The organism is Streptomyces sp. NPDC002386 (genome assembly GCF_053593175.1).
Genome location: NZ_JBSFBX010000018.1, coordinates 56,423 through 171,765 on the forward strand (window position 1 = coordinate 56,423; position 115,343 = coordinate 171,765).

At 73.5% G+C, this 115,343-nt stretch carries 81 protein-coding genes, 1 tRNA gene and 1 riboswitch (2 of these 83 running past the window's edge); of the genes, 24 read left to right on the plus strand and 58 right to left on the minus strand.

Annotation, left to right across the window (positions count from 1 at the left end):
• Positions 1–405 carry the beginning of a thiolase family protein gene (locus tag ACWCPN_RS30000; RefSeq protein ID WP_451212395.1) on the minus strand. It extends 783 nt beyond the left edge of the window, so 405 of the gene's 1,188 nt are visible here — the first part of the coding sequence; the start codon lies at positions 403–405; its stop codon lies beyond the left edge, outside the window.
• Positions 406–560: 155 nt separating this feature from the next.
• On the opposite strand from ACWCPN_RS30000, the gene ACWCPN_RS30005 reads away from it, so the two are divergent.
• From ACWCPN_RS30005 to ACWCPN_RS30025, 5 genes are all read left to right on the plus strand, one after another.
• The gene (locus tag ACWCPN_RS30005) at positions 561–1,355 is read left to right on the plus strand and encodes an alpha/beta hydrolase (protein ID WP_451212398.1); all 795 of its coding nucleotides are present in this window, start codon (positions 561–563) and stop codon (positions 1,353–1,355) included.
• A gap of 142 nt (positions 1,356–1,497) precedes the next feature.
• Positions 1,498–1,983: a Dps family protein gene (locus tag ACWCPN_RS30010; RefSeq protein ID WP_451212401.1), complete on the plus strand. Its 486-nt coding sequence runs from the start codon at positions 1,498–1,500 to the stop codon at positions 1,981–1,983.
• Between the two features lie 73 nt (positions 1,984–2,056).
• On the plus strand, positions 2,057–2,401 hold the full coding sequence (locus tag ACWCPN_RS30015; RefSeq protein WP_451212404.1) for a DUF3140 domain-containing protein: 345 nt from the start codon (positions 2,057–2,059) through the stop codon (positions 2,399–2,401).
• An 8-nt stretch (positions 2,402–2,409) separates the two neighbouring features.
• Positions 2,410–3,057 carry an endonuclease gene (locus tag ACWCPN_RS30020; protein WP_451212407.1) on the plus strand — a complete coding sequence of 216 codons (648 nt, stop codon included), beginning with the start codon at positions 2,410–2,412 and terminating at the stop codon, positions 3,055–3,057.
• A 64-nt stretch (positions 3,058–3,121) separates the two neighbouring features.
• Positions 3,122–3,922: an SAM-dependent methyltransferase gene (locus ACWCPN_RS30025; protein ID WP_451212410.1), complete on the plus strand. Its 801-nt coding sequence runs from the start codon at positions 3,122–3,124 to the stop codon at positions 3,920–3,922.
• A 1-nt stretch (position 3,923) separates the two neighbouring features.
• Here the strand turns inward: ACWCPN_RS30025 and ACWCPN_RS30030 are convergent, their stop codons facing one another.
• Complete coding sequence (locus ACWCPN_RS30030; RefSeq protein ID WP_451212412.1) at positions 3,924–4,793, minus strand: Cof-type HAD-IIB family hydrolase; 870 nt, start codon at positions 4,791–4,793, stop codon at positions 3,924–3,926.
• Between the two features lie 161 nt (positions 4,794–4,954).
• Between ACWCPN_RS30030 and ACWCPN_RS30035 the strand changes: the two genes are divergently transcribed.
• The 6 genes from ACWCPN_RS30035 to ACWCPN_RS30060 all read left to right on the plus strand — a co-directional run bounded on the left by ACWCPN_RS30035 (position 4,955) and on the right by ACWCPN_RS30060 (position 11,777).
• Positions 4,955–5,764 (plus strand): SAM-dependent methyltransferase, encoded by an 810-nt coding sequence (locus ACWCPN_RS30035; RefSeq protein ID WP_392292617.1) that lies wholly within the window; start codon positions 4,955–4,957, stop codon positions 5,762–5,764.
• Between the two features lie 74 nt (positions 5,765–5,838).
• Positions 5,839–7,242, plus strand: a complete 1,404-nt coding sequence (locus ACWCPN_RS30040) for a glutamine synthetase family protein (protein WP_451212415.1) — start codon at positions 5,839–5,841, stop codon at positions 7,240–7,242.
• Positions 7,243–7,244: 2 nt separating this feature from the next.
• The gene (locus ACWCPN_RS30045) at positions 7,245–8,420 is read left to right on the plus strand and encodes an amidohydrolase family protein (RefSeq protein WP_451212418.1); all 1,176 of its coding nucleotides are present in this window, start codon (positions 7,245–7,247) and stop codon (positions 8,418–8,420) included.
• A gap of 7 nt (positions 8,421–8,427) precedes the next feature.
• Positions 8,428–8,964: an NUDIX hydrolase family protein gene (locus ACWCPN_RS30050; protein ID WP_250405467.1), complete on the plus strand. Its 537-nt coding sequence runs from the start codon at positions 8,428–8,430 to the stop codon at positions 8,962–8,964.
• Between the two features lie 214 nt (positions 8,965–9,178).
• Positions 9,179–10,513: a PP2C family protein-serine/threonine phosphatase gene (locus ACWCPN_RS30055; protein WP_451212422.1), complete on the plus strand. Its 1,335-nt coding sequence runs from the start codon at positions 9,179–9,181 to the stop codon at positions 10,511–10,513.
• 91 nt (positions 10,514–10,604) lie between these two features.
• A complete protein-coding gene (locus ACWCPN_RS30060; RefSeq protein WP_451212424.1) occupies positions 10,605–11,777 on the plus strand; it encodes an MASE1 domain-containing protein in 1,173 nt (390 codons plus the stop codon).
• 85 nt (positions 11,778–11,862) lie between these two features.
• Here the strand turns inward: ACWCPN_RS30060 and ACWCPN_RS30065 are convergent, their stop codons facing one another.
• From ACWCPN_RS30065 to asnB, 11 genes are all read right to left on the minus strand, one after another.
• Positions 11,863–13,134: a valine--pyruvate transaminase gene (locus ACWCPN_RS30065; RefSeq protein WP_451212427.1), complete on the minus strand. Its 1,272-nt coding sequence runs from the start codon at positions 13,132–13,134 to the stop codon at positions 11,863–11,865.
• Between the two features lie 201 nt (positions 13,135–13,335).
• The gene (locus ACWCPN_RS30070) at positions 13,336–15,177 is read right to left on the minus strand and encodes a non-ribosomal peptide synthetase (protein ID WP_451212430.1); all 1,842 of its coding nucleotides are present in this window, start codon (positions 15,175–15,177) and stop codon (positions 13,336–13,338) included.
• Between the two features lie 20 nt (positions 15,178–15,197).
• Positions 15,198–18,350 (minus strand): non-ribosomal peptide synthetase, encoded by a 3,153-nt coding sequence (locus ACWCPN_RS30075; protein ID WP_451212432.1) that lies wholly within the window; start codon positions 18,348–18,350, stop codon positions 15,198–15,200.
• Positions 18,347–23,944 carry a type I polyketide synthase gene (locus tag ACWCPN_RS30080; protein ID WP_451212435.1) on the minus strand — a complete coding sequence of 1,866 codons (5,598 nt, stop codon included), beginning with the start codon at positions 23,942–23,944 and terminating at the stop codon, positions 18,347–18,349. The genes ACWCPN_RS30075 and ACWCPN_RS30080 overlap by 4 nt, the downstream gene beginning before the upstream one ends.
• Before the next feature lie 93 nt (positions 23,945–24,037).
• Complete coding sequence (locus ACWCPN_RS30085; RefSeq protein WP_451212438.1) at positions 24,038–32,722, minus strand: amino acid adenylation domain-containing protein; 8,685 nt, start codon at positions 32,720–32,722, stop codon at positions 24,038–24,040.
• Complete coding sequence (locus ACWCPN_RS30090) at positions 32,719–37,272, minus strand: type I polyketide synthase (RefSeq protein WP_451212441.1); 4,554 nt, start codon at positions 37,270–37,272, stop codon at positions 32,719–32,721. The genes ACWCPN_RS30085 and ACWCPN_RS30090 overlap by 4 nt, the downstream gene beginning before the upstream one ends.
• A 78-nt stretch (positions 37,273–37,350) precedes the next feature.
• Positions 37,351–38,088 (minus strand): aspartyl/asparaginyl beta-hydroxylase domain-containing protein, encoded by a 738-nt coding sequence (locus ACWCPN_RS30095; RefSeq protein ID WP_451212444.1) that lies wholly within the window; start codon positions 38,086–38,088, stop codon positions 37,351–37,353.
• A 1-nt stretch (position 38,089) separates the two neighbouring features.
• Positions 38,090–44,650: an amino acid adenylation domain-containing protein gene (locus ACWCPN_RS30100; protein ID WP_451212447.1), complete on the minus strand. Its 6,561-nt coding sequence runs from the start codon at positions 44,648–44,650 to the stop codon at positions 38,090–38,092.
• Complete coding sequence (locus ACWCPN_RS30105; RefSeq protein ID WP_451212450.1) at positions 44,647–46,383, minus strand: non-ribosomal peptide synthetase; 1,737 nt, start codon at positions 46,381–46,383, stop codon at positions 44,647–44,649. The genes ACWCPN_RS30100 and ACWCPN_RS30105 overlap by 4 nt, the downstream gene beginning before the upstream one ends.
• Positions 46,380–47,141: an aspartate/glutamate racemase family protein gene (locus tag ACWCPN_RS30110; protein ID WP_451212615.1), complete on the minus strand. Its 762-nt coding sequence runs from the start codon at positions 47,139–47,141 to the stop codon at positions 46,380–46,382. The genes ACWCPN_RS30105 and ACWCPN_RS30110 overlap by 4 nt, the downstream gene beginning before the upstream one ends.
• Positions 47,138–49,042, minus strand: coding sequence for an asparagine synthase (glutamine-hydrolyzing) (gene asnB / locus ACWCPN_RS30115; RefSeq protein WP_451212453.1), 1,905 nt, complete (start codon positions 49,040–49,042; stop codon positions 47,138–47,140). The genes ACWCPN_RS30110 and asnB overlap by 4 nt, the downstream gene beginning before the upstream one ends.
• A gap of 195 nt (positions 49,043–49,237) precedes the next feature.
• Here asnB and ACWCPN_RS30120 point away from each other — a divergent pair, with 195 nt between their 5' ends.
• A complete protein-coding gene (locus ACWCPN_RS30120) occupies positions 49,238–50,023 on the plus strand; it encodes a thioesterase II family protein (protein WP_392401073.1) in 786 nt (261 codons plus the stop codon).
• 95 nt (positions 50,024–50,118) lie between these two features.
• Here the strand turns inward: ACWCPN_RS30120 and ACWCPN_RS30125 are convergent, their stop codons facing one another.
• The 3 genes from ACWCPN_RS30125 to ACWCPN_RS30135 form a co-directional block, all read right to left on the minus strand.
• Entirely contained in the window at positions 50,119–57,366 is a 7,248-nt protein-coding gene (locus tag ACWCPN_RS30125) for an amino acid adenylation domain-containing protein (RefSeq protein WP_451212457.1), read from the minus strand.
• Positions 57,367–57,524: 158 nt separating this feature from the next.
• Positions 57,525–58,022, minus strand: coding sequence for an N-acetyltransferase family protein (locus tag ACWCPN_RS30130; protein ID WP_451212459.1), 498 nt, complete (start codon positions 58,020–58,022; stop codon positions 57,525–57,527).
• A gap of 38 nt (positions 58,023–58,060) precedes the next feature.
• Positions 58,061–60,181, minus strand: coding sequence for a M28 family peptidase (locus ACWCPN_RS30135; protein ID WP_451212462.1), 2,121 nt, complete (start codon positions 60,179–60,181; stop codon positions 58,061–58,063).
• A gap of 432 nt (positions 60,182–60,613) precedes the next feature.
• On the opposite strand from ACWCPN_RS30135, the gene ACWCPN_RS30140 reads away from it, so the two are divergent.
• The 3 genes from ACWCPN_RS30140 to ACWCPN_RS30150 are packed head-to-tail and all read left to right on the plus strand — an operon-like array spanning position 60,614 to position 62,573.
• A complete protein-coding gene (locus ACWCPN_RS30140) occupies positions 60,614–61,492 on the plus strand; it encodes an ABC transporter ATP-binding protein (protein WP_451212465.1) in 879 nt (292 codons plus the stop codon).
• A 46-nt stretch (positions 61,493–61,538) separates the two neighbouring features.
• Positions 61,539–62,375: an ABC transporter permease gene (locus ACWCPN_RS30145; RefSeq protein ID WP_392292597.1), complete on the plus strand. Its 837-nt coding sequence runs from the start codon at positions 61,539–61,541 to the stop codon at positions 62,373–62,375.
• A 24-nt stretch (positions 62,376–62,399) separates the two neighbouring features.
• Positions 62,400–62,573 carry an MbtH family protein gene (locus tag ACWCPN_RS30150; protein WP_451212469.1) on the plus strand — a complete coding sequence of 58 codons (174 nt, stop codon included), beginning with the start codon at positions 62,400–62,402 and terminating at the stop codon, positions 62,571–62,573.
• A gap of 195 nt (positions 62,574–62,768) precedes the next feature.
• Here the strand turns inward: ACWCPN_RS30150 and ACWCPN_RS30155 are convergent.
• The 14 genes from ACWCPN_RS30155 to ACWCPN_RS30220 form a co-directional block, all read right to left on the minus strand.
• Positions 62,769–62,842: transfer RNA gene (locus ACWCPN_RS30155), tRNA-Pro, on the minus strand.
• Between the two features lie 119 nt (positions 62,843–62,961).
• Entirely contained in the window at positions 62,962–63,321 is a 360-nt protein-coding gene (locus ACWCPN_RS30160) for an MmcQ/YjbR family DNA-binding protein (protein ID WP_199212828.1), read from the minus strand.
• Between the two features lie 30 nt (positions 63,322–63,351).
• Positions 63,352–63,882: an N-acetyltransferase family protein gene (locus ACWCPN_RS30165; RefSeq protein WP_451212472.1), complete on the minus strand. Its 531-nt coding sequence runs from the start codon at positions 63,880–63,882 to the stop codon at positions 63,352–63,354.
• Positions 63,879–64,451, minus strand: a complete 573-nt coding sequence (locus tag ACWCPN_RS30170; RefSeq protein WP_451212475.1) for a helix-turn-helix domain-containing protein — start codon at positions 64,449–64,451, stop codon at positions 63,879–63,881. Before ACWCPN_RS30170 ends, ACWCPN_RS30165 begins: the two co-directional genes overlap by 4 nt.
• Before the next feature lie 35 nt (positions 64,452–64,486).
• Complete coding sequence (locus ACWCPN_RS30175; RefSeq protein ID WP_451212478.1) at positions 64,487–65,398, minus strand: LysR family transcriptional regulator; 912 nt, start codon at positions 65,396–65,398, stop codon at positions 64,487–64,489.
• 31 nt (positions 65,399–65,429) lie between these two features.
• A complete protein-coding gene (locus tag ACWCPN_RS30180; protein WP_451212481.1) occupies positions 65,430–66,629 on the minus strand; it encodes a glycine C-acetyltransferase in 1,200 nt (399 codons plus the stop codon).
• Between the two features lie 41 nt (positions 66,630–66,670).
• A complete protein-coding gene (gene tdh / locus ACWCPN_RS30185; protein WP_451212484.1) occupies positions 66,671–67,699 on the minus strand; it encodes an L-threonine 3-dehydrogenase in 1,029 nt (342 codons plus the stop codon).
• 200 nt (positions 67,700–67,899) lie between these two features.
• Positions 67,900–68,475, minus strand: coding sequence for a GAF domain-containing protein (locus ACWCPN_RS30190; protein WP_451212487.1), 576 nt, complete (start codon positions 68,473–68,475; stop codon positions 67,900–67,902).
• 61 nt (positions 68,476–68,536) lie between these two features.
• Positions 68,537–69,136, minus strand: a complete 600-nt coding sequence (locus ACWCPN_RS30195; protein WP_199212823.1) for a GTP-binding protein — start codon at positions 69,134–69,136, stop codon at positions 68,537–68,539.
• Positions 69,114–69,485, minus strand: coding sequence for a DUF742 domain-containing protein (locus ACWCPN_RS30200; RefSeq protein ID WP_451212490.1), 372 nt, complete (start codon positions 69,483–69,485; stop codon positions 69,114–69,116). Before ACWCPN_RS30200 ends, ACWCPN_RS30195 begins: the two co-directional genes overlap by 23 nt.
• Before the next feature lie 2 nt (positions 69,486–69,487).
• A complete protein-coding gene (locus ACWCPN_RS30205; RefSeq protein WP_199212822.1) occupies positions 69,488–69,922 on the minus strand; it encodes a roadblock/LC7 domain-containing protein in 435 nt (144 codons plus the stop codon).
• Between the two features lie 95 nt (positions 69,923–70,017).
• Positions 70,018–72,003, minus strand: a complete 1,986-nt coding sequence (locus ACWCPN_RS30210; protein ID WP_451212493.1) for an ATP-binding protein — start codon at positions 72,001–72,003, stop codon at positions 70,018–70,020.
• 381 nt (positions 72,004–72,384) lie between these two features.
• Positions 72,385–73,821: a polysaccharide pyruvyl transferase family protein gene (locus ACWCPN_RS30215; protein ID WP_451212496.1), complete on the minus strand. Its 1,437-nt coding sequence runs from the start codon at positions 73,819–73,821 to the stop codon at positions 72,385–72,387.
• A gap of 80 nt (positions 73,822–73,901) precedes the next feature.
• Positions 73,902–75,095 carry an MBL fold metallo-hydrolase gene (locus ACWCPN_RS30220; protein ID WP_451212498.1) on the minus strand — a complete coding sequence of 398 codons (1,194 nt, stop codon included), beginning with the start codon at positions 75,093–75,095 and terminating at the stop codon, positions 73,902–73,904.
• A 170-nt stretch (positions 75,096–75,265) separates the two neighbouring features.
• On the opposite strand from ACWCPN_RS30220, the gene ACWCPN_RS30225 reads away from it, so the two are divergent.
• Entirely contained in the window at positions 75,266–76,480 is a 1,215-nt protein-coding gene (locus tag ACWCPN_RS30225; RefSeq protein ID WP_451212501.1) for a Glu/Leu/Phe/Val dehydrogenase dimerization domain-containing protein, read from the plus strand.
• A 65-nt stretch (positions 76,481–76,545) separates the two neighbouring features.
• Positions 76,546–77,145: a TetR/AcrR family transcriptional regulator gene (locus ACWCPN_RS30230; protein WP_451212504.1), complete on the plus strand. Its 600-nt coding sequence runs from the start codon at positions 76,546–76,548 to the stop codon at positions 77,143–77,145.
• Between the two features lie 120 nt (positions 77,146–77,265).
• On the opposite strand, the gene ACWCPN_RS30235 is transcribed toward ACWCPN_RS30230, so the two are convergent.
• The 3 genes from ACWCPN_RS30235 to ACWCPN_RS30245 all read right to left on the minus strand — a co-directional run bounded on the left by ACWCPN_RS30235 (position 77,266) and on the right by ACWCPN_RS30245 (position 81,835).
• Entirely contained in the window at positions 77,266–78,051 is a 786-nt protein-coding gene (locus ACWCPN_RS30235) for an SGNH/GDSL hydrolase family protein (RefSeq protein ID WP_451212618.1), read from the minus strand.
• Positions 78,052–78,305: 254 nt separating this feature from the next.
• Entirely contained in the window at positions 78,306–79,265 is a 960-nt protein-coding gene (locus tag ACWCPN_RS30240; protein ID WP_451212507.1) for a M23 family metallopeptidase, read from the minus strand.
• 4 nt (positions 79,266–79,269) lie between these two features.
• Positions 79,270–79,428, minus strand: a riboswitch (cyclic di-AMP (ydaO/yuaA leader).
• Between the two features lie 307 nt (positions 79,429–79,735).
• Entirely contained in the window at positions 79,736–81,835 is a 2,100-nt protein-coding gene (locus ACWCPN_RS30245) for an alpha-galactosidase (protein ID WP_451212510.1), read from the minus strand.
• 172 nt (positions 81,836–82,007) lie between these two features.
• Here ACWCPN_RS30245 and ACWCPN_RS30250 point away from each other — a divergent pair, with 172 nt between their 5' ends.
• Positions 82,008–82,805: a tyrosine-protein phosphatase gene (locus ACWCPN_RS30250; protein ID WP_451212513.1), complete on the plus strand. Its 798-nt coding sequence runs from the start codon at positions 82,008–82,010 to the stop codon at positions 82,803–82,805.
• 6 nt (positions 82,806–82,811) lie between these two features.
• On the opposite strand, the gene ACWCPN_RS30255 is transcribed toward ACWCPN_RS30250, so the two are convergent.
• The 20 genes from ACWCPN_RS30255 to ACWCPN_RS30350 form a co-directional block, all read right to left on the minus strand.
• On the minus strand, positions 82,812–82,934 hold the full coding sequence (locus ACWCPN_RS30255) for a DUF6126 family protein (protein ID WP_365124230.1): 123 nt from the start codon (positions 82,932–82,934) through the stop codon (positions 82,812–82,814).
• Positions 82,931–83,554 (minus strand): helix-turn-helix domain-containing protein, encoded by a 624-nt coding sequence (locus tag ACWCPN_RS30260; protein ID WP_451212517.1) that lies wholly within the window; start codon positions 83,552–83,554, stop codon positions 82,931–82,933. Before ACWCPN_RS30260 ends, ACWCPN_RS30255 begins: the two co-directional genes overlap by 4 nt.
• Before the next feature lie 74 nt (positions 83,555–83,628).
• Positions 83,629–85,014 carry an aminotransferase class III-fold pyridoxal phosphate-dependent enzyme gene (locus ACWCPN_RS30265; protein WP_199212813.1) on the minus strand — a complete coding sequence of 462 codons (1,386 nt, stop codon included), beginning with the start codon at positions 85,012–85,014 and terminating at the stop codon, positions 83,629–83,631.
• Positions 85,011–86,918, minus strand: a complete 1,908-nt coding sequence (gene dxs / locus ACWCPN_RS30270; protein ID WP_451212520.1) for a 1-deoxy-D-xylulose-5-phosphate synthase — start codon at positions 86,916–86,918, stop codon at positions 85,011–85,013. The genes ACWCPN_RS30265 and dxs overlap by 4 nt, the downstream gene beginning before the upstream one ends.
• A gap of 35 nt (positions 86,919–86,953) precedes the next feature.
• Complete coding sequence (gene ispG / locus ACWCPN_RS30275; RefSeq protein ID WP_451212523.1) at positions 86,954–88,087, minus strand: flavodoxin-dependent (E)-4-hydroxy-3-methylbut-2-enyl-diphosphate synthase; 1,134 nt, start codon at positions 88,085–88,087, stop codon at positions 86,954–86,956.
• Positions 88,088–88,091: 4 nt separating this feature from the next.
• Positions 88,092–89,114 (minus strand): adenosyl-hopene transferase HpnH, encoded by a 1,023-nt coding sequence (gene hpnH / locus ACWCPN_RS30280; protein ID WP_451212526.1) that lies wholly within the window; start codon positions 89,112–89,114, stop codon positions 88,092–88,094.
• A gap of 5 nt (positions 89,115–89,119) precedes the next feature.
• Entirely contained in the window at positions 89,120–89,761 is a 642-nt protein-coding gene (locus tag ACWCPN_RS30285; protein ID WP_365124219.1) for a phosphorylase family protein, read from the minus strand.
• 1 nt (position 89,762) lies between these two features.
• Positions 89,763–91,814, minus strand: a complete 2,052-nt coding sequence (gene shc / locus ACWCPN_RS30290; protein ID WP_451212529.1) for a squalene--hopene cyclase — start codon at positions 91,812–91,814, stop codon at positions 89,763–89,765.
• A gap of 114 nt (positions 91,815–91,928) precedes the next feature.
• Positions 91,929–93,062 carry a polyprenyl synthetase family protein gene (locus tag ACWCPN_RS30295; protein WP_451212532.1) on the minus strand — a complete coding sequence of 378 codons (1,134 nt, stop codon included), beginning with the start codon at positions 93,060–93,062 and terminating at the stop codon, positions 91,929–91,931.
• Positions 93,062–94,498 carry a hydroxysqualene dehydroxylase HpnE gene (gene hpnE, locus ACWCPN_RS30300; RefSeq protein ID WP_451212535.1) on the minus strand — a complete coding sequence of 479 codons (1,437 nt, stop codon included), beginning with the start codon at positions 94,496–94,498 and terminating at the stop codon, positions 93,062–93,064. The genes ACWCPN_RS30295 and hpnE overlap by 1 nt, the downstream gene beginning before the upstream one ends.
• Positions 94,495–94,635: a DUF6380 family protein gene (locus tag ACWCPN_RS30305; RefSeq protein WP_365124211.1), complete on the minus strand. Its 141-nt coding sequence runs from the start codon at positions 94,633–94,635 to the stop codon at positions 94,495–94,497. The genes hpnE and ACWCPN_RS30305 overlap by 4 nt, the downstream gene beginning before the upstream one ends.
• On the minus strand, positions 94,635–95,585 hold the full coding sequence (gene hpnD / locus ACWCPN_RS30310; protein ID WP_392292579.1) for a presqualene diphosphate synthase HpnD: 951 nt from the start codon (positions 95,583–95,585) through the stop codon (positions 94,635–94,637). Before hpnD ends, ACWCPN_RS30305 begins: the two co-directional genes overlap by 1 nt.
• Positions 95,582–96,478 (minus strand): squalene synthase HpnC, encoded by an 897-nt coding sequence (gene hpnC, locus ACWCPN_RS30315; RefSeq protein WP_451212540.1) that lies wholly within the window; start codon positions 96,476–96,478, stop codon positions 95,582–95,584. Before hpnC ends, hpnD begins: the two co-directional genes overlap by 4 nt.
• Before the next feature lie 358 nt (positions 96,479–96,836).
• Positions 96,837–97,634: an ABC transporter ATP-binding protein gene (locus ACWCPN_RS30320; protein ID WP_199212808.1), complete on the minus strand. Its 798-nt coding sequence runs from the start codon at positions 97,632–97,634 to the stop codon at positions 96,837–96,839.
• A complete protein-coding gene (locus ACWCPN_RS30325) occupies positions 97,627–98,556 on the minus strand; it encodes an ABC transporter permease (protein WP_451212543.1) in 930 nt (309 codons plus the stop codon). Before ACWCPN_RS30325 ends, ACWCPN_RS30320 begins: the two co-directional genes overlap by 8 nt.
• 96 nt (positions 98,557–98,652) lie before the next feature.
• Complete coding sequence (locus tag ACWCPN_RS30330; RefSeq protein ID WP_199212806.1) at positions 98,653–99,525, minus strand: glycosyltransferase family 2 protein; 873 nt, start codon at positions 99,523–99,525, stop codon at positions 98,653–98,655.
• Between the two features lie 5 nt (positions 99,526–99,530).
• Positions 99,531–100,310 carry a CDP-alcohol phosphatidyltransferase family protein gene (locus ACWCPN_RS30335; RefSeq protein WP_199212805.1) on the minus strand — a complete coding sequence of 260 codons (780 nt, stop codon included), beginning with the start codon at positions 100,308–100,310 and terminating at the stop codon, positions 99,531–99,533.
• Positions 100,288–101,349, minus strand: coding sequence for an iron-containing alcohol dehydrogenase family protein (locus tag ACWCPN_RS30340; protein ID WP_199212804.1), 1,062 nt, complete (start codon positions 101,347–101,349; stop codon positions 100,288–100,290). The genes ACWCPN_RS30335 and ACWCPN_RS30340 overlap by 23 nt, the downstream gene beginning before the upstream one ends.
• Positions 101,337–102,089 carry a phosphocholine cytidylyltransferase family protein gene (locus tag ACWCPN_RS30345; protein ID WP_199212803.1) on the minus strand — a complete coding sequence of 251 codons (753 nt, stop codon included), beginning with the start codon at positions 102,087–102,089 and terminating at the stop codon, positions 101,337–101,339. The genes ACWCPN_RS30340 and ACWCPN_RS30345 overlap by 13 nt, the downstream gene beginning before the upstream one ends.
• Positions 102,086–103,906, minus strand: a complete 1,821-nt coding sequence (locus tag ACWCPN_RS30350) for a DUF5941 domain-containing protein (protein WP_451212548.1) — start codon at positions 103,904–103,906, stop codon at positions 102,086–102,088. Before ACWCPN_RS30350 ends, ACWCPN_RS30345 begins: the two co-directional genes overlap by 4 nt.
• A gap of 277 nt (positions 103,907–104,183) precedes the next feature.
• Between ACWCPN_RS30350 and galE the strand changes: the two genes are divergently transcribed.
• The 3 genes from galE (at position 104,184) to idi (ending at position 107,068) form a co-directional block, all read left to right on the plus strand.
• The gene (galE, locus tag ACWCPN_RS30355) at positions 104,184–105,155 is read left to right on the plus strand and encodes a UDP-glucose 4-epimerase GalE (RefSeq protein WP_199212802.1); all 972 of its coding nucleotides are present in this window, start codon (positions 104,184–104,186) and stop codon (positions 105,153–105,155) included.
• 179 nt (positions 105,156–105,334) lie between these two features.
• The gene (locus ACWCPN_RS30360) at positions 105,335–106,276 is read left to right on the plus strand and encodes a cation diffusion facilitator family transporter (protein WP_451212551.1); all 942 of its coding nucleotides are present in this window, start codon (positions 105,335–105,337) and stop codon (positions 106,274–106,276) included.
• Between the two features lie 198 nt (positions 106,277–106,474).
• A complete protein-coding gene (idi, locus tag ACWCPN_RS30365) occupies positions 106,475–107,068 on the plus strand; it encodes an isopentenyl-diphosphate Delta-isomerase (RefSeq protein WP_451212554.1) in 594 nt (197 codons plus the stop codon).
• A 3-nt stretch (positions 107,069–107,071) separates the two neighbouring features.
• Here idi and ACWCPN_RS30370 read toward each other — a convergent pair whose 3' ends face one another.
• On the minus strand, positions 107,072–107,569 hold the full coding sequence (locus ACWCPN_RS30370; protein WP_199213723.1) for an ATP-binding protein: 498 nt from the start codon (positions 107,567–107,569) through the stop codon (positions 107,072–107,074).
• A 288-nt stretch (positions 107,570–107,857) separates the two neighbouring features.
• Between ACWCPN_RS30370 and ACWCPN_RS30375 the strand changes: the two genes are divergently transcribed.
• On the plus strand, positions 107,858–108,607 hold the full coding sequence (locus ACWCPN_RS30375; RefSeq protein WP_451212557.1) for an enoyl-CoA hydratase/isomerase family protein: 750 nt from the start codon (positions 107,858–107,860) through the stop codon (positions 108,605–108,607).
• On the opposite strand, the gene ACWCPN_RS30380 is transcribed toward ACWCPN_RS30375, so the two are convergent.
• On the minus strand, positions 108,594–109,229 hold the full coding sequence (locus ACWCPN_RS30380) for a DJ-1/PfpI family protein (protein ID WP_451212560.1): 636 nt from the start codon (positions 109,227–109,229) through the stop codon (positions 108,594–108,596). The two genes, ACWCPN_RS30375 and ACWCPN_RS30380, sit on opposite strands and share 14 nt — an antisense overlap.
• Before the next feature lie 30 nt (positions 109,230–109,259).
• A complete protein-coding gene (locus tag ACWCPN_RS30385) occupies positions 109,260–110,219 on the minus strand; it encodes a GlxA family transcriptional regulator (protein WP_451212563.1) in 960 nt (319 codons plus the stop codon).
• A gap of 150 nt (positions 110,220–110,369) precedes the next feature.
• On the opposite strand from ACWCPN_RS30385, the gene ACWCPN_RS30390 reads away from it, so the two are divergent.
• Together ACWCPN_RS30390 and ACWCPN_RS30395 are read left to right on the plus strand one after the other, a co-directional pair.
• Positions 110,370–110,501 (plus strand): LPFR motif small protein, encoded by a 132-nt coding sequence (locus tag ACWCPN_RS30390; protein ID WP_014676189.1) that lies wholly within the window; start codon positions 110,370–110,372, stop codon positions 110,499–110,501.
• Positions 110,502–110,604: 103 nt separating this feature from the next.
• Positions 110,605–113,007 (plus strand): Tex family protein, encoded by a 2,403-nt coding sequence (locus ACWCPN_RS30395; RefSeq protein WP_451212567.1) that lies wholly within the window; start codon positions 110,605–110,607, stop codon positions 113,005–113,007.
• A 49-nt stretch (positions 113,008–113,056) separates the two neighbouring features.
• On the opposite strand, the gene ACWCPN_RS30400 is transcribed toward ACWCPN_RS30395, so the two are convergent.
• On the minus strand, positions 113,057–114,700 hold the full coding sequence (locus ACWCPN_RS30400; protein ID WP_451212570.1) for an ABC-F family ATP-binding cassette domain-containing protein: 1,644 nt from the start codon (positions 114,698–114,700) through the stop codon (positions 113,057–113,059).
• A 76-nt stretch (positions 114,701–114,776) separates the two neighbouring features.
• On the minus strand, positions 114,777–115,343 hold the 3' portion of the coding sequence (locus tag ACWCPN_RS30405; RefSeq protein WP_451212572.1) for an oxidoreductase. 459 nt of this gene lie beyond the right edge of the window; 567 of the gene's 1,026 nt are visible here — the last part of the coding sequence; its start codon lies beyond the right edge, outside the window; its stop codon occupies positions 114,777–114,779.

The window sequence follows — 115,343 nt, forward strand, 5'->3', positions numbered from 1 at the left end:
CGGCAGGGCCTCGTCGGGGCGGGGCAGCACGAAGGGGGCGCGGCTCATGGACTCGGAGCCGCCCGCGAGCACGATGTCGGCCTCGCCCGCGGCGATGGTGCGGGCGGCGGCGGTGACCGCCTCCAGGCCGGAGGCGCACAGCCGGTTGACGGTGGCCCCGGGTACGGACTCGGGCAGGCCCGCGAGCAGTGCGGCCATCCGGGCGACGTTGCGGTTGTCCTCGCCCGCCTGGTTGGCGGCGCCCCAGTAGACGTCGTCGATGCGGGCCGGGTCCAGGGCGGGCAGGTCGGCCACCAGACGGCGGATCACGGTGGCCGCCAGGTCGTCGGGCCGCACCGTGGAGAGGGCTCCGCGCAGCTTGCCGATGGGGGTGCGGCGGGCGGCCGCGAAGTGGACGGGACGCACGGCTGGGACTCCTGACCGACGACGTTGTGGATCAGCACGGACCGGGGTCCGTCCTGCAGCGCCCTTAATTAGCACTGCTAGTTTTGGACTATAGCCCGACCGCCCGCCCCCTGGGAAGATCCTCCCGTGACCCGCGCCGAACGGCTGGAGGAGACATGACCGACGTCCGCGAGCACGACCTCGGCGGCATCGCCGTCACCGAGTGGCCACATCCGGAGCCGCGGTACCTGGCCGTCGTGGTGCACGGGTACGGGGAACACGCCCGCCGGTACGACGGACCGGCCGGCGCGCTGACCGGCCACGGGGCGGCCGTGTACGGCCCCGATCACGTCGGGCACGGCCGGTCCGCGGGCGACCGTGTGGTGATCGAGGACTTCGAGGACGTGGTCACGGACGTGCACCGGGTGGCCGACCTGGCCCGTGCCGCGCATCCCGGGCTGCCGCTCGTCGTGATCGGCCACTCCATGGGCGGTCTGATCGCGGCGCGGTACGCCCAGCGGTACGGCTCCGAGCTGAGCGCGCTGGTCCTGTCCGGGCCGGTGATCGGCGCCTGGGAGCTGCCCGGGCGGCTGCTCGCCCTGGACGAGATCCCGGACACCCCCATCAGCCCCGCCGCGCTCTCCCGCGATCCCGCGGTGGGCGCCGCGTACGCCGCCGATCCGCTGGTGTGGCACGGGCCGATGAAGCGGCCGACGCTGGAGGCGTTCACCCGCACCCTGAGGGCCGTGGACGAGGGCGGGGACGTCGGGCCATTGCCGCTGCTGTGGCTGCACGGGGACGACGACCGACTGGTGCCGCTGCCGGGCAGCCGCGTCGGCGTGGAGCGGCTCGGCGGCCGGCTGACCGAACGGATCTTCGCCGGGGCACGGCACGAGGTGTTCAACGAGACCAACCGGGCGGAGGTGTTCGCCGAGCTGATCAAGTTCCTGGACCGGGCGCTCCCCCGCTGATCAGGCGCGTTTGTCCCGGCAGACGCCGGGCACCCGCATCCTCGGACGTGACGCCACGAAGCCGGACGTCACGGCATCAAGCCGGACGGAACGCGACGAACCGGCACGCACGAACGAGGACGAGAGAAGGGAAGACCGCGCCATGACCGTGGTGAAGAGCACGCTGTCCGACGAGGCGCTCAAGATCACCGGTGCCGCCCTGCAGGACACGCTCGTGGACCTGCTGGGTCTGTCGCTGATCGGCAAGCAGGCCCACTGGAACATCGTCGGGCCGCGGTTCCGCTCGATCCACCTCCAGCTCGACGAGGTGGTCGACACGGCCCGCGCCCACTCCGACACCGTCGCGGAGCGCGCCGCCGCCCTCGGCCTGCCGCCGGACGGGCGGCCCGAGACCGTCGCCGCGGCCCTCGCCCTGCCCGGCACCAAGGAGGGCTGGCTGCGCGACACCGAGGTGGTGGCGCTGATGGTGTCGGCCCTGGAGTCGACGATCGGCCGGCTGCGGGAGCGCATCGCCGCGACCGACGAGCCGGACCCCGTCACCCAGGACCTGCTGATCGCCGTCACGGCCGACCTGGAGAAGCAGCGCTGGATGTTCGAGGCCGAGAACTGGCCCCGCGACGGGGAGTGATCCGGCACCGGCCCGACGCACGACGGCCGGCCCGCCGCCGGCGAGCCGGCCCCGTACCCGGAAGGGGACATCCATGGCGGACGCACTCGAGATCGACGCGCTGTGGGAGGACTTCCACCGCGTGGTGAACATGACCTCCGCGGAGCTCGCCTCCTGGCTCAGGGTCCGGGACGCCGACGAGGAGGTGGAACCGCTGCCCGACCAGGCGGGCCCGCCCACCGGGCGGCACGTCCTCGCCATCCTCCAGAAGCGGCGCACCGACCTGACCGACGACGACGTCCGGGTGATGCACGGGGTCGTCGACACCATCGGGGACCTGGTGGACATGGAGAACGAGCCCGAGCCGGAGCGGACGTCCGAGGACACCCGCCGCAGGCACCGGCTGATGACGCTCGGGCACGACCCCCTCAAGCCGTAGGACACACCGTGGACCGCGACGAGCGGGTGGTACGCGAACTGGTGTCCGTGTGCGGGCGGACGTACGCCGAGGAGGCGGACATCAGGCTGAAAGACACGCCGCAGCCGCTGTACCGGCTGCTCGTCCTCTCCCTTCTGCTGAGCGCGCGGATCCGGGCCTCCGTCGCGGTGGCCGCGTCCCGCGCACTGCACGAGGACCGGCTCGACAGCCCCCGGCGCATGGCCGGGGCGGACTGGCAGCGGCGCGTGGACGCGCTGGGCCGCGGCGGCTACCGGCGCTACGACGAGCGCACGGCGACCCAGCTCGGCGACGGCGCGGAGCTGCTGGCCGACCGCTGGGGCGGGGACCTGCGCCGCCTGCACGAGGAGGCAGGCGGCGACACCGGCGAACTCAAACGGCTCCTCCAGGAGGAACCGGGCATCGGGCCGGCCGGCGCCGACATCTTCCTCCGGGAGGCGCAGCGGGTGTGGCCGGACGTCTCGCCGTACTTCGACGGCAAGGCGCTGTCCGGCGCCGGCCGGCTCGGGCTGCCGGAGGACGCCGGCCGGCTGGCCGGGCTCGCGGGGGACACCGAACCGGCCGTACTGGCCGCGGCGTTGGTGCGGGCGGCCCTGGACGAACAGGTGGCCGAAGAGTGTCTGCGCCGCGCCTCATGATCGTGTCACACTGCTCCCGGTCCCCCCGCTGACCGAGGGGGCCGGTCGAGCGGAGGAGCAGCACGTGACGGGGACCGAGCCGGCGGCGCAGGGCATCGACACCACCCGGCCGCATCCGGCCCGGGTCTACGACTGGTACCTCGGCGGCAAGGACAACTACCCCGTCGACGAACGGCTCGGCCGGCAGATCGCGGCGATCGACGGCGGCGCCCCGCGCGCGGCACTCGCCAACCGGGCCTTCATGCGCCGTGCCACCCGGGCGCTGGCCGGGGAGTCGGGCATCCGCCAGTTCCTGGACATCGGCACCGGCATACCCACCGAACCCAACCTGCACCAGATCGCCCAGTCCGTCGCGCCGGACGCCCGCGTGGTCTACGTGGACAACGACCCCATCGTGCTGGCCCACGCGCAAGCGCTGCTGCGCGGCACCCCGCAGGGGGTGACCGAGTACCTCCAGGCCGACGCCCGCGACCCGGACGCCATCCTCGAACGGGCCTCCCACGTCCTGGACTTCGGCGAGCCCGTCGCCCTCTCCCTGATCGCGCTGCTGCACTTCGTCGCCGACGAGGACGGCGCCCACGACGTGGTCCGCACTCTCGTCGACGCGCTGGCCCCGGGCAGCTGCCTGGTGCTGTCGACGATGACGGCCGACTTCGAACCGGAGAACGTCCGGCGCGGCATCGCGGCGTACGCGGCGGGCGGGGTCACCCTGGTGGCCCGGTCGCGGGCCGAGGTCGGCGTGTTCTTCGAGGGACTCGAACTGCTGCCGCCCGGGATCGAGTCGGTGGCCAGGTGGCGCTCGCAGGAGGCGCCCGACGACACCGCGCCGGTCTCGCTGTACGGCGCGGTCGGGCTGAAGCGCTGACTCAGGCTCGCCGCAGCGGTATCCCGATCACCTCGGCGATGGTCCGCAGCACCCCGTTGTCGTTGTTGGCCGGGGCGAGCCGGCGCGCCCTGCGGACGACCTCCGGGTGGGCGTTGGCCATGGCGAAGGACCACTCGGCGGCGTCCAGCATCTCCAGGTCGTTGAGGTAGTCGCCGAACACCATCGTCTGCGCCGGGGTGATGCCCAGTTCGCGCTGGAGGCCGCGCAGGGCGGCGCCCTTGTTGGCGGTGCGGTTCATGACGTCGACCCAGTGCTCGCCGGACACCACGACCTGGTGGCTGGCGGCGAACGCGTCCAGGGCCGGGGCGGTGCTCCGCTCGGCCGGACCGAAGTCGAAGAGCGCGACCTTGATCACCTCGTCGTCGACGGCGGTGACGTCGTCGACGACGCGGTGCTCGACGTAGTACTTGCGCACCTCCGCGAGGAACGCCTCGTCGGACCGCTCGACGTACGCCGACCGCTTGCCGCAGACGACGGCGCCCACGTCGACACCGTCCGCGGCGAGCCGTCGTACCGTCCGGGCGACGTCCGCGGCGACGGCCGGCTCCAGCGGGTCGGAGCTGAGCTCCACGCCGTCGCGGACGACGTAGGTGCCGTTCTCCGCGATGAACACCATCCCCTCGGCGACGTCCGCGAACTCCCGGGCCAGCGTGGCGTACTGACGTCCGCTGGCCGGGCTGAACAGCACGCCGCGGCGGCGCAGTTCGGCGAGCATCGGCCACAGGCCGGCGGGGACGCGCTTGGCGTCGTCCAGCAGCGTGCCGTCCATGTCGGTGACGACGAGCCGGATGTCGGCGGATCCGGTGACGGGCGCGGGGACGTCGGCGAGGGGCGCGGGCGTGGCGTGCATGTCCTGCTTCCGGATCGGGGAGGGGTACCGGATCCAGTGTTCCTCATGCGCCGCGGGACACCGGAGGGTGCCCGGCCCGTCACGGTCCGGGGTTCCCGGGACAGGGCGATCAAGGAGCGGCACAATGACGGCGGGCAACCGCACGGGAGAGGGGCGGATACGTGAGCGAGGGGCATTCCCCGACGGCCGGACCGGCGAGGCTGAACACCTCCGTGGCGCACAACGCGCGGGTCTGGAACTACTGGATCGGCGGCAAGGACAACTACGAGGTCGACCAGCGGGTCGGCGAGCACATCGCCGGGATGTTCCCGGTGATCCGGGCGGTGGCCCGGGCGGACCGGGACTTCCTCGGCCGGGTGGTGCGCCACCTGGCCGCCGAACGCGGGGTGCGCCAGTTCCTCGACGTCGGCACCGGCCTGCCCACGGTGGACAACACCCACGAGATCGCGCAGCGCGTCGCGCCCGACTCCCGGATCGTGTACGTCGACAACGACCCGATCGTCCTGGTGCACGCCCGCTCGCTGCTCACCAGCTCCCCCGAGGGCGTCACCGACTACATCGACGCCGACGTGCACGACCCCGAGGCCATCGTGCGCGGCGCGGCCGAGACCCTGGACCTCGGCCGGCCGGTCGCGGTGATGATGCTGGGCATCCTCAATTTCGTCCTGGACGTGGACAGGGCCCGGGAGATCGTGCGGCGGATCATGGCGGCGGTGCCCTCCGGCAGTTTCCTGGTGCTCACCCACCCCACCTTCGACGCCGAGGTCGGCGGCGAGGGCAACATCGCCGCGATGGAGTTCTGGAACGCCAACGCCACCCCGCCGATCACCGCCCGCGGCCGCGCGGAGATAGCCGCGTTCTTCGACGGCATGGAGCTGATCGAGCCGGGCCTGGTGCCGTGCTCGCAGTGGCGCGCCGAACCCGACGCCGCCGCGGTACCGCAGTTCGGCGCGGTGGCCGTGAAACCCTGAGCGGAGCCGCGGACCGGGCCCGGCCCGGCCCCGCCGCCCCGGCAGGCCGGGGCCGAGCCCGTCGAGGAGGACGTATGACCACCCTTGCCGACCCGGTGCCCGGCGGCCGGCCGGGCGATCCGGAGCGGGTCGCCGCGCTCACCGCGGAGCTGACCGCGCGGGGCGTGCACGGCGTCGTCCTCGCGTACGTGGACACCGCGGGGGTCTGCCGGGTGAAGACCGTCCCGACGGCCCGGCTGGAGGCGGCCGCGGCCTGGGGGGTCGGCATGTCGCCGGTCTTCGACACGTTCCTCGCCGACGACTCGATCGTCACCACCGACGTCCTCGGCTCCCCCGACGGCGACCTGCGCCTGTACCCCGATCTCGGCCGGCTGGTGGTGCTGGCCGGGCAGCCCGGCTGGGCCTGGGCTCCCGTGGACCGGATCACGCAGGAGGGCGAGCCCCACCCCGGCTGCTCGCGCACCTTCCTGCGCCGGACCGTCGCGCGGGCCGCCGAGGAGCACGGCCTCGCCTTCCGGGCGGCCATCGAGGTCGAGTGGACCTTCGGGCTCGACGGCACGCCCGACGGGGAGTTCGTCCCGGCGGTGAGCGGCCCGGCGTACGGCGCCGTCCGGCAGGTCGGGCTGAGCGACTGCACCGCCGACCTGTACGCGGCGTTCGCGGCCCAGGGGGTGGACGTCGACCAGATCCACCCCGAGTACGCGGCCGGGCAGTTCGAGGTCTCGGTGGGCGCGCTGGACCCGGTGGCCGCCGCCGACCGCAGCGTCCTGGTCCGCCAGACGATCCGGGCGGTGGCGCGGCGGCACGGCCTGCGGGTGTCCTTCTCCCCCGCCGTCCTCGCCGAGGGCGTCGGCAACGGCGGCCATCTGCACCTGTCGTGCTGGCGCGACGGGGTGAACCTGCACGCCGGCGGCGACGGCCGGTACGGCATGACGGCCGAGGCGGAGTCGTTCGCGGCCGGGGTGCTCGCGCACCTGCCCGCGCTGACGGCCGTGACAGCGCCCAGTCCGGCCAGCTATCTGCGGCTGAGGCCCTCCCAGTGGGCGGGGGTCTTCGCCGCGTGGGGGCGGGAGACCCGCGAGGCCGCGCTGCGGATGGTCACCGGCACGACGGGCCGCCGGGACCGGGAGTCGAACATGGAGGTCAAGCCGGTCGACCTGGCCGCCAACCCGTACCTCGCGTTCGGCTGCGTGATCGCCGCCGGGCTGGACGGCCTGGGGGCGTCCCGGACGCTGCCGGAGGAGATCACCGGGGACCCCTCCCGGTACGGCCCGGACGAGGCGGCGGCTCTCGGCGTGCGGCGCCTGCCGGTGTCGCTGCCGGAGGCCGTCGAGGAGTTCCGGGCCGACGACGTGCTGCGGTCCGCGCTGGGCCCGGTCCTGGCCGACGCGGTGACGGCCGTACGGCTCGGGGAGGCGGCGGCGGTGGACGGCCTGGACGACGCGCGGGTCGCGGCGGCCTACCGCTGGACGTACTGATCATGGCCGCGACCGGGCCGGTCCAGGAGGCCCTCGCCGCTCTGCCGCTGGTGGACCACCACTGCCACGGCGCCGTCACCGCCGATCTCGCGCCCGCCGAGTTCGAGTCGCTGATCACCGAGGGCGATGTCTGGCCCGGCGTGTCGGCCTTTGACAGCCCGGTCGGCGTGGCGGTGCGGCGCCACTGCGCGCCGCTGCTGGACCTGCCCCGGCACGCGGCCCCCGCCGAGTACCTGGCCCGGCGCCGCGAGCTGGGCTGGCGTGAGGTCAACCGCCGTTTCCTGACCGCCGCCGGAGCCGGGACGTTCTGCGTCGACACCGGTTACGCCCCGCATCCCCTGACCTCCCCCGCCGAGCTGGCCGAGGCCTCGGGAGCGGACGCCCACGAGGTGGTGCGGCTGGAACGGGTGGCCGAGGAGGTCGCGGCCCGGGGTGTCACGGCCGGCGGATACGCCGACGCCTTCCGGTCGGCCGCCGAGGAGGCCGTACGACGGCCCGGGGTGATCGCCGTGAAGTCGGTGGCCGCCTACCGGACCGGCTTCGCCCTCGCCCCGGAACGGCCCGCCGGCGGCGAGGTGACCAGGGCGGCCGGGCGGTGGCTCGCGCGCGGCGGGCGCCTGGCGGACCCGGTCCTCGTACGGCATCTGCTGTGGACCGCGGTCGGCCTGGGTCTGCCGCTGCAACTGCACACCGGCTTCGGCGACGCCGACCTGCGGCTGCACCACGCCGACCCGGCCCTGCTCACGGACTGGCTGCGGCTGACCGCCGGCACGGTCCCGGTCCTGCTGCTGCACTGCTGGCCCTACCACCGCCAGGCGGCCTATCTGTCGGCGGTGTTCGAGCAGGTGTACCTGGACGTCGGCCTGGCCCTACACCACACCGGCCCGGCCCGCTGCCGGGCGGTGCTGGAGGAGGCACTGGAGATCACCCCGTTCCGCAAGATGCTGTACAGCTCCGACGCCTACGGTGTGGCCGAGTTCCACCACCTGGGCGCGCTCTCCTTCCGGCGCGCGCTGGGCACACTGCTCCAGGACCGGGTGGACGCCGACGAGCTGAGCCTGCCCGACGCCCTGCGCGTCGCGGCCTGGACGGGCCGCGACAACGCCCGCCGACTCTACGCACTGCCCACGAACCGACCGGCCCGCGACCGCAGCGTGCGCCCCACCCGGAAAGTATGATCAAGCAATGTCTGACATCACCGAAACCACGCCCGGCTGGCTGACCTCGGACGAGCTGGAGATGGCCAGGGCCCGGATGCCGATCCTCTACGTCGAGGCCGTGCCCGTGCGCGTGGACGACAGCGGCGAGGTCACGAGCATCGGACTGCTGCTGCGCATCGGCCCGGACGGAACGGTGAGCCGGACCCTGGTCTCCGGCCGCGTCCTGCACCACGAGCGGGTCCGGGACGCCCTGCTGCGCCACCTGGAGAAGGACCTCGGCCCGGTCGCCCTGCCCCGGGTCCCGGCCTCCCTGCAGCCCTTCACGGTCGCGGAGTACTTCCCGACGGCCGGCATCACGCCCTACCACGACCCGCGCCAGCACGCCGTGTCGCTGGCGTACGTCGTACCGGTGACCGGCGACTGCCGCCCCCGGCAGGACGCGCTCGACCTGGTCTGGTTCAGCCCGCAGGAGGCCGCCTCGGCGGCTCTGCAGGGCGAGATGCCGGGCGGGCACGGAGTCCTGCTGAAGCAGGCCCTCGCCCATGTGGGGCTGGTGTCCTGACGCCGGGCGGGTGCCGCTCCCGGCCGCGGCACCCAGGCCCGCTCCCGCTGAGGCCCAAGGCCGCCGATGCCACAATCGAAGGACGACACAGCCGCCACGGGGGATCGTGTCAGGAGGCCGGCATGCACCGCTGGATCCAGGGGCCGTCCCAACCGGTCCGCCGTGACCGGCGGGCGGGCACCGGGTGCGGACACCGGACCACCGGGCGCGCGTGATGTCCGGGAGCCGGGAGGGCCGGCATCCGAGACACCCGACCCTGCCCGACCTGCACTCACGACTGCGTACCGAGCTGGGCCGGATCGACGAGCAGCTGCGCGGCCTGCTGTCCACGATGGACCGGCTGCAGGGCCTGCTGGACGCGGTGGTGGCCATCAGCCGCGAGGTGGAACTGCCCGCGGTGCTGCACCGCATCGTGACCACCGCCATGGAACTGGTCGGCGCCCGTTACGGGGCCCTGGGCGTCCTCAACAGGTCCGGGGAGGGCCTGGAGCAGTTCATCGCGGAGGGCCTGTCCGAGCAGGAGCGCCGTGCCGTCGAGGTGTCCGGCCTGCCGCGCGGCCTGGGCGTCCTGGGCCACCTGATCCGCTACCCGGAGCCGTTGCGGGTCGACGAGATCACCGCTCACCCGTCCTCCGCCGGCTTTCCGGCCGGCCACCCGCCCATGCGCACGCTGCTGGGTGTCGCGATCAGCGTCCGGGGCGAGATCTACGGCGACCTCTACCTCTCCGAGCGGCTCGACGGACAGCCCTTCGACAGGCACGACGAGAACGTCGTCGTCGCCCTGGCCAGCGCCGCGGGCATCGCGATCGAGAACGTCCGGCTGTTCGAACGGATCCGGATCGACGCCGAGCAGTTCCAGCGGCTGCTGCTGCCCACCCTGCCCGACCTGCGGCCCTTCACCGCCGCCGCGATCTACCGGCCCGCGGCGGAGCCCAGTCAGCTCGGCGGGGACTGGTACGACGCCGTACAGCTGCCCGACGGCGTCGTGGCCGTCGTCATCGGTGACGTGGTCGGCCACGACCTGCAGGCGGCGGCCGCCATGGCCTCCACCCGCAACATGCTGCGCGCCCTGCTGTTCGACCACCGCAACCCGCCCGGCGCGGTCCTCACCCAGCTCGACCGGACCCTGGAGGCGATCACCAGCAACCCGGTCACGACGACCACCCTGGCCCGCATCGAACCGGAGGGAACGGGCTGGCGGCTGCGCTGGAGCACCGCCGGTCACGTCCCGCCGCTGCTGATCGCGCCGGGGCACCGGGCGGAACTGCTGTACTCCGAGCCCGGGCTGCCGCTCGGCGTGGACACCGGGCAGCCCCGCCCCGAGCACTCCCGTCTGCTGCCCCCGGCCGCCACCGTGGTCTTCTTCACCGACGGCCTGATCGAGCATCCCGGCCACGCCATCGACGAGAGTCTGCGCGAACTCGCCGAGCTCGCCGCCGCGTACGCCGCCCTGCCGCTGCCGGAGTTCGTCCGGGCGCTGGCGGATCACCATCCCAGCGACGGACACGACGACATGGCCATCCTGGCCCTGCGCACCCCGCCCGCCTGAACAGCGGATCCGCGGGCCGGCACGCTGCCGGGCGGAACCCGCGGATCGGACGGATGATGGCTTCGAGGCGATGGCGAGCGGAGGTCGCCCGATGACTGAGGCGCGGCGGGAACGGCTCCGGCGCGGTGGCTTGGCCGCCCTGGAGGTCTGCGTCCTCGCCGCGCTCTACTACGGCTCCGCCCGGCTCGGCCTGCTCCAGCAGCTGGTGCGCGGCCAGGTCACCCCCGTGTGGCCGCCGAGCGGGATCGCGGTGGCGGCGCTGCTCATGCGCGGCCCGCGTGTCTGGCCCGGCATCACGCTCGGCGCCTTCCTGGTCAACATCACGCTGGGACCGTCGGTCCCGGCCGTGCTCGCCATCACGGCCGGCAACACCCTGGCGCCCCTGTGCTCCTACGCGCTGCTGCGCCGCACCGGGTTCCGCGACGAGCTGGACCGGCTGCGGGACGCGCTGGCGCTGATCTTCCTGGGCGCGTTCACCGGGATGCTGATCAGCGCGACGGCGGGCAGCGCGGCCCTGGTGCTCTCCGGTGCGCTGGGCCCCGACCGGTTCTGGTCGACCTGGATGGTGTGGTGGACCGGTGACGCCATGGGCGTGCTGGTGGTCACCCCGGTCCTGCTGGTCCTGCGCAGGGCCCGCCTGCCGAGGGGTGTGCCCGCGGTCCGGTGGGTGGAGGCGCTGCTGCTCGCGGGGGTGGCGATCGGCGTCGGGCTCCTGGAGGCCAGTCCCACGCCACTGCTGTTCCTCGCCTTCCCGCTGCTGTTCTGGGCGGCGTTCCGCTTCCGTCTGAGCGGGGCAGCTCCCTGCGCGCTGGCCGTGTCGACCTTCGCGATCCTGGCCGCCGCGCGGAGGTCGGGTCCGTTCGCCGGGCACGACCTCGTCAGCAACATGATCACTCTGCAGGCCTTCAACGGTTCCGCCGCCCTGACGGCGCTGCTGCTCGCGGCGATCCTCGGTGAGCGGGCCCAGTCGCAGCGTGAGATCGAACTGGCCTGCCGGCAACTGGCCGACATGGTCTCCAAGATCACCAACGACGATCACCATCCCCTGCTCGCCCGTGGGCCCGGAACCACCGGCGCGGACGCCGGGAAGGCCGATGGCGGGGCCGCGACGACCGGTGTCACCGCCGGGACGGGCGACGGCGAGGCCGCGACGAAGGGCGGCGGGGCCGGTGGCGGGGCCCTGGGGGCCGGTGAGGGGGACGACGCCGGCGCCACGCGGACGGGCGGGCACCGGACGCGGCAGAGGTCGTCTCCTCATCCCTGAGAGGACGGCCTCCGACCATCGCGGGATACGGCCGGCTCGAGGAGCGGGCCGGCCCTCGGATTCCGGCGGGGCGCCGCAGGTACGGTCAGGGCGCCGTCCCGTCCCGCATCTCGCACAGCACGTCCGCGAGCCGGTGGACGCCTTCGGTGATCACTTTCTCGTTCGCACTCAGGCTCAGGCGGAAGCACCGGGTCGCATGGTCCGCGAGGCCGGGGGTGAGCCGCGGTTCCACGAAGAAGTGCCGCCCCGGCACGACGAACACGCTCCTCTCCTTGAGACGTTCGTACAGCGTGGTGTCGTCGAACCAGGGGTGATCCACCCACAGCCAGCAGAACATGCCTCCGTCCCCGGAATGCATGCGCCAGTCCACGTCCGCCGGCAGCAGTTCGTCCAGCAGTTCCGCGACGAAGCGCTTCTTCTCGCGGTAGTACGGCGTGATCGCGTCGCGGGTCGTCTCGTCGAGGCGCCCGTCGGCCAGTACCCGGGCGAGGGCGTGCTGAGCGAGCTGGGGTGCGTGGAGAACGGAGTTGGACATGAACGCCGCGAGCGGGGCCATGTACTTCGGATGGCCGATCGCGAAGCCGACGCGTTCGCCGGGCAGGCCGGCCTTCGACGCGGAGAAGCAGTTGACGACGCTGTCGTGCAGGACCGGCTCGGTGCGCACCTCCGCTATCCGGGGAAAGGGCGCGCCGTAGGCGTGGTCGACGAACAGGGGGACCTCGCGCTCGGCCGCGAGCGCCGTGAGCGCGTCCAGGTCGGGGCGGCTCAGGGCGCGCCCGGTGGGATTGCCCGGGCTCGAGATCAGCATCGTTCCGATGTCCGCGCGACGCCGCAGTGCTTCGATGTCGAGGGCGTAGCGGAAACGGTGGTCCTCCTCGCGATGGATCAGCGGGGCGACTCCGGCGATGCCGTCGTCGTTCATGCACAGTCCCTGGTAGCCGGTGTAGTCGGGCACCATCGGGAGCACGATCCGCCGCTCGCCGTGGACTCCCGGACCGGCGAAGAGGGCGGCCGCCGCGAAGCAGACCATCTGGCTGCCGGGGCCGACGACTATGTTCTCGGGGCCGAGCCGCCAGCCGTACGTCCGGTGGAAGTAGTCGGCGACGCTCTCGACCAGGGCATGGCTGCCACGGGACGGGCCGTAGCGGCAGCCGGCCTCGTCGAAGTCCTCGGCGATCGACTCCGTCAGGGCGGCCCGCCACATGTCACGCACCACGGGGATGGGAGCGGGGTTGCCGACGCTCAGGTTGAGCCACCCGTCGGCCGAGGCCCCGGCCGTGCTCGCGGCGACGTCCTCCATGATGCTGCGCAGGCCGGACAGTCCGGCCATCTTGGTGCCGCTGAGCGACAACCGCATAGTTTCTCCTCGAACAGCGAGTTGTGGCGACGGTGGATGGTCCCGTGTCACGGGGAGACCGGGGAGGTGCTCCTCACCGGGAGAGCGGCCCGTCGACGACGACCGGGGCAGCCGGCCGCCGGGCGGCGGCACGACGCGCCGGGGCGGCGCGCACCCGGGCTTCCCGTGCCGCCCCGACCAGGAAGTTCCCCGGTCGGGCGATCACTTCCCGAACTCGGTGACGGCCTCGGCGAACTCCGCGGCCCCGGACGCCTCGAAGACGAGGTACATGGGGACCTGGAGACCGGTCCTCTCCTCCAGCTCGCGCATCACGCGGACGGCCCGGAACGAGTCCCCGCCCAGCTCGAAGAAGTCGTCGAGGGGGCCGACGGCCGGAACCCCGAGCACCTTCCCCCAGACCTCCGCGACGAGGGCTTCCATGCCGGCCGGCTCGGGTCCGCGGGTACCGTCCCCGTGCCCCGCCGGGTCCGCGACCGGATCACCGCCGGAGTCGGTGCCGGCGGTCACGGGTACGGCGCCGGCCGCCCATGCGGTGAGTTCGCCGTGGTCCAGCTTGCCGTTGGGCGTGAGCGGGAAGCGCTCCAGCGGCACGATCACCGCCGGCACCAGGTGGGCGGGCAGCCAGACGGCGAGCTCGCTCCGAACCCGCTCGGCCTCGCGGGCCGATTTCTCGCCGGTGTCCAGGACGACGAAGCCGACCAGCCTCGTCGCGGCCCCCGCGCCGTCGGCCACCACCGCCGCCTGGCGCACTCCGGGGACGCGCAGCGCGGTCCCCTCGATCTCGCCCGGTTCGATGCGGAACCCGCGGATCTTGACCTGGCGGTCCACCCGGCCGAGGTACTCCAGCTCGCCCGAAGGATGGGCGCGCACGAGATCCCCGGAGCGGTACAGCCGGCCGTCGGTGCCGCCCAGGGTGTCCGCGACGAAGCGCTCGGCCGTCAGCTCGGGCCGGTCGTGATAGCCGAGCGAGACACCGACGCCGCCGATGTACAGCTCTCCGGGCTGTCCTTCCGGAACGGGCCGGCCCTGCTCGTCGAGGATCCACAAAGTGGTGTCCTCGATGGCCGAGCCGATCATGACGGTCCGCAGACCGGGGTCGCGCGGACACACCCAGGCGGTGCAGTACATGGTGCACTCGCTCGGCCCGTACAGGTTGCTGAGGGTGGCGCTGGACCGCTCGTGGAAGCGCCGGACGAGTTCCGGGCCGAGCGCCTCACCGCCGGTCAGCACCTGGCGCAGTCCGTCGACCCGATCCCCCGGGCCCAGTGCCAGGAGGAACAGCTCGAGCAGCGAGACCACCCACCAGACGGTCGTGACCTCGTGCTCCCGGATCAGCCGGGCCAGATGGCCGGGGTCACGCTGGCGGCCCGGCGCCGCGACGACGATCGGCGCACCGTGCAGCAACGGCCAGTACACCTCGACGAGGAACATGTCGAAGGTGCAGGCCGTGTGGTGCAGCACCCGGTCGTTCGCGTCGATCGGGTGGCTGTTCTGCAGGGACCGCAGCCGGGCGGTCACACCCCGATGGCTGAGGAGCGACCCCTTCGGCCGGCCGGTCGACCCGGAGGTGTAGATCACCACCGCGGGGCGGTCGGCGAGCGCGTCGGCGGGCCGGAACTCCTGCGGACCGTCCGCGTCGGCGCACTCCTCCACCGTCAGCACCCGGGTGGCGAGGTCCTCGGACAGGCCGGCGCGCAGGGCCGTGGAGGTCAGCAGCAGGCGGGGCGCGCAGTCCCGCAGCAGGAAGTCGACGCGTTCCGCCGGATTGGCGGTGTCGATCGCCACATGGGCTCCGCCGGCGAGGACCACCGCCGCGACCGCGATCACGAAGTCGGCCGACCGTTCCAGCAGGACGGCCACCCGGTCGCCGGGGCGCACACCGCGGTCGCGCAGCCGGGCCGCGATCCGCACGGCGCGGTCCCTGACCTCCCCGGCGAGAACGACGTCGTCACCGTCCAGGATGGCGATCCGCTCGGGATGAGCCTCCCAGCGGGCCAGCAGGGCGGTGTCGAGCCGGTGTTCGGCGTCGTGGGGCGTTTCCATGGTTCGGGGACCTTTCTCGTTCAGTTGCCCGCGGCGGTGATCCGGGCGATGCCTGCGGCCAGTTCGCGCACCGTCGAGTAGTCGAAGAGCAGCTCGACGTCGAAGTCCGCGTCCAGCTCCGACCGGATGCGGGCCGCGATGCGCATGGCGCGCAGCGAGTCCCCGCCGAGGTCGAAGAAGTCGTCGTCGAGGCCCACTTCGGGAAGGGCGAGCACGTCCCGGAAGATACGGGCGACCGTCTCCTCCAGCCCGCCGGGCGAAGCCTCACCGGCCGTGTCGTCCGGGCGGGCCGCGGCCGCGGCGCCGGACGGCCCGTCGGACGCCTCGTCGGAAGGCACGGTCAGGGCGAGGAGGTCGGTCTTCCCGGCGGCGGTGAGCGGGAGTTCGTCCAGCGTGACCAGGACGTCGGGAATCATGTACGAGGGCAGACGGCGCCGGAGCCGCTCGCGCAGCCGGTCGGGTGCCGCCGGAGCGGCGTGGTCGGCCGGCACGGTCCAGGCCACGAGCCGGTCGTCACGTGCGGCGACGGCGGCCGCGGCGACCTGCGGGTCCTCCAGCAGCACCTGTTCGATCTCGCCGGGCTCGATGCGGTAGCCGCGCAGTTTGAGCTGGCGGTCCATCCGGCCGAGGACCTCGACCCGGCCGTCCGGGAGGGTGCGCGCGTGGTCGCCGGTACGGAACATGCGCGAGCGTCCGCCGGTGTACGTGTCCGGTACGAAGCGCTCGGCGTTCAGTTCGGGACGGTTCCAGTAGCCTTCGGCGACGCCGTCGCCACCGATGCAGAGTTCGCCGACGCAGCCGATCGGCGGGAGGCCGCCGCGCCGGTCGAGGACGCGCAGGGTGGTGTTCGAGATCGGGCGTCCGACCGTGACCCGGGTGGTCGCGGCGTGGATCTCCTCGACGCTGGAGTACACCGTGGTCTCGGTCGGCCCGTACATGTTCCACACGGACTCGCCCCGCTCGGCCAGCGGTTCCGCGAGGTCCGGCGGGAACGGCTCGCCGCAGCTGTACAGCCGGGGCGAGCCGTCGCCCTGCCAGCCCGACTCCAGCAGCGCCCGGTAGCGCGAGGGCGTGGCCTGCAGTGCGGTGATGCCGTGACGGGTGATGTAGCCGTCCACCTCCCTGCCGCTCAGTCCGAGCGTCCGTCCCCCGACGTGGACCGTGGCCCCCACCGCGAGCGGCACCAGGAGCTCGGCCAGCGACGTGTCGAACGTGAGCGTGGTCAGCGCGAGGAAGCGGTCGTCCGGTCCGAGGCCGGGGTGCCGCAGCGCCAGGCTGTCCACCAGGTTGGCGAGGGCCCGGTGGCCGATGGCCACGCCCTTGGGCCGCCCGGTCGAACCGGACGTGTAGATGACGTAGGCCAGGCCGTCCGGCGCGGCCCCCGGCAGTGCGGCGGCCGCCTCGGGGAGGGCTGCCCACTCCTCGCTCGACAGGTCCAGCACCGTGCCGTCCCAGCCTTCGGACCGCAGGGCCGTCGCGGCGTCGGTGAGCACGAGGGCGGGGTCGGCGTCCCGCAGTATGTAGGCGGTCCGGTCGGCGGGATGCGCCGGGTCCAGCGGTACGAAAGCGGCTCCGGCGCGCGCGATGGCGAGCAGGGCGGTGACCAGGTCGGCGCCGCGGCCCAGGCAGACGCCGACGCGGTCGCCGGGGCCCGTGCCGAGGGCGGCCAGGTGCCGGGCGAGCGCCGTGGCACGGGTGTCGAGCTCCCGGTAGGTGTACGTGGTGTCGCCGGAGACGACCGCCGGGTGGTCCGGTCGGTCGGCCACCGCCCGGTCGATCAGGCCGTCGAGCAGCGCGCGCGGCGGCGTGCGGTCGACATCCGTCCCGTTCCAGCGGTCCAGGATCAGGGCGCGGGTCTCCTCCGGCACCGCGAGGAGGTCGCCGACGGGCATGTCCGGTCGGTCGGCGAGCCGTTCGAGGACGGTGGTGACGTGCTCGAGGAGCCGCTGCGCCTCGTCGTCACCGAACGCTTCCGCGTCCACGACGAGTTGGAAACCCAGATCGCCGGCGGCCCGTATGACGAGCGTGGCGGTGTAGTTGGTGCGGGTCTCGTAGCGGACGTCCGTGACGCGGAGCTCTCCCCCGGACAGAACGGACTGGGAGGCGTCCGGGTAGTTCTCGAACACGACGGCGGTGTCGAAGAGATGTACCCCGCGTTCGGTCCCGGCCCAGCGATGGACGTCGGTGAGCGGCGTGTGCTGGTGCTCCAGGACGGGGTGGCGGGAGGCCGCGTACCCGGACAGCCACTCCTCGGCGGCCAGCTCGTGGTCGATACGCGCGCGTACGGGAACGGTGTTGATGAACATGCCGATCATGGATTCGGCGCCCGCCAGCGGCGGCCGTCCGCCGACGGTGACGCCCATGACGACGTCGTCACGGCCCGAGTAGCGGGCGACGGTGCCCGCCCACGCGGCCTCCACGACGCTGCCGAGGGTGGTCGACCGGGCCGCCGCCAGATCGCGCAGCCGGGCGGTGACGTCGGTGGGCAGGGTGCCCCGCAGGGTGCGGAACTCTCCCGACGGCTTGGCCCCGGGGCGGGTTCCCGGCAGGGTGAAGACCGCGGGCTCGCGGTACCCGGCCAGGTAGTCGCTCCAGAAGGCGCGGTCGCGCTCGGGGTCCTGCCGGCGCAGCCAGGTGATGTGGTCGCGGAACGGGGGCGGCGGGGTCGGCGCGGTGCCGCCGGGGTGCGCGAGTTCGGCGGTCACCTCGGCCATCAGCAGGGCGGTTGACCAGCCGTCGAGGATCATGTGGTGGTAGGTCCACACCATCAGGTGCTCCTCGGCGCCCAGCCGCAGGGCCAGCAGCCTCATCAGCGGCGGGCGGGTCAGGTCGAACGGCTCGCCGCGGCGCCGCGCCACCTCCTTGTCGACCGCCTCGGCGCGCGCCGCCTCGTCCAGGTCCGTCAGGTCGCGGAAGTCGACGCGGACTTCCGCGCCGGGCACCACGACCTGGCGGGGGGCGCTGATGCGTTCGTGGACGAAGGCCGTGCGCAGCGCGGGATGGCGGGCGACCACGGTCCGCCAGGCGGCCGTCAGGGCCTCGAGGTCGAGGGCACCGAGGACTTTGAAAGTGGTCGTTTCGACATAGAGGCCGTGCTCCGGCGAGGTCGTGGAGTGGTAGAGCATCCCTTCCTGGGCGGGAGAGAGCGGGTAGATGTCCTCGATGTCGTTCACTGCTTGTCCTGTCCGGACCGGAACAGGTTCAGCACCTGGGCCAGGTCCTCGTTGCTGAGGTCGGCGTCCGGGAAGTCCCCCGGCGCCTCGGCGGGCCGCTCGGCGGCCGGCGGGGCCGCGTCGGGTGGGCCGTCCCTCCCAAAGTCGCCGGTGTCGGCGGCGGCGACGAGCCGGTCCGCGAGTGCGGCGGCCGTGGGGTGGGCGAAGAGGTCACCGGGTGACACGGCCAGGCCCGCGTTCCGCATCTCGGCGGCGATCTGCACGATGGCCAGGGAGTCGGCACCGAGTTCGAAGAGGTTGTCGTCGGGCCCCGCGGCGGGCAGGCCGAGCATCCGCGCCCAGACCTGCGCGATCCGCTCCGGCAGGTCGTCCGGGAGGGCGTCCTGCGGTCCCTGCCCCACGCCGGGTTCCGCGGGGGCGGCGGCCGCACGCGGAGCGCCCGCCGCGACCGCCCGGGCGCCGCGGGGGGTGACCAGGACGTGCGGCAGATGGGGGTTGGCGAGGATCACCTCGAGGGCGCGCAGACCGTCCCGGGTGGTGATGCCGTCGTTGTCCCCCGGCCTCTCCCCGGCCGGCGCGTTCTCCCCCGCGGTTGCGGGCACCGGGCGCAGCACGAAGCCCTCGACGGTCACGGCCGGACGGCCGTGAGGGTCGGTCAGCGTGACGTCGGCCACCAGGGTGTCGCCGGTCCGCGGGTCACCTGAGACCGGCACGACGCGGGCGTACCCCTCAGCGCCCAGATCCTGGTGGAGGATCAGTCTGCGGTACGCCACGGGCAGGTGTCGGCCCGTGCTCTCGGCGACGGCACCTGTGGCGGCGTCGAGCAGCGCCGGGTGCAGCGGGTGGGCCGTGACGTCGTCGTGGTGACGCTCGGGGAGCCGCAGCGACAGCAGGGCGTGGCCGTCGCCCCGGCGGGTGCGCGTGACGCACTCCCACCGCGGCCCGGTGGTCAGCGCCCCGCCCGATCCCCGGCCCGGCGGCACCGTGACGGGGGTGGTCCCCGCGCGCAGCGCGGCGAGGTCGACGCCCTCCGGCGCGGGGCCGTCGTACGGGCGGACGCGACCCTGGCCGTGCGGGCGGCCGCCGGCCGTGGAGGACCGCACCTCCCAGTCGTGGCCGCCCTCCGCGTGGGGCCTCAGCCGTACGACGACCACCGGCGGTGCGTGCTCGGTGAGCCGGACGGGGCTGGTGAAGACCGCGTCCAGCTCTACCGGCGCGGGTCCTGCGGCCCCGCCGTCGGAGCCGTTGCCCGCTTCCGTCAGCCGCCGGTGCGCGGCGACCGCCAGGTCGAGCAGCGCCGTGCCGGGGAGCACCGGCTCACCGGCCAGGCGGTGCTCGCCGGACAGCCACGCGGTGTGCGGGCCGCGGCGCAGCCGGAACTCGGTCCACCCGTCGGACGCGTCGCGCCGGGCGTCGAACAGCGCGTGGTCGAGCGGCTCGCCTCCTTCGTCCGTCCAGTCGGCGGTGCCGCTCCGCACGGCCATCCCCGTCTCGGACCAGCGGTCCCAGCCGATGGAGACGGCCGTGTCGGTGGTGTGCGCGAAGCTGTCCAGGAAGGCGTTGGCGCCGGTGTAGTCGGCCTGTCCGGCCACGCCGGTGACGGCCAGCACGGACGAGCACAGCGCCATGACCGGCCGGTCCCGCTCGGTCAGCCGGTGCAGCAGCACGGTGCCCAGCACCTTCGGTTCCAGGACCCGCGCGATGGCTTCGGGGCTCCGCAGGGCCAGCACACCGCCGCCCGGCAGGCCGGCCGCGTGCACGACGCCGGCGATCCGGCCGTAGCGTTCGCGAACCCGGTCGAGCGCCTCGCCCAGGCTCCGCTCGTCGGTGACGTCGCACTGGACGAGGCAGACCTCGGAGCCGTTCGCGGAGAGCGCCGCCAGGGTGCGGGCCAGCTCCGGGGAGCAGGTGGCGGCGGGCTTCTCGCCCTTCGGCCTGATCGCCTGCCAGGCAGGCCCGTCGGGTACCGGCCGGCGGGAGACCAGGACGAGGTGGCGGTCCGCCCGGTCGGCGAGACGGGTGGCGACGGCGGTGCCGATGCCGCCCAGGCCCCCGGTGATCAGCCAGGCCCCGAAGGGCGGTTCGGCGGGCGGCCGGGTGGCTTCGCCGAGGGCCGGGCGCGCGGCCTCGGGCACCAGCCGGACCCGGCCGCGGACGGCGACCACCGGGTCGGCCGCCCCGGCTCCGTGGACGAGCGCCACGAGTTCGGCTAGGGCCGCGTCGGCGGCCCGGGCGTGGTCGGAGGGCGTACGGGACGCGCAGTCCAGGTCGAGGACGCGCACCGCGCTGCCCGGGAGTTCCAGGGGCAGCACCCGCGCCGGTCCGACGGCGGCGGCGGCGTGCGGCGTACGGGGGCGCTGGCCACCGACGGCGAGGGCCGCGTCGCTGATCAGCAGCATGCGCGGGGGGCGGCCGGGGAACCGCTCGCTCAGCGCGTGGGCCAGCGCGGCGGGCACCGTGACGGCACGCAGCGCGCAGCGGGCCACCGCGTCGGCGGCGGCGACGTCGACGGCGGGGTCGTCGACGGCCCAGCAGGAGACGACCGCGTCCGGGTCCGTCCCGCCGGACACCAGCTCGGCCGCCAGGGCACGGAAGGCGTCCGGGTGCTCGGGGTCCAGCCGGTGGCCGTCGGCCTCGGCGCTGATCCCGCCCGGCAGCCCGGGCCCGGCGGGGCGCACCATGTGCACCCGGGCGCCGTCACGGACCAGCCTCGCGGCGATCTCGTCGGCCAGGCCCGAGGCGTCGGCGAGCAGCAGGACCGTACCGGGCCCCGTCCGGGGAACGGGGGCGGGCGGCACGGAGGGGGACCACGCCAGCACGTGCAGCCAGTCCTCGGGCCGGTCGGACGCGTCGGTCGTGGCCGAGGTGGGCGGGCTCACGGAAGCCGGCCGGCCGGTGGACGGGGCGGCGGCCGGAGCGGAGGGCTCGAACCAGTGCCGGGTCCGTTCGAACGGGTAGGCCGGCAGCGGGACGCGGCGGCGTCCGGTCCGTTCGCCCAGCGCCGTCCAGTCGATGTCGGTGCCGCGCTCCCACAGCCGGGCGACCGCGGTGAGCCGGGCGGGGGGCTCGTCCTCGCCGTCGCGGAGCCGCCCGAGTGCCGGGAGGACCAGCCGGTCCGCACCGAGGGTGCGGCGGGCGAAACCGGACAGCGCTCGGCCCGGTCCCGCCTCGACCAGCGCCGCCGTCTCCGGCAGTGCCCGCAGGGCGTCCGCGAAGCGGACCGTCTCGCGCAACTGCCGGGCCCAGTGCTCGGGCGAGGCCGCCTCCTCGGGGGTGAGCGGCCGGCCGGTCAGGGTGGAGACGACGGGGATCCCGGGGGCCTGTGCCGGTGTGGCCGCGACGAGGGCGGCGAACTCGTCGAGCAGCCCGTCGGCGTGACGGCTGTGGAAGGCGTGCCGGACGGTCAGCGGGCGGGCCGCCACACCCCGTTCGGCGAGCAGTTCCCGCAGCCGTTCGACGGTGGCCGGATCACCGGTGGCCACACAGCGGTCGGCCGCGTTGACGGCGGCGAGTTCCGGCCGGACCTCCCAGGCGGCGCCCACGTCGCCGTACGAGGTGTCGATGATGTGGCGCAGTTCGGCCTCGGGCAGCGGAACGGCGAGCATCGCTCCGGCCGGCATCCGGCTCATGAGCGCGCCTCGCCGGGCGACGAGCCGGGCGGCGTCCGGGAGGGTGAACACCCCGGCGGCGCAGGCGGCGGTGAGCTCGCCGACGCTGTGTCCGGCCAGCGCCACCGGGCGGACGCCGAGGGCCGTCCACCACTCGGTGAGGGCGTACTCGACGGCGAACAGCGCGGGTTGGGCCACCTCCGTGCGGCCGAAGGCGTCTTCGTGTCCGGGATCGAGGAGCAGTTCGCGCAGTGGGGCGTCCGTCCACGGGCGCAGGGCTTCCAGACACCGGTCGAGGGCGGCGCGGAACACCGGTTCGGCGGCGTAGGGTTCCGCGGCCATGCCCGGGGTGCCGGCCCCCTGGCCGGGATAGAGGAGCGCGACGCCGCCGAGCGCGTCACCGGCACGCACCGTGGCGGGCCCGGGCGTGGCGAGAGCCGCCGTGCGGCCGGATGCCGCCGTGACGGCACGGCGCCAGGGGTGGGCCGTGCGGCCGGTCTGCAGGGTGTGCGCCGCGTCGGCCAGTTCGGGAGCGGCCGGGCCGGCTACGGCCCTGTCCAGCCGAGCGGCCAGCCGGTCCAGCGCCTCGGGTGTGCGGGCGGACAGCGGCAGCACCTGCCATCCGCCGGCCGTGTCGGGGTCCGGTGCGCGACGGGCCGCCGGCGGGGCGTCCCGCAGGATGACGTGGGCGTTGGTGCCGCCGATGCCGAAGGAACTCACTCCGGCCGTGCGGGTGCCGTCCTCGCCGGTCCAGGGTTCGGCGGCGGTCAGCACCCGGAAACGGCTCCGGTCGAGGCCGGGCGAGGGGCTGTCGAAGTGTGCGGTGGGCAGCAGGGTGCGGTGCTGGAGCGCGAGGACCGTCTTGATCAGTCCGGCCATGCCCGCGCAGGTGTCCAGGTGGCCGACGTTCGACTTGACCGCGCCGAGAACCCGGCGGGGATCGGGGGCGTCGGCGAAGATCCGGTCGAGGGCGGCCAGTTCGATGCGGTCGCCGAGGGCCGTACCGGTGCCGTGGGCCTCCAGGCAGGAGATGTCCTCGGGGCCGACACCGGCGACGGACTGCGCGGCGCCGATGACGCGGACCTGCCCCTCCAGGCCCGGCGCGGTGAACCCGACCTTGCGGTCGCCGTCGTTGTTGACCGCCGAGCCGAGCAGGATCGCGCGTACGGTGTCGCCGTCCGCGACGGCGTCGGCGAGCCGTTTGAGGACCACGACGCCGACGCCGCTGCCGAAGACGGTGCCGCCGGCGGCGGCGTCGAACGGTCGGCAGTGGCCGTCCGGCGACAGGATGCCGCCTTCGACGTGGAGGTAGCCCAGGCCCTGGGCGACACCCGCCGACACGGCCCCGGCCACGGCCACGTCGCACTCTCCGCTGAGCAGCGCCTCGCCCGCCAGGTGAACGGCGACCAGCGCCGACGAGCAGGCGGTCTGCACACTCAGGCTGGGGCCGGTGAGGCCGAGCCGGTAGGACGTCTGGGTGGCCAGGTAGTCCTTGTCGCCCGCCGCCAGCCACTGCACGTCGGCGCGGTCGGCGAGGTCGGCGGCGTGCGGCAGCAGATGGTGGGTCAGGTACGAGTTGAAGCCGGCCGACGCGTAGACGCCGATGCCGCCGTCCACGCCCCGGGTGGGCTGGCCGGCGTCCTCGAGCGCGGAGACGACGCACTGCAGGAACTGCCGGTGCTGCGGGTCCATCAGCGCGGCGTCGCGCGGGGTGATGCCGAAGTACTCGGCGTCGAACTCGTCGATGCCGTCGAGCACTCCCCCGGCGGGCACGTACCGCGGGTCGGCCAGCCGGTCGGCCGGCACACCGAGCGCGGCCAGTTCCTCGGGGGTGCGGAAGGTGATGCTGTCCCGGCCCGCCACGAGGTTCGCCCAGAAGGCTTCGGCGTCGGGTGCGCCGGGGAACCGGCACGCGAGTCCGGTCACGGCGATGGCGTCCGGCAGGTCCGGTGCGCCTGGGGTGCTCCCCGTGCCCTGGCTGGTCATTCGGTCTGTCTCCTTAGGGGCGGTGCGTTCCGCGTTCGCGGGGTCCGGGGAGCGGGACGGGGCCGTGGCCCCGCCCCTCTCCCCGGGGTTCTCTCAGCCGGCCGACGGGCTGCCGGGTTCGCCGGGGCGGCGTGCCGCACGCCGTCGTTCGTGGTGACGGCGCCGGCCGGCGGCGGAGGCCGGGTCTCGCGGCTCCGCCGGGGCCGCGTCCGTCGTGACGGCGGTGGCCGGGGCGGGCACGGGGGCGGGGGCGGCCGGGGCGGGCACGGGGACGGGGGCGGCCGGGGCGGGCGCGGGGACGGCCGGCTCGGCGCCCTCGATCATCTCGGCGAGGCGCCGGACGGTCGGGCTGTCGAACATGGCGACGACCGACAGTTCCGTGCCGAACTCCTCGGTGATGCGTCGCTGAACGCGCACCAGGTGGATGGAGGTCGCACCGGCGTCGAAGAAGTTGGTGTCGACGTCGATCTCCTGACCGTCCATCACCTCTCGCCACAGCGCCGCGAGCCGTTGCAGGGTGGTGCCGGGAAGGCCGCCGGACGGCGCCGTCGGTGCCGTCGGTGCCGACCGCGCCGGGACCGGTGCGGCGACGGGCGCCACCGCCGGCGCGGGCAGCGCGGGGCCACCGCCCAGCCGGGTGAGCGCGTTGCGGTCCACCTTGCCGTTGGCCGACAGGGGCAGCGCGTCGATCACCCGTATGTGGCGCGGCACCATGTACGCCGGCAGGCGCCGGGTGAGTTCGTCCCGCACGCCGGCCGCCCACCGGTCCTTGTCGTCGGTGGCCGTGACCGTGCCGGCCGGGAGTCCGCCGAGCAGGGTGTGGAGCACCGTCTGGTCGCTCTCCAGGCTCAGGACCTCGTGCAGCGGTTCGGCGTACACGTCACCGATCGGACACAGGCCCACCCGGCAGTCCGCGGCCCGCTGGCGCAGCAGCTGGGCCATGGCCCCGGCCTCCAGCAGTGCGAACCGGTCGGCGAATTCGCCGTACACGGGCCTCACCGCGGCGTCGCGGGCGATCAGATGGACGGCGAACCCCGCCTGCGCGGCCAAGGGCCTGTTGGACTCCCCGTACAGCACGGGGTCCAGAGCCCGCCGGGCACCGTCCGGACCGTCCAGCGCCACCAGGGCGGGGCCGGCCGGGTCCACGTAGTAGGTGCCGGCCTCGATTCCCTCGACACCGCCGGGCGCGACGGCCAGGTACGTCTGGACGGGATAGAGACCCCCGGCCGATCCGTAGGCGTACCGGGGCACACCGTCGTCGTCCTGGCGCGCCAGGACGGTGAGCAGCGCGTACACGTCGGCGGCCGGGACGGGGCCGGTGCCGAATCCGGTGGCCGCGCCGCGTGCGTTCGACGCGGCGCGCAGTGCCGTCGTGTCCGACGGCAGTGCGAACGGCGTGATCTCGCGTCCCGACAGGTCGCCGCGCCGCCCCGGCTGGCGCAGCCGCGTCTCCAGCCTGCGTACCCGCTCGGCATCGAGGCCGGCGGTGGCGGCCGGCGCGGGACCCTCCGAACCGGCGGTGGCGGCCGGCGCGGCCGGCACGACGTACGCCGCCAGCCGGGCCGACGTGCCGGTGCCCTCGACGAGCGCGGCGGCCTCGCGGACGCCTTCGGTGCGCACGAGCGCCGCCTCGATCTCGCCCAGTTCGATGCGCATGCCGCGCACCTTCACCTGGGAGTCCTCGCGGCCCAGGAACTCCAGGTCGCCGTCCGGCATCAGCCGCGCCAGGTCGCCGGTCCGGTAGAGCCGCTCCCCGGTGACGGGGTGCGTGGGGAAGGCCCGGGCCGTGAGGTCGGGCGCGTTGCGGTAGCCCGCGGCGAGGCCGACGCCACCGATGTACAGGGCGCCGGGCACGCCGGTGGGCCGGAGCCGGAAGGCGTCGTCGAGGACGTACATCGTCTGGTTGCGCATGGGACGGCCGTAGGGGATGCTCGGCCGCTCCGGGTCGACCGTGCCGACCGGGTGCAGCACGGACCAGATGGACGCCTCGGTGGCGCCGCCCATGCTGATGACCTCGGCCTTCGGGGCGACCGACCGGATGTGGTCGGGCATGCCGACGGGAATCCAGTCTCCGCTGAGCATGACCAGCCGCAGGCTCTCCACGTCCACGGCCGGGTTGCCCACGGCCTGCGCGAGCAGCATCTCCATCAGTGCGGGCACCGAGTTCCACACCGTGACGCCGTGCTCGGCGACGAGCCGCGCCCAGCGGACCGGGTCACGTTCCTCGCCGGGGCCCGGCAGGACCAGGGCGGCGCCCGCGGCGAGCGTGCCGAAGATGTCGTACACGGAGAGGTCGAAGCCGAGGGACGACAGGGCGAACACCCGGTCCTGGGCGCCCACTTCGAACCGGTCGTTGACGTCGATGACGGTGTTCAGGGCGCCCCGGTGATCGGTCATCACGCCCTTGGGGTCGCCGGTGGACCCGGACGTGTAGATCACGTAGGCCAGGTCGTCCGGCGTGGTGGAGGGCCGCGGGTCGTGCTCGGGACCGGCGGCGCCGCCGTCCGCGACCGCCTCGTCGAAGCGGAGGACGGTGACGCCGGCCGGCGCTCCGTCCCCGGCCGGGCGGGAGGCGGGCACCAGCAGCACCACGGCTCCCGCGTGTTCGAGGGAGCGGGCGACGCGTGCCGCGGGCAGTCCGCCGTCCAGGGGCAGGTAGGCGGCTCCGGCACGCAGGACGCCGATGGCGGACGCGACCTGTTCCCAGCCGCGGTCGGCCAGGACGCCGACGAGATCGCCGGACCGCACGCCCGCCCTGTGCAGGCTGCGGGCGACCGCGAGCGATGCCCGGTCGAGTTCCCCGTAGGTGACCGTGCCGGTGCCGGACACGACCGCGACACGGTCGGGCTGCCGGCGGGCACGGTCGAGGAACGGCTCGTGCAGCAGACCGTCCGGGAGCGGCCCCGCGGTGTCGTTGAGCGCCGTGTAGCGCGCGGTCTGCCCGGGGGGCAGGACTTCGCGGTGCTCGTCGGTCCAGGCGGCGGGTTCCTGCGCGAGGGAGGTCAGCAGCGCCGTGTACGCGGCGAACATGTCGTCGAGCACCCCGGCCGGGAACAGCGCCTCGACGGCGTCCCAGGTGAGCCGCAGCCGGCCGCCGTCCTCGGCGATCTGGTGGTCGAGCCAGACCTGGGGGGTCTGGGTGATGGTGTACGCGACCCGTGCGCCCAGCCCGGCCGGCGGGGTGCCACCGGCGTCCGCGGCGCCCAGTTCGCTGGTGAAGACGACGGGCATGACGGCGTCGGCGACGCCGCGGCGGCGGGCCAGTTCGCCGGCGACCCACACACCGCTGACGAGCTGGTGGTCGAGGTCCTCCCAGAGCCGGTTCTGGATCCGGCGGGCCCGCTCCTCGAACGCGCCGGAGGCGGCGCCGTCCACCTCCAGCATGGTGAGGGCGGTGAAGTCCCCGACGAGGTCGGGCAGGTCGGGGTGGTCGCCGGCCCGGTTGAACAGGGTGAGGTTGAGCGTGAAGCGGTCCGTACCCGCCCAGGTGCCGAGCACGGTGGCGTACGCGGAGAGGGCGAGCGCCGACGGGGTGATCCGTGCGGCGGCGGCCCGCTCCTTCAGCCGGCTCCACACGTCCGCCGGCAGGTGCGCCTCACGGCGCCTGAACCGGGTTTCCGTCAGCTCTTCGGGACGCCGGACCAGCGGCAGCGGGGGCGCGGGCGGCAGGGTGTCGAGCCGGTCGCGCCAGTAGGCCAGGTCGCGTTCGCGCTCCGGGCCGCCGCGGCGCTGCCGCTCGGCCATGACGTAGTCCCGGAAGGACAGTTGGAGCGGGCTCGGCCGGAGCTCGCCGCGGTAGACGGCGAGCAGTTCGCGGAGCAGGATCTGGACGCTGCCGCCGTCGGCGATCAGGGTGTCGATGCCGAAGTGGAGCCGGGCTTCGGTGTCCCCGGTGCGGCTGGCCCGGACGTCGAACAGCGGCCACGTCTCGGAGGGCAGCACCTGGTGGGACATCGCCCGGCGGGTCGCTTCCAGACGGCTGCCGCGCCCGGCTTCGTCCAGACCGCGCAGGTCCTCCACCTCGATGCGGTAGTCGGGGACGTCCGCCAGGATGCGCTGCGCGCCGTCCTCGTCCACCACGATGCGCAGGGCGTCGTGCCGCCGCACCAGCGCATGCCACGACCGCTCGAGCCGGGGCAGGTCGACGTCGTCGACATCGAGTTCGACGTACAGGTGGCAGGAGACGTCGCCGCCCACGCTGCCGCTGCGGCCGATCCAGTAGGCGCGCTGCACGTCGGTCAGCGGGAACGGATCGTGCCGGTGCTCCTGGTCGGGGGTGAGCAGGGCCGGCGTGGAGGGCTCCGCCGGTTCCGCCTCCGCCCCGCCGGGTCCTTCCACGGCGCGGGCGAGCGCGGCGACCGTGGGCGCCTCGAACAAGGTGCGCAGCGGAAGCCGGACACCCAGCGCGCGCCGGATTCCTGCGACGACCTGGGTGGCCAGCAGGGAGTGGCCGCCGAGTTCGAAGAAGTCGTCGTGGACGCCGACGCGGTCGACCCGCAGGGCGTCGCGCCACACGGCCGCGATGAGCTCCTCGGCCGGGGTGGTCGGTGCGGTGAACTCCCCGGTGGCGCTCCTCCCCGGGCCGGGGGCGGGCAGCGCCCCGCGGTCCACCTTGCCGTTGCTGGTCAGCGGCAGCGCGTCGAGCAGGACGAAGTGGGACGGGACGAGGAACGGCGGCAGCCGGCGCGCGAGTTCGGCGCGCAGCTCGGCCGGGGTCGGCGGTTCTTCGGGGGAGGCGGGCACGAGGTAGGCGGCGAGTGCGGCGGCGGCCGTGCCGAGGCCGTGGCCCGTGACGACGCACTGGCGGACCGCCGGCAGGGCGGCGAGAGCGGCCTCGACCTCGCCCGCCTCGACCCGGAAGCCGCGGATCTTCAGCTGGTGGTCGTTGCGGGACAGGTAGTCGATCCGTCCGTCGCGGCGTACGCGGACGATGTCGCCCGTGCGGTAGAGCCGTTCCCCGGGGGCGGCCTGGTCGGGAGCGCCGGGCGGAGCGACGAACCGTCCGGCGGTGAGCTCGGGGCGGTCCAGGTATCCGGCGGTCACGCCGGCGCCGCCGATGTACAGCTCTCCCGGAACACCGACGGGGACGCGCCGTCCGTGCGGGTCGAGCACGCGGACCGTGGTGCCGGCGACGGGCCGTCCGATGGTGACCGTTCCCGCCGTCGGGTCGACGAGGTCCGTGGTGGACCACACGGTGGTCTCGGTCGGGCCGTACATGTTCCGGATCGTGCCGCGCACGTGCTTCGCGAGTCCGTGGACGAGTTCTGCGTCGAGGGGCTCGCCGCCGAGGAGCAGTTGCCGCAGTCCGCCGAGGGCGGCGGTGTCCGCCTCCTCGAGGAGCGCGCGGGCGTGCGAGGGGGTGCACTGGAGGTGGCTGACGCCGTGCGTGCGGATCAGCTCGGTGAGCGCGGTGGCCTCGCGAGGCGCGCCGACGGCGGCCGTCGCGGCCCGGCTCCTGAGGTCGGCCAGTGCGGGCAGGGCCCCGAGCGCGGCCTGCACGTCGACGCCGAAGTCGAGGAGGCAGGCGATCTCGTCCACGCCGGCCTCGGTGAGCCGGCGCACCAGGGGCAGCCGGTCCTCGACCGTGCCGATGAGCGAGCTGTCCGCCAGGTAGCGGGCGCAGGCGTGGTCGAGGAGGGCTTCCTGGTCGTCCTCGGTGAAGTCGTCGGCCGTGATGTCGACGCCCATGGCGCGGGCCAGGTTCTCGATCAGACCGACGGAGGAGCGCAGGTAGTCGCGGAACGGCTGCCAGGCGTGCGTGCGGACGTCCTGGGCGTCGCCTCCGATGAAGGTGTGCAGCATCAGGGTGACGTGGGGCTCGCCCGGGTGCCCGGCGCGCTGCCACGCCTCCCGGTACACCGCGATGCGCTCGGCGAGTTCCTCGACGCTCTGGCCGAGCAGGTGGGTCAGCAGCCGCGCACCGGCCTCGCCCGCACTGCGGCACGTCTCGGGGTTGCCCGAGGAGGTGAGCCACACCGGCAGTTCGGCCTGGACGGGGCGGGGCAGTACGCCGACCTCGACGGTCCGGTCGCGGGGGCCTTCGAAGGCCACCTGCTCGCCTCGCCACAGTCTGCGGACCTCGTCGAGCCCCTCCAGGGTGCGGGCCTGCCGGTCCTCGTAGGCGTCCTTGGCGAGGACGAAGTCGTCCATGTGCCAGCCCGAGGCGAAGGACAGCCCGACACGGCCGGCGGAGAGGTTGTCGACGACCGACCACTCCTCAGCCACCCGGACCGGGTGGTGGAGGGGCATGACGACGCTGCCGGCACGGATGCCGATGCGCCGGGTGACGGTGGCCACGGCGGCGGCGAGCACGGACGGCGCGGGGAACGAGCCGCCGAAGGCGTGGAAGTGCCGCTCCGGGAGCCATACGGCGCTGAAGCCGTGCTCGTCGCCGAAGCGGGCGCCGTCCATCAGCAGCCGGTACTGCTCCGGTCCGGTCAGGCCGGAGCCGCTGGCGAAGTAGAAGAGGCTGAAATCGGGTGTGGCCGCTGCGCCTTCGGGCCGGTCCGGCGCGGACGCGGACACGTGAGCGGTGGTGCCGCCGCCGTCCGGGGTGAGGACCACGCGGTGGCCTCGGCTGACCGTCCACAGCAGTTCGAGCACCGAGATGTCGAAGGAGACGCTGGTGACGGCGAGCCAGGTGACGTCTGCGCCGCCGGTGTCGACGACCCGGTCCATGGCGGCCAGGAACGCCGTGAGGTTGCGGTGGAGGACCACCACTCCCTTCGGCTTGCCGGTGGAGCCGGAGGTGTGGATGACGTACGCCGGTGCGCCGGGGTCGGCGGCCGGTGCGGCGTCATCGGCCGCGCCGGCGTGGTCGGCGGGCGCGTCGATGTCGACCAGGGACACGCCTTCCGGGACGATGCCGGCGGCGGCGAACGTCTCCCGGGTGGCGGTGTGGACGAGGACGGCGGTGGGCGTCGCGTCCTCGCACACGTACCGCAGTCGCTGCTGCGGGTAGTCGGGGTCGAGCGGCAGGTAGGCCGCCCCCGTCATGAGCACACTGAGCAGCGCGGCGGGGAGGTCCGCACACCGGCGGATGCCGACGCCGACCCGGTCGCCCGGCCGGACGCCCGCGGCCCGCAGTCGTGCGGCGATGTCCGCGGCACGAGCGTGGAGTTCGCGGAAGGTGAGCGAGGTGCCGGCGCAGACGACGGCCTCGGCGTCCGGGTGGTCGCCGCTGGCCGCGGCGAAGGCGGTGAGCACGTCCACGGTGCCCTCGGGCAGTGGTCCGCCGTCGCCGGACGCTTCGAGCAGGGCCTGTTCGGCGGGGGTGAGGGCCAGGAGTTCCGACAGCCGCAGGCCCGGGTCGGCCGTGGCACGGCGCAGCACCCGTTCCAGCGCGTCGGTGAGGGCGCGCGCGGTGTCCTCGTCGAACAGGTCGCGGCTGTACTCGCAGATGCCCTCGGTCACATCGCCCCGCCGGGCCAGCTCGAGGCTGAGGTCGGTGCGGCACAGTCCGTTGTCGAGGTCGGCGATCCGCACCTCGACGCCGGGCAGGGCGAGTTCACGCTCGGGGACGTTCCGGTAGCCGAACTGGACCTGGTAGAGCGGCGCGTGGCCGATGGCGCGGTCCGGGCTCAGTTCGCGCACGAGCCGTTCGAAGGGGACCTGGGCGTGCGCCAGTGCGCCCAGGGAGGCTTCCCTGACCCGGGAGAGCAGCTCCCCGAACGCGGGGTCGCCGGACAGGTCGGCCCGCAGGACCAGGCTGTTGACGAACATGCCGGTCAGGGAGGCCAGTTCCGGCCGGTCACGGCCGGCCGTCGGCACGCCGACGACGACGTCCTCCTGTCCGGAGTGCCGCATCAGGACGGCCTGCCAGGCGGCGAGGGTCACCATGAAGGGGGTGGCCCTGGCCTCCCGGGCGGCGTTCTCCACGGCCTCGCTGAGGCGGGGGTCGAGCGTGAAGCGGACGCGGCCGCCGCGGTGGGTGGGGGCCGCGGGACGCGGGCGATCGGTGGCGAGGTCGAGCAGCGGCGGGGCGTCGGCCAGGCGTTCACGCCAGTAGGTCAGTTGACCTGCCAGGTGCTCGTCGGTGAGTTCGCGGCGCTGCCAGGCGGCCCAGTCGGCGTACTGGACGGGCAGCGGCCGGTCGGTGGCCGGCGTGCCGTCGAGGCGCGCGCGGTAGCCGGCGCACAGGTCGTCCACGAGCACGGCCCTGGACCAGGCGTCGCCGACCATGTGGTGGTTGACCACGACCAGCAGGGCCCGGTCGGACGCGGACCTGATCAGCAGGGCGCGGAACAGCGGACCGTTCTCCGGGTCGAAGGGGCGCGCGGCCTCCTCCTCGGCCAGGGCCCGTTCGGAGGGCAGCAGGCCGTCCTGTCCCGGCTCCGCGGCCGGGTCGGCCTCGGGTCCGGCGTCCACGACCCGCAGGACGGTGTCCGGCGTGGGCAGCACACGCTGCACCGGGGTGCCGTCCGCGGGGTCGACGACGGTGCGCAGGGCCTGGTGGCGGTCGACGAGTCCGGTGAGCGCCGCGTCGAGCGCGTCGAGGTCGAGCCGGCCGGTGAGGAGCAGCGCCACGTACTCGTTGTGGACGCCGAGACCCGGCGTGAGCTGGTCCAGGAACCACAGCCGCTCCTGCCCGAAGGAGAGCGGGGCAGGGCCCTCCACGGGACGGATCGGTTCCGCAGCGGTGGCGCCGGCGGCCGTGCCGGGGGTGGCGGGTGCCGGGGCCGCGTCGGCGGCACGGCCTCGGAGGCGGGCCTCGAAAGCGGCCCGCCGTTCAGGGGTGAGCCGGGCGAGACGCTCTTCCCGGTCGGTGGGCTTGGTCACTGGTTCTCCAGTTCGGCGAGGATCTGTTCCTCGATCAGCTCGGCGAGGTCGGCGACGGTGCCGCCGTCGAAGAACGCCCGGGCGGGTACGTCGATTTCGAACTCGGCCCGCAGCCGGGCCACGATCTGCGCGGCGAGGAGGGAGTGTCCGCCCAGCCCGAGGAAGTCGTCGTGGACGCCGACCCGGTCGATGCCGAGCATCTCGCCGTAGATCTCGGCGAGCCTCTCCTCCGTCGGGGTGCGCGGTGCCACGTAGGCGGTGGCCAGGTCGGGGCGGGGCAGGGCCACGGCCGCGGGCCGTACCGCGGCGGGTTCGTCCGCGAGCCGGAGGGTTCCGTCCGTGACGGAGGCCGAGGAGCGGGCCACCACCACCCGGCCGGCGGGCGCGTCCAGCAGGGCCGCGAAGGCGCGCGCGCCCTGCTCGGGCGTGAGGGCCCCGGCGAGCATGCGCTCCTGGAACGCCTGGAGGTCGGCGGGCACTTCGGCCTCGCTGGCCATCCCGACCTCGGCCCACATGTCCCAGTCGACGGCGACGGCGTGCCGGACCCCGTGGGCCGCCTCGGCCTCCGCCGCCGCGGCGAGGTAGGCGTTGGCCGCCGCGTAGTCCGCCTGACCGTAGGTGGGTACGACGGTGGCGAGCGAGGAGCAGACGAGGAGGACCCGCGCCTCGTCGGGGCGCAGGGCGGCGAGAAGGTTCCGCGTGCCCGTCACCTTGGGGCCGAACACGGCGCGCGCGTCCTGGTCGTCGCGCAGGGCGACGGAGCCGCCACCGGGCACACCGGCCGCGTGCACGACGCCGTCGATGGTGCCGAAGGCGGCGCGGACCTCGTCCAGGGCGGTGCTCAGGGAACCGGCGTCGGTGACGTCGGCCCGCAGCGCGAGGACCTCGGTCCCGGACGCGCGCAGTTCGCGCAGCAGTGCGGCGGCCGGTCCGCCGTCGTCGCCGTCGGGGGTGTGCCGGCTCAGCAGGGCCAGCCGGGTGCCGGGGAAGCGTGCCAGGCGGGTGGCGAGGGTCCGGCCGATACCGCCGAGGCCTCCGGTGATGACCCAGGTGCCGGCCGCCGGGAGGCGGGTGGCGGTGTCGGGGCCGGGACGCTCGACGGCCTCGACGGCACGGGTGAGCAGGTCACCGCCGCGCAGGGCGAGGAGCCGGGCGGGCGCGGCCAGCACGGCGTTCAGCACGGCTTCGGCGCAGGACGCGTCCAGCGCGTCCCCGGCCGCCAGGTCGACCTGGGAGCAGCGCAGGTTGGCGTACTCCTCCGGGAGGACCTGGACGGGGCCGCTGAGCATCGCGGCCGCGGGATCGGGGCGTTCCCCCGCGGTGGTGCGGAACGCGCCGCGGGTAAGGACGCCGAGGCGCACCTCGTTGACGACGCTCTCGTCGGCCATGGCGCGGGCGAGTCGCACGAGCCCGAAGTAGCAGGCGGTCTCGTCGGGGCCGGCGGCCGCGGTGCCCTGACCGGTGCTCAGGCCCCAGGCGTAGAGCACCGCGGTGGGGGTGCGCACCAGTGCCCGCAGGTCGGCGAAGAGCTTGCTGTACTGGGCCGGGTCGGCCGGATCGAGTTCGTAGACGCCGCGCCGGACGCGTCGGTACCCGGTGCCGGGCTGCACGACCGTGACGATCTGTCCGCGTGCGGTGAGCAGGTCCACGACGGGCTGGGCCGCGCCGTCCGGGTCCATCAGGACGAGCCAGGTCCGGCGCCGGCCGGTGAGCCGCTCGGCGGTCTCGCCGGCGGCGTCCGCGCGACGCCAGACATGGGTGGCGTGCACGGCCTCGGCCGCCTCCCGCGGTGCGAGGCCCGCGGCCTCGGAAGCGGGTGCGGCGGGCAGGGCCTCGGTGAGGGGTTCGATCCAGTGGTGCCGGCGCTCGAAGGGGTAGCCGGGCAGACCGGTCACCCGTGCGCCGGGAGCCGCGGGCTCCCACTCGACGCGGGCGCCGTGGGCCCACAGCCCGGCCAGGGACAGGGCCGCGCCGGCGGGCTCGTCCTCGGGGCCGCGGCGGCTCCGGGAGGGCAGCGGCGGCGGGGCGAGCCGCGTCTCGCCGGCGCCGGAACGGACCGAGCGCACCAGGTCGGTGAGGACGCTGCCGGGGCCGTTCTCCACCAGGACGAGACCGTCGTCCAGCGCGGCCAGGGTGTCGAGACCCCGGTCGAAGCGGACCGGCTCGCGCATCTGGCGGGCCCAGTAGGCGGGGTCGGTGGCCAGTTCCGCGGTGATCCACTCACCGGTCACGCCGGAGACGAACGGCACTGCGGGCTCATGGCGTGCGGTGCCCGCGACCTCCTCGGCGAAGCGCGCGGCGGACTCCTCGCACAGGGCGCTGTGGAACGCCCGGTCGACCGGCAGCCGCAGCGGGCGCACACCGCGCCCTTCGAGGTCGGTGTGGGCCCGGTCGACCGCGTCGAGCGGGCCCGACAGCACGGTCGCCGCCGAGCCGTTGACCGCGGCGAGGTCGAGCCCGTACCGGGCGGCCGCCTCGGTGGCGCCGGCCTCTGCGAGCGGCACCGCGAGCATGGCCCCGGCCGCCGTGTCCTCCATGAGCCGACCGCGCACCGCGGCCAGCCGCAGGGCATCGGGCAGCTCGAAGACGCCGGACAGGGCGGCGGCGGTGAACTCGCCGAGGCTGTGTCCGAGCAGGGCCGTCGGGCGTACACCCCAGTGTCGCCACAGGCGGGCGAGCGCGTGCCCGATGGCGACGACGGCGGGCTGCAGCAGGGACGTACGCCGCAGTTCCTCCTGGTCCCCGGAGCGCAGCAGGGCGGTCAGGTCCTGTCCGAGGTGCGGCCGGAGGATGTCGGCGCACTCGTCCAGCGCGGCCCGGAAGACCGGGTGCGCGTCGTACAGGCCCGTCGCCATACCCGGCAGCTGGGTGCCCTGGCCGGGCAGCAGGAACGCCACGGGCGCGTCGACGCGGTCGGTGCGGGTGCGCACGGAGTCGCGGCGCCCGCCGGTGCGCAGCGCGGTGACGGCTTCGGCGGTGTCGCGGGCGAGGACGACCCTGCGGTGGTCCAGGCGGCGCCGTCCCGCGCGCAGGGTGCGGGCGACGTCCGCGAGCGGCACGTCCGGATGCGCCTCGAGATGTGCGGCGAGCCGCTCGGCGGCGGCGTCCAGGGCGGTCGAGGTACGGGCCGACAACGGCAGCGCGACCGGGAGGGCGGCGCTCTCCGGCGTGCCGTGCCCGTCGCCGGGCCGGCCGGCGGGGTGCGGCGCGGCCTCCAGCACGACGTGGGCGTTGGTGCCGCCGATGCCGAACGCGCTGACGGCCGCGCGGCGGGGGCCGTCGCCGGCCGGCCACGCGGTGGGGCGGTCGGGCACGAAGAACGGTGTGGAGGTGAGGGCGGGGGCCGGGGCGTCGCCGTCGGCGTGCAGGGTGGCGGGGATCCGGCCGTGGCGCAGGGCCTGGACGGCGCTGATGAAGCCGGTGATGCCGGCCGCGGTGTCCAGATGGCCGACGCGGGACTTCACCGAGCCGAGCGCGCACCAGGGAGTCGCGTCCGTGCCGGGGTCGGCGGCCCGGTAGGCGGTGGTGAGCGCCTCGACCTCGATCGGGTCGCCGAGCGCCGTGCCCGTGCCGTGGCCCTCCACGTAACCGATGGAGCGCGGTGACACGTTGGCGACGGACAGCGCCTCGCGGATCACGGCCACCTGGCCGGCGACGCCGGGAGCGGTGTAACCCGCCTTCGCGGCACCGTCGTTGTTGACGGCCGAGCCGAGGATCACCGCGTGGACGCGGTCGCCGTCGGCGAGGGCGTCGGACAGCCGCTTGAGCACGACGACACCCGCGCCGTTACCGAACACCGTGCCGTTGGCGCCGGCGCCGTAGGGGCGGCAGTGGCCGTCGGCCGACTCGATGCCCCCGTCGACGGGCAGGTAGCCGGAGCGGTGCGGCACGGTGACGGTGACACCGCCCGCGAGGGCGAGATCGCACTCCTGCGTGAGCAGGCTCTGCGCGGCCATGTGCACCGCGACGAGGGAGGTCGAGCAGGCGGTCTGGACGCTGACGGCCGGTCCACGCAGGTTCAGCTTGTACGCGGCGCGACTGGCCAGTTGGTCGGGCTGGTTTCCCTGGAAGAGCAGGGGGACGCCCAGCTTGGCGCGCAGATCGGTGCGGGGCAGCAGATTGTGGATCAGATACGTGCTCAGCAGGGACCCGGCGTAGACCGCGACGGGCCCCGGGGCCCGGTCCGGGTCGCAGCCGGCATCCTCCAGCGCCGCCCACGCGCATTCGAGGAAGATCCGCTGCTGGGGATCGATGACCGAGGCCTCCAGGGCGTTGTAGCCGAAGAGGTGGGAGTCGAAACCGGCGATGTCCGGCAGGACGCCCTTGGCGGCCACGTAGCCGGGGGCCGCCGCGTCGGCCTCGGAGACACCGGATGCGCGCAGTTCCTCCGCGGTGAACCGGGAGATCGCCTCGGTCCCGGTCTCCAGCAGGTCCCACAGTTCGTCGGGCGACTCCGCTCCGGGAAACCGCCCCGCCATGCCGACGACGGCGATCCGGCCGTCGGTGTCGACCCGGTCGTCCCAATCCGGCTGACCCGGCTGTGCGTTCAAGATGTTCTCCGTTGGTGGCTCGGTGCGGCCCTGCGTGTCGGCGGGCGAGTGGGGGTGGCGGCGTGGTCCGGCCGGGGGTCAGACCGCCATCAGGTAGCGCTGGAAGCGGGGCATCAGGTGTTCGAGGGCCCGGACTTCGGTGGCGGTGAGCTCCGGGTGCCAGACGTCCCACAGCAGGACGGCGCGCTGCTGGGTGCCCCGGTTCCACGCCTCGTGGATGAAGCTGTCGTCGAAGAGGATGACCTTGCCCTCCTCCCAGCCCCGCTCGTCGTCGCCGACCTTGATGGCGCAGCCCGGCGGGACGATCAGCGGCAGGTGGGCGGTGAGCAGCAGGTTCACGCCGCCCGTGTGCGGCGTGATGTGGACACCGGGGTTCAGGACGGTGAACATGCCGTCGCGCGGGCCGTGCGGGGTCGCCCCGAGCGCCTCGCAGGTCTTCGGGCAGCGCTCCCGGGCCTCGTCGCGCCAGGCGCCGTCGCGGTAGATCTGGTAGGTGTCCCAGCCCTGCCAGCCGAGTTCCTTGGTGTAGAGGTCCTCGTAGGGGGCGAACCGGGCCTCCGCCTCGCGCAGGGCGAGGAACTCCGCCTTGATGTCCTCGTAGGCGGCCTCCATGCCGGCCGTCCAGGGCTGTGCCGCGGTGTCGTGCCACGGAAGGGCGCTGATCCCGGGGAAGAAGAGGCGGGTGGGTTCCTGGTCGTCGTGGAGGTATGCGGGCGTCCGCTCGCCGACCAGGATGGCCAGGCACTCCTCGACCCGGTCGAGTCCTTCGGAGCCCACCGCGTTCCGCAGCTCCGTCATCACGCTCTGCACGTCCATGTCAGTCTCTCCCTGTCGGTATGTCGAGGTGGTCGGCCCGGTCGCGGGCCCGGGCCCGGACGGCGGCCCGTCGGCGTCCGGCGCGCGCGGCGACGTCGTCGACGGGAGTGGCGGGCCCGCCGTGGCGGGGGGCGTGCGGCGCTCCGTCCGCCGTGTCGGTCCGCAGGCCGGCGACGAACTCGGCGATCGTGGGCCGGGCGAAGATGTCCACCAGCCTCACCTCTCGGCCCAGGCGGCGGCCGAGGTCCAGCTGGAGCCGGGCCGCCAGCAGTGAGTTGCCGCCCGCTTCGAAGAAGTTGGTGTGGCGGCCGACGGGCCGGTCGGTGCCCAGCACCAGCCGCCACGCCTCGGCGACGAGTTGCTCGGGCCCTTCGCGTGGCGGTGCCGCGGTGTCCGGGACGTTCGTGGACGGGGCGGGGAGCCGGGCGCGGTCCCGCTTGTTGGTGCGGGTGCGGGGCAGCGCGTCCAGCAGCACGACGCTCTCGGGCACGACCGAGGCGGGCAGCCGTTCGGCGAGGTGGGCGCGGAGGTCGTCCCCGGTGACGGCGCCGTCCGCGACCGCGTATCCGAGGAGCCGCGGTGCGGCGGGGGTGCCGTGCAGGGCCGCGGCGGCCTCGCGGACCGACGGGTGGGTCTGCAGGAGTGCCTCGATCTCCTCCAGTTCGACGCGGTTGCCGCGGATCTTCACCAGGCTGCCGGTGCGGCCGGTGAAGGCGAGTTCGCCGTCGGGCAGGAACCGGCCGAGGTCCCCGGTGCGGTACAGCGTGCCGCCGGGCCGCCACGGGTCGGGTACGTAGGCCTTGGCGCTCTCGTCGGGCCTGCGGTGGTAGGCACCGGCGAGGAAGTCGCTGCGCAGGTGGATCTCACCCACCACGCCGACCGGGCAGGGCCGGCCGCGGTGGTCGAGCACGAGGGCCTCCCGGCCCGCGATGGGCCGGCCGATGGGCACGGAGGGCGTGAACTCCTCCCCCGGCGCCAGTTCGCGGTGGGTGGCGAGTACACACTCGGTGGGCCCGTAGAGGTTGTGCAGCCGGGGCCGGACGGTCCGGTCGGCCCAGGCGGCGGCGAGCGAGGGCGGCAGTACCTCGCCCGCGAGGAGGACGTGTTCCAGATGGGGCAGTTCGGCCCCGCCTCGGTCCAGCGCCTCGGTGAGCACGGCGAAGAAGCCGGGCACGGTCTGGATCTGGGTGATCCGCTCGGCCGCGAGCCAGGCGGCCATGGCCACCGGGTCCCGGCGGGTCTCGTCCGGGGGTACGCACAGGGTCGCGCCGTGGCAGAGGGCCGCGAACACCTCCGTGTAGGCGGCGTCGTAGGTGAACGGCGCCCACTGGGCGACGCGGCTGTGGAGGCCGATGCCGAAACGTTCTCCCTGCCAGTCGGCGAACTGCGTGAGCGCCGCGTGCGGCAGTGCGATGCCCTTGGGGGTCCCGGTGGATCCGGAGGTGTACACCAGGCAGAGGGCGTCGTCTCCGGTGACCGCCGCGGAGGGTACCGGCGGATGCGCACCGGTGTCCTGCGCACCGGACGGGAGCGGCTCGACGGGCACGCCGGCGAAGCGGCCGGCCGGGCGGTCCCACAGTCCGGGCAGGCCGGCCAGGCAGCGCTCGTCGGCCAGCACGCACAGCGGCTCGGCGTCCGCGAGCACGGCCCGCAGCCGCAGTTCGGGGCTCTCGGGGTCGAGGACGGCGAAGGCGGCCCCCGTCTTGGCCACGGCCAGGACCGCCGCTGTCTGCGCCGTGCCGGTGGGCAGCAGGACGGAGACGAACCGGCCCGGCGCCGCGCCGAGGCGGAGCAGCCGCGCGGCGATCCGGTCGCTCCAGGCGTCGAGTCCCGCGTAGGTGACGCTCTGTCCGTCATGACGGACGGCGACCGCGTCGGGCCGCTCCGCCGCCTGTGCGCGGAACAGTTCGTGGACGGGACCGGCGTACTCCGCGCGCGCGGCGCCGGCGGGACGGGCCGGCCGGGGCGACGGTGTCTCCTCGCCCGCCGGGTCGAGCGGGGCGAGCGCGGCATCGGCGTCGGGGTCGTCGAGCGCCGCGCTCAGCAGGGTCTCCAGGTGGCGTCCGAAGCGGGCCGCCGACGCCCGGGTGAACCTTCCGGAGGCGTACTCCAGCACGCCCTCCATACGGTCGGCGTGCTCCTCCAGGGCGAGGGTCAGGTCGTACTTGGCGGTGCGGGTCGGAACGGGCCGCAGCTCTCCGGTGGCTTCGCCGAGCCGGATCGACTCCGGCAGTGCCTCCTGGAGCACGAAAGTGGCCTGGGCGAGGGCGGGCCGCCCGGGGTCGCGCACCACGCCGAGGTCGTCCACGAGCCGGTCGAGCGGTACCAGCGGCCGGTCGAGGTCGGCGGCGAGCCGCCGTCCCGTCCGGCGGGTGAGCTCCGCGAACGACTGGCTCCCGGTGAGGTCGACGCGGACCGGCAGGCTGTTGACGAGGGAACCGACCAGGCCCTCCAGCTCCGGCGCACCCCGGTTGGCGACGGGCACGCCGACGATGACGTCGTCGGTGCCGGCCCAGCGGCCCAGCAGGGACGCGTAGACGGTGAGCAGCACGGAGAAGGGGGTGACACGCAGCCGGGCGGCGGTGGCCCGCAGCCGGGCGGTGAGGGCCGGCGGCAGGACGACGGGCACGGTCTCCCCGCCCCCCGGCGGCCACGCACCGGCGTCGGGGTCGGCCGGCAGGTCGAGGACCCCGGGGTGGCCGTCCAGGCGGGTGCGCCAGTAGGCGAGCTGCGCGTCGCGGAGCGCCACGGCGGCGGGGCCGGCCGCGGCGGCGGCGTACCCGAGGAACTCCCGGGCTGGGGGCGGCAGCGGGGTTCCCGCTCCGGTGTGCAGGGCGTGCAGCGCCGCGAGTTCGCGGACGGCCACGGTGATCGACCAGCCGTCGACGGCGATGTGATGGGCGGTGAACAGCAGGACGGAGGTGCCGGCGGCGCGCAGAAGGGTGACCCGCAGCAGCGGTCCTTCGGCCAGGTCGAAGGGGCGTACGGCTTCACCGGCGGTGACGGAGTCCAGCCACGCCCGGGTGGTGTCGCTGCCGCCGGTCCCTTCCGGCGCGTCGAGCACGGTGAGGCGGACGGAGTCGGCGGGCAGGCGGACGAGGACGGGGCCCTCGTCGGCGAGGTGGCAGCGGGTCGCCAGCACCGGGTGGCGGGTGACGAGTTCGCGCAGGGCCCGGGTGAGGGCGTCGGTGTCGACCGGGCGGTCGAGACGCACGGCCGCCGCCAGGTTGTACGCGGCGGACTCGGGCGCGAGGCGCTGGGTGAGCCACAGTTGCCGCTGCTGGTCGGTCAGGGGCACGGGGGCTTCCGGCGCGGGGGCCGGGGCCGGGGACGCCTGCGGGGTCCCGGCCGGCTCCGTCCCGGCCGGCGGTCGGGTGGCCAGGCCGCGCGGGGTGGGGTCGGCGTAGAAGTCCGCGAGGGACGGCGCGTGTCCGAGTGCGTCGCGGACACGGCCGAGCAGCCGGGTGGCGACGATGGAGTTGCCCCCGGAGAGGAAGAAGTCGTCGGTGACCCCCGGCGTGCCGGGGGCCATGCCCAGCAGGTCGGTCCAGAGGGCGATGACGGTTCGTTCGGCGTCGGTGGCGGGCCCGACCCGTTCGGCGGTGGCCGCCGTGTCGGAGAGGGCGCGGGCCGCTGCGGTCAGGGCGGGGCGGTCCACCTTGCCGCTGGTGTTGAGCGGAAGCTCGTCGAGCGGGGCGACGACGGAGGGCACGACCGCGGGCGGGAGCAGGGTACGCAGGTGCCGGCGGAGTTCCGCGCCGAGGGCGTTCGTGTCCCCGGCGGGGTGCTCGGGCACGACGAACGCGACCAGCCGGGGCGTCACGGGGCGTTCCCCGTCGACCACGACGGCGGCGGCCCGCACCCTCGGGTGGCGCGTCAGCAGGGCCTCGATCTCACCGAGTTCGACACGGTGGCCGAGGATCTTGACCTGCTGGTCGGCCCGGCCGAGTACGACGATCCGGCCGTCCGGCAGATAGCGTGCCAGGTCGCCGGTCCGGTAGACCGGGGCGTCGTCGCGGCCCAGCGGGTCCGCGCCCACCGGGTCGGGGACGAACGCGGCGGCCGTGAGATCGGGCCGGTTCCAGTAGCCGGCGGTGACCCCCGCCCCTCCGATGACCAGTTCACCGGTGGCGCCGACGGGTACCGGCCGGCCGTGCCGGTCGAGGATGTGGCAGTAGGTGCGGGCCACGGGAAGCCCGGCGGTGACCGGCTCCCCCGGCAGGACGCGCCCGGCCGTCGACCAGATGGTGGTCTCGGTGGGGCCGTACAGGTTCCACAGTTCGGCACACCGGTCCAGGAGCCGCTCGGCCAGCGCGGGGTCGAGGGGCTCGCCGCCACTGAGCACCCGCAGCGTTTCCCGGCCCGGCCAGCCTCCGTCGAGCAGGGCGCGCCACAGGGAGGGCGTGGCCTGCATGACGGTGGCGCCGGCACGGTTCAGCAGGGTGCCGAGCCCGTCCGGGTCGCGGACCGTGGCGTGCGACGCGATCACGACCCGGGCCCCCGCGACGAGCGGGGCGAAGAGTTCGAGCACCGAGATGTCGAAGGTGAGGGAGGTGACGGCGACCAGGACGTCGTCCTCGCGCAGGCCCGGCTCGCGGACGACGCTGTGCAGCAGATTGGCGACGCGGTCGTGCGGTACCGCCACGCCCTTCGGCCGGCCGGTGGAGCCGGAGGTGTACATCAGATAGGCGAGCGAGTCGGCGGCGGGGCCGTCCGGGAACGGGACGGGCACCACGGTCGCGGGGTCGTCGTCGCCGGAGGCCACGGCCAGCAGTTCCGCCGCGTCCGCGCTCGGCACGGCGTGGGCCGACGTCGCGTGGGCGGCCGGCCCGGTGACGATCAGCCGGGCCCCGCTGTCCTCCAGGACGTATCGCATGCGTTCGTCGGGCATGGTCTCGTCGAGCGGGACGAGGACGGCTCCGGCCCGCCACAGTCCGACGACGAGCGGGACGAGCCCGGCGTCGCGCGGCACCAGCAGCGCGACCCGGTCGCCGGGCCGGACGGAGCAGCGGGCGGTCAGGCGCGCGGCGACGCGGTCGGCGGCGGCGTCCAGCTCCGCGCGGGTGAGGGTCTCGTCGCCGTGGACGACGGCGGGCGCGTCTGCGGACCGGACCGCCTGGGCGCGCAGCGCCTCGGGGACGGTGGACCAGTCGGGCCGGGTCCGGTCGGAGGCGTTGAACCCCGTCAGGACGCGCCGGCTCTGCGCGGCCGTCATGACGGGCAGCTCGCAGAGGCGTCGGCCGGGCTCCGCGACGGCTGCCTCCAGCAGACACAGCAGACCCTCCGCGATGCCCTGGACGGTCTGCGGGGAGAGCAGCGCGGTGCGGTACTCCAGCTCGGCGTCGAGGTCTCCGGACGGCCTGGGCCGCAGGAACAGCGAGAGGTCGTACTTCGCGGTGCCGCTGTGCGCCGGGGCGGGCGTGGTCTCGACGCCCGGCAGGCGCAGGGTGGTGGTCGGTCCGCTGTGGAAGGCGTACATGAGCTGGAAGAGCGAGGACCGGCCTCCGCTCTTCGGGGCGAGATCCTCGACGACCAGGTCGAACGGGGTGTCCCGGTGCGCGAGATCGCTCTTGAGGTGCTGCCGGGTGCGGCTCAGGGCTTCGTCGAAGGCGGGATCACCGGAGAGATCGACGCGGTGGGCCACGATGTTGAGCAGCGGGCCGATCATGGCGCCCAGGGCGGGTCGGTTGCGGGTCGCGACGGGCATGCCGACGACGAGATCGTCCTGGCCCGTGTAGCGCTGGGCGACGGCGCAGAACGCGGTGAGCACGGCGGCGGGCAGGGTCGCGAGCCGGGTCCGGGCCACGGAGGCGAGCCGGGCGACGACGTCGGCGGGGATGACGAAGCGGTGGACGGCTCCGGCGATGGCGTCGGCCGGGCCGTGGGCGCCGGGTCCGTCGGTGGGCAGGCGCAGCACCGGGAGTTCCCCGCCGAGCCGCTCGCGCCAGTGGTCGAGGCCGTGCGCGGCGGCGGGGTCGCTGCGCTGCCAGGCCGCGTAGTCCCCGAAGTCGCGGCCGGGGGCCGCTCCTTCGACGGACGGGCCGCCGGTCTCGGCGGCGTACTGGGCGGCGAGCTCCTCGAGGAAGACTCCGAACGCCCAGGCGTCGACGACGATGTGGTGGGCGACGAAGAGCAGCAGGTGCCGGTCCTCGCCCAGCCGGTACAGGCAGGTGCGCATCAGCGGCGGCCGGGCCGGGTCGAACGGCGCCGCCACCGCCCGGGCGACGAGTTCCGCGAGGCGTTCCTCGCGCCGCCGCTCGGGCAGGTGAGCGAGGTCGGTCAGCTCGACCGCGGGCCGGACGCGGTCCGCGAAGTGCTGCCACGGTTCACCGTCGGCGTCCGCCACGACGGCGCAGCGCATCGCCTCGTGGCGGGCGCCGAGGGCGGTCAGGGCCCGTTCCAGGGCGTCGGCGTCCACGGGGCCGTCGAGGCGGAACGCGGCGGTCTCGTTGTGCAGGGCGCTGCCGGGGACCAGTTGCTCGGCGCGCCAGATCGAGCGCTGGGCGTAGGAGAGCGGCGCGCGGCCGCGTTCGGGCCTGAGCGGTACGGTGGCGGGGCTCATCGGCTGCTCCGGGAGGTCACGGCGGCGGCGAGACCGGAAACGGTGGGGTCGTCGACGAAGGTCCGCAGGGAGACGTCCACGCCGAACAGCGAGCGCAGCCGGTCCAGCAGACGGGCGATGGCCAGGGAGTCGCCGCCGAGCAGGGTGAAGTCGTCGTGGCGGCCGACGTCCGACAGGTGCAGCAGCTCGCACCACACCCCGGCGATCCGCGCCTCCGTGTCGTCCCTGGGCCCGTCCTCGGTGGCGCGGGCCCGTACGGCCGACGGCAACGGCAGGGCCCGGCGGTCGGCCTTGCCGTTCAGGGTGCGGGGGACGGCGGCGAGCCGGATGTAGAGGGAGGGGCGGCAGCCGGGGACGAGACCGGTCTCGGCGTGGGCGCGCAGTTCCTCGTCCGTCGTGGAGTCGTCGGTGACGACGTAGGCGACGAGGACGGGGTCGGCGTCCGCCTCGGCCACGGCTGCGGCGCACACGTCGCGGACCCCGGGGTGGCGGCGCAGCGTGTCCTCGATCTCGCCCAGTTCGACGCGTACGCCGTTGACCTTGACCTGCTGGTCGCGGCGGCCGAGGACCTCCAGGACGCCGTCGGGCCGCAGCCGGCCGAGGTCGCCCGTGCGGTAGCCGTGGGCGCCGGTGAACCCGCCGGGCCGGCCGTCGAGATAGCCGCCGAGCGGAAAGGGCGTGCGGATCTCGATCTCGCCGATGGTGCCGGTGACGGGTGTGCCCGCGGCGAGGACCCGGACGTCCACGCCGGGCAGCGGGAGGCCCGCGGGTACCGTCCCGGCCTCGGCGTCCTCGGCGCCGAGGCGCCGGAAGACCTTGGTCATGGTGGTCTCGGACGGTCCGTAGAGGTTGACCAGTGCCTTGTCGTCACCGAACAGGCCGCGCCACCAGGCCACGTCGGCGGGCCGGACCGGCTCGCCGGCGAGCAGGACGGTTCTGAGCCGGGGCAGGGAGCCGGAGGTCAGGCCGGCGGCCCGCAGGGTGCGGAAGACGGTGGGCACGCAGTGCAGCACCTCGACCCGCTGCTTCTCCAGCCACTCGGCGAGGGTGGCGGCGACGGGTACGGTGCCGGGGCCGGCGGCCCGGACGCTGCCACCGGAGCGCAGCGGAACGAGCGCGTCGCGCAGGAACGCGTCGAAGCCGGGTGAGGTGAGCAGGGAGACCCGGGTGCCGTCGGTGATCCCGAATTCGGCGGTCTCCCAGTCGAGGAAGTGCTCGACGGCGCGGAGGCTGCCCTTGATGCCCTTGGGGCGTCCGGTGGTGCCCGAGGTGAAGTAGACGTATCCCGCGTCGGGTACGTCGAGTCCCCGCCAGTCCGCCGCACGCCAGTGACCGGGCTCGACGGCGTCGGCGTCGACGACCCGCGTGCCGGTGAGGAGGCCGTGGTGGGGGGCGAGGGCAGCGCCTCCGGCCCGGTCGGTGACAACGACCGCCGGGCGCAGGTCCTCCAGCAGGGCGGCCCAGCGCGCCTCCGGCTGCCGGATGTCGACGGGGGCGAAGGTCCGGCCGGTGGCGACGCAGGTCAGGATGGCCGCGATGACCGGGACGGGCTCGGCGCAGGCGATGAGGACCGGCCCCCGCTCGTCGTCCTCGGCGAGTTGGGCCCTCAGTCCGCCGGCGTACCGGGCGAGTTCGCCGCGGCTCCACTCCCGGTCGGGAGTGGAGACGGCGGGCGCCTGTCCGTCCCGCTCGACATGGTCGGCCCAGCGGTCCAGGATCGTGGTGTGGCTCACAGCTCTCCGTTCTTGATCCGTTGGGCCACGACCGTCAGCGGGTCGATGGCGGGGAACTCGTCCGACCGACCCGTGGCGGCGATGGCCCTGGTGACCAGGTGGAGTTCGGTGCAGGCGGCGACGAAGCGCCGCACCCCGTAGCGGGGCAGGGTTTCGCGGAGGAAGTCGGCGGCGCGGAGCGGGTCCCCGCCGCGCTTGACGCGGTAGACCTCGCGGTGCAGCGCCTCCTGGTCGTCCGGCCGGAGCATGACGAGGTGGCGCACCGCCCGCTCCGCGAACGGACCGGAGGTGAGGATGCCCGCCTGAGCGGTGCCCTTGGTGCACAGCAGGAGGTGTGGCCGCGCGGTGCGGACGAGTTCCTCGTGGACGACGTCCACCAGGGACACGCAGCGCGCGAGGAGTTCGGGCGGCAGGTCACCGAGCACCCTGTGCGCCGTGACGCAGGCGACGACGACCCGCTCGGCCCCGGCGGTCACCAGGCCGCGCACGGCGTTCTCGACGGCCCGGTACAGCGGTTCGAGGTCGCCGGTGCCGATGGCCTCGGTGCGGTCGACCACGGCGGGGTCGGACCACAGCAGCACCCGCGGCGTCTCCTGTTCGCAGCGCCCGTCCCCGGTCTGGTAGACGGTGCGCAGCAGTTCGGTGGAGGCCAGGGGGCCCATGCCGCCGACGATTCCGATCAGGGGCAGTGGCGCCGGAACGCCGTACGGCCGGGTCTCGGGGGTGGTCTGGCCGCCGGGGGCGGCGGGGTGGGTCATCCGAGACACGGCAGGCCGAACTCCTCGACGAAGAGGGCGAATGTCGCGATGACCATCAGGTAGTCCGTGTCGAGGTGGGCGTGCACGTGGCCGCCCTGGTCCCGCTGGTGGCGGACGAGCGCGGCCACGGTGTCGGGGTTGAAGTAGCCCTGCTTGCGTACCAGCGACGGGGAGAGCAGCTCCTCGAACCAGTCGGCGCCGCCGCCGAGCAGGTGACTGCTGGTCTGACCGCGGAAGCCGAACTTGGGGCGGGCCAGCACCTCGCCGGGCACGCGTCCCTCGGCGACCCGCCGCAGCACGGCCTTCTCCGCCCCGCCGGCCACCATCAGGGCCGGGTGCAGCGAGGTGGCGTGGTCGACGACCCGGCGGCCCAGGAACGGGAAGCGCAGTTCGACGGAGTTGGCGAGGGCCATCCGGTCGCCGTGGTCACCGAGGAGGTGGTCGGCGAGACGGAGGTGGAAGTCAAGGTAGGAGCGCTGGTGCAGAGGGTGCCGGCCACGCAGCCGCTCGGCGTCGACCAGGCGCTGCGAGGTGACGGTGAACTCGTCGAAGGAACCGGCGAGATCGTCGGAGTACAGGTCGCGGCGGAACTCCTGCGCGACGAGGTGGTCGGTCTCGTACCCGAGGTCGACGCCCCACATCCGGTGCCGGATCTCCCGTTCCAGTTCGGCGTCGAGGCCGCTGAGCCGGCCGTCTCCGAGCCCGGCGGCGTCGTAGCGGTAGCCGGGGTAGCCGCCGAAGAGCTCGTCGGCGCCCTCCCCCGTGAGCACGGCGACGGTGCCGTCGGCGCGCACCGCGCGGGACAGCATCATCGAGCAGACGTTGTACGACTCGCGGACGGGCGTTTCGGCGTGGCGCACCATGGCGGTCAGGCGGGCCGCGAGATCGCCGTGCCGGACCGGCACCTCGTGGTGGCGGGTTCCCAGCGTGGCGGCGACCAGCCGCTGGTGGGGACTTTCGTCGAAGTCGTGGTCGGGGAAGACCGCGGAGTAGCTCGGCCAGGCGTGACCCGGCCGGGAGTCCACCGCGAGCGCGGCGATGAGGCTGGAGTCGAGCCCGCCGCTGAGGTAGAGGCCCACGGGAACGTCGGCGACCAGCCGGTCGCGCACGGCGTCGTCCAGGAGCGTCGTCATGTGGCCCGCGGCGCGCGTGAGTTCGGCGTCGAGGGCACCGTCGTCCACCGGTTCCAGGGCGTCGGCGGTCGGGTAGTCCAGGTCCCAGTAGCGCTGCGTGGTCACCCCGGACGAGTCCGCGACCAGCCGCTCCCCGGGCCGCAGGGCCTTGATGCCCTCGAACATGGTGCGCGGACTGACGAGCCCCGGGAGGCTGAGGATCTGGTCGAGGCCGCGGAGGTCGACCCGGGGGCTCACCGCCGGGTGGCGCAGGATGGCCTTGATCTCCGAAGCGAAGAGGAGCAGTCCGTCCACGACCGTGTAGAAGAGGGGCACGATTCCCGCGTGGTCGCGGGCGAGCAGCAGGCGTCCGGCGGAAACGTCGTGCAAGGCGAAGGCGAACTGGCCGTCGAGGTGGGCGGTGAGACCGGTGCCGTGCTCGCGGTACAGGTGGACGAGCACCTCGGTGTCGCACTCGGTACGGAACCGGTGGCCCGCGACTCTCAGCGACTCCCGCAGCCGCCGGTGGTTGTAGATCTCGCCGTTGCAGACGGAGACCAGGGTGCGGTCCTCCGAGAAATGCGGCTGATTACCTCGCTCCAGGTCGTTCAGAGCAAGTCTGCGAAAACCCAGCGCAATACCGTTACTGGTATAGAACCCCTGGTCGTCCGGGCCCCGGTGAATTAGCTCGGACGTCATTCGCGAAATGACTTGGCTATCGATCGGATGCGCTCCACCGAGGGAGAAAGCACCCACTATTCCGCACACGTTGAAAGATCCCCGTTTCACACCTGCACCACACCAGATGCAGGTCGACGCTATCCCACGAAACAGAGCGGGGTCAATGAAAACTTTTCAGCAGGACCGCACAGCAGCAGTTTTGACGGTCCGTCCGAGCTGGCTGCCGCGCGAATTCCCGAATAGGGTCGACCCGCGGGCTGCGGGCCCGCACGGAAATCCTTGAGGACAGAAGGGCAGAATGCAGTGACACGGAACCGATGGACACCTTGGGACGCCGCCCCCGGCACGGACGGCGGAGCGGAAGCCGTCCGTGTCTACTGCCTCCCGCACGCCGGCGGCTCGGCCGGTTCGTACCTTGCCTGGTCGCGGTCCCGGGAGGTGCCGGCGGGGCTGGAGTTCGTCCCCGTGGAGCTGCCCGGCCGGGGCACCCGCCTGCGCGAGCCCCTGCTCGCCTCCATGGACGAGGTCGTCGACGGCCTCCTCACGATGCTGGCCGAGCGCCCGGAAGAAGAGAGGTTCCTGCTCCTGGGACACAGCATGGGCGCCCAGATCGCCTACGAGACGACGCGTCGCCTGGCGGCGGAGGGCGGCCGGCCGCTGCCCCGTGCCGTCGTGGTGTCCGGCTGCCGTCCGCCGGGCGCCCCGGTCGCCCTGCCGCTGCACGACCGGAGCGACGAGGAACTGCTGCGCGGGGTCATCGAACTGGGGGGCACACCCGCCGAGATCCTGGAGCACCGGGAACTGCTGGAGATGCTGCTGCCGGTGATCCGGGCCGATCTCGGGCTGCTGGCCCGGTACATGACCGACGTTCGGCCGACCGTGCTCCCCTGCCCGGTGGTGGCCCTGGGAGGAGCGGACGACCGGCTGGCGGGTCCGGAGTGGATCACCGGATGGCGGGCGATGACGGCCGACGGATTCCGCCACCGGGTCCTCCCCGGTGACCACTTCTTCCTGCACACCGAGTCGGCGGAGGTCATGGCCGAGATCGCCGCCGTGGTGCGGGAGCACGCGGCGCCGACCACGGGCTGAGGCGGTCGCCACCCGCCCGGACGCCTTGGGGGCGTCCGGGCGGCTGCCGCCGCCGGGGCGCGTACGCGCCCCGGCGGGCCCGGGCTCTGCCGGGGTCATCGGTCGTCCCGGCGCGCCAGTTCGCCGGCGACGACCCTGCCGATGAAGTCGATGTGCCCGGGCTCGACGAGCTGGAGATGCTGGGCGTCGACGGGGTGGTCCACCACCGGTCCCGTCACGTACGGACCCCACAGCTCGGCGGCCGTCGCCCGCCCCACCGTGCCGGCCCGCCGCGCCTCGGCCGTCGCGGTGAAGCTGAGCAGGTCTCCGTCGTACACCCGCGGCACCCAGCGGACCATGAGTTCGCCGTGGTAGCGGCAGGTGTCGATCAGAGCGTCCAGCGCCGCGGGGTCGGCGGGCGCCGAGGCCCCGAGGGCCGGGGCGAGCAGTCTCAGCAGCTCCTCCGGCTCGGGCACCCGGCCACCGTCCACGGCGGCGATCTCCTCCGGCGGCGCGCCCACCGCGTCGAGCAGGGCCCGGATGACGTCGGCCTCGCCGACCGCGTCCGCGTGCGCCCGCCGGTCGTGCTCGTTGGGCGGGACGCTGTCCAGCATCGCCAGCAGTTCGACCCGCTCACCGCGTTCCCGCAGCTGCACCGCCATCTCGTGGATCAGCACGCCGCCGAACGACCAGCCGAGGAGCCGGTACGGCCCCTTAGGCTGGATCTCCAGGACGCGGGACACGTACTCGGCGGCGAGTCCGCCCATCGTGGCCGGCCGCCACCGCCCGTTCGCCGGGCCGGTGCCCTGGAGCGCGTACACGGGCTGGTCCGGGCCCAGGGAACGCAGCAGCCCCACGTAGCCGAAACCGTCGCCGACGACCGGGTGGACGCAGAACAGCGGCGGACGGGTGCCCTGGGCGCGCAGCGGCAGCACCGGCTCCCAGGGCGCCGCACCGGTGGTGAGCCGGGCCTCCACGCCCGGCTCCCGCGCGATCCGGTGCGCGAGCGCGCTCGGTGACGGGTTGTCGAAGAGGGTGCGGATCGGCAGTTCCACGCCGAGTTCGGCGCGGATGCGTTCGACGAGCCGGACCATCATGAGCGAGTGTCCGCCCAGCAGGAAGAAGTCGTCGTCGGGACCGGCCTTCGGGAGGTCGAGGACCTCGGCGAACAGGGCGGTCAGGGCCGCTTCCAGGGGTGTGGCCGGTTCCCGCGGGGCCTGCTCGTCCCGGGCGGCCGGGGCGGCGGGCTCGGGCAGCGCGGCGCGGTCCAGCTTGCCGTTGGCCGTGACCGGCAGGCTGTCGAGCGTGACGTAACCGGTGGGCACCATGTGCTCGGGAAGCCGGCTGCGCAGGTGCTCTCGAAGCTCCTCGACGGTGGGGGCGGCCGCGCCCGCCACCGGTACCACGTAGGCGACGATCCGGGGGGAGCCCTTGTCCTGCCGGATCATGACGATCCCCACCGCGACGGCCGGGTGCTCCCCCAGGGCCGCCTCGATCTCGCCGAGCTCGATGCGGAACCCGCGGACCTTGACCTGTCCGTCGACCCGGCCCAGGTACTCGACGGCTCCGTCGGAACGCCAGCGGGCCATGTCGCCCGTGCGGTACATGCGGGATCCGGGCTCGCCGTACGGGTTGGCCACGAACCTCTCCGCGGTGAGCGCGGGGCGTCCGAGGTAGCCCCGGGCCAGCTGCGCACCGTCCAGGTACAGCTCTCCGGCAACCCCCGGCGGGACCGGCTGGAGTTCGCCGTCGAGGATGTGGACGCGTGTGTTCCACACCGGCCGTCCGATGGGTACGGGGCGGCCGTCGTCGTCCTCCGGACGGCAGGTCCAGGCGGTCACCTCGATCGCCGCCTCGGTCGGACCGTACTGGTCGACCAGCCGGACGCCCGGCAGCACCTGGTGGAACCGGCGCGCGGTGGCCGTCGTCAGGGCCTCGCCGCCGACGATGACCAGACGCAGCGAGTCGCACCGGCCGGCGTCGGGGTGCTGGAGGAACGCGTCCAGCATGGAGGGCACGAACTGCGCGACGGTGACCCGCTCCTGGCGGATCAGCTCGCACAGGTAGGCCGGGTCGCGGTGGCCCTCCGGCCGGGCCACGACCAGGGTGGCACCGGTTCCGAGCGGCCAGAAGATCTCCCACACCGACACGTCGAAGCTCGACGGCGTCTTGTGCAGCACCCGGTCGTCGGGCGTCAGCAGGTACTGCTCCTGGCCCCAGCGCAGGCGGTTGGTCACGGCGCTGTGCGGGACCACCACGCCCTTGGGCCGGCCGGTGGAGCCCGAGGTGTAGATGACGTAGGCCGGGTCGGCGGGGTCCGGTCCCACCGCGGCCCCGCGGCCGGTGTCCGCCGGGTCGTGCGGCGCGAGGAGGCCCACGCCCTCCGGCACACGGAGCTTCTCGGCCTCCTCCGGGGTGGCGATCACGGCGGTGGGCCGGGAGTCCTCGAGCATGAACGCCAGCCGGTCGGCGGGGTAGTCGGGGTCGAGGGGCACGTAGGCGCCGCCCGCGCGGTGCACCGCGCACACGGCCACGACCAGGTCGAGGGAGCGGGGCACGGCGACGGCGACCACCGATCCCGGGCCGACGCCGCGCGCGGCGAGTCGCCCGGCCAGCGCCCCGACCAGCCCGTCGAGCTCGGCGAACGTCACCGTACGGCCCTGGTCGACGAGCGCGGTGGCGTCCGGCGTCCGTGCCATCTGCTCGGCGACGGACGCGGCGAGCGTGGTGGGTTCCAGGTCCCGGCGGGTGTCGTTCCACTCGGCGAGGAGGCGCCGCTCGTGGTCGGAGAGCAGGTCGATCCGTCCGATGCGCCGGTCCGGGTCGTCCGCGGCGGCGGTGAGCAGCCGCGTGAGCCGGTCGGCGACGGCCACGACGGTGGACTCGTCGAACAGGTCGGTGCGGTACTCGATCGTGCCGGTGAGCGGTCCCTCGGCGCCGTCGGCGGTGCTCTCGACCGCCAGCGTGACCGTGAGGTCGAACTTCGCCGGCGCGAGCTGGACGGTGAGCCGCTCGGTCGTGACCCCCGGTATGTCCAGGGCGATGTCGGCCCCGTGGTCCACCACGAGGGCCACCTGGAACAGCGGATGGCGCCCGGGCTGCCGCTCCGGGTTGGCGAGGTCCACCAACTGCTCGAAGGGCAGGTCCTGGTGGGCGTAGGCGGCGATGTCCGCGTCCCGCACCCTGTGCACGAGTTCCCGGAAGGTCGGGTCGCCCTCCGTGCTGGTGCGCAGGACCAGCGTGTTGACGAAGAAGCCGACCAGCCGGTCGAGGCCCTCGTCGGTACGGCCGGCCACCGGCGTACCCAACGGGATGTCCGTCCCGGCGCCCAGCCGGGTGAGGAGGGCGGCCAGGGCCGCCTGGACGGTCATGAAGAGGCTGACGCCGCTCTCGCGGGCGAGCCCGGCGAGCGCACGGTGGACGCCGGCGTCCACGCGGACGGGGACCGTGCGGCCCTCGTGCCCGGTCTCGGGGGTGCGGCGCCGGTCGACCGGGAGCGGCACCTCGTCGGGGAGGCCGTCGAGCGTCTTGCTCCAGTGGTCCCACTGCTCGGCCGCGAGGCTGCCCGGGGTGCGGGCCTCCCCGAGGAGCCGGTTCTGCCACAGGGTGTAGTCGCCGTACTGCACCGGCAGCGGCGTCCAGCCTGGCTCGCGCCCTTCGGCGCGGGACCGGTACGCCACGCTCAGATCGGCGGCGAGCGGACCGACGGACCAGCCGTCGCAGGCGATGTGATGCACGGTCAGCAGGAGGATGTGACGGCCGGGTCCGAGGAGGTACAGCCGGGCCCGCAGGGGCGGACGGCTCGCCAGGTCGAACGGGATGGAGGCCGCGGACCGCAGTTCCTCCTCCAGTGCCTCGCCCTCGGCGCGAGCCGCGGCCAGGGGGACCATGTCCAGCAGCGGCGGCAGTTCCTCGGGGCCCAGGACCCTCTGGTAGGGCACGCCCTCCCGGTCGGGGAACACGGTCCGCAGCGCCTCGTGCCTGAGGACGACGTCGTGCAGGGCCGCGCCCAGCGCGCCGATGTCCAGCGGGCCGTCGAGCCGTAGGGGCAACGGGATGTGGTAGGCGGCGCTGTCGGTCTCCAGGCGCTGGAGGAACCACAGCCGGCGCTGCGCGTACGAGAGCGGGATCTCCGCGGGGCGTTCGGCCGCCGCCAGCACGGGCCGCCGGCCGGTGGCGCCGAGAAGCCGGGCCAGGCCGGCCGGTGTGCGCGCCTCGAAGACCGTCCGGATGGGCAGTTCGGCTCCGGTGACCGTCCGGACGCGGCTGACCAGGCGCATGGCGAGCAGGGAGTGGCCGCCCAGGCGGAAGAAGTCGTCGTCCGGGCCGACCTCCACCACCCTCAGCACATCGGCGAAGATCTCGCAGAGGGTCGCCTCGCGGGCGTCGGCGGGGCGTCGGCCGGCCGCGCCGGAGACGCGCAGGTCCGGTTCGGGCAGGGCGCGCCGATCCAGTTTGCCGCTGCTGGTGAGCGGCAGCCGGTCCAGGTGGGCGAAGGCCGCGGGCAGCATGTAGTCGGGCAGGTGCGCGGCCAGGTGGTCGCGGAGCGCGGCGGCGGCCGGCGGTTCGGCGGCCGGGACGACGTAGGCCGCGAGGAACGGTTCGTCCGAGTCCTCGCCGCGGACGACCACGGCAGCCTGCGCGACACCGGGATGGCGGGCCAGCACGGCCTCGATCTCGCCGGGTTCGATACGGAAGCCGCGGATCTTGACCTGCTCGTCGGCCCGGCCGAGGTACTCGACCCGGCCGTCGCGGCGCAGCCGGGCGAGGTCGCCGGTGCGGTACATGCGGGATCCGGGCGACCCGTACGGGTCGGCGACGAACCGCTCGGCGGTGAGGGCGGGGGCGCCCAGGTAGCCGCGGGCGAGCTGGGGGCCGGCGAGGTAGAGCTCGCCGGGTACGCCCAGGGGTGCGGGGCGCAGCCGCTCGTCGAGGACGTAGGCGCGGGTGTTGTCGAGCGGGCGGCCGATGACCGGGGTGGGGCTGTCGTCGAGGTCGCAGGCGAGCGCGTCGACGGTGAACTCCGTGGGCCCGTAGTAGTTCTGGACCTTGGTGCCGGGGACGTCGGCGAGCCGGTTCCAGAGCTCGGGTCCGACGGCTTCGCCGCCCAGCATGACGGCACGGGGGCGGTGGTGGTCGCCCTCGTCGAGCAGGCCGGCGGTCAGCAGCGCCTGTGTGTACGTCGGGGTGAGGTCGAGGAACTCGATGCGCTCGCGCCGCACGTAGGCGACCAGGGCCTCGGGGTCCAGACGCACCTCGTCCGCGAGGAGGTGCATGCAGTGCCCGTCGAGCAGCCAGAAGAAGGAGTCCCAGGCGGTGTCGAAGGTGAGAGAGGCGACCAGTGCGAGGTTGACGCGCGGGCTGCCCTCCGGGGCGTGCCGGCGGACCTGACGGACGCGGTGGTGGTGCGCCAGGTGTGCGAGGGCGGCGTGTTCCACGACCACGCCCTTGGGCGTGCCGGTCGAGCCGGAGGTGTGGATGACGTAGGCGGGGTCGGACGGACTCGTGACACCGGCCCGGTCGGCGTCCGTGAGGTCGGTCGAGGGGTGCGACGCGACGCGCTCCCGCTCCTGCGGCTCGTCGAGGGCGAGCACCGGCGTGGAGTCGGGCAGCCGGCGGGCGGTCCGCCCGGTGGTGAGCACGCACACGGGCCGGGTGGCGGCGCTGATGACGGCGAGCCGTTCGGCGGGGATGCCGGCGGCGAGGGGAACGACGGCGGCGCCGGACTTGAGCACCGCGAGGACGGACACGACCACGTCGGCTTCGCGGTCCAGCAGCAGGAGGACGTGGCGTTCGGGCGCCGCGCCCCGCCGGACCAGTTCGCGGGCGAGTCTGTTGGCGCGGGCGTTGAGCTCTCCGAAGGTGAGCCGGGTGCTGCCGGCGACCAGGGCCGGCGCGTCCGGGTCGGCCGCCGCCCGGTCCTCGAACGCCTGGTGGTAGCTCTCGGCGGGAACGGCGAGTTCGGGGCCGCGCCACAGGGTGCGGATCGCGTCCAGATCGTCGCCCGTGAGCAGGTCGATGTCGCCGATTGCCTGGTCGGGGTCGCGTACGACGCTCTCCAGCAGGAGCGTGAGCCGTCGCATCAGCGCCTCGGCGCCCTCCCGTTCGAACAGATCGCTGCTGTACTCGACGAAGCAGGTCAGTCCGGCCGGGCCGCCTTCGGCGTCCTTGCGTTCCATGACGTTGAACGACAGATCGAACTTGGCGCCGCCCGGGTCCGCCTCCACGACCTCGCAGGTGACGCCGGGCAGGGAGAGGCTCGCCTCGGGGAGGTTCTGGAAGGCGAGCATGACCTGGAACAGGGGGTGCCAGGCGAGGGAGCGCGGCGGGTTGAGCGCCGTGATCAGCCGCTCGATCGGCATCTCCTGGTGCGAGAAGCCCTGCAGGTCGGTCCGGCGCACCCGCTTGAGCAGCTCCCGGAACGTGGGGTCGCCCGAGGTGTCCATGCGCAGGACCAGCGGATTGACGAAGTAGCCGACCACGTCGTCGTAGCGGGAGTCCCCGCGTCCCGCGGTGGGACTGGCGAGGGGGATGTCGGTGCCGGCCCCGGACCGGGTCAGTACGGTCGCCAGCGCCGCCTGCACCACCATGAAGAGGCTGACGCGGCAGGTGCGGGCGAGGGCCAGCAGGTCGCGGTGGAGGTCGGTGGGGAACTCCCAGGGGAAGTAGTCCCCCTCGTGGGACATGACGGCGGGCCGTGGCCGGTCGGCGGGCAGATCCAGGCAGTCCGGCAGGCCGGCCAGCGCCTCTTTCCAGTACGCGAGCTGGCGGCTGATGCCGCTGTCGGGGTCGTCGAGACTGCCGAGGCTCTCGTGCTGTTCGAGCGCGTGCGAGGTGAAGTCGGCCGGGAGCGGCGTCCACTCGGGTGCGCGCCCCTCGGCGCGTGCCACGTACGCAGTGCTCAGGTCACGGCCCAGAGGGGCCATCGACCAGCCGTCACCGGCGATGTGGTGCTGGACCATCAGCACCAGGTGGTCTTCGGGACCGAGGACGAACACCCGCATGCGTATGGGTGGTTCGAGGGCGAGGTCGAAGCATTCGCGGCAGGCCGCGCCGATGAGTGCCGGCAGGTCGCCCTCGGTCGCGTCGGTCACCGTGAAGGGGAGCGTGAAGTCACCGGGGGCGAGGACCTGCTGACGGGGCGTGCCGTCGTGGTCGGGGAAGACGGTGCGCAGCGCCGCGTGGCGCGCCATGACGTCGGCCAGGGCGGTGCGCAGGGCCTCGGCGTCGAGGGGGCCCCTCAGGCGCAGTGCCACCGGCATGTTGTAGGAGGCGTCGCCGTCCTGGAGGCGATCGTTGAACCACAGCGCGAGCTGTGCGTAGGACAGCGGGATCTCCCCCGGCACCCTGCTTTCGCCGAGCACTTCTTCGTTCCTCCCCCGTGTCGGAGCCACCCTGCGGGGGCCACGTCCACTCATTGCCGGTGTGTGAAGGCGCCGGGTCACGTACGGTCCCGGGCTGTCGGTCGATGGATGTGCGGTGCGTGCGGCCGGGGTGCGTGCGGCCCCGGCCGGCGATCACCTCAGCGAGCGGTCCAGTGGTAGGTCACGTCCGGCTCGTTCTCCTCGTTGCGGCTGCCGTCGTTGAACTCGCCGGCGGTGAAGCCATGGCGCTCGTAGAAGGCGCGGGCGTCCTCGTTGCGCTGGAAGACGTGGAGCGAGAGCTCGTGCGGGGAGGACTCCTTGACGGTGGCGAGGAGGGCCGAGCCGATGCCCTGCCGTCGTACGTCCGGCCGCAGGTAGAGGTGGTCGAGCACCGTTCCGTCGAGCGCGGCGAAGCCGACGATCTCGGACTTCTCCCCGAGCTCGGCCACCCACACCGTGCTGCCGGGCAGTACGACGGCCTCGATCCAGTACAGGGTCTGCTCGTCGTTGTACAGCCTGGGCAGGTACGGCATCGCCGCGGCCCGCGAGGCCAGGAAGACGTTCGTGATCTCGGCGGCGTCCGCCGCTTCCGCCTTGCGCAGCCGCAGCTTCTGCGGTGCCGTGGCGCCCTCGGCGCTGTTCGGGTTCGACGACATGGAGGCCGCTCTCTTCCGTTGGTGAGGTGTCGGGGTGGTCAAAGCTTGTACTGGCGGCTGGCGAAGGAGATGCCGGCCGCCTGGGGGTCCCACGTGAGATCGTCGGGACGCGGCCGGTCCAGGGCCGAGGCGGGCAGCCCCGCGTCCTGGGTCATGGCCAGCAGGCGGACCGGGCGGCCCGTGTCCCGGACGGTGAGGGTCACTTCGGTGCCCTCCTGGGGCGGGGCGACGAGGAGGAGCCCCCATTTCCACACCGAGCCGGTGTACGGCCGGTTGACGCCTCCGCCGAGGGTGCCGGTGCCCGCGGGCGCGCCGGCCACCCGGGCGCCCACGACCTTGACGGCCGTGGTGTCGACGTACAGGGCCATCAGCGAGGGCTTTCCCCCCTCGGGCCGCACCGACAGGCGCAGGGTGCGGTTGCCGCCCTTGCGCGTGTCGGACACCGGGTCCACGACGGGGCGGGAGACCGGGGCGACAGGGGCAGGGCCGGCGAGCAGTCCCCCGGGCGGCGCGGCCAGTGCGGGGGACCACTTCTCCAGGGAGTCCGTTCGCCGGTCGCCCGTGTAGTGGCTGACCCACGGGTGGGGGTCGGCGTCCTCGGACACCCAGACGGCCTTCCCGCGGTCGGCGTCCAGGGCGTACATCAGGCTCACCGGGCGCGGGTGTTCGCCGTCGGGCGCGTCGACGGCGGCGTCGACACCCACCAGGGCAGCGCCGGTCAGTGCCAGGACGGCGCCGCCGACCACCGCACGTCGGACATGAGCGGCGGCGATCCTGACGGTGAGGGGCAGCAGCACCACCACGGCGGCCGGCACGGCCAGGGCCAGCGGCCCGGCGGCCGACGCGAGTCCCACCGTCGGGAACAGCAGAGCGACCAGCGGTGCCGTGACCGCGACGCACGGCAGCGCCGAGGCCGCGAGGGCTGCGCTCCGCCACGCGGAGCGCTCGGCGGTGTGGGCGGCCAGCGCGACACCGGCCGCCACGCCCAGGGCGGTCCAGGTGAACACGTAGGCGGCACCGGGCAGCAGGAAGGCGGTGACGACGGCCGACAGCGCCGCCCAAGCCGCCGTTCCGGCGGCCGTGTCCACCGCGGTGGCGCGCCTGCCGACCCACACGACCCACAGCCATACGACGGCGGTCGTCAGCAGCACCAGCCCCGCGACGGCGGGACCCGTGCGGTACGGGTCGCCCAGGTGGAAGAGGGCGTAGGCGGGCCGGACGAGGAGCAGGGCCTGCCAGGCCGACCAGCCGAGCGCGGCGGCGGCCAGGAGCGGCAGGGGAAGGGTCAGCGCAGCGCGTCCGGCCGCGCGGAGGCTCAGGGCGCGTCGACGGCGGGCGTACCAGACGGCCGCCGCCACCGCGATCGCGGCGATCACCGCCAGGGGCAGGACGGCGCCCGCGGGGTAGCGGACCAGCACCGGTCCCAGGTTGAACCACGTGGCCTCGGAGGCCTGTTCGATCCGTGCGAGGTCGGTGGCCGACAGGGTGCGGGTGGCCGAGACGGCGGTGTTCCCGAGGTCCTGGAGGCTGCCGAGGTCGACGTGGTCCAGATCGTCCTCGAGGCCGTGGTAGCGGGCACTGCCCCCGATGACCGCGAAGTTCATTCCGGTCGCGCCGGACGCGCGGAGCTCGGTGAAATCGGTGTCGTTGGGCAGCAGGCGGTAGATCTCGTCGGAAAGCGAGGTGGCGACGGGCGGGGTGTCACCGAGGGCGGCCACCAGGGCGGCGCTGTGGGGCCCGGCCTCGAACATGACGGCCCGTCCGCTGGTACCGCGCGCTTCGAGGTTGATGACGACATCGGGGCCGTGACGGGTCCTGGCGAGCTCTCGTGCCGCCGCCCGGGCGCCGAGCTGTGCCGTCTCCTCGACGTCGGTGAAGAGCAGGACCACGTCGTTGCGCGGAGGGGGGCCTTCGCCGAGGGCTCGTGCGATCTCCAGCAGGGAGCCCACACCGAGGCCGTCGTCGGAGGCGCCGGGACCGGTGGCCACCGAGTCGGTGTGCGCGACGAGGAGTACCCGGCCGGTGGAGGACCGTCCCGGGATCGTGGCGGTGATGTTGTGGACACGGCCCGCCAGGTGCGAACCGCCCTTCCCGGGCAGCACTTCGGTCGACTCGTGCTGCTCGGGCGAGAGTCCGAGACGGCTCAACTGCCCGGTCACGTAGGACCGGACCGCTTCGGCCTGGGACGTGCCGGAGGGATGCGGGGAACGCGCGATGTGCCTGATGTGCTCCGCGGCACGCGTCGCGGAAAAGCCGGATGACCCACTGTTCGCCGGCCTCGGCTCCGGGGGAACGCGCACCAGCAACGCGCAACCGAGCGCGACGAAAAACAGCAACAGAACACCGGCGAGCGCGGATACGCGCGACCTCATGCATCCCCCGTTTCGAAGAAGCACCCTCGTGGGGGGCTTGATCATTTCGGCAACCTAGCAGCGGTTCACGGAAGGAAACAAGGACTTCACAAATCGGTGAGCGTGCGCTTGTATGAGCCGATGCGACCGGGTTGACGCCACCGCGCCTCGGGCCGCGCAGCACTTTCGAGTTGGGGGGAACCAGGGGTGAGCATCCCCGTCGTCCGCTTTCGGGATGTCGTGAAGACCTATGGCTCGACGAACGCCGTCAACGGGCTGGATCTCGACGTTCCGCAAGGGAAGTTCTTCGGGCTGCTGGGCCCCAACGGCGCGGGCAAGTCGACCACCATGCGGCTCATCACCGGGCAGAGCCGGGCGACCAGCGGGACGGTGGAGGTCCTCGGGCACAGCATGCCGAAGGACTCCCGGAGGGTGCGCTCACTGCTCGGCGTGGTGCCTCAGGAGAGCAACCTCGACATCGAGTTGACGGTACGTCAGAACCTTGACGTGTTCGTCCGGTTCAGCTCCCTGCCCGCCCGCCGGTACGCGGAGGCGGTCGACCGGGCACTGTCCGCGGTACGCCTCGCCGACCGGGGCGACAGCCGGGTGGAGTCGCTGTCCGGCGGTATGCGGCGCAGACTGCTGCTCGCCCGGGGCATCCTCACCGCTCCCCGCCTGCTGCTGCTCGACGAGCCCACGGTCGGCCTCGACCCGCAGATCCGCCAGGACCTGTGGGACGTCATGGAGACGCTGCGGGCCGCCGGCACGACGGTGCTGATGTCGACGCACTACATCGAGGAGGCCGAGCGCCTCGCCGACGAGGTGGCCGTGGTGTCCGGCGGCCGTCAGATCGCCCGGGGCACTCCACAGGAGCTGCTCCGGGCCCACGCCGGGGCGCAGGCCGCCGAGTACCGGGGCGACGCGGCCCGCCGCGCCTTCGTCGAGGATCACGTCGCCCGGGCGGGCCTGACGAGCCGCCGCACCGGACTGTCGGTGTCGGTCCTCCGGGCCGAGACCATGCCGGGCGACCTGCGCGAAGTACTGGGCCCCGCGGACGTGCTGCGCCCCACCACACTCGAGGACGTGTTCGTCGCCCTGACCGGCGAGCTCTTCGTCTGATCCCGGTGCACCCCGCCGTACCCCACATCAGAAAGGACCCGCCTCCATGACGAGGGCCGCACCGGTACGCCCCGCGGAGACGCCGACGAGCGCTTTCGAGGACGAGGGAGGGGCCGCGACGCCCGTGCTGCTGCCGACGATGCGGGCGGTGTGGGTGCGGGAACTGCTGCTCTTCCGGCGCTACTGGCCCGCCATCACCTTCGGCTCGCTCATCGAGCCCCTGGTGTACATGGCCGGATTCGGCCTCGGCTTCGGCACCCTGGTGGACTCGGCCGAAGGCCGGCCGTACCCGCAGTTCGTGGGCGTGGGCATGGTCGTGACCTCCGTCCTGTTCGCCTCCGCCTTCGCCGGCATGTTCGAGACCTACAACCGACGCTGCTACCAGCACCTGTACGACGCGGTGCTCAGCCGGCCGGTGGACGTCTGGGAACTCGTCATCGCCGAGGCGTCCTGGATCGCGGTCAAGTCGTCCGTCTACAGCTCCGTGCCGCTGCTGGTCACCCTCGCCGTCGGTCTCCCCGCGAGCGCCACCCTGCTGCTCGTGCCAGTCGTCACCCTGGTGTCGGGTCTGGCCTTCGCCCTGTGCGGAATGTGGGTGTCCACCCTGGTCCCGGCGATCGACTGGCTACGACTGGTCGTCTCGGGTGTGCTGACGCCGCTCGTCATGGCCGCCGGTGTCTTCTTCCCGCTCGACGGCCTGCCCGGCTGGGTCCGGGCCGTCGCCGCCGCCAACCCCATCTACCACTGCATGCAGTTGGTCCGCCACGCCGCCTTCGGTGTGCTGGACGCCGGCGACTGGCTGCACGCCCTCGCGCTCGCCGTCTTCACGGTGGCCGCCTGGCTCCTCGCGGTGAGGGGCATGAGCCGCCGCCTTTTCGACTGACCCCCCCCGACCGAGACAGGAGTCATGATGACCAACCCCTTCGAGGACCCGGACCGTTCCTACCTCGTGCTCCGCAACGAGCGCGCCGAGTACTCCCTGTGGCCGGTGGGCATCGACGTGCCCGGGGGCTGGGACGTCGTTCACGACGAGGACTCGCGTGACGCCTGCCTGTCCTACATCGAGACAGCAGCGGCCTGAGAGGGGCGATTCCCCCACCGGGCCGGCGGGCGGGATCGGCCCGTCCTGCACGGGACGCGCGACATCACCCGCTGTGACGATGCCGTCACAGTCTCGGCCGGGATCACCCGTGCCGTCACGGCGTCCGTCACGAAAACGATTCAGGGGCCATCCCGGATTTCTCCGCGATGGCCCCTGAACTGCGACTTCTCAAAGTCGGGACGACAGGATTTGAACCTGCGACCCCTTGACCCCCAGTCAAGTGCGCTACCAAGCTGCGCCACGTCCCGGTGCCGTTTGACCTGGGGTTTCCCCGGTCGAAACGTGCATGGAAACAATACCGCACTCGGGTCGGTGGTCGCGCATCCATTGACGGTGACCGGGGGTCGCGCGCCCCTAGGGGCCGTTCTCAGGGGATGCCGGGCGCGCCCAGCTCGGGGTAGCTCTCCAGGAGCCGCGGCGGGGCCGCCTGGCGCCAGGAGTCGGTGAGGATGTCGCGCAGCTCCGCCTCGTCGTCCAGCGCCGCGAGTCGCGCCCGCACCCAGGCGAACTGGGCCTCGTGGCCGGCGATCCAGAACTTCTCCGGTTCGGCCAGCACCAGTTCGTCGCGCTCCTCCTTCGGGCAGCGCACGGCGATGGACGTCTCGTCCTCGGGGAGGGTCGCGAACATCTTCCCGGCCACCCGGAACGTGGGCATGCTCCAGGCGGTCTTCTCCGTGGTGTCCGGGAGGGACAGGGCGATACGGCGTACGTCTTCTGCGTCCGGCATGCCACGCACGCTAGCCCCCGCCACTGACAGTCACCCAGCGGGCGGACCGACCCGCTTGTAGTAGAGGGTGGTCGGGCGCAGTTCGCCGGACGGGCTCGCCGCGTAGTCGGGGATGGTGCCGGCCGGCGTCCAGCCGGCCGAGCGGTACAGGTGCTCGGCGGGGCTGCCGGTCTCGGTGTCGAGGTGGAGCAGGGTGACGCCGGCGGAGACGGCCGCCCGCTCGGCGGTGGCGAGGAGCCTGCGGCCGAGGCCCTGTCCGCGCGCGGAGCGGTGCACCATCAGCTTGACGAGTTCGGCGCGGTGGCGGCTGTTGGGCTTGTCGGGCAGGGCCAGGCCGACCGTGCCCGCCACCCGGTCCGCGCCGTCCACGGCCACCCACACCGCCAGCCGCCCGGCCGCCACGGCGTCGGCCCGCTCCCGCCACCACCGGGCGGCCTCGGCGGATCCGAGCGGCGCGAGGAAGCCCACCGAGGCTCCCCCGTCCACGGTGTCCGCCAGCAGGCCGGCCAACTCCCCACATCTCTCGCGCACCTGGGCATCGTTCCAGCGCAGCACCGTCATGGCCGCACCACCGCGAGCACGTAGCGCGCCTCGGCGGGGCCGGGGCAGCGGAAGCGGGTCGGGCCGAAGACCCGCATCCGCAGGCAGTCCCCGGCGTCGAGGGCGCTGCTCGTGTCCGCCACGGTCACCTCAAGCGATCCGTCGAGGACCCACAGGTGCTGTTCGAGGCCGGAGACGGGCGGGCGGTCGTACGCGAGGTCGGCGCCCGGGGTGAGTCGGCCCTCGACCAGTTCGCCGCGCAGGCCGGCGTGCGGCGGCGAGACGGACCGCCGCACGAAGCCGGCGGCGGGGTCCCGCCAGATCTGCTGGTCGCCCGCCCGGACCAGCGGGGCGGGCTCCGCCTCGACCTCGCTGAGCAGCTGGGACATGGTGCGTCCGTAGACATGGCAGAGCCGGTTGAGGAGGGAGGCGGTGGCGCTGATCTCGGCGCGTTCGGCCCGGGACAGGGTGGACCTGCTCACTCCGCTGCGTTCGGCCAGCTCGCCCAGGCTCCAGCCGTGCCCGGCACGGAGTTCGGCGAGCCGGGCGCCGATCCGGGCGTCCACGGGGTCGGGGGCATCGGTTCTCATATCCGGGACGCTATCCCTGATATGAGACAGCCGTGTTACGGAGGGCTCACGCCCGCCGCCCGCCCGAGGGCCTGGAGCACCGGGCGGATCAACGGGTGGCCCTCGGCGCCCCGGCGGACCGCCGCGAAGACGCGCCGGGTGGGGGCCACCCCGTCGACCGGGCGGACCACGACACCCGCGAGGTCCATGCCGCGCAGGGCGGAGCGGGGTACGAGGGCCACGCCGGCGTCGGCCGAGGCGAGGGCGACCACGGCGCGGAAGTCGTCGGAGGAGTGCTCCAGCCGGGGCTGGAACCCGGCACTCTCGCAGGCCAGGACGACCACGTCGTGGCAGGGGTTGCCGGGGTACGGCCCGATCCAGGTGTCCTTGGCCAGCTCGGCGAGCGGGACCTCCTCGGCGTCGGCGAGGCGGTGGCCGACGGGAACGACGGCGTCGAAGGGCTCGGCGTACAGCGCCACATGGGTCAGCCGGGGGTCGTCCGCGGCCGGGGCGCCCCGGTACTCCACGGCGACCGCGACGTCCACCTGCCGGTCCAGCACCATCGGCAGGCTGGCGTCGCCCTCGGCGTCCTGGACCCGGATCCTTATGCCGGGCGCCGAGGAGGCCAGCCGGGCCACGGCGGGCGCCACCACCTCGGCGATGCCGGTGGCGAAGGCGGCCACGGTGACCGTGCCCGCCTCCCCGGAGCCGTAGGCGGCCAGCTCGGCCTCCGCCCGCTCGAGCTGGGCGAGGACGGCGTTGGTGTGGCTGAGCAGGATCTCGCCGGCCGGGGTGAGCCGTACCCCCTTGGCGCCCCGCTCGACCAGCCGGTGGCCGGTCTCCTGCTCCAGCGCGGTCAGCTGCTGGGAGACGGCGGAGGGGGTGAGGTAGAGCGCGGCGGCCGCCGCCGTCACCGTACGGTGGTCGGCCACCGCACGGAGGATGTGGAGCCGCCGCGCTTCGATCATGGGGTCCATTATCGCCCCATGTCCGCGCTGGTCAGACCGCCAGCTCGGCGCGGGCCGCGATGAACGCGTCGACCGCCCGGTCCACGTCCTCGGTGGAGTGCGCGGCGGAGAGCTGGACGCGGATGCGGGCCTGGCCCTGCGGGACGACCGGGTAGGAGAAGCCGATCACGTACACGCCCCGCTCCAGCAGCAGTTCGGCCATGCGGGCCGCCTCGGCCGCGTCGCCGATCATGACGGGCGCGATGGCGTGGTCGCCGGGGAGGATGTCGAAGCCCTCCTCGGTCATCCGGCGGCGGAACAGGGCGGTGTTCTCGGCGAGCCGGACGCGCAGGTCGTCGGCGGACTCCAGCAGGTCGAGGACCTTCAGGGAGGCGGCGGCGATCACCGGGGCGAGGGTGTTGGAGAACAGGTACGGCCGCGAGCGCTGGCGCAGCAGGGCGACGATCTCGGCGCGCGCGGCGACGTAGCCGCCGGAGGCGCCGCCGAGCGCCTTGCCGAGGGTGCCGGTGATGATGTCCACGCGGTCCATGACGCCGTGCAGCTCGGGGGTGCCGCGGCCGGAGGGGCCGACGAAGCCGACGGCGTGCGAGTCGTCGACCATGACCATCGCGTCGTAGCGGTCGGCGAGGTCGCAGATCTCCGCGAGCGGCGCGAGGTAGCCGTCCATGGAGAAGACGCCGTCGGTGACGATCAGCTTGCGCCGGGCGCCGCCCTCGGTCGCCTCCTTCAGCCTGGCCTCCAGGTCCGCGAGGTCACGGTTGGCGTAGCGGAAGCGGCGGGCCTTGGACAGGCGGATGCCGTCGATGATGGAGGCGTGGTTGAGGGCGTCGGAGATCACCGCGTCCTGCTCGCCGAGCAGGGTCTCGAAGACACCGCCGTTGGCGTCGAAGCAGGAGGAGTACAGGATGGTGTCCTCCTGGCCCAGGAAGGCCGAGAGGCGGGCCTCCAGCTCCTTGTGCACCTCCTGGGTGCCGCAGATGAAGCGGACCGAGGCCATGCCGTAGCCCCAGCGGTCGAGCGCCTCGTGGGCGGCGGCGACGACGTCGGGGTGGTCGGCGAGGCCGAGGTAGTTGTTGGCGCAGAAGTTCAGGACCTCGCCGGGGCGGCCGCCGGCGCTGACGTTGACGGTCGCGGACTGCGGGGTGTCGATGACGCGTTCGGGCTTGTGCAGACCGGCGGCACGGATCTCGTCGAGGGTGGCGCGCAGGTCGTCGCGAACAGAGTTGAACATGAGGGACTCCATCGAGTGCGGGAGACGGACCGGACCGGGGATCAGACGGTCCAGTCGAGGATGACTTTGCCGCCGGTGCCGCCGGCCGCGTCGGCGAAGGCCGCCTCGAAGTCGCGGTAGCCGTAGCGGCCGGTGATCACGGGGGCGAGGTCCAGGCCGCCCTCCAGCAGGACGGACATCGCGTACCAGGTCTCGAACATCTCGCGGCCGTAGATGCCCTTGATGGTGATCATCGAGGTGACGACGCGGGCCCAGTCGACGGGGAACTCCGCGGCGGGCAGGCCGAGCATGGCGATCCGGCCGCCGTGCGTCATGTTGGCGATCATGTCCCGCATGGCCTCGGGGCGGCCGGACATCTCCAGGCCGATGTCGAAGCCCTCCCGCAGACCGAGCTCCCGCTGCCCGTCCGCGATGGTGTTCGCGCCGACGTTCAGGGCGAGGCTCACGCCGATCTTGCGGGCCAGCTCCAGGCGCTCCTCGCTGACGTCGGTGATGACGACGTTGCGGGCGCCGGCGTGCCGGGCCACCGCGGCGGCCATCAGGCCGATCGGGCCGGCGCCGGTGATCAGGACGTCCTCGCCGACCAGCGGGAACGACAGCGCGGTGTGCACGGCGTTGCCGAACGGGTCGAAGATCGCGGCGACGTCGAGGTCGACGGGGACGCGGTGCACCCAGACGTTGGACGCCGGCAGCGCGACGTACTCGGCGAACGCGCCGTCCCGGCCGACGCCGAGGCCGACGGTGGCCCGGCACAGGTGGCGCCGCCCGGCGAGGCAGTTGCGGCACTTGCCGCACACCAGGTGGCCCTCGCCGCTGACCCGGTCACCGACCCGGATGTCGCTCACGTCGCGGCCGGTCTCCACGACCTGCCCGACGAACTCGTGCCCCAGCACGAGCGGCGTGCTGATCGCCTGCTGCGCCCAGCCGTCCCAGGCCCGGATGTGCAGGTCGGTGCCGCAGATACCGGTCCGCATGACCTTGATCAGCACATCACCGGGACCGATGGCGGGCTCCGGGACGTCCGTGAGCCAGAGCCCGGGCTCCGCCTTCTCCTTGACCAGCGCCTTCAACGCTACGGCTCCTGTGGGTGAGGTCCCGGCCCGCGGGCACGCCGAAGAGGCCCGCACCGGGTCAGAGGGGTGGAATCACCCTGCAATCTGCCGTACGCGCGCGCCTGGGTCCATCGATCTTTTCTTAACCGCCGCCTCAGCTTTGCTTCACACCCCCTGGGCACCGACTCCGGAGCGCACCGGGGACCGGCGGGAGCCGCTCAGAGCGGCAGGCCGTCCCGCGCCGATCCCTCCATGTGCGCGGCGAGCTCGGCGGCCAGCGACTTGATCGTCTCCAGCCCGGTCCTGCCCCAGGCCCGGGGGGCGACGTCGGCGGCGCACACGGTGCCGAGCGCCATGCCGGAGCTGTCGATGAGCGGCGCGCCGAGGTAGGAGCGGATGCCGTACTCGTCGACCACGGGGTTGCCCGCGAAGCGCGGGTAGTCGCGGACGTCCTCCAGGACCAGGGCCTTGCGCCGCACCACCACATGGGGGCAGAAGCCGTGGTCGCGCGGCAGTACGCGGCCGACCTCGGGCCTGCTGCCGTCCTCCCGGACCACGGGCGCCGTCACCGGGGCGCGCAGCCCCGCGAAGAACTGGCGGTCCTCGCCGACGAAGTTGACCATGGCGTACGGCGCGCCGGTGAGCCGGGCGAGATGGTCCGCGAAGGCGTCGAGGGCGGGTTCGGGCCGCTCCCCCAGGCCGAGCCCGCGGAGTCTGGAGGTACGGGCGGGGGCCTCCTTGTCCTCGGGGGTGAGCAGCAGACCCCGGACCGGACGGGGCGGCTCGTAGCTCATGACCGGTCTCCGGCGCTGTGGACGTACCTCATGGGGCGGCTCCGTGGACGGTGTGGCGGGATCACATGTGGGCGCCGTGGCTCGGCGTGGGTGCCGGGGCGTGGGCGATGAGGTGGCGTACGAGGGTGAGCAGGGTCTGCACGCCGGAGCTGGAGATGCGGGCGTCGCAGGGGATGACGGGGACACCGGGATCGAGGTCGAGGGCGGCGCGCACCTCGTGCGGGTCGTAGCGGTAGCCGCCGTCGAACTCGTTGACGGCGACGATGAACGCGAGGCCGCGCTCCTCGAAGAAGTCGACCGCCGCGAAGCACTCCTGCAGGCGCCGGGTGTCGGCGAGGATGACCGCGCCGAGCGCCCCTTCCGACAGCTCGTCCCACATGAACCAGAACCGCTCCTGCCCCGGCGTGCCGAACAGGTAGAGCACATGACGCGGGTCGAGGGTGATCCGGCCGAAGTCCATGGCGACCGTCGTCTCGACCTTGTTCTCGATGCCGTCGAGGTTGTCGGTGGCGGCGCTGACGGTGGTGAGCAGCTCCTCGGTGCTGAGCGGGGCGATCTCGCTGACCGCTCCCACGAAGGTCGTCTTGCCGACCCCGAACCCGCCCGCCACGAGGATCTTGAGCGCGGTGGGGAACGGGTCAGAGCTGTCGTCGTAGTCCATCGAGCACTGCCTCCAGCAGGGACCGGTCAGTGGGTGTGTGGTGGAAGACGGGGGGCTTGGTGGTCAGCGCCCCGCAGTCGACGAGGTCCGAGAGCAGCACCTTGGTGACCACCGCGGGCAGTTTCAGGTGCGCGGCGACCTCGGCCACCGGGACGGGCGCGCGGCACACCTCGAGCGCCTGGGCGTGCTCGGGACCGAGGTAGCCGAGCGGGGTGACGCCGGTGGACATCACCTGCGACATGAGGTCGAGGGCGATGCTGGGCTCGGTGCGGCCGTTGCTGATCGTGAACGGGCGCACCAGCCGTCCGGCGGCGTCGTCGAGCCAGGGCCCGTCGCCGGCTGCGGCCACCCTCAAGGCCTCGTCGCCGTGGGTTCGGCGGTGTGCTGGCGGGGCGCGGTCACCAGGTAGGGACGGACGCTCTTGACCAGCATCGCCATCTCGTAGCCCAGTACGGCGGCGTCGGCCTCGCGGCCGGCGAGCACGGCGAGGCAGGTGCCGGAGCCGGCCGTGGTGACGAACAGCAGCGTCGAGTCGAGTTCGACGACGACCTGCCGGACGTCGCCGCCGTCGCCGAACCGGATGCCCGCGCTGCGGCCGAGGGAGTACAGGCCGGAGGCCAGGGCCGCCATGTGGTCGGCGCTGTCCGGATCGAGGCCGTGCACGGATCTCACCAGTCCGTCGCAGGACAGGAGCACCGCACTGGAGGTGTGCGGTACGCGCTGCACGAGGCCGCTCAGCAGCCAGTCGAGGTCGGATGCCTGGGCGGTCGGCGCATCGCTCGCCATGGTGGATCGACTCCTTGGGGTACGAAGACCAGCGGGAGCGCTGGCTGTGGGGGTGCTGGGGGTGGGGGCGGGGCCCGGGTGGCCGGGGAGCGGGGTCATCCGGCCGGCGCGCTCCCGTCAAGACGGCCGCTGCCGTCGGCGGCGGGCACGTACGCGTGCTGCCGGGCCGCGGACGGCGGATCCGGCTCCGTGTGCTCCTGTGCCTCGGCCAGTCCCATGCCGCGCTGGAAGGCGGCCATCAGCCCGGGGTCGTGACCCGCGACGACGTCGGCGTCCTGGCGCGGGGCGGGGCCGCCGCGCAACTGCGGGACGATGTGCTCCTGGGCGCGGCGGCGCGGCAGTTGGGGCTTGCCCATGGTGCCGCGTACGGCAGTGCCCCCGCGTGGGACGGGCAGGACGCCCGCGTGGGACTCGACCACCGGCCGGTGTTCGGAGCCGATGCCCGCTACGGCCTCGGCGGGGTTGGCCCGTTTCCCGCGGGCGGCCCGTACGGGAAGCGGGGCCGGTGCCGCGTCACCGCGTGCCGGTTCGCTCCGCTCCGGTTCGCTGCGGGCGGTGGCGCCGCGCGCCCCCGCTCCGTGCGTACTCCCGTTCCGCGCGGCCGTGTTCGGCCGGTCGCCGCCCTGCCCGGGCCCACGGTGGGCGTGCCGCCGCCTGCCGTTGGCCTGGGCCGGTACCGGGCCCGGCAGCACGGGAGCGGAATCCTCGCGGGCCGTACCGGCGTCGGCGTTCGTGCCCGCGTGCGCCGCACCGGAACCGGTGCCGTCCGCCGTGACGACGTACGGGACGTGGGCCGGCGGCACCGCCGGCAGGCCCTGCGCGGCGGGGTCCTGCTGGGGGGACGGCGCCGCCCCGACCGCTCCGTGGAGGCCCGGCGCCGTGCCCAGCAGGGCCTGGGGGACGACGAGCACGGCCTGCACACCGCCGTAGATGTTGGTCTGCAGGCGCACCGAGATGCCGTGCCGGCGGGCGAGTTGCGAGACGACGTAGAGGCCGATGCGGCCGTCGGCCAGCAGGCTGGCCACGTTGACCTGGTCGGGGTCGGCGAGCAGGGCGTTCATCCTGTCCTGCTCGCCCACCGGCATGCCGAGCCCGCGGTCCTCGACCTCCACGGCGAGCCCGGAGGTGACGAGGCTGGCCCGGAGCAGCACCTGGGTGTGCGGGGCGGAGAACACCGTTGCGTTCTCGACGAGTTCGGCGAGCAGGTGGATGACGTCGGCGACGGCGTGACCGCGCAGTTCGCCGTCGACGGGCGGGACGAGTTTGACCCGGGAGTACTGCTCGACCTCGGCGATGGCGGAGCGCAGCACCTCGGTCATGTCGACCGGGTTGCTCCACTGCCGCCGGGAGACGGCGCCGCCGAGCACGGCGAGGTTCTCGGCGTGCCGCCGGATCCGGGTGGCGAGATGGTCGACGTGGAACAGGCCCTTGAGCAGGTCGGGGTCCTCGATCTCGTTCTCGAGGTCGTCGAGGATGGAGATCTCCCGGTGCACCAGGGACTGAAGCCGGCGCGCGAGGTTGACGAAGACCTCCAGCTTCTGCTCGCTGCCGGCCTGGCTGGAGAGCTGGGCGGCCTGCACGACGGCGGTGACGGCGCCGTCGTGCGCCCGGGAGAGGTCGGCGGCGAGCAGGTCGAAGTCGTCGGCGTCCGCGGGCGGGCGGCGTCCCGGTCCGCGCCGGGCCGGGGTCTCGCCCTGCCGCAACGCCTCGACGAGGGCGTGCAGTTCGGCCTCACCTCGGGCGGCTCCGCGGCGCAGGGCGGTGACGCGGTCGGCGACCGAGCGGGCGGCGCGGTCGGCGGCCACGGCGGCGATCAGGATGCCCGCGACGGTCACCGCGACCGCGCCGGCGAGCACGGCCCACAGGGTGGGGCCGGGGCGCGTGCCGGTGGAGCGGACGCTGAACAGGACGGCCGCGGTGGCGCTGAGGGCGACGGCGACGGGCGGAAGCACGGCGAGCCGCATGAGCTGGGGCCGTATGTGCGTCTCGGTCAGTGCGGGAGCGGGTCGGGCGACCGGTCTCCCGTGGCGGCCGCCCTCACGGCGGTCGGCACGGGCGGCCGGTGCACGGAGATGAGACATCTGCGTCCTCGTACTGGTCCGTCGGCCTGGTCGCCCCAGGCCCTGTGTCGTGCGACGGACACTCACAGTAGTTGCCTGCGCATCACGTGCGGTGGGCAGTTGCCAAACTCTCCCGGACAGCGTCCCGCTCTGGTATGAGGTGTCGTACGACAGACCGATAACCGCGCCGGACTCCGGCGACAGAGTCGTAAGAACTAGATCCGACCTGCTCAGAAGCGGTCAGAAACAAGCAGCGAGGGCCGGTCCGCACTGGTGTGCGGGCCGGCCCTCGGCGCGTCCGGGGACTCGGTCGGACGTCCGTGCGCGCGGGTGTCCACGGCTCGGCGGCGCCGGCGTCGGGGCGGAGGATCCGTCACCTTGCGTCACCCGCGCCGGGCCCGGTCACTTCGGCGCGAGCCGCTTCACCAGACGCCGCGCCCTGGTGGGCAGACGCCTCTTCGCCTGGGCCTCGAGCGCCCGGAGCCGCTTCTCGCTGGACTCCCGCTGCGCGGCGAGCGCCGCCTCGAGCTTCTTGATGTGGGAGGCCTGGGCGGAGGCCTTCTTCTCGGCCCGGGCGGCCTGGCGCGCGATCGCCTTGTTCTGCTCCCGGAGCATGGTGATGCGGAAGAGCAGGTCGTCCACGCTCTCGGCCTCGGCGCGGCGGAACGGCCGGGGGAATCGCGCGGCCCGGACCCTGCGGTCGTACTCCTCGCCGCCGTCCCCGTGCTCGTAGGCGTTCCGCAGGCCGTTCCTCGTCATGAAGTCCAGCAGCCGCTGGAACCCCTCGGCGTAATGCGCGTCGAAAGCCGAGTAGTCGGTCTCGGCGTAGAGGTCCGCGACGTCGGCGTCGGCCTCCAGGTCGGTGATGACCCGGTGCGGGATGTGGTGGTACCGGGACAGCTCCAGCGTCCGTGAGTCATGGGCGAACACGAACGCCGGGGTGCCGGCGACCAGAGCGGCGATGTTGCCGTGGATGCGCGTGCCGACGGCGAAGTCGTACCGGGTGAGGGCGTCCATCCAGCTGTGCGGTTCCAGCGGGACGCACACGTCGGCCGTGCGTATCAGCGGGTGCGAGCTGAGGTCGGGCATCGGCATGGACTGCCGTGCGGCGACGGCGGTGTCACCCCAGTAGAGCGTCTGGAGGTCGCGGCCCTCCTGCGCGAAATAGGTGAGGTCGGGGTGCTGCTTCAGGATGGACTCGTTGACGGCGGAGGCGAGTTCGGCGTTCGCGAGCCGCAGCGCGGTGGACAGCGCGATCCGGGCTCCCTCGGGCAGCGCCTGTCCGCCCGGGTGTTCCATCCGGAAGCCGGGGCCCCGGAAGTAGACCGAAGGGCATCCGATGACGTCGACGTCACGGAAACCGAGTTCGCCGAGGTAGCGCTGGGTGAACTCGCCCCGCACGCCGATGGACTCCGAGCGGTCCAGTACCGCGGCGACGAACCGCTTGACGGCCTCGTCGACGGGCTTCAGGAACGCGGTGTCGTAGTCGAGTTTCGCCTGCGCGCCGACCCCGAACACGACCACCGGGACCTTCAGCCTGCCGATGAGGTCCGCGAGGATGTGCATGTGCGGAATGAACTTCGCCTTGAAGGCATTGGCCATCGGCAGTACGAAGACATCGCATTCGTCATTGATCCGGTCCGCGTCCGCGACCGTAAGTTCGGCGAAGTGCGTCGTGTCGACCCGGATCTCCGCGCCCGGCACGGACATGTGCCGGTAGGCGGAATTGGTGTACATCAGATTGCCTACGTTGCCCCGAATGCTGTTGCGCACCAGGGTGCTCTCGATCGTGGGCACGTTGAATGGGTCGTTCCCCGCCTGCATGAGAATGCGCTTCACAGGCCGAGAGCGTAACCGCGCACCGCACCTTTACGGAATCCTTGCGCATCCTTCTCTTCGCCGTGGCAGGCGCCACCGGGTCACCGCTCGCCGGCCAGGCCGACCTCGGTGCGGCTGAACTCCCCGGCAGCCGCGGGTTCCTGGGGCCGGCGCCGGAGATGGGCGACGGGTGCCTTGGCGGAGCGCCACCAGGCGTCGGCGGGGAGCTTCCCGGCGGGCTCGAAGGGTTCGCCCGGCCGGGGCAGGGCCACCGCCTGGGCGGCCTCCTCGGCGGCCTCCTTGGTCCACTCGCCGGGCTCGGCCCAGGGGTGCGGGGCGAGGTTGAAGGTGCCCCAGTGGATCGGCAGGAGTACGCCGTGCGGGGTGCCGCCCTGGAGGTCGAGGTGGGCGCGCAGGCCCTCCTCGGGGGTCATGTGGATGTCGGGCCAGAACTCGCTGTACGCGCCGATCTGGATCATCGTGACGTCGAACGGGCCGTGCGCCGCGCCGATTTCCCGGAAGCCGTCGAAGTAGCCGGTGTCACCGCTGTGGTAGACCCGGTGCTCCTCGCCGGCGACGGACCAGGACGCCCACAGGGTGTGCTGGGTGTTGCGCAGGCCGCGGCCGCAGAAGTGGCGGGCCGGCGTGGCGGTCAGGGTGAGACCGCCGACCCCGGTGGACTCGTGCCAGTCGAGTTCGCGCAGCCGGTCCGCCGGGACCCCCCACCGCTCCAGGTGCGCGCCGACGCCCAGCGGCACGGCGAACACGGTGTCCGTGCCGGCCAGCGCCTTGATGGTGGGCATGTCCAGGTGGTCGTAGTGGTCGTGGGAGACGACCACCACGTCGACCGGGCCGAGCGCGGCCAGCGGCAGCGGCACCGGGTGCAGCCGACGGGGCCCCGCGAAGGGGAACGGGGAGCAGCGCTCGCCCCAGACCGGGTCGAACAGGACGCGGTGACCGTCGATCTCCACGAGCACGCTGGAGTGCCCCATCCAGGTCACCCGCAGCCCCGTCGTGGGCGGCTTGGCCAGGTCGGCGAGCGTGGTGGCGTGCACCGGGACGGTGCCGGACGGGGAACGCAGGGGACGGGTGTCCTTGTCCAGGAACACCTTGGCGAGGTCCAGCGTGGAGCCGGAGGGCCGGGTCCGGGCGGTGCCGCCCGGGTTCTGGAAGACACCGTCCCTGAAGTGCGGGGAACGGCGGATCCGGGCGAGGCGCTCACCGCGCGGCTGCGCGCCGAAGGCCTCGGGCTGCAGCGCGCTGAGCCCGGAGCTCTTGGAACGCGGACCGGTCACGGTTACCTCCAGTGAAGTCGCTGAGTCCTCCATTATGGTCGGCCCCTCCGAAAGGGCGGAGCCGCCCGCTCCACCATCCCGGCCCACCGGGCGGCCGGGGCGGCCCGCACGGCGCTTTGACAGCGGCCCGGCGGCTGCGGATACTGACCCGCTGTTCAGTAATACCCGTCATGCCGCTCAGTGACCCACCTCCGGGAGCCACCGTGACCGCCGCCCCCCTCATGTCGCTCGTGTGGACCGACCACGTCACCGGGCGGCGCGGATTCCTGGTCGTCGACCGGCTGGTGCGCGGTGTGGCCAGCGGCGGGCTGCGCATGCGCGCGGGCTGCACGCTGGAGGAGGTCACCGGGCTCGCGCGCGGCATGACGATGAAGGAGGCCCTGCACTACGACCCGCAGGCCCGCTACGTCCCCCTCGGCGGCGCCAAGGGCGGCATCGACTGCGACCCGCGGGACCCGGCGGCCTACGGGCTGCTCGTGCGCTACCTGCGCGCGATGCGGCCGTACGTCGAGAGCTGCTGGACCACCGGCGAGGATCTGGGCCTCAGCCAGGACCTGGTGGACCGGGCCGCCGCCGAGGCGGGCCTGGTCTCCACCGTCCAGGCCGTGTTCCCGCTGCTGGACGACGAGCCGGCGGCCCGCGCGCGCCTCGCGGACGCCTTCGCGGTGCGGGTGGACGGCATCGGCCTCGACGAGCTGGCGGGCGGCTGCGGGGTCGCCGAGTCGGTACTGACGGCCCTGGACCGGGACTCGGTGCCGTACCGGGGCACCCGGGTGGCGGTGCAGGGGCTGGGCACGATGGGCGGGGCCACGGCGCGTTTCCTCGCGCGCGCGGGTCTGACGGTGGTGGCGGTGGCCGACGTCAAGGGCACCGTCGCCAACCCGGACGGCCTCGACGTGGAGGCGCTGCTGGCGGCGCGGGACTCCTACGGCACGGTCGACCGCGCCGCCCTGCGCCCGGCCGACCGTGAGCTGCCCGGCGAGGCCTGGCTGTCGGCGGACGCGGAGGTGCTGGTGCCGGCTGCGGTGTCGTACGCCGTCGACGCCGCCGGTCAGGAGCGGATCACCGCCCGCTGGATCGTCGAGGCCGCCAACATGCCCGTCCTGCCCGAGGCGGAGCGGCTGCTGGCCGCGCGCGGGGTGACGGTGCTGCCGGACGTGGTGGTCAACTCCGCCACCAACGCCTGGTGGTGGTGGACGCTGTTCGGCGACATCGGCCCGGACGCCGAAGAGGCGTTCGCCCACATCCGCCGCTCGATGCGGGCCCTGACCGGGACGGTGCTGGACCGCGCGCGGGCCGACGGGACGACGCCGCGTGCCGCCGCCCACGCCCTGGTGTCGGACCGGCTGCCGGTCATCGCCGGGCGTTTCGGGTGGTACCGCTGACCCGGCGGGCGCCGCGGCCGCAGGCGCCCTGGGGCGGTGTCCGGCGGACGGACTAGTGTGACCGCGTGGCGAGAGTGCGGTTGAGTGTGGCCGAGCGGCGGGAGGAAATGCTGCGGGCCGCCATCGGGCAGATCGAGGCGCGGGGCGTGGCGGCGGTCAGGATCGCCGATGTGGCCTCGGCGCTCGGGGTGAGCAACGCGCTGGTGCTGTACCACTTCTCGACGAAGGAGAAGCTGGTCGCCGCCGCCTTCGCCTACGCGGCCGAGGACGACCTCGCGCGGCTGCGCGCGCTGCTGGACCGGCGGACCTCCGCTCTGCGCCGGCTGCGCGCCGCCGTGCGCTGGTACGCGCCCACGGGCCAGGCCAAGGGCTGGCGGCTGTGGATCGAGGGCTGGGCGGTGTCGCTGCGCGAACCGTCCCTGCGGGCGGTCACCCGGGATCTCGACCAGCGGTGGAAGGCGGCGATCGCCGAGGTCATCGCCGAGGGCGTGGCGGCGGGCGAGTTCACCTGCCCGGACCCCGCGGGCACGGCCCTGCGGCTCACCGCCCTGCTCGACGGCCTGGCCGTGCAGCTGACGTCCTATCCGGGCGCGGTGCCGCGCGCCCGGGCGCAGGAGTGGGTGAACGACGCCCTGGCCAGGGAACTGGGCCTGCGGGACCGGTAGCCGGTGGGAGCGGCCGGCCGAAGCGCTCCGGCCGATCCACGTGCGGGTCCGACGGGGCGTGCGGGCGTGCCCCGCACCGCCGGGATCGCGGTACGGGGCACGGTCAGGCCGCGCGCGGGGTCAGGCGACCGCCGCGATGCGCATCTTGATGTCGTTGGGCGACAGCGCGCCCTTCGCCGTGACGTGGTCCCCGGAGGACTCGCCGCGCAGCCGGCGCCCGATCCACGGGACGAGGTACTCACGGGCCCAGTGGACGTCGTCCCGGCGGATCTCCAGGGTGCCCCGGGGCGGGAGCGCCGGCCAGGCCTGCTCCGGGTCGGCCGGGATCTCCAGGCCGAGGGCCTGGCCGGCCCGCAGCGCCACGCGGGTGTGCCCCTCGGGCGAGAGGTGCAGCCGGTCGTTGTCCCAGGCCCGGCGGTCCTGGACGGACCTCAGGGACCACAGGTCGAGCACGGGGCAGCCGTAACGGTCGGCGATGGCGCGCACGTGCCCGTTGTAGGTGGCGATCTTGCCGCGCAGGTGCTTGAGCACCGGCACGCCCCGGGTGTCGAAGCCGGTCGTCACCATCACCGTGCCCGCGGCCGCCGCGAGCGCCGCGATGGCGCGCTCGAAGCGCTCGGCCACCTCGTCGGGGTCGGTGCCCGGCCGGATGATGTCGTTGCCACCCGCACAGAAGGAGACGAGGTCCGGGGCCATTTCGACGGCCTTCGGGAGCTGGTGCTCGACGATCTGGTCGAGCAGCTTCCCGCGGACCGCGAGGTTGGTGTAGTTGAAGTCGCCCTCGGGCCGCCGGTCGGCGAGCAGGACCGCGAACCGGTCGGCCCACCCGACGAACGCCCCGTCGGGCCCGCGGTCGCCGACGCCCTCGGTGAAGCTGTCCCCCACCGCCACGTACGACCCGATCACTGATGTGTTGTCACTCTTCGAATCGTCTGCCACGTCGGACCATGATTCACCTTCGGATGTGACCTACGCGACCGTAGGCAGGGGTTGACGAGCGGTGAGATGAGACACCCTTAAAGAGTTTGCCAACCCAGGAATACGGCCGGTACGGGGGTCGTCCGGACACACCGAAGGCCGGACCCGGGGATCGTGGGTCCGGCCTTCGGAGCCGTGTCAGGCAGGTGGTGTCGAGGAGGGCGTCCCTCGGCCCGGACGGCTCAGAGGGCGACGCCGTGCGAGCGGAGGTAGCCGACGGGGTCCACGTCCGAGCCGTACTCCGGGGTGGTGCGGATCTCGAAGTGCAGGTGCGGACCGGTCACGTTGCCGGTGGCGCCGGACAGGCCCACCTGCTGGCCGGGGGTCACGGTCTGGCCGGCCGAAACCGAGAGCTGGGAGAGGTGGGCGTACTGGGCGTAGTAGCCGTCGTTCAGCTTGATGACGACCTGGTTGCCGTACGCGCCGCCCCAGCCGGCGGAGACGACGGTGCCGGCGGCGACGGCCTTCAGCGGGGTGCCGGTGGGGACGACGAAGTCGACGCCCGTGTGGTAGCCGCTGGACCACATGCTGCCCGCTACGTGGTAGGCGGTGCCGATGGTGGGGGCGGCGACCGGGAGGGTGTAGCCGGTGGCGGGGGCGGCCTGGGTGGCGGGGGCGGCCGGGGCGGCGGCCTGGGTGGCCCGGGCCACCGGGGACGACTGGGTGGCGGGGGCGGCCGGTGCGGCCTTCGCCGGGGCCTGCGCCCGGGCCTGTGACGGCTGCGCGGACCGCGCCGGGGCGGGGGTCTGGGCGCGGGTCGGAGCGGCGGCCTTCCTGCCCAGCGACAGCTTCAGACCCGGGTGGATCAGCGCCGGGTTCTCGCCGACGGCCTGCCGGTTGTCCGCGTAGAGCCGGTGCCAGCCACCGCCGACATGCTGCTCGCCGGCGATCTTCGCGAGGCAGTCGCCGGACTTAACCGTGTAGGTGCGTACGCCGGAGGCGTTCTGCGCGGCGGTCTTGCCGGCCGACGCCTGCGCCACTGACTGCACGGCCTTTCCGGAGACGGGCTGCGCGGTGGCGGCGTGCGCTCCGGTGGCACCCAGCAGGGGCAGGGCCAGTGCGGCGCCACCGGTTCCGGCGACGGCGACGGAGCGGGTGAATCGCCGGGACTTGGGGCGGCGGTGCTTACCCTTCGCGGGCATGACGCATTCCTCTCCGGCGCCTGCGAGGTGAGCTGTCGGGTTCGGGCTGGAGCTGCCCGGCCGCGCGGTGCGCGGCTGCACCCCGAGCCTGTCGCGGAGACCGGGACAGGCAGTCGTACCTGATGGGTCCCCCGCTCCTGCCGTGCACGGGTCATGTGTGTGGGACTCCGGGCGGCGGCAGGATTCGGCGTTCCGTCCGGATTGCTGGCGAACGTAAGCGAGCGGAACGCGGGGAAACAAGCGACAGATTCCCGGCGTTCAGGTGCCAGAAGATCCAAATAGGAAATTCTCGGTCACCGTGCGTGAATTCCGGCCCGCCCCGCGAGTTCAAATTCCCGTTGCGCTCCGGGAATTAGGTGGACATGACGAACAGCGGACGGTCACGGTTATGACGCTCCTCACGCAGCGCTCCCCCAGTCGCCTTTATTCCGTGCCGAATTACAACGAAGGCACCAATCGGGACATAGGAGTCATATGCGACACAGGCGGATGACTGCCGCGTCCAGGTCGCCGCGCAGTCCGGTCGTCAGCCCGTGGTGCAGCAGTACCGCACCCCGGTGCACCTCGCCCGTTTCGCGGCATTCGTACGATGCCGTCGGATCGAGGCCGCGCAGCCGTACACGGGGCACCGGCTCTCCGTAACTCTGCGCCTGGAGGCAGGCCAGGACGACCGTCTCGTCATCGAGAACGTACTGGACGGCGCTCAGACCTCCCGCCGGGGGCAGCAGCCGGTACAGCTCGCCGCGCTGGACGAGCGGCCTGACCTCCTTGTAGAGGGCGACCCACCGCCGGGCCTCGGCCAGCTCGTCGTCGGTCCACTCCGTGAGGTCGCCGCCGACCCCGAGAACGCCCGCCATGGAGCTGACGAACCGGAAGCGCAGGGTGCTCACCCTGCCGTTGAGCTGGGTGTTCGGACTGTCGGTGACCCAGGCGGCCATCACGCGCGCGGGATGGAGCTGGCTGAACCCGTGCTGGATGGCGAGCCGGTCGAGCGGATCGGTGTTGTCGGAGGTCCACACCTGGTCGGTGCGTCCCAGCACCCCGAGGTCGATCCGGCCGCCGCCGCCCGAGCAGGACTCGAAGGCGACTCCGGGGTGGGCGGCACGCAGCCGGTCCAGCAGGGCGTACAGCGCGCGGACGTGGTCGATCCACAGGCGCTGCGGATACGGCTCCCCCGGCCAGCCGGCGTCGGTGAAGCAGCGGTTGAAGTCCCACTTCACGTAGTCGATCGGGGCACCGGACAGCAGGGTGTCCAGCCGCTCCCACAGATACTCCTGGACGTCCTCGCGGGCGAGGTTGAGAACGAGCTGGTTGCGCAGTTCCGTCCGCCTGCGGCCCGGCTGGTACTGCACCCAGTCCGGGTGGGCGCGGTACAGGTCGCTGTCCGGATTGACCATCTCGGGCTCCACCCAGACGCCGAACCCCATGCCCAGGCCGTGCACCTGGTCGGCCAGGGGCTTGAGGCCGTGCGGGAACCGGTCGGGGTTGGGCGTCCAGTCCCCGAGTCCGGCCCGGTCGCTGGTGCGGGCGCCGAACCAGCCGTCGTCGACGACGAACAGCTCGACGCCGATGCCGGCCGCCCGCCGCGCGAGCGCCGCCTGCTGCTCCTCGGAGATGTCGAAGAACGTGGCCTCCCAGGAGTTGAACAGCACCGGCCGGTCCCGCTCGGCGTCCGGGATCACGTGCGCGCGCTGGTAGGCGTGCCAGGTCCGGCTGGCCCCGCCGAAACCGCCGTCGCTCCACAGGCCCGCGAAGACGGGGGTGGTGTAGGACTCCCCCGGTGCGAGGAGCAGCAGGCCCGAGTCGTCGTGGCCGGCCCCGCCGGTGATCTGCACGCGCGCGTCGGGCAGTTGGGCGACGGCGATCCGCCAGGAGCCGGACCAGCCGAGCGCGCAGCCGTAGACCTCGCCGCGTTCCTCGGTGGCGTCGGTGTCGAGGGCGACCCAGGGCAGGTGCTGGTGGCCGGTGTGGCCGCGGCGGCTGCCGATGACCTTCTCGCCGTGGGTGAGCGGCGCGCGGGTGAGCAGGGACTCGGCCGCCCAGCGGCCGTGCAGCTGGGACAGTCGCCAGCCGTCGCGGTCGGGCAGGGTCCAGGTGGCGGCGTCGGCGCGCAGCAGTTCCACGCGCGCGTGCCCGCCGTTCTCCAGGGTGACCCGGCGCTCCACGACGTCGCCGCGCATCCGGTAGTGCAGGGTGATCGCCAGTCCGTCGTCGTCGAAGCGCAGCCGCAGCTCCGCGCCGTCGGTGCCGTCCCCCGTGCCGTCCCGGTCGCATGCGTACGACACGAAGCGCCATTCGGTGCCGCGCCGCTCGTCGGTGCGCACGCAGAGGGCGGGGCGGACGAAGCGCGGGCCGCCCTCGACGGGGTACTCCTCGCGGCCGTCGAGCGGGGACTCGAAGGGCCGGTGGACGGGCTGCGGGCCCATGGCCAGGGCCTCGGCGTCGGCGAGCGCGATGCGCGGCCCCCAGTGGAGGTGGAGCAGTTCGTGCGCCTCGGTCAGGTGCAGGGCGTAGCTGCTGGTGGGCCCCGACAGAAGCCAGGTCCGTCCGTTCTCGGCGATGTCCACCATCGAGACCTCACAGGTGTCAACAGATCCGCGCAGGTGCGCACATCATCGGGGCCGCTGCGCCCCGGTAGCAACGCCTGTGGACAACTCGTTGCCCGAGGTGATCGATGTCGTATCGTCGACGGAACGCCCGCCGGCGCGCCGAGCCGACGGGGTCCGACCCGGAGGAGCCCCCGTGACGCAGCAGGTCCCGTCGACCGAGCCGGAGCTGGCCGGTGTGCGCAATTTCCGTGACGTGGGCGGACTGCCGACCGAGGACGGCCGGCGGGTGCGCCCGGGGGTGCTGTTCCGCAGCGGCCACCTCGCGCACGCGACGGAGGAGGACGCGGCCTTCCTCGGCTCCCTGGGCCTGCACACGGTGTTCGACTTCCGCAACGCGGCCGACCAGAAGCTGGAGGGCCCGGACGTCGCCCTGCCGGGCGTGCGGAACGTGAACCTGCCGCTGAGCGACCCGGCGGACGGAGCCGAGTTCTGGAAGATGGTCCGCGACGGCGACGTCGGCCAGTTGCGCGCCATCCTCGCCGACGGCAAGGCCGCCGCCCGGATGGTCGCCTCGTACCGGACGATCGTCACCGAGCGCACGGCCGAGCACTCCCGGGTGCTGCACTCGCTGGCCGAGGACAGCGTCCCCGCGCTGATGCACTGCGCCGCCGGCAAGGACCGGGCGGGCATCTCCATAGCGGTGACCCTGCTCGCCGTGGGCGTGGAGCGCGACGCGATCGTCGCCGACTACCTGGAGTCCAACGCCAAGCACCGCCGCTACAAGGTGCGCCGCAACGGCAGCCCCGACTCCGCGTACACCCCCGAGGTGATGGAGCTGCTCAGCCCGCTCTTCGACGCGCGCGCGGAGTACCTGCAGGCGGCGTTCGGCAGCATCGAGGCGACGTGGGGCGGGCTCGACGCCTACTTCGAGCAGGGCCTCGGACTCACCTCGCGGACCCGTGAGCGGCTGCGGGAGCGTCTGCTCGACTGACGCCCGTCAGCTCTTGGCGCCCACCGCGAACAGCAGGTAGAGGAACGCGGCGAACAGGTGGCCCACGGCTATGTAGATGATCAGCCGGACCCACAGGGAGCGGGGGAACTTCTCCTCGAAGTCGCTCATGGCAGTTCTCCGGTCAGGGGGCCCAGGCACAGCGCGGCCGTGGGGCTCTGCAGCAGGGTGTGGACGAACAGCAGCTCCACGCCGCCCTGGTCCTCGGCGGCCAGGCGGTGCGGGGTCAGGGAGTCGAAGTGCGCGCTGTCCCCGGGGGCCAGCAGGTGCGCGGTGTCGCCGAGGCGCAGCCGGAGGCGTCCCTTCAAGACGTGCAGCCATTCCTCGCCGGGATGGACGCGCACGATGTCGCCCTGCGCGCCGTACGGCACGCGGACCCGCAGCGCCTGCATGCCCCGGCCGGAGGCGCCGGCCTGGAAGTAGGTCCAGCCGCCCGCCCGGGTGGGTTCCATGTCGGCGGCGCGCACGATGGCGTCCCGGTCGGCGACCCGCTCGCCCAGCAGTTCGGAGACGGTCGTACCGTAGGTGCGGGCGAGCGCGAGCAGCATCGGCAGCGAGGGCTGGCGCCCGCCGGTCTCCAGCCGGGAGAGGTGGGCGGGCGAGAGCCCCGCGGTACGGGCCGCCGCCTCCAGGGTGAGGGCGGCACGCCGGCGCAGGGCGCGGAGCTGCGGCGCCACGGCGGGCAGGTCGTCGCCCTCGCCCGCCGGTGGCGCGGCTTCTGAGGCGTTCATGCCTCCATTGAGCCGCAGAGTTGCCTCTGCGGCAAATTTCTTGCCTCAGAGGCAAAACTGCTCGGGCGGGCGGCCTAGCGGTTGCCCACCGCCTGTTTGATCAGCGTCTTCCCGAAGTCCCACATCAGTCCGCCGCCGCTGTGCGCGTCGTCCATGACGGCGGTGAAGGCGGTGACGAACCGGTCCACGTCGGCCTCGTCGATGATCAGCGGCGGGATGAGCTTGATCACCTCCAGATGGTCGCCGGAGACCTGCGTGAGGATGTGGTGGCGCTGCAGCAGCGGGACGACGACCATCTGCGCGAACAGGCCCTTGCGGGCGGCCTGCAGCATGGTCCAGCGGCCGCGCAGCTTCAGCGAGGAGGGCCGCCCGAACTCGATGCCGATCATCAGGCCCCGGCCGCGCACGTCCGCGAGCAGCTCGTAGCGGTCGGTCAGCGCGGTGAGCCGTGACTTCAGCAGCTCGCCGGTGGCACGCACCCCGGCGACGATCTGCTCGTTCTCCATGACCGACAGCACGGCGAGGCCGGCGGCCATGGCCTGGGCGTTGGAGCCGAAGCTGGCCGAGTGGACCAGGACGCGGTCCATGGACGAGTAGACCTTCTTGAAGATCCAGTCCTTGCCCAGGGTGGCCCCGACGGGTACGTAGCCGCCGGACAGCGCCTTGGCCACGCACACCAGGTCCGGCTCCACGCCCTCCTCGTGCTGGTAGGCGTAGAAGTCGCCGGTGCGGCCGAGGCCGGTCTGCACCTCGTCGGCGATCAGCAGCGCCTTGTGCCGGTGCAGCAGTTCCTGGGCGGCGCGCAGGTAGCCGGGCGGTGCCTCGTGCACGCCCTTGCCCTGGATGGGCTCGACGATCAGGGCGGCCACGTCGCCCTTCCTCAGCTCCCCGGCGAGGGCGTCGAGATCGCCGAGGGGCACGGCGGTGTCGGGCAGCAGCGGGGCGAAGCCGTCGCGGAAGCCGTCCTCGCCGTTGACCGAGAGGGAGCCGGTGGTCAGGCCGTGGAAGGCGTGGTCGCAGTACAGCACGCGGGGCCTGCCGGTGGCGTACCGGGCGAACTTCAGGGCGGTCTCCACCGCCTCCGTGCCGCTGTTGCCGAAGAACACCCGGTCCAGGTGAGGGCTGTGGGCGAGCAGCCGCTCCGCGAGAAGGCCCGGCAGCGGCTGGCAGTCGAAGCGGGTGAGGTCGGCGAGGCCGAGGTCCAGGACCTCGTGCAGCGCCTTGCGGACGACCGGGTGGTGGCGGCCGAGGCCCATCACCCCGAACCCGGCGAGCATGTCCAGGTGGTCGGTGCCGTCCGCGTCGAAGAAGTGGGCGCCTTCGGCCCGCTCGTAGACCCGGTCGAAGCCGATGGTGTGCAGCATGCGCGGGAGCTGCGGGTTGAGGTGCCTGGCGTGCAGCTCGTAACGTTCGGCTCCGCGCTCGGCGAGGAGGGCGCCGAGGTCGAACTCCGTGCTCATTCACTCTCCTTGGCTGTGCCGTCGGCGGCCCTCACGGCCCCGACGGCCAGACTGGCGCTGATCCGCCCGGCGATCTCCACGGGCGTGAGGCCGATGTCGGCCAGTACCTCGCCGCGCTTGGCGTGGGCGAGGAACTGGTCCGGGATGCCGAAACGGCGTACCGGCACGTCCACGTCCGCGTCGCCGAGGGCGAGGGCCACGGCCGAACCGACACCCGCCGCGCGGCTGTTGTCCTCCACGACGGCGACGAGCCGGTGTCCGGCGGCCAGGCCCGGCAGGGCGGGGTCGACGGGCTTGACCCAGCGGGGGTCCACCACCGTGCAGCCGGTGCCCCGGGCCGCGAGCAGTTCGGCGGCCTGGAGGCACACCGGCGCCATCACGCCGACGGCCACCAGCAGCACCTCGGGGTGTTCGCCGCGGTGCAGTACGTCCATGCCGCCCACCTGGCCGACAGCCGGGATGTCCGGGCCCACCGCTTCCTTGGGGAAGCGGACCAGGGTGGGCGCGTCGTCCACGGAGACCGCCTCGCGAAGCTGCGCGCGCAGTTGCCCGGCGTCGCGCGGGGCGGCGATCCGCAGGCCGGGCACGACCTGGAGGACGGACATGTCCCACATGCCGTTGTGGGACGCCCCGTCCACTCCGGTGACACCGGCCCGGTCCAGCACGAAGGTGACCCCGCAGCGGTGCAGGGCCACGTCCATCAGCAGCTGGTCGAAGGCGCGGTTGAGGAAGGTGGCGTAGACGGCGACGACCGGGTGGAGTCCGCCGGTGGCGAGCCCGGCCGCCGAGACGGCCGCGTGCTGCTCGGCGATGCCCACGTCCCACACCCGGTCCGGGAACCGCTCGGCGAAGCGGCCGAGGCCCACCGGGTGCAGCATGGCCGCCGTGATGGCGACGACGTCCTCGCGCTCCTCGCCGATGCGGACGATCTCGTCGCCGAACACCGAGGTCCAGGAGGGGCCGCCGGCCGGTGCGAGGGGCGCGCAGGTGAGCGGGTCCATCACGCCGACGGTGTGGAAGTGGTCCTCCTCGTGGGCGAGCGCGGGTTCGTAGCCGCGGCCCTTCTCCGTGAGGCAGTGGACCAGCACGGGCCCGTGGAAGCGCTTCGCGCGGCGCAGTGCCGACTCGACGGCGCCGATGTCGTGCCCGTCGATCGGCCCGAGGTACTTGAGCCCCAGGTCCTCGAACATGCCCTGCGGGGCGAAGGCGTCCTTGAAGCCCTTCTTCGCGCCGTGCAGGGACTCGTAGATCGTGCTGCCCACCACCGGGGTGCGCAGCAGCACCTCCTTGCCCCAGGCGAGGGCCTTCTCGTACCCGTCGGTGGTGCGCAGCGTGGCCAGGTGGTTGGCGAGTCCGCCGATGGTCGGGGCGTAGGAGCGCTCGTTGTCGTTGACGACGATGATCAGCGGCCGGTCCCGGGCTGCCGCGATGTTGTTCAGCGCCTCCCAGGCCATGCCGCCGGTCAGCGCGCCGTCGCCGATGACCGCGACCACGTGCCCGTCCTCCCCCAGCACCTGGTTGGCCTTGGCGAGGCCGTCCGCCCAGCCGAGCGCGGTGGAGGCGTGGCTGTTCTCGATCACGTCGTGCTCGGACTCCTCGCGGGAGGGGTAGCCGGACAGGCCGCCCTTGCCGCGCAGCTTGGAGAAGTCCTGACGTCCCGTCAGCAACTTGTGCACATAGCTCTGGTGGCCGGTGTCCCACAGGATGCGGTCGACCGGTGACTCGAAGACCCGGTGGAGCGCGATGGACAGTTCCACCACGCCCAGGTTGGGTCCGAGGTGACCACCGGTTCTCGCAACCGCTTCCACCAGGAAGTCGCGTATTTCTTGGGACAGTTCGCCGAGTTCCGCCTCGGACAGCGCCTTCAGGTCGCGTGGTTGCCGGATGGTCTCCAGGATCGTCACGCTGGGCCCCCTCTCGGTCCGTGCCGTGCCTTGCCTCAACTCACGTCGTCCGCGGTGCCCGCCCCCTCGGCGAGCTTCATGGCCTCCTCGATGAGGGTCTCCACGATCTTCGACTCGGGGACGGTCTTGATGACCTCGCCCTTGACGAAGATCTGACCCTTGCCGTTGCCCGAGGCAACTCCGAGGTCGGCTTCACGGGCCTCGCCCGGGCCGTTGACCACGCACCCCATCACCGCGACCCTGAGCGGCACTTCCATGCCGTCCAGGCCTGCCGTGACCTCCTCCGCCAGTTTGTAGACGTCGACCTGGGCGCGGCCGCAGGACGGGCAGGAGACGATCTCCAGCCGCCGCTGCCGCAGACCAAGGGACTCCAGGATCTGGATGCCGACCTTGACCTCCTCGGCGGGCGGTGCCGACAACGAGACACGGATGGTGTCGCCGATGCCCCGCGACAGCAGCGCGCCGAAGGCGACCGCCGACTTGACCGTGCCCTGGAACGCCGGGCCGGCCTCGGTCACGCCCAGGTGCAGGGGGTAGTCGCAGCTCTCCGCGAGCTGCCTGTAGGCCTCGATCATCACGACCGGGTCGTTGTGCTTGACGGAGATCTTGATGTCGCGGAAGCCGTGCTCCTCGAAGAGCGACGCCTCCCACAACGCGCTCTCGACCAGGGCCTCCGGGGTGGCCCTGCCGTACTTCCGCAGCAGCCGCCGGTCCAGCGAGCCGGCGTTGACGCCGATCCGGATCGGCGTGCCGTGGTCCTTGGCGGCCCGCGCGATCTCCTTGACCTTGTCGTCGAACTGCTTGATGTTGCCCGGGTTCACCCGCACCGCCGCGCAGCCCGCCTCGATGGCCGCGAAGACGTACTTCGGCTGGAAGTGGATGTCCGCGATCACCGGGATCCGCGACTTGCGGGCGATGGCGGGCAGAGCGTCCGCGTCGTCCTGCGTGGGGCAGGCGACACGGACGATCTGGCAGCCGGACGCGGTGAGTTCCGCGATCTGCTGCAGGGTGGCGCCGATGTCCGACGTACGGGTCGTGGTCATCGACTGCACCGAGACCGGGGCTCCGCCCCCGACCGCCACCGGCCCGACGTGGATCCGCCGCGACACACGGCGCGGCGCGACCGGCCGGGCCGGCACCTCGGGGACGCCCAGGGGGACGGCGGTCACGGCGTCACTCCCGGTTTCCGGAGACGGTCTCGCGCATGGCCCGCAGCGACTCCTTCAGGGAGCCCATGGTGGCGAGGACGGCGGTGGGCTCGTACCCGCAGTGCGCCATGCAGTTGGCGCAGCGCGGGTCCTTGCCGCGGCCGTACTTGTCCCAGTCGGTCTTCTCGATGAGCTCCCGGTACGTCGGGACGTAGCCGTCGCTCATCAGGTAGCAGGGGCGCTGCCAGCCGAAGAGCGAGTAGTTCGGGATCGCCCAGGCGGTGCACGGGAAGTCGACCTTGCCCTCCAGGAAGTCCAGGAAGAGCGGGGAGTGGTTGAGCCGCCACTTGCGGCGGTTGCCGCCCGCGAAGGCCTTCCGGAACAGCTCGCGGGTCTGCTCCACACCCAGGAAGTGCTCCTGGTCGGGCGCCTTCTCGTAGGCGTAGGCGGGCGAGATCATCATCTCGTCCACACGCAGGTCGTCGTTGAGGAAGTTGAGCACCTCGATGATCGTCTGCGGGGTGTCGGTGTTGAAGAAGGTGGAGTTGGTGGTCACCCGGAAACCGCGCCGCTTGGCCTCCTTGATGGCCTCCACCGCCTCGTCGAACACCCCCTCCTTCGCGACCGACTCGTCGTGCCGCTCACGCAGCCCGTCGATGTGCACCGCGAAGGCGAAGTAGGGCGAGGGCGTGAACTTGTCCATCTTCTTGCGCATCAGCAGCGCGTTGGTGCAGAGGAAGACGTACTTCCGCTTCGCCACGAGCTGTCGCACGATCTCGTCGATCTGCGGGTGCATCAGCGGTTCACCGCCGGCGATGGACACCATCGGCGCACCCGACTCCAGCACCGCGCCCACGGCCTGGGCGACCGGCATGCGCTGCTTGAGGACACCGGCCGGGTGCTGGATCTTGCCGCAGCCCTCGCACTTGAGGTTGCAGGCGAAGAGCGGTTCCAGCTCGACGATCAGCGGAAACTTGTCCCGCCTGCGGAGTTTCTGTTCGGCCAGGTATGTAGCGACCTTGATGGACTGACGCAACGGCATGGCCATCTGGCTCACCTCCGGGGGAGCGACAAAGAACGGTGCCATTCATAAAACGCGGGCAGAACCGAGCGAAGGACACGGAAGGCTGATATTCCACCGCGCACCGTGCCGATCCGGACGAGTTCATGTTCGGGAGCGTCCACGACCACCCGTACGGCCGCAACCGGGCGCCCGCCGGCGCGCACGGCGCCCAGCAGCGTGGCCGCGGACTCCATGTCGACCGCGATCGCACCGGTCGCGCGCAGCGCGGAGCGCTCCGGGCCGCGGACGACGTGGTCGGAACCGATGAGCGGCCCGGTGTGGACGGTGCGCCCGGGCAGGACGCGCGCGATCTCCTTGCCGAGCAGTTCGGTACCCACGCACGGGACGGTCCCGCGCGGGTCCCGGGTCTCCTCGGCGACGACCAGGTCGCCGGGGTGCATCCCGGAAGCGAGTCCGGCGCAGAAGCCGGTGGCCAGGACGGCCGCGGCGGTGAGCGCCGGTTCGGACAGGTGCCGGGTGACGGACCGTTCCGCCGCCCGGGGCCCCATGCCGGTGCGGACGAGGGTGACCGGTCCTCCCGCCCCGTCGCGTTCGCCGGTGCGCAGGGCGAGGTGCTCGATGCCGAGCGCGCAGGCGATCAGCAGCGGGGGCGGGGCGGGCCGGGTGCTCACCTCAGCTCACCGTGGCCTCGGGCAGCGGCTTCCTGCCGTCGGGGTGGGACCGCCTGGCCCGGGCGAGCGGCGGCCGCTCGAACGGGTCGCCGTGCAGGTAGCGGCCGAGCGCGGTGAGCGGGAACACCTGGCGGTACAGGTGGTAGTTGATGGAGAAGTCCCAGGGGAAGCCGGTGCCGGTGAAGTACGGCTCGTCCCAGGAGCCGTCCTCCCGCTGTGTCGCGGCAAGCCACCGGACGCCGCGTTCCACGGCCTGCGACTCCCGCTCCCCCGCCGCGAGCAGCGCCATCAGCGCCCAGCCGGTCTGCGACGCGGTGGAGGCGCCGCGGCCGCTCCACTCCTTGACGTGCTTGTAGGAGCGCAGGTCCTCGCCCCAGCCGCCGTCGTCGTTCTGCACCTTCTCCAGCCAGGCCACCGCGCGCCGGATCGCCGGGTGCGAGCCGGGCAGACCGGCCGCGGTGAGCGCGGGCACCACGGAGCCGGTGCCGTAGACGTAGTTGACGCCCCAGCGTCCGAACCACGAGCCGTCCGGCTCCTGTTCGGCGAGGAGCCAGTCGATGCCGCGCCGGGTGCGGGGGTCGTTGGCCAGGCCCTCGGCGGCGAGCATCTCGACGACGTGCGCGGTGACGTCGGCGGACGGCGGGTCGATGACCTCGCCGAAGTCGCAGAACGGCAGCCGGTTGGGGAACGGGCTGGTGTTGTCGACGTCGAAGGCGCCCCACCCACCGTTCCTCGACTGCATTCCCAGGTTCCAGCGCACCGCGCGCCCGACGGCGTGGTCCACGCGGTCGGGGTCGTGGTGCCGGACCCGGCGCAGCGCGAGGGCGACCTCGGCGGTGTCGTCGATGTCCGGGTAGTTGTCGTTGTGGAACTCGAACGCCCATCCACCAGGCGGCAGTTGAGGACGCTTCACGGCCCAGTCCCCGGGCCGGACGATCTCCTCGCCGAGCATCCAGTCGGCCGCCCGGACCAGTTGCGGATGGTCGACCGGCAGACCCGCGTCGACGAGCGCGATGGTGGCCAGGCAGGTGTCCCACACCGGGGACTGGCAGGCCTCGATCATCCGGGCGCCGTCCTCGCGCCACACGGTGAAACGGTCCAGCGAGGCGAGGCCCTCGCGCATCACCGGGTGCTGGAGGTCGTAGCCGAGCAGCCGCAGGGCGATGACCGAGTACACGGCCGGGGGCTGGATGCCGCCCCAGCAGCCGTCGTTCTCCTGCCGCTCGATGATCCAGCGGGCGGCGGAGTTCATCGCGGCCTTGCGCAGCCGGCGCGGGACGACCTTGCGCAGTTGGTGCAGCGCCTTGTCCAGGCGTTGGAAGGCGCCGTCCCAACTCGCCAGCGGAGCGAAGGGCTTGGCGGGGTTGGGGTCGGCCGGGTCGGTGTGCAGCTCGTCCAGCGGGAAGGGGGCCGGGCGGACGGGGCGCTTGGCCGAGACGATGGTCAGCGGCACGATGGTCTGCCGGGCCCAGCAGCCGAAGTCGTAGATGTTGAGCGGCATCCAGTGCGGGAAGTAGATCAGCTCCGGCGGGAGTTCGGGCAGGTCCTCCCACTTCCACCAGCCGAACAGGGCGAGCCAGATCCGGGTGAAGACCCGGGACGCGGCGATACCGCCGTGCGCGCGGATCCAGGCCGAGGCCTTCGCCATGTGCGGGGCGTCGGGCGCGTCGCCGGCGAGGCGCAGGGCGACGTACGCCTCGATGGTGGTGGACAGTTCGCCGGGGCCGCCGTGGAAGGTGGCCCAGGTGCCGTCCGCCCGCTGCTCGCCGCGGACGAACAGGGCGGCGGCCCGCGCCGTCTCCTCGTCCAGGATGCCCAGGAACTGACGGAGCAGCAGGTCCTCGGCGTCCATGGTGACGTTCGTCTCGAGGTCGCCCTTCCACCAGCCCTGGGCGTCCTGGCGGGCGAGCAGGAAGTCGGTCGCCCGGCGCGCGGCGCGCTCGACGGCTTCTGGTACCCCGGCCGCCTCGGGGATGGTGATGTCCGTTTCGCTGGCCGCGGCAGCCCGGGGCGGCATGGTCGCTCCGGTGCTTCCGTCGGTCGTCGCTGTCATGGCTTCCCCTTCGTGCAGTCGTGCGAGTCGTGCTGCTGTGGGTCCGCCGTCGGCCGGTGCCGTCATCCGCGACACCGGCCGGCGACTACGCGAGGGTTATTCGACCGATAGTGATCATCTCTTCCGTACGACGACGAAATCGGCGAGCGCCGTGAAGGCGGCCCTCACCCGGTCGGGCATGTCGACGGCGTCGAGGGCCTCGATGGCGATCGCGTGCTGCCGGCGCGCCTCCCCGGCCGTCCACTCCCGGCCGCCGGCCTCCTCGATGAGGGCGGCCCGGGCGGCGAACTCCGCCTCGGAGAAGTTCTCGAAGTCGCTGCTCTTGGCGTCGGCGGCGAGGATCTCGCCGAGCCGCGCGGAGGCGTCGCCGCCCGCCGCGAGCGCGGCCACCACCGGCAGGGACTTCTTGCGCTGGCGCAGGTCGCTCCAGGTCTGCTTGCCGGTGGCCTCCGGGTCGCCCCAGATGCCGAGAAGGTCGTCGACGGCCTGGAAGGCGAGGCCGAGGTGGTAGCCGTAGCGCTCCAGCGCGTCGGCGGTGGCGTTGTCCGCGCCGCCGAGGACCGCGCCGATCGAGGAGGCGCAGGCGAGCAGGGCGCCGGTCTTGTTGCCCTCCATCTCCAGGCACTCCTCGACGCTGACCCGGTCGCGGTGCTCGTAGGAGATGTCCTGCGCCTGACCGTCGATCAGGGCGCGGGTGGCGGTGGTCAGCCGGCGGGTGGCGCGGCCGGCCTCGACGGTGCCGAGCTCCAGCAGGACCTCGTTGCCGAGGGCGAACAGGGCGTCGCCGACCAGGATCGCCTGGGCGGGGCCGTGCACCTTCCAGACGGTGTCGCGGTGCCGGCGCTGCTCGTCGCCGTCCATCAGGTCGTCGTGCAGCAGCGAGAAGTTGTGGACGAGTTCGACGGCGACCGCGCCGGGGACGCCCACCTCGGGCGCGGCGCCGGTGACCTCGGCGGAGAGCACGGCGAGGGCGGGGCGGACGGCCTTGCCGCCGTCCCCGTCGGCCGGGTTGCCCGCGGCGTCGATCCAGCCGAAGTGGTAGGCGGCGACGGTGTCCATGGGCGGCGCCAGGCGGTCGACGGCGGCGCGCAGGACCGGGGTGGCAAGGGTGCGGCCGCGCTCCAGCAGCGCGGTCACGTCCACCGCGGTCCTCGAGTCGGTCGTCGAGGCGGGGGGCACAGTGGGCACAGTCTCTCCTGTTGTTGCGGTACCGGGGGTGCGGGGGCCCGCCGCGTATTGCTCGGTCATCAGGCCGCCTCCTCGAACGCGAAGAGGCGGGCGGGGCGGGGCCGGCCCAGGGCGCTCAGCGCGGCGTCGGCCGCGCTCACGCCGCTGCGGACCGCACTCTCCATGGTCGCGGGCCACCCGGTGGCGGTCCACGCTCCGGCCAGGTACAGGCCGGGGGCCTTGGTGCGGGCGCCGGGCCGCAGCCGGCCGACGCCAGGGGTGGGGGCGAACGTCGCCGTGCGCTCCCGGGTCACGAAGAAGTCCTTCACCACGGCGCCGCGGGTACCGGGGATCAGCCGCTCCAGCTCGGGCAGGTAGCGCTCGCGGAGCACGGCGACCGGCTCGTCGATGTCGTCCCGCGCGGCGGACTGGGACACCGCGAGGTACTGGCCCTCGCGCAGCCCGGAGGCGTCGGTGCGGTCGAAGACCCACTGCACGCGGGTGCCGAGGGCGGCGAGGAAGGGCCGGGCGAGCACCTTGCGGTCGTAGACGACGTGCACGTTGAGGATGGGCGCGGTGCCGATCTCCAGCAGCCGCCCGGGGGCGTCGAGGGCACCGGGCGGCAGCAGGTCGTGCGTCTCGCGCTGGGGTACGGCGAGGACGACCGCGTCGGCCCGCAGCGTCTCGCCGGGAACCTGAACGCTCCAGCCTCCGTTCTCGTTGTGGAGGACGGAGGTGACGCGTGTACGGAGTTCGGTACGGACGCCCGCGGAGTCGAGCGCCTTGCGGGCCAGCCGGTCGTGCAGTTCACCCAGCGGGACAGCGGCCCAGCCGATGTCGGCCGCGCCCGGGTCGGACAGCAGACCGGTCTTGAACACCATCGCGGCGAGCCCCAGTGAGGCGTCGCCCGCGACCGCGTTGAGGGTGGCGACCCCGACCAGGTCCCACAGGGCCTCGACGGCCCGCGGTGACTGGCCGTGCGCGGCCAGCCAGCTTCCGAAGTCCTGGGCGTCCAGGGCAGGATCGGTGAGGTCGAGCCCCTTGAGCGCGAGCGCGGCGCGCCCGACGGCGGCGCGCTCGGCGAGCGAGAGGTGCGGATAGGTGGCCAGGCTGCGCCCCAGGTGGAGGGGGACGGGCAGCGGGTCGCGCCGCAGCCGGCCGAGGCGTCGGCCCTCGGGCTTCGCGACGTCGACGACGGGCACGTCCAGGCGGGCCTGCAGCGGTGCCAGCGCCGCGCCCTCGATCCGGTCGAGGAACCAGCGGTAGGCGGTGCAGCAGCGCAGGTACACGTGCTGGCCGTTGTCCACGGTCAACTCGCCGCGCTGGAAGGAGAAGGCGAGACCGCCCAGCCTGGGTCTGCCTTCGACGAGCGTGACGTCGACGCCCGCGTCGGCGAGCGCGAGCGCGGCGGTGACGCCGGCGAGACCGCCGCCGACGACGACGGCGGTGCGCCGCGGCGGGGCGCCGGGTGCCCGGGCACCGGCGTGCGCCTGTGCGGCGCGGGAGCCGTCGCTCATGCTGCGTCCTTCCGTGCGTGCCGACCGTGCTGGATGAACGGTGCACGGTCGGCCGTCGCAGTCAGGGACGCCACGCCGCAGCGCGAGGTTGCCCGTCGCGCCGGGTCGTCTGAGCCGGACGGTTCCCGGGAGCCCATCAGGCGCGCCTCCTGACGGTCCGCCGGGAGACGTGCCGGGTGTCGAGGCCGGACAGTCCGCGCACGGCGACGTAGGCCTTCTCGCGTCCGGGCAGCGAGACCCGGCCGCGCAGCACGGCCTCGGGGTCGCGCTCGATGCGGTCCAGCAGCCGGCGGTAGATGCCGGCCATGGCGGCCACGCAGGCGCCGCTGCGCCGGTCGAGCATGGGGAGCAGCCGGTAGCCCTCGGCGAACAGGGCGCGGGCCCGCCGTACTTCGAAGTGCACGAGGCCGGCGAAGTCGGAGCCTCGCGGCGGAGTGGGCCCGTCGAACCCGGCCGAGCAGCCGAACTTGGCCAGGTCGTCGGCGGGCAGATAGGTGCGCCCGCCCTGGGCGTCCTCGCGGACGTCCCGGAGGATGTTGGTGAGCTGCAGCGCGAGACCGAGCGTGTCGGCGTACTCGGGGGCGCGCTCGGCGCCGCGCGCGCCGGGCTCCGTACCGAAGACGCCGAGCGAGAGGCGGCCGATGGCGCCGGCCACGCAGCGGCAGTAGACCTTCAGGTCGTCCCAGGTCTCGTAGGTCTCGCCGCGCACGTCCATCTGGACGCCGTCGATCAGCTCGTCCAGACCGCCGAGCGGGATCGGGAAGGCCCGCGCGGCATGGGCGAGGGCCACCGCCACCGGGTCGGTGTGGTCCTCCTCGACCTCGCCGGCGCGGATCCCGGTGAGCAGTTCCCGGGTGTCCTCCAGCCGCGCGACCTTCACCTCGCCCGGCAGGTCGCCGTCGCCGATGTCGTCGACGCGCCGGGAGAACGCGTACAGGGCGGACATGGCGCGCCGCTTGGGCGTCGGCAGCAGCCGGATGCCGTAGGCGAAGTTGCGGGCCTGCTGCCCGGTGACGGCCTCGCAGTAGCCGTAGGCGGCGAGTACCGGTGCGGACACGTGCGGCACAGACTCCACGGTCCGGATCACCCCTCTCCTCGCAGAGTCGCGCCCGCCTCACGCAGCAACTGGACCTTGCCGGGCTTGGGCGGGCCGGGAAGTACGTCGTATTCGGCGGCGGCGATCGCCCGGACCGCCGCCCTTCCCCCCGCCACGAACCCCGCGAGCAGCAGCTTCAACCTGCCGTGGACGCTACCCACCAGGGGGGCGCCTTCATTCAGCAGATCGCGGGCGCGTTGTGCTTCGTATGCAACCAGGGCGCGCACCGAAGCGCTCGCGGTTTTCGCGGCGAGGTCGGTCTCCCGGACGTGGAAGAGCTTCATGTCCTGGGCCGGCAGGTAGATCCGGTCGCGGCCGAGGTCCTCCGCCACGTCCTGGAGGTGCTCGACGATCTGCAGCGCGGTGCAGACCGCGTCGGACAGCCGGATCCGCTCGGGTGTCGCGGTGCCGGTGACGGCGAGGACGAGGCGCCCGACGGGGTTCGCGGACAGTGCGCAGTAGGCGAGGAGGTCGTCGTAGGTCTCGTAGCGCCGCACGAGCTGGTCCTGGCGGTTGGCCGCGATGAGGCCGAGGAACGGCTCGGGGGTGAGGGAGCGGCGGCGCGCCGTGGGCTGCAGACGGCGCAGCAGCGGGTGGCGCGGGGTGCCGTCGAAGACCCGGCGCAGATCGGCCTCGAAGGCGTCGAGGAGGACCAGCCGGTCCTCGGCCTCGGCGGGTGTGACACCGAGGGCGCGGGCGTCGCCACCGCCGGGGGCCAGGTCGCCGTCGCCGATGTCGTCCACCAGGCGGGCGAAGCCGTACACGGCCATGAGGTCGTCGCGCCAGTCCCGGGGCAGGAAGAAGGGGGCCACGGGGAAGTTCTCGCTCGTGGCCTTGTCCAGGGTGGCCCGCTCCAGGTCCGGCGCCGTGCGGGTTGCGGTCACCGCGCGCTGCCCTGGGCGTGGACGGCAGACGCTGCGCTGAGCTGGGGAGTTTCCGTAGCCATTGCCGTCACATCTCCCGTTCTACACTGCCGATCCGATACACACTATTTCGGACACGCCGCCTGGCCCTCCCCGGGGCGGCCCGGCGGAGGGTGTCGCGCGTTATCGCCCCATGTGCCGCTTTCGGGGACCGGTACAGCTTACGTTGTACAACGCAGCTTGGACCGGCGGGGTGTCCAGCGCATCACAACAACACACCGATTGCCGTCAAGATTCCTACGTCATACGCGAGTTGACGTTTCCTTTGCAGACGCAGGGCCCCGCCGGAGAGGTTCCGCGGGGCCCTGGCCGAAACGGGTCACTTGCCCGTGAACTTCTCGTACTCCTTGAGGACCTCTTCGGTGGGTCCGTCCATGCGCAGTTCGCCGCGTTCCAGCCACAGGACGCGGTTGCAGGTGTCGCGGATGGACTTGTTGTTGTGGCTGACCAGGAAGACCGTGCCGGCCTCCTTGCGCAGTTCCCGGATCCGCGCCTCGGAGCGCTTCTGGAAGTTGCGGTCACCGGTGGCCAGCGCCTCGTCGATCATGAGGACGTCGTGGTCCTTGGCGGCGGCGATGGAGAAGCGCAGCCGGGCCGCCATGCCGGAGGAGTAGGTCCGCATCGGCAGGGTGATGAAGTCGCCCTTCTCGTTGATCCCGGAGAAGTCGACGATGTCCTGGTAGCGCTCCTTGACCTGCTCGCGGGACATGCCCATCGCGAGGCCGCCGAGGATGACGTTGCGCTCGCCGGTGAGGTCGTTCATCAGGGCGGCGTTGACGCCGAGCAGGGAGGGCTGGCCGTCGGTGTAGACCTTGCCGCTCTCGGCGGGGAGCAGTCCGGCGATGGCGCGCAGCAGCGTGGACTTGCCCGAGCCGTTGGATCCGATGAGGCCGATCGCCTCGCCGCGGCGGGCGACGAAGGAGACCCCGCGTACCGCGTGCACCTTGCGCACGCCGCGGGCCCCGTCGTCGGAGCCGCGCCTGAGTATGCGGCTGAGGGCGGCGGTGGCGCTGCCCTTGCCGGTCCTGGCGCCGTTGACCCGGTAGACGATGTGCAGCTCGTCCGCGATGACGGTCGGGCGCGGGTCCGGGGTGTCCAGGGGGTTGGTCTCAGCCACGGCCGTACCTCTCCTCCGCCTTCCAGAAGTACACGAAGCCGCCGGCGAAGACGACCACGGCCCAGAACAGGGCGATGGCCCACACGTGGGGCGGCAGGTTCGAGGCGTCGTACCCGTCGATCAGCGCGAAGCGCATCAGGTCCATGTAGACCGCTGCCGGGTTGACCTGCAGCAGCCGGACCACCCACTCGGAGCGGCCCTCCATCATCTTGCTGATGGAGAACATGACACCGGAGGCGTACATCCAGGTGCGCAGGACGAACGGCATGAGCTGGGCGAGGTCCGGGGTCTTGGCGCCCAGGCGGGCGACGATCAGCGCGAGGCCGGTGTTGAAGAGGAACTGCAGCACCAGTACCGGGACGATCAGCAGCCAGGACAGGCTCGGGTAGCTGCCGAACCCGATCGCCACGATGAACATCACGATCATCGAGAAGAGCAGCTGCTGGAGCTGCTGCAGCGAGAAGGACACGGGCAGCGAGGCGCGCGGGAAGTGCAGGGCGCGCACGAGGCCCAGGTTGCCGGAGATCGCGCGGACGCCGGTCATGACCGAGCTCTGCGTGAAGGTGAACACGAACACACCCGTGACCAGGAACGGGATGTACACGTCCTGGGACATGCCACGGCTCGCGTGCAGGATGACGCCGAAGATGAAGTAGTAGACCGCCGCGTTCAGCAGCGGGGTCGCCACCTGCCAGAGCTGGCCGAGCTTGGCCTGGCTGTACTGCGCGGTCAGCTTCGCCTGGGAGAAGGCGAGGATGAAGTGGCGGCGCCCCCAGAGCTGGCGCACGTACTCGGCGAGCGAGGGCCGGGCGCCGCTCACGGCGAGTCCGTACTTGTCGGCGAGCCCGGCCGCCGTCAGCCCCTCGTCGGGCGACGGGGCCGCGGTCACCGCGACTCCGGCGTCATGCGTTGTCTCACTCACGGATGGAAGCTTTCGTCTTCGAGTACGTCTTGCACGGTTGTGTCCTCAAGGGCGGCGGACCCGGCCGCTGGGCGCGGGCCCGTACCGTCGAGCTTCTCAGATCACCGGGGGCCGGCCCAGTCGGGTCAGCCGCCACACCGTACGCCAGCGCATCGGGCGCCGGGGTCCGCAGGGGCTGGTCCACCCCTCCTTGAAGCCGCCGAACCAGGCCTTCAGGGCCGGTCCCGAGGGCCTGCGCGCCAGCGTGAGCAGCAGCCAGACCCCGAGGTACACCGGGACCAGGAGGGCGGGGAGGTTGCGGCGGGCCAGCCAGACCCGGTTGCGGGCGACCATGCGGTGGTACACCGCGTGCCGTGAGGGCGCGGTCGTCGGGTGGTAGAGCACCATGTCGGACCGGTAGTCGATCATCCAGCCGGCGTCGAGGGCCCGCCAGGCCAGGTCGGTCTCCTCGTGGGCGTAGAAGAACTCGTCCGGGAGCACGCCGGCGTCGGCGAGGACCCGGGTGCGGACGGCGTTGGCGCCGCCGAGGAAGGTGGTGACCCGGGAGGAGCGCATCGGGTCGGAGGCCCGCAGCCGGGGCACGTGCCGGCGCTGGGTCTCGCCGGTCTCGGGGTCGGCGATGCGGAAGCTGATGATGCCGAGCTCCGGGTCGGCCGTGAAGGCCTCACGGCACAGCTCGGCCGTGTCGTGGCGGGCCAGCAGGCCGTCGTCGTCCAGGAAGAGCAGTACGTCGACGTCACGGCCGGCCGGCCCGAAGGCCGCTATGCCGACGTTGCGGCCGCCGGGGATGCCCAGGTTCTCGGGCAGCTCCACGGTCCGGACGCCCTCGGGGACGTCCGGCACGGGCGAGCCGTTGCCGACCACGACCACCTCGACGGGGTCGCCGTCCTGCTTGGCGACGGAGTCGAGCAGGGCCCGCAGCTCCTCGGGCCGGTTACCCATGGTGATGATGACCGCGCCGACCTTCATGGCACTCACCTCAGCCTGCTTGACGCCAGGATGGACACCAGGTGCAGCACGGTCTGCAGCAGGGCGATGCCCGCGAGGACGGCGGTGCCGAGCCGGGTGAAGAACAGGTCGCCGTGGATCTGGTCGGCGATCGCCAGGACCAGGATCAGCAGCGCGGCCTCGATGCCGAGGATGAGCCGGTGGAACTTCAGCGCCGCGGCGGCCCGGCGGGCCAGCGCCATGCCGGAGGAGCGCGGCTCGGCCGCGGCGTCCTGGACCGGGGGCTTCCCGGCCTGGTGCCGGGCGACGCCGACCAGGTCGGTCTCGGCCTTGATCAGGATGGCGCCCAGCGCGGCGAGTGTGCCGAGGAAGGCCCACAGCCAGTCGATCCGGCCGCCGCCCCACAGGTCGGCGGCGCGCAGGCCGAGGCCGACCAGGACGGCCGCGTCGGTGAGGTAGGCACCGACGCGGTCCAGGTAGACCCCGCTGAGCGAGTACTGCTGCTTCCAGCGGGCGACCTCGCCGTCGACGCAGTCCAGCAGCAGGTAGAGCTGGGTGGCGACGACGCCGAGCACGGCGCCCGTGATCCCCGGCACCAGCAGCGCCGGGGCCGCGAGCACCCCGCAGAGGGTCATCAGGTACGTGAGCTGGTTGGGCGTGACCCGGGTGTTCACCAGGTAGCGGTCGACGCGCAGGGACACCTCTCGCATGTAGAGGCGTCCTCCCCAGTGCTCACCGCTGCGCCGGTCCTTCACCCCGACGGGGTGGACGACCGGACGGAGTTCAGCTACCGATGGCCTTGACATAGTCGGCGTAGGTGTCCTTGATCTGGTTCGTCTTGAGGTCGAGGTGTTCGAGGATCGTGTAGCGGCCGGGCCTGGTCTCCGGAGCGAACTCCACGGCGCGGACGAACTCGTCCACCGAGAAGCCGATCTCCTCCGGCAGCACCGGGAGCCCGTGCCGGCGCAGGACGCGGGCCATGTACGCCGCCTCCTCGTGCGCTCCGCGCAGGTACATCGCGAAGGCGGCGCCGATGCCGCACTGCTCTCCGTGGGCGGCCGCCCGCTTCGGGTAGAGCAGGTCGAAGGCGTGGTTGATCTCGTGGCAGGCCCCGGACGAGGGGCGGGAGTCGCCGGACACGGACATGGCGATGCCGGTGAGGACGAGTGCCTCGGCCAGCACCTGCAGGAAGCCGTCGTCGCCGACGCCGCCGGGGTGCCTGAGCACCGACTCGCCGGCCTGCCGGGCCATGGCCGCGGCGAGACCGTCGATCTTCTCGCCGTTGACCCGGTTGGCCAGCTCCCAGTCCGCGACCGCGGAGATGTTGGAGATCGCGTCGCCGATGCCGGAGCGCACGTAGCGGACGGGCGCCTCGCGGATCACGTTGAGGTCGATGACCACCGCGATCGGGTTCGGCACACCGTACGAGCCGCGGCCCGCGTCGTTGTCGAGGGTCGCGACCGGCGAGCACAGTCCGTCGTGCGCGAGGTTGGTGGCGACCGCGACCAGCGGCAGCCCCACGCGCGCGGCGGCGAACTTGGCGCAGTCGATGATCTTCCCGCCGCCGAGTCCGACGACGGCGTCGTAGTGACCGGCCTTTATGTCGCTCGCCAGCCGGACGGCGTCGTCGATGGTGCCGCCGCCGACCTCGTACCAGGTGGCGCCGGGCAGCGACGGGGCGAGGCGCTCGCGCAGCCGCGCGCCCGAGCCGTTGCTGACGGCGACGGCGAGCCGGCCGGACTGCGAGATGCGCTCGTCGGCGAGGACCCCGGCCAGGTCGTCGAGGGCACCCGGGCGGATGTCGACGACGACCGGCGAGGGGATCAGCCGGGTCAGTACTGGCACGCGATCTCCCGTCCACGGGCGAGATCGTCGTGGTTGTCGATCTCCACCCACTGCACGTCGCCGATCGGCGCGACGTCGATCCGGAAGCCGCGGTTCACCAGCTCCTGGTAGCCGTGCTCGTAGAACTGCTGGGGGTCGGTCTCGAAGACCGTCTTCAGGGCGTCGGCCAGCTCGGGGGCCGCGTCGCCCTCGATGAGGGTGACGCCGATGTACTCACCGGTGGCCTCGGCGGGGTCCATCAGCTTGGTGATCTTCTGGACGCCCTTGGCGGGGTCCACGACGACCTTCATCTCCTCGTCCGCGAGGGACTTCACGGTGTCCAGCGCGAGGATGATCCGCCTGCCCTCGCCGCGGGCCGCGAGCAGCGTGCGCTCCACCGAGACCGGGTGCACGGTGTCGCCGTTGGCGAGGATCACGCCGTCCTTGAGGGCGTCCCGGCCGCACCACAGGGAGTAGGCGTTGTTCCACTCCTCGGCCTTGTCGTTGTCGATCAGGGTGAGCTTGAGGCCGTACTTCGCCTCGAGGGCCGCCTTGCGCTCGTACACGGCCTCCTTGCGGTAGCCGACGATGATCGCGACCTCGGTCAGGCCGATCTCGGCGAAGTTGCCGAGAGTGAGGTCCAGGACCGTCGGTTCGCCCTCTATGCCCGCGGGGCCCACCGGCACCAGAGCCTTGGGAAGGCTGTCGGTGTAGGGGCGCAGACGCCGTCCGGCGCCGGCCGCCAGCACGAGGCCGATCATGCGGGTTCTCCTTCGTCGTGTACGGCGGGCGCCCCTGCGGACACCCAGAAGCGGATGCTCTCGACGAGCACCAGCACGGCGACGGCCACGGCGAGGACCGTGAGCGAGGCCTTGAACTGCGAGGCGGTGAGCACCGCGGCCAGGACGGTGACGAGCAGCGTCCGTCCCTCCTGCCCCCCGATGGCACGCACCAGCCAGGCCGGGGGCGCTCCGGCGTTGCCGCGGATGCGGTACACCGTGTCGTAGTGATGGTAGGCGACGGCCGCCACCAGGCCGAAAGCCGCTGGAAGGGCTCCGTTCACGTCCGCGTGGGCCGCCAGCACCAGGACGGTGCCGTACTCGGCGGCGCGGAACAGCGGCGGGAGCAGCCAGTCGAGGGCGCCCTTGAGCGGGCGGCGCAGGGCCTGGCCCGCGGTGACCGCGTAGACGGCGGCACCGGCGACGGGCGCCCAGGCCACGCCGGAGAAGAGGGAGACGGCGAGCACGGCGGTGCCGGCCAGGGCCACGAGCAGCGGGGCGCCGAGGCGGACCGGGGTGGCACGTGCCACGTACGAGGCGAGCGGGCCGTTGTCGGCGAGGTCGGCCAGCGCCTGGGCCGCCCGGTCGGTGCGCCGCGCCTTGCGGGTCACCGAGCGCAGCACGCGGCCCGCCGTGGTGTACGTCGCGGCGAAGGCGCAGCCGGCGAGCAGTACGTAGAAGGTGATGCGCGGGGTGGTGACCGCGGTGAGCACGGCGATCATCGCCCAGCGCTCGCCGATCGGCAGGACGATCATCCGGCGCACCCAGACCGTCCAGCCGACGCTGTCCAGCTTGTCGGAGAGGGCGGCGGTGGGGCTGGTGTTCGCGGTGGCGTCGTGGTTGGCCTCGTTGAAGGAGAAGTCCACGACGTGCCGGCAGGTCTGCAGGATCATCGCGCCGAGCGCCAGGGCCCAGACGTCGTCGCCGCCGCGGGCCGCGCCGAGGGCGAGGCCGGCGTAGTAGGCGTACTCCTTGGCCCGGTCGAAGGTGGCGTCGAGCCAGGCGCCGAGCGTGGAGTACTTCAGGGCGTACCGGGCGAGCTGGCCGTCGGTGCAGTCCAGCACGAACGAGGCGATCAGCAGGACGCCGGCCGCGACGAAGCCGGCCCGGGTGCCGGTCGCCGCGCAGCCCGCGGCTATCAGGGCGGTGAGCAGCGAGGCGGTGGTGACCTGGTTGGGGGTCAGGCCGCGGCGGGCGCACCAGCGGGCGATGTAGCGCGAGTACGGGCTGATGAAGAACGTGGTGAAGAAGCCGTCGCGGGACTTCACGGCCGACCTCAGGCGCACGGCCTCGTCGTCCACGGCGGCGACGGCCTGCCGTGCCTCGTTGCGGGCCTGCGGGTCGGCCGGGACGGCGGCGACCAGGCTGCCCAGCTCGGGGTGGTGCACACCGGCGTCGTCGGCGTCGAGAGCGGTGACGACGCGGTCGGCGAGGGAGTCCACGTCCCCCACGCTGGACGTCGCTCGCGCGGGGCCGCCACCGGCGGTGCCGCCGCTCGTGGCGGTCTCGGCGGTCAGCGCCCGGGTCAGTGCCTGGCGGGCCTCCGGCTGGGCGGTGACGGCGCCGGGCACGGCGGCGAGCGGGAAGCGCGGGTCGGTGAGGCCGAGGCGCAAGGCGTGCTGGTGGCCGACGAAGCGGGCGTCGACCAGTGCCACGCGCCTTCCGGCGGGAACGTCGGTGAGCAGGGACCGGGTCTCGGCGGCGTCAGCGGCCACGCGCACGTCGAAGCCGAGGGACCGCAGATCGTTCTCGAGCGACGATCCGGGGACCGGCTGACCGGTGACGATGGCGGTCGACAACCGAAACTCACTCCCTGGGTGCCGGCGCGGGGGCGCCGGTCTTCTGCGTGGTGGGGCGCCCCTGCCTGCGGCACCCGGGCGGCATGTCGGCAGAGGCTATCGGATGGGCGGAAGCCCGTGTTCACCGGCCGTTCACGGCCCGGTCCACGGGGGCTGCCCGCTCCTTTGCCGCGATCATCATCGGGGATGCGGGGCCCGCCCCACAAACGCGCGGCGCAGACCCGGGCATCCTCCGGCATCGCGGACACCGGTGCCGTTCGGCATAGGGTGGGCGACCATGACCTGGCTGATCACCGGCGGAGCCGGATACATCGGGGCGCACGTGGCACGGGCCATGACCGGCGCCGGCGAGAGCGTCGTGGCGCTGGACGACCTGTCGGCCGCCGTGCCCGCGCGGCTCCCGGCGGGCGTCCCGCTCGTCGAGGGCTCGACGCTGGACGGGGACCTCCTCAAGCGGGTCTTCGCGGAGCACGGCGTGACGGGTGTGGTGCATCTCGCGGCGCGCAAGCAGGTCGCCGAGTCGGTGGCGCAGCCCACCCGCTACTACCGGGAGAACGTGGGCGGCCTGGCCACCCTGCTGGACGCGATCGCCGAGGCGGGGATCGGCCGGCTGCTGTTCTCCTCGTCGGCGGCCGTGTACGGCAACCCGGACGTGGACCTCATCACCGAGGACACCCCCTGCGCCCCGGTGAACCCCTACGGCGAGACCAAGCTCGCCGGGGAGTGGCTGGTGCGGGCGGCCGGCCGGGCGCACGGGATCTCCACGGCGTGCCTGCGCTACTTCAACGTGGCGGGAGCGGCCGCGCCGGAACTGGCGGACACCGGGGTGTTCAACATCGTGCCGATGGTCTTCGACCGGCTCACCCGGGACGAGGCCCCGCGGATCTTCGGCGACGACTATCCGACGCCGGACGGAACCTGCGTGCGTGACTACATTCACGTCGCCGATCTCGCCGAGGCCCATCTGGCGGCGGCCCGGCGGCTCGCCGGAGGTGACCACACGGGCGACCTGACGCTGAACATCGGCCGCGGCGAGGGCGTCTCCGTCCGCGAGATGGTCACGGTCATCGGAGAGGTCACCGGCGACCGGCGGCCCGCGCTGGTGGAGGGGCGCCGGCCCGGGGACGCGCCGCGCGCGGTCGCCTCGGCCGAGCGGGCCGCCGAGGCGCTGGGCTGGCGGGCCCGGCTCGGGGTGCGCGAGATGATCGAGTCGGCCTGGGCGGGCTGGCGGCTGCACCACGGCGGCTGAGCCGGAACCGGGGCCGACCGAGCCGGAACCGGGCCGCGAGGCAGCCGCCCCTTGTCTGACCTGCCGCTTGTTTGCGCAGGTCAGGGCAGATGACAACGGTGTTCAGTGCCGCGTTGCCCCATACCCCCCACCCGTAGTTGACTGTGTCCACGCGCGCAACACGGAAGGGTGGTCCTCTCATGGGGGCAGGGCACGACCACGGGCACGCGCACAGCCATGCGCCGCCCACGGGCACGGCCGCGGCCGCCTATCGCGGCCGGCTGCGGGTGGCACTGGGCATCACGCTCACGATCATGGTGGTGGAGATCGCCGGCGGTCTGCTCGCGGACTCGCTGGCCCTGATCGCGGACGCGGCGCACATGGCGACCGACGCGCTGGGCCTGGGCATGGCGCTGCTGGCCATCCACTTCGCCAACCGCCCGCCGAGCACCAACCGGACCTTCGGCCTCGCCCGCGCCGAGATCCTCGCCGCCCTGGCCAACTGCCTGCTGCTGCTCGGCGTCGGCGGCTACGTGCTCTTCGAGGCGGTCCAGCGCTTCCTCACGCCGGCGGATACCGCGGGCGGCCTGATGATCGTGTTCGGCCTCTTCGGCCTGGTCGCGAACTCGGTCTCGCTCCTGCTGCTGATGCGCGGGCAGAAGGACAGCCTGAACGTGCGCGGCGCCTTCCTCGAAGTGGCCGCGGACGCGCTGGGCTCGGTGGCGGTGCTGATCTCCGCGGCCGTGATCCTGACCACCGGCTGGCAGGCGGCCGACCCGATCGCCTCGCTGGTCATCGGGCTGATGATCGTCCCGCGGACGGTGAAGCTGCTGCGCGAGACGCTGGACGTCCTGCTGGAGGCGGCCCCGAAGGACGTCGACATGTCCGAGGTCCGGTCGCACATCCTGGCGCTGGACGGCGTGGAGGACGTGCACGATCTGCACGCCTGGACGATCACCTCGGGCATGCCGGTGCTGTCCGCGCACGTCGTGGTCAGCTCGGAGGTGCTGAGCGCCATCGGCCACGAGAAGATGCTGCACGAGCTCCAGGGCTGTCTCGGCCACCACTTCGACGTGGAGCACTGCACCTTCCAGCTGGAGCCGGGCGGGCACGCGGAGCACGAGGCGCGGCTGTGCCTCTGAGCGCGGGCTCCTCCAGACCGTAGGTACGTCCGTTCGAGCCCGGCGGGCGGTTCCCGGCGGGAGGCGCCGGGCACGATGAATCACCGGGGTCCCACTCGGGCACCGCCCCGCGCGGGACATGCGGACGTGCGGGGAAGTGCCGGGAGTGCCGGATTCGTACGGCAGACTTGGAGCGCAAGACCGAGGCGAAGGATGGGTATGCCGATCACACCTGCCACCGAGACGCACAGCTCGTCGAACGGCACCGCAGAGGCGATTTTGCTGGAACTGGTCGACGAGAAGGGCGTGACGATCGGCACGGCGGAGAAGCTCGCCGCCCACCAGCCGCCGGGACGGCTGCACCGCGCGTTCTCGGTGTTCCTCTTCGACGAGCAGGGCCGGCTGCTGCTCCAGCAGCGGGCGCTCGGCAAGTACCACTCCCCCGGTGTGTGGTCCAACACCTGCTGCGGCCACCCGTACCCCGGTGAGGCGCCGTTCGCCGCGGCGGCCCGGCGGACCCACGAGGAGCTGGGCGTCTCGCCGTCACTGCTGGCGGAGGCCGGCACGGTCCGCTACAACCACCCGGACCCTGCCTCGGGCCTGGTGGAGCAGGAGTTCAACCACCTGTTCGTGGGCATGGTGCAGGCACCGCTGGCGCCGGACCCCGAGGAGGTCGGCTCGACGGCCTTCGTGACGGCCGCCGAACTGGCCGAGCGGCACGCCCGGGACCCGTTCTCGGCGTGGTTCATGACCGTGCTGGACGCGGCCCGCCCGGCGATCAGGGAACTGACGGGCCAGTCCGCGGGCTGGTAGGCACTACGCCCGCGCCGCCGGCTTGAGCGGCAGGGCGGCCCAGATCACCTTGCCGCCGCTCGCCGTGTGCTCCACGTCGACCGCCCCGCCGGCCTCGCGGGCCACCTCACGTACCAGCAGCAGCCCCCGGCCGCCGGTCTGGCCGTGGTCGGCCTCCAGGGCGGTGGGCCGGTAGGGGTGGTTGTCCTCCACCGACACCCGCACCCACTCGGCGCCGACGGCCACCTCCACGGCGAGCATCGGCGACAGCAGCGCCGCGTGCCGGACCGCGTTCGTGACCAGCTCGGAGACGATCAGCAGCAGGCCGTACACCGTGTCGTCGCCGACCGGTACGCCCTGCCGCAGCAGCAGATCCCGTACGGCGTGCCGGGCCTGCGGGACGGATGCGTCCACGGCGGCCGCGGTGAACCGCCAGACTCCCTCGTACGGCAGTGGACCGGGCGGCCGCACGGCGCCTTCCGCCGGGCGCGGGCCGCCGTCCCCACGCCCGTGGTCGTCCATCGCCCGGTCGCCACCCTCGCGCTCGATTGTCACCACACGTCGAGTGTTGGGAACGACGCGCCCCACTCCCGATGACTGAACAGAAGTCAGCTGGTATCGAACGGTTCTGACCGCCTGCGTATGACACCGGCAGACACGGGACTGTTCCTGTTCCTCCCGTGCAAGGTTCACGAACTATTCGGGTTGTACGGGTTTGGCGCGCGCCGTCCGTCGCGACGAGCGCCGCGTCCGCCCGCGCACACGCCCACCCGGCCGGGCGGCACGGCGGGGTCGATAGCATCCGGCCTCATGGAGCCAACGCTGTCGCACCAGGTCACCGACTCCGTCGCCACCGTCGTGATCCGTCATCCGGCCAAGCGCAACGCCATGACGGCCGCCATGTGGCGGGCCCTGCCACCGCTCCTGGAGGAGCTGGCGGGCGACCCGCGCGTGCGCGCCCTGGTCCTGACCGGCGAGGGCGGTACCTTCTGCGCGGGCGCCGACATCTCCACGCTCCAGGGATCGCCGCAGGAGGCACAGGGGCTGGCCGTGGCGGCCGAGGAGGCCCTCGCCGCGTTCCCGGTGCCGACCCTCGCCGCGGTCCGCGGCCATTGCGTGGGCGGCGGGTCCCAGCTCGCGGCCGCCTGTGATCTGCGGCTGGCGGAGGAGGGCGCCCTGTTCGGGGTGACCCCGGCCCGGCTCGGCATCGTCTACCCGTCGTCGTCCACCCGGCGGCTGGTCTCGCTGGTGGGCCCCGCGACCGCCAAGTACCTGCTCTTCACCGCCGAGTTGATGGACGCGGGCAGGGCGCTGCGCACGGGGTTCGTCGACGAGGTGCTGCCCGAGGGAGAACTGGACAAGCGGGTCGCCGAGCTGACGCGTGTCCTCGCGTCGCGTTCCCAGCTCACCCAGGCCGCCGCCAAGGAGTTCGCGGACGGCCGCACCGACCGGGACGGCCACTGGGCGGAGCAGGCGCGGGGCAGCGGCGACACCGCCGAGGGGGTCGCCGCGTTCCTGGAGCGCAGGCAGCCGCGCTTCACCTGGACTACCGCAGGATGAACCGGCTCCCGGCGCGCAGGCGCTCCACCACGCGCGCGGGGGCCTTGTGCGGGGACCCGGCGTCGTAGGGCGGCCGGGGGTCGTACTCGGTGGCCAGCTGGACCGCCTGGGCGTGTTCGTCACCCGCGATCCGGCCGAGCAGCGTGAGGCCCATGTCGATGCCGGCGGAGACGCCGGCGGCGGTGACGTACTTGCCGTCGAAGACCACCCGTTCCTCCGCCGGCGCGGCGCCGTAGCGCTCGAGCTGGTCCAGGGCCAGCCAGTGCGAGGTGGCGCGGCGGCCGTCGAGGAGCCCGGCGGCCGCCAGCAGCAGGGAGCCGGTGCACACCGAGGTGGTCCAGGTGCTGGTGGCGTCGGCGGCACGCAGCCAGTCGAGCAGCGGCCCGTGCTCCATCAGCGCACTCTGGCCGGGCCCGCCGGGCACGACCACGACGTCGGGGGCGCGTACCTCGTCCAGGGACCGGTCGGCGACGAGCGCCAGGGCGCCGGTGTCGGTGCGGACGGGGCCGGGCCGCTCGGCGACGAACACGGTCTCGGCGCCGGGCGCCCGGGAGAGGACCTCGTAGGGCCCGACGGCGTCGAGGGCGGTGAACCGGTCGTAGACGACGACGGCGATCTGCATGGGGTGTCCCTTCGGTTGGCGGTGACGGGGTCAGCCGGCGATGACGGGGCGGAACCGGCGCCGGTACTCGGCCGGGGCCGTGCCGAGCGCCCTGACGAACGCGCGCCGCATGGCCTCGGGGGTGCCGTAGCCGCTGGCGCGGGAGACCTCCTCGACGCCGGCGCCGGTGTCCTCCAGGAGCCGGCGGGCGTGTTCGAGCCGGACGCGGTCGACGTAGCGGCCGGGGGTGGTGCCGGTCTCCTCCCGGAAGGCGCGGGCGAAGTGCCGCGGTGAGAGCCGGGCACGCGCGGCGAGCGACTCCACGGTGAGGTCCCCGGCGGGATGCTCGGTGATCCAGCGCTGGACCTCCCGCAGCGGGTCGCGCCGCGCGGTCTGCGCGGCGAGCTGGGCGCTGAACTGCGCCTGGTTGCCGGGCCGGCGCAGGAAGACCACGAGGTGCCGGGCCACGGTCAGCGCGACCTCCCGGTCGAGGTCCTCCTCCACCAGGGCGAGGGCCAGGTCGATGCCCGAGGTCACGCCCGCCGAGGTGGCGACGTTCCCGTCCCGCACGTAGATCGGTTCGGGGTCCACCGCCACGGCCGGGTGGTCACGGGCGAGCTTGTCGCAGTAGGCCCAGTGGGTGGTGGCCCGGCGGCCGTCGAGCAGGCCGGCGGCCGCGAGCAGGATCGCGCCGGTGCAGACGGAGACGAGGCGCCGCGCGCGCGGGCCGTGCGCGCGCAGCCAGTCGGTCAGCCGCGGGTCGGGGCCGCGGGTGCCGTGCCCGCCCGGGACCAGCAGGGTGTCCGGGTCCGGCATCGCGGTGAGCGCGCCGTCGGGTACGAGGACCAGCCCGCTGGAGGTGCGTACGGGTCCGCCGTTCAGGGAGGCGGTGCGGACGCGGTACGTCCCCGGGGTGTGCTGCTCGGCCCCGGTGAACACCTCCAGGGGGCCGGTGACGTCGAGGCTCTGCACGCCGTCGAACAGGACGAGGAGAACGGTGCGCTGCGGCATGCCCCGATTCTTCGGCGCTGCCCGCATGGCCGCAATGACGGGTTCCCCACCTTTTCTGCCATCGGACACGCCCCGGCGGGCATGATCGGCGCCACCCGTGGAACACGTGATCTTCCCGGGCACCGGGTCCGGGAAGAAGGGAGATGTTCCATGTTCCGCGCCATCGCAGACGTGTTGCGGCAGATCGGCGGGGCCATCGCGACGGTGGTCACGCTCCCGTTCCGGGCCCTGGCCCGCCTGTTCGGCGGTGCCTCGTCCTCCGCTCGCGGCAGCCGGGCCTGACGTACCGGACCCGCGGCCCGCCGCGTGTCGCCCTGATCCCCGGTTGTCGGCGTCACCTGCCACAATTGCCGCGCAACCTCAGTGGAGAAGGCGGTACGGGATCGTGACGACACCCCTCGTAGGGTCCATCGAAAGCAGGATCGCCGAGGAACTCGGCGTACGGGAGCGGCAGGTGAAGGCCGCGGTCGAACTGCTCGACGGCGGTTCGACGGTGCCCTTCATCGCCCGCTACCGCAAGGAAGCGACCGAGATGCTCGACGACGCGCAGCTGCGCACGCTCGAGGAGCGGCTGCGCTACCTGCGGGAGCTGGAGGAGCGTCGCACGGCGATCCTGGAGTCGGTGCGCGAGCAGGGCAAGCTCACCGAGGAGCTGGAGGCCCGGATCCGCGGCGCCGAGACCAAGGCCCGCCTGGAGGACGTCTACCTCCCCTTCAAGCCCAAGCGGCGCACCAAGGCGCAGATCGCGCGCGAGGCGGGCCTGGAGCCGCTCGCCGAGGGGCTGCTGGGCGACCCGACGGTCGACCCGCAGGCGGCCGCCGCCGCGTTCGTCGACGCGGACAAGGGGGTCGCGGACGCGCAGGCCGCGCTGGAGGGCGCGCGGGCCATCCTGACCGAGCGGTTCTCGGAGGACGCCGACCTGATCGGCGAACTGCGCGAGCGCATGTGGGTGCGCGGCCGGCTGGCCGCCAAGGTCCGCGCGGGCAAGGAGGAGGCGGGCGCCAAGTTCGCCGACTACTTCGACTTCACCGAGCCGTTCACCGCACTGCCCTCGCACCGCGTGCTCGCCATGCTGCGCGGCGAGAAGGAGGAGGTCCTGGACCTCGTCCTGGAACCCGAGGAGGCCACCGAGGGGCCGTCCTCGTACGAGGGCGTCATCGCGCACCGCTTCGGCATCGCCGACCGCGGCCGCCCCGCCGACAAGTGGCTGAAGGACACGGTCCGCTGGGCCTGGCGCACCCGCGTCCTGGTCCACCTCGGCATCGACCTGCGGCTGCGGCTGCGGACGGCCGCCGAGGACGAGGCGGTGAACGTCTTCGCCGCGAACCTGCGCGACCTGCTGCTGGCCGCGCCGGCCGGCACGCGCGCGACGCTCGGCCTGGACCCCGGCTTCCGTACGGGCGTGAAGGTGGCCGTGGTGGACGCGACCGGCAAGGTCGTCGCCACGGACGTGATCCACCCGCACGTCCCGGCCAACAGGTGGGACGAGGCGATCGCCAAACTGGCACGGCTCGCCGAGCGGCACGCGGTCGACCTGGTCGCCATCGGCAACGGCACCGCCTCCCGGGAGACGGACAAGCTCGCCGCCGAACTGATCGCGAAGCACCCGGAGCTGAAGCTCACCAAGGTGATGGTGTCCGAGGCGGGCGCGTCCGTGTACTCGGCCTCGAGTTACGCCTCGCAGGAGCTGCCCGACATGGACGTGTCGCTGCGCGGCGCGGTCTCCATCGCGCGCCGGCTGCAGGACCCGCTGGCGGAGCTGGTGAAGATCGACCCGAAGTCGATCGGGGTCGGCCAGTACCAGCACGACCTGTCCGAGGTGAAGCTGTCCCGTTCGCTGGACGCGGTGGTCGAGGACTGCGTGAACGGGGTCGGCGTGGACGTCAACACCGCGTCCGTGCCGCTGCTCGCGCGGGTGTCGGGCGTCTCCGCCGGCCTCGCCGAGAACATCGTCGCGCACCGCGACCAGAACGGCCCGTTCCGGTCCCGTGCCGAGCTGAAGAAGGTGGCGCGGCTCGGCCCCAAGGCGTACGAGCAGTGCGCGGGCTTCCTGCGCATCCGCGGCGGCGACGACCCGCTGGACTTCTCCAGCGTGCACCCGGAGTCGTACCCGGTGGTGCGGCGCATGGTGAAGACCTCGGGGCAGGACGTCGCGTCCCTCATCGGCAACACGGGTGCGCTGCGCTCGCTGCGGCCCGCCGACTTCGTGGACGACACCTTCGGTCTGCCGACGGTCACGGACATCCTCAAGGAGCTGGAGAAGCCCGGCCGCGACCCGCGTCCGGCCTTCAAGACGGCCACCTTCAAGGAGGGCGTGGAGAAGATCTCCGACCTGTCCTCCGGCATGGTCCTGGAGGGCGTGGTCACGAACGTGGCCGCCTTCGGCGCGTTCGTGGACATCGGCGTCCACCAGGACGGCCTCGTGCATGTCTCGGCGATGTCGAAGACGTTCGTCAAGGACCCGCGGGACGTGGTGAAGCCGGGCGACATCGTCAAGGTGAAGGTCCTGGACGTGGACATCCCGCGCAAGCGGATCGCGCTGACCCTGCGGCTGGACGACGAGGCCGCGCCCCAGGGCCAGGGCCAGGGCGGCGGCCGTCAGCAGCGTGGCGGCGGCGCCCGCCCGCCCCAGCAGCGGCAGGGCGGCCAGGGGCAGCGGCAGGGCCGCGGTGGCGGCGACCGGGGCGGTGACCGCGCCGGCCGGCAGGCCCCGGCCCCGGCCAACAGCGCCATGGCCGACGCGCTGCGCCGGGCGGGCCTGGTGGACCCGAAGAACGGCCGCCGCTGACCGGGCCGGGGCCGGGGTGCTCGATCCCGGCCCCGGCTCCCGGGAGCGGTTACGACTGCTCGGTCACCTTGCCCGCGGCGACCTCCAGCCGGCGGGTGACGCGGATCGCGTCCAGCATCCGGCGGTCGTGGGTGACCAGCAGGAGGGTGCCCTCGTAGGCGTCCAGGGCCGACTCGAGCTGTTCGATGGCGGGCAGGTCGAGGTGGTTCGTCGGCTCGTCGAGGACGAGGAGGTTGACTCCGCGTCCCTGGAGCAGCGCCAGGGACGCGCGGGTGCGTTCGCCCGGGGAGAGACCCGCCGCCGGGCGCAGCACATGGTCGGACTTCAGGCCGAACTTGGCGAGCAGGGTGCGGACCTCGACCGGCTCGGTGTCGGGTACGGCCGCGCAGAAGGCGTCGAGCAGCGACTCGGAGCCGTGGAACAGCCGGCGGGCCTGGTCGACCTCGCCCACCAGGACGCCCGAGCCCAGGGCGGCGTGTCCGGCGTCGAGCGGGATCCGGCCCAGCAGCGCGCCGAGCAGGGTGGACTTGCCGGCGCCGTTGGCCCCGGTGACCGCCACCCGGTCCGCCCAGTCGATCTGGAGCGACACGGGTCCGAACGTGAAGCCGCCGCGCCGGACCTCGGCGTCGCGCAGGGTGGCCACGACCGCTCCGGACCGCGGGGCGGCCGCGATCTCCATCCGCAGCTCCCACTCCTTGCGCGGTTCCTCGACGACCTCCAGGCGCTCGATCATGCGCTGGGTCTGCCGGGCCTTCGCGGCCTGCTTCTCGCTGGCCTCGCTGCGGAACTTGCGGCCGATCTTGTCGTTGTCGTTGCCGGCCTTGCGCCGGGCGTTCTTCACGCCCTTGTCCATCCACGAACGCTGCGTCTGCGCGCGGTCCTGGAGCGCGCCCCGCTTGTCGGCGTACTCCTCGTACTCCTCGCGGGCGTGCCTGCGGGCGACGTCGCGCTCCTCCAGGTAGGCCTCGTAGCCGCCGCCGTAGAGGTTGATCCGCCCCTGGGCCAGGTCCAGTTCGAGGACCTTGGTGACCGTGCGGGCGAGGAACTCGCGGTCGTGGCTGACCACGACCGTGCCCGCGCGCAGGCCGGTGACGAAGCGTTCCAGGCGCTCCAGGCCGTCCAGGTCCAGGTCGTTGGTGGGCTCGTCCAGGAGGAAGACGTCGTAGCGGGAGAGCAGGAGGGAGGCGAGACCGGCGCGGGCCGCCTGGCCGCCGGACAGGGAGGTCATCGGCTGGTCCAGGCCGACCGCGAGGCCCAGCGAGTCGGCCACCTCCTCGGCGCGTTCCTCCAGGTCGGCGCCGCCGAGGCCGAGCCAGCGCTCCAGGCTCGCGGCGTAGGCGTCGTCGGCGCCGGGCGCGCCGTCGACCAGCGCCTGGGTGGCCTCGTCCATGACCCGCTGGGCCTCGGCCACGCCGGTGCGGCGGGCCAGGAACTCGCGGACGGTCTCCCCCGGCCTGCGCTCCGGCTCCTGCGGCAGATGCCCGACGGCCGCGGTCGGCGGGGAGAGCCGCAGTTCGCCCTGCTCGGGCGGGGTGAGGCCGGCGAGCAGACGCAGCAGCGTGGACTTGCCGGCGCCGTTGACACCGACGAGACCGATCACGTCGCCGGGCGCGACGACGAGGTCGAGCCCGGCGAACAGGGAGCGGTCGCCGTGCCCGGCGGCGAGGTTCTTGGCGACGAGGGTGGCAGTCATCAGAGCGCCGATCCTAATCTCCCGGGCACCCCGTGCTCCGCGCGGTTCCCCGCCGTGCGGTGCGGCGGCACCGCGCTCACCCGCCCACCGGCCGCACCAGCACGCTCCCCGGGGTCCGGGCCACCACGAAGGACTCCCCCTTGACCGCGTCCGGGTCCAGTGGGACGCGGTGCCGGCCGGGCTCCAGGAGGCCGTCGAAGACGTCCCGGACGTGGGTGCGGCGCAGCCGGTCGAGGCGGTACGCGGTCACGCGGACCCGGCAGGCGGAGGTCACCTCCACGTCCGCCGTGCCGCCGCCGGCGGCCAGGGAGGCCAGCCGGCCCGGCAGCGGGCCGCGGTGCAGGGCCTGCTCGATCTGGGCGACGAGCAGCGGGACGATCGGGGCCAGGCCGTCCACCCGGGCGACGGCCACCCCGGCGCGCCCGAAAGCGTCCATCACGGCGGCGCGGCGAGCCTCGCCGACGGCACGGCCGAAGGCGACCGCGCCGTACCCGCGCAGTTCCTCGGCGGGCACGCCGGCGGCGTCCTGGGTGATGTCGGCGCCGATGCCGATGGCGCGCAGCGCGGCGGCCAGCCGTGCGAGCACGGCGACGCGCGCGCCGATCAGCAGCACCCGGCGGCGGACCGCGGCGGGGCCGCCGGA

Bases quoted from the DNA above. Each gene is read 5' to 3' on its own strand.
- ACWCPN_RS30330 (WP_199212806.1), bottom strand. From the start codon at position 99,525: ATGAAGGTCGGCGCGGTCATCATCACCATGGGTAACCGGCCCGAGGAG.
- ACWCPN_RS30080 (WP_451212435.1), bottom strand. From the start codon at position 23,944: ATGACCAGCCAGGGCACGGGGAGCACCCCAGGCGCACCGGACCTGCCG.
- ACWCPN_RS30030 (WP_451212412.1), bottom strand. From the start codon at position 4,793: ATGCACGCCACGCCCGCGCCCCTCGCCGACGTCCCCGCGCCCGTCACC.
- ACWCPN_RS30390 (WP_014676189.1), top strand. From the start codon at position 110,370: ATGTTCCGCGCCATCGCAGACGTGTTGCGGCAGATCGGCGGGGCCATC.
- ACWCPN_RS30180 (WP_451212481.1), bottom strand. From the start codon at position 66,629: ATGTTCAACTCTGTTCGCGACGACCTGCGCGCCACCCTCGACGAGATC.
- galE (WP_199212802.1), top strand. From the start codon at position 104,184: ATGACCTGGCTGATCACCGGCGGAGCCGGATACATCGGGGCGCACGTG.
- ACWCPN_RS30050 (WP_250405467.1), top strand. From the start codon at position 8,428: ATGTCTGACATCACCGAAACCACGCCCGGCTGGCTGACCTCGGACGAG.
- ACWCPN_RS30160 (WP_199212828.1), bottom strand. From the start codon at position 63,321: ATGCCGGACGCAGAAGACGTACGCCGTATCGCCCTGTCCCTCCCGGAC.
- ACWCPN_RS30335 (WP_199212805.1), bottom strand. From the start codon at position 100,310: ATGTCAAGGCCATCGGTAGCTGAACTCCGTCCGGTCGTCCACCCCGTC.
- ACWCPN_RS30070 (WP_451212430.1), bottom strand. From the start codon at position 15,177: ATGGAAACGCCCCACGACGCCGAACACCGGCTCGACACCGCCCTGCTG.
- ACWCPN_RS30015 (WP_451212404.1), top strand. From the start codon at position 2,057: ATGGCGGACGCACTCGAGATCGACGCGCTGTGGGAGGACTTCCACCGC.
- ACWCPN_RS30255 (WP_365124230.1), bottom strand. From the start codon at position 82,934: ATGAGCGACTTCGAGGAGAAGTTCCCCCGCTCCCTGTGGGTCCGGCTG.
- ACWCPN_RS30170 (WP_451212475.1), bottom strand. From the start codon at position 64,451: ATGAGAACCGATGCCCCCGACCCCGTGGACGCCCGGATCGGCGCCCGG.
- ACWCPN_RS30165 (WP_451212472.1), bottom strand. From the start codon at position 63,882: ATGACGGTGCTGCGCTGGAACGATGCCCAGGTGCGCGAGAGATGTGGG.
- ACWCPN_RS30130 (WP_451212459.1), bottom strand. From the start codon at position 58,022: ATGTCGTCGAACCCGAACAGCGCCGAGGGCGCCACGGCACCGCAGAAG.
- hpnE (WP_451212535.1), bottom strand. From the start codon at position 94,498: ATGAGCGACGGCTCCCGCGCCGCACAGGCGCACGCCGGTGCCCGGGCA.
- ACWCPN_RS30175 (WP_451212478.1), bottom strand. From the start codon at position 65,398: ATGATCGAAGCGCGGCGGCTCCACATCCTCCGTGCGGTGGCCGACCAC.
- ACWCPN_RS30360 (WP_451212551.1), top strand. From the start codon at position 105,335: ATGGGGGCAGGGCACGACCACGGGCACGCGCACAGCCATGCGCCGCCC.
- shc (WP_451212529.1), bottom strand. From the start codon at position 91,814: ATGACAGCGACGACCGACGGAAGCACCGGAGCGACCATGCCGCCCCGG.
- idi (WP_451212554.1), top strand. From the start codon at position 106,475: ATGCCGATCACACCTGCCACCGAGACGCACAGCTCGTCGAACGGCACC.
- ACWCPN_RS30345 (WP_199212803.1), bottom strand. From the start codon at position 102,089: ATGATCGGCCTCGTGCTGGCGGCCGGCGCCGGACGGCGTCTGCGCCCC.
- ACWCPN_RS30305 (WP_365124211.1), bottom strand. From the start codon at position 94,635: ATGGGCTCCCGGGAACCGTCCGGCTCAGACGACCCGGCGCGACGGGCA.
- ACWCPN_RS30380 (WP_451212560.1), bottom strand. From the start codon at position 109,229: ATGCAGATCGCCGTCGTCGTCTACGACCGGTTCACCGCCCTCGACGCC.
- ACWCPN_RS30060 (WP_451212424.1), top strand. From the start codon at position 10,605: ATGACTGAGGCGCGGCGGGAACGGCTCCGGCGCGGTGGCTTGGCCGCC.
- ACWCPN_RS30190 (WP_451212487.1), bottom strand. From the start codon at position 68,475: ATGAGCTACGAGCCGCCCCGTCCGGTCCGGGGTCTGCTGCTCACCCCC.
- ACWCPN_RS30225 (WP_451212501.1), top strand. From the start codon at position 75,266: ATGCCGCTCAGTGACCCACCTCCGGGAGCCACCGTGACCGCCGCCCCC.
- hpnH (WP_451212526.1), bottom strand. From the start codon at position 89,114: ATGGCCATGCCGTTGCGTCAGTCCATCAAGGTCGCTACATACCTGGCC.
- ACWCPN_RS30370 (WP_199213723.1), bottom strand. From the start codon at position 107,569: ATGGACGACCACGGGCGTGGGGACGGCGGCCCGCGCCCGGCGGAAGGC.
- ACWCPN_RS30055 (WP_451212422.1), top strand. From the start codon at position 9,179: ATGTCCGGGAGCCGGGAGGGCCGGCATCCGAGACACCCGACCCTGCCC.
- ACWCPN_RS30005 (WP_451212398.1), top strand. From the start codon at position 561: ATGACCGACGTCCGCGAGCACGACCTCGGCGGCATCGCCGTCACCGAG.
- ACWCPN_RS30195 (WP_199212823.1), bottom strand. From the start codon at position 69,136: ATGGACTACGACGACAGCTCTGACCCGTTCCCCACCGCGCTCAAGATC.
- ACWCPN_RS30400 (WP_451212570.1), bottom strand. From the start codon at position 114,700: ATGACTGCCACCCTCGTCGCCAAGAACCTCGCCGCCGGGCACGGCGAC.
- ACWCPN_RS30110 (WP_451212615.1), bottom strand. From the start codon at position 47,141: ATGACCCACCCCGCCGCCCCCGGCGGCCAGACCACCCCCGAGACCCGG.
- ACWCPN_RS30240 (WP_451212507.1), bottom strand. From the start codon at position 79,265: ATGCCCGCGAAGGGTAAGCACCGCCGCCCCAAGTCCCGGCGATTCACC.
- ACWCPN_RS30210 (WP_451212493.1), bottom strand. From the start codon at position 72,003: ATGTCTCATCTCCGTGCACCGGCCGCCCGTGCCGACCGCCGTGAGGGC.
- ACWCPN_RS30100 (WP_451212447.1), bottom strand. From the start codon at position 44,650: ATGAGCCCCGCCACCGTACCGCTCAGGCCCGAACGCGGCCGCGCGCCG.
- ACWCPN_RS30265 (WP_199212813.1), bottom strand. From the start codon at position 85,014: ATGAGCACGGAGTTCGACCTCGGCGCCCTCCTCGCCGAGCGCGGAGCC.
- ACWCPN_RS30245 (WP_451212510.1), bottom strand. From the start codon at position 81,835: ATGGTGGACATCGCCGAGAACGGACGGACCTGGCTTCTGTCGGGGCCC.
- ACWCPN_RS30045 (WP_451212418.1), top strand. From the start codon at position 7,245: ATGGCCGCGACCGGGCCGGTCCAGGAGGCCCTCGCCGCTCTGCCGCTG.
- ACWCPN_RS30145 (WP_392292597.1), top strand. From the start codon at position 61,539: ATGACGAGGGCCGCACCGGTACGCCCCGCGGAGACGCCGACGAGCGCT.
- ACWCPN_RS30295 (WP_451212532.1), bottom strand. From the start codon at position 93,062: ATGACCGAGCAATACGCGGCGGGCCCCCGCACCCCCGGTACCGCAACA.
- ACWCPN_RS30385 (WP_451212563.1), bottom strand. From the start codon at position 110,219: ATGCCGCAGCGCACCGTTCTCCTCGTCCTGTTCGACGGCGTGCAGAGC.
- ACWCPN_RS30065 (WP_451212427.1), bottom strand. From the start codon at position 13,134: ATGCGGTTGTCGCTCAGCGGCACCAAGATGGCCGGACTGTCCGGCCTG.
- ACWCPN_RS30095 (WP_451212444.1), bottom strand. From the start codon at position 38,088: ATGGACGTGCAGAGCGTGATGACGGAGCTGCGGAACGCGGTGGGCTCC.
- ACWCPN_RS30150 (WP_451212469.1), top strand. From the start codon at position 62,400: ATGATGACCAACCCCTTCGAGGACCCGGACCGTTCCTACCTCGTGCTC.
- ACWCPN_RS30260 (WP_451212517.1), bottom strand. From the start codon at position 83,554: ATGAACGCCTCAGAAGCCGCGCCACCGGCGGGCGAGGGCGACGACCTG.
- ACWCPN_RS30205 (WP_199212822.1), bottom strand. From the start codon at position 69,922: ATGGCGAGCGATGCGCCGACCGCCCAGGCATCCGACCTCGACTGGCTG.
- ACWCPN_RS30010 (WP_451212401.1), top strand. From the start codon at position 1,498: ATGACCGTGGTGAAGAGCACGCTGTCCGACGAGGCGCTCAAGATCACC.
- ACWCPN_RS30040 (WP_451212415.1), top strand. From the start codon at position 5,839: ATGACCACCCTTGCCGACCCGGTGCCCGGCGGCCGGCCGGGCGATCCG.
- ACWCPN_RS30375 (WP_451212557.1), top strand. From the start codon at position 107,858: ATGGAGCCAACGCTGTCGCACCAGGTCACCGACTCCGTCGCCACCGTC.